Source organism: Mycobacterium sp. DL, assembly GCF_039729195.1.
GTDB classification, from domain to species: Bacteria; Actinomycetota; Actinomycetes; order Mycobacteriales; family Mycobacteriaceae; genus Mycobacterium; species Mycobacterium hippocampi_A.
This window is the reverse complement of the sequence record NZ_CP155796.1, coordinates 5,482,786-5,598,128: the sequence shown is the minus strand read 5'-3', so window position 1 is coordinate 5,598,128 and position 115,343 is coordinate 5,482,786. Positions and strand designations below refer to the sequence as shown.

Annotated in this window: 68 protein-coding genes and 3 tRNA genes (2 of these 71 only partly in view); 35 read left to right on the top strand and 36 right to left on the bottom strand. The window is 66.7% G+C overall.

Going from position 1 to position 115,343, the window contains the following annotated elements:
* The 4 genes in view from ABDC78_RS26630 to ABDC78_RS26615 are tightly spaced (at most 30 nt apart) and all read right to left on the bottom strand, a layout consistent with a single transcriptional unit that may run on beyond the window.
* On the bottom strand, window positions 1–626 hold the start of the coding sequence (locus ABDC78_RS26630; protein ID WP_178356980.1) for a cytochrome c oxidase assembly protein. 1,396 nt of this gene lie to the left of the window's left edge; 626 of the gene's 2,022 nt are visible here — the first part of the coding sequence; the start codon lies at window positions 624–626; the stop codon falls past the left edge of the window.
* Between the two features lie 30 nt (window positions 627–656).
* Window positions 657–3,008: a glycerol-3-phosphate 1-O-acyltransferase gene (locus ABDC78_RS26625; protein WP_178356981.1), complete on the bottom strand. Its 2,352-nt coding sequence runs from the start codon at window positions 3,006–3,008 to the stop codon at window positions 657–659.
* Window positions 3,005–4,663, bottom strand: a complete 1,659-nt coding sequence (locus tag ABDC78_RS26620; RefSeq protein WP_178356982.1) for an HAD-IB family hydrolase/lysophospholipid acyltransferase family protein — start codon at window positions 4,661–4,663, stop codon at window positions 3,005–3,007. The genes ABDC78_RS26625 and ABDC78_RS26620 overlap by 4 nt, the downstream gene beginning before the upstream one ends.
* Entirely contained in the window at window positions 4,660–6,135 is a 1,476-nt protein-coding gene (locus ABDC78_RS26615; RefSeq protein ID WP_178356983.1) for a wax ester/triacylglycerol synthase family O-acyltransferase, read from the bottom strand. The genes ABDC78_RS26620 and ABDC78_RS26615 overlap by 4 nt, the downstream gene beginning before the upstream one ends.
* Before the next feature lie 99 nt (window positions 6,136–6,234).
* Here ABDC78_RS26615 and ABDC78_RS26610 point away from each other — a divergent pair.
* Window positions 6,235–6,308, top strand: a tRNA-Arg gene (locus tag ABDC78_RS26610).
* Window positions 6,309–6,659: 351 nt separating this feature from the next.
* On the opposite strand, the gene ABDC78_RS26605 is transcribed toward ABDC78_RS26610, so the two are convergent.
* Together ABDC78_RS26605 and ABDC78_RS26600 are read right to left on the bottom strand one after the other, a co-directional pair.
* Window positions 6,660–7,832, bottom strand: coding sequence for a Fic family protein (locus ABDC78_RS26605; protein ID WP_347133237.1), 1,173 nt, complete (start codon window positions 7,830–7,832; stop codon window positions 6,660–6,662).
* A 437-nt stretch (window positions 7,833–8,269) separates the two neighbouring features.
* Window positions 8,270–9,337: a PQQ-dependent sugar dehydrogenase gene (locus tag ABDC78_RS26600; RefSeq protein ID WP_256735834.1), complete on the bottom strand. Its 1,068-nt coding sequence runs from the start codon at window positions 9,335–9,337 to the stop codon at window positions 8,270–8,272.
* Between the two features lie 177 nt (window positions 9,338–9,514).
* Here ABDC78_RS26600 and ABDC78_RS26595 point away from each other — a divergent pair, with 177 nt between their 5' ends.
* On the top strand, window positions 9,515–10,588 hold the full coding sequence (locus ABDC78_RS26595) for an oxygenase MpaB family protein (RefSeq protein WP_178356986.1): 1,074 nt from the start codon (window positions 9,515–9,517) through the stop codon (window positions 10,586–10,588).
* The gene (locus tag ABDC78_RS26590) at window positions 10,585–11,202 is read left to right on the top strand and encodes a TetR/AcrR family transcriptional regulator (RefSeq protein WP_178356987.1); all 618 of its coding nucleotides are present in this window, start codon (window positions 10,585–10,587) and stop codon (window positions 11,200–11,202) included. The genes ABDC78_RS26595 and ABDC78_RS26590 overlap by 4 nt, the downstream gene beginning before the upstream one ends.
* A gap of 138 nt (window positions 11,203–11,340) precedes the next feature.
* Here the strand turns inward: ABDC78_RS26590 and ABDC78_RS26585 are convergent, their stop codons facing one another.
* Window positions 11,341–11,844 (bottom strand): DUF2505 domain-containing protein, encoded by a 504-nt coding sequence (locus ABDC78_RS26585; protein ID WP_178356988.1) that lies wholly within the window; start codon window positions 11,842–11,844, stop codon window positions 11,341–11,343.
* A gap of 586 nt (window positions 11,845–12,430) precedes the next feature.
* Here ABDC78_RS26585 and ABDC78_RS26580 point away from each other — a divergent pair.
* The 11 genes from ABDC78_RS26580 (at window position 12,431) to ABDC78_RS26530 (ending at window position 60,629) form a co-directional block, all read left to right on the top strand.
* Window positions 12,431–15,406: an RND family transporter gene (locus tag ABDC78_RS26580; protein ID WP_347133542.1), complete on the top strand. Its 2,976-nt coding sequence runs from the start codon at window positions 12,431–12,433 to the stop codon at window positions 15,404–15,406.
* A 29-nt stretch (window positions 15,407–15,435) separates the two neighbouring features.
* Window positions 15,436–16,296 (top strand): class I SAM-dependent methyltransferase, encoded by an 861-nt coding sequence (locus ABDC78_RS26575; RefSeq protein ID WP_347133236.1) that lies wholly within the window; start codon window positions 15,436–15,438, stop codon window positions 16,294–16,296.
* 554 nt (window positions 16,297–16,850) lie between these two features.
* Entirely contained in the window at window positions 16,851–17,072 is a 222-nt protein-coding gene (locus tag ABDC78_RS26570) for an MbtH family protein (RefSeq protein ID WP_178356990.1), read from the top strand.
* Between the two features lie 181 nt (window positions 17,073–17,253).
* Entirely contained in the window at window positions 17,254–23,475 is a 6,222-nt protein-coding gene (pks2, locus tag ABDC78_RS26565) for a type I polyketide synthase (RefSeq protein ID WP_178357220.1), read from the top strand.
* Window positions 23,476–23,491: 16 nt separating this feature from the next.
* Window positions 23,492–32,557, top strand: a complete 9,066-nt coding sequence (locus ABDC78_RS26560) for a non-ribosomal peptide synthetase (RefSeq protein ID WP_256735836.1) — start codon at window positions 23,492–23,494, stop codon at window positions 32,555–32,557.
* Window positions 32,554–54,861, top strand: coding sequence for a non-ribosomal peptide synthase/polyketide synthase (locus ABDC78_RS26555; RefSeq protein ID WP_178356991.1), 22,308 nt, complete (start codon window positions 32,554–32,556; stop codon window positions 54,859–54,861). Before ABDC78_RS26560 ends, ABDC78_RS26555 begins: the two co-directional genes overlap by 4 nt.
* Before the next feature lie 16 nt (window positions 54,862–54,877).
* Window positions 54,878–56,599, top strand: coding sequence for an AMP-binding protein (locus tag ABDC78_RS26550; RefSeq protein WP_178356992.1), 1,722 nt, complete (start codon window positions 54,878–54,880; stop codon window positions 56,597–56,599).
* Window positions 56,600–56,678: 79 nt separating this feature from the next.
* The gene (locus ABDC78_RS26545) at window positions 56,679–57,302 is read left to right on the top strand and encodes a class I SAM-dependent methyltransferase (protein WP_178356993.1); all 624 of its coding nucleotides are present in this window, start codon (window positions 56,679–56,681) and stop codon (window positions 57,300–57,302) included.
* A gap of 6 nt (window positions 57,303–57,308) precedes the next feature.
* Entirely contained in the window at window positions 57,309–58,061 is a 753-nt protein-coding gene (locus ABDC78_RS26540; protein WP_178356994.1) for an acyl-ACP thioesterase domain-containing protein, read from the top strand.
* 111 nt (window positions 58,062–58,172) lie between these two features.
* On the top strand, window positions 58,173–59,615 hold the full coding sequence (locus ABDC78_RS26535; RefSeq protein ID WP_218620212.1) for a histidine phosphatase family protein: 1,443 nt from the start codon (window positions 58,173–58,175) through the stop codon (window positions 59,613–59,615).
* A gap of 99 nt (window positions 59,616–59,714) precedes the next feature.
* Window positions 59,715–60,629 carry an IclR family transcriptional regulator gene (locus ABDC78_RS26530; protein ID WP_347133235.1) on the top strand — a complete coding sequence of 305 codons (915 nt, stop codon included), beginning with the start codon at window positions 59,715–59,717 and terminating at the stop codon, window positions 60,627–60,629.
* Window positions 60,630–60,634: 5 nt separating this feature from the next.
* Here the strand turns inward: ABDC78_RS26530 and ABDC78_RS26525 are convergent, their stop codons facing one another.
* Entirely contained in the window at window positions 60,635–61,762 is a 1,128-nt protein-coding gene (locus ABDC78_RS26525) for an acyl-CoA dehydrogenase family protein (RefSeq protein ID WP_178356995.1), read from the bottom strand.
* A 44-nt stretch (window positions 61,763–61,806) separates the two neighbouring features.
* Between ABDC78_RS26525 and ABDC78_RS26520 the strand changes: the two genes are divergently transcribed.
* Window positions 61,807–62,787: a hypothetical protein gene (locus ABDC78_RS26520; protein WP_178356996.1), complete on the top strand. Its 981-nt coding sequence runs from the start codon at window positions 61,807–61,809 to the stop codon at window positions 62,785–62,787.
* A gap of 4 nt (window positions 62,788–62,791) precedes the next feature.
* Complete coding sequence (locus tag ABDC78_RS26515; protein WP_178356997.1) at window positions 62,792–63,544, top strand: enoyl-CoA hydratase; 753 nt, start codon at window positions 62,792–62,794, stop codon at window positions 63,542–63,544.
* A gap of 1 nt (window position 63,545) precedes the next feature.
* Here ABDC78_RS26515 and ABDC78_RS26510 read toward each other — a convergent pair whose 3' ends face one another.
* From ABDC78_RS26510 to ABDC78_RS26490, 5 genes are all read right to left on the bottom strand, one after another.
* Complete coding sequence (locus ABDC78_RS26510) at window positions 63,546–64,352, bottom strand: CoA ester lyase (RefSeq protein ID WP_178356998.1); 807 nt, start codon at window positions 64,350–64,352, stop codon at window positions 63,546–63,548.
* Window positions 64,352–64,843 (bottom strand): MaoC family dehydratase, encoded by a 492-nt coding sequence (locus tag ABDC78_RS26505; protein ID WP_178356999.1) that lies wholly within the window; start codon window positions 64,841–64,843, stop codon window positions 64,352–64,354. Before ABDC78_RS26505 ends, ABDC78_RS26510 begins: the two co-directional genes overlap by 1 nt.
* Window positions 64,840–66,000: an acyl-CoA dehydrogenase family protein gene (locus tag ABDC78_RS26500; RefSeq protein ID WP_178357000.1), complete on the bottom strand. Its 1,161-nt coding sequence runs from the start codon at window positions 65,998–66,000 to the stop codon at window positions 64,840–64,842. The genes ABDC78_RS26505 and ABDC78_RS26500 overlap by 4 nt, the downstream gene beginning before the upstream one ends.
* Entirely contained in the window at window positions 65,997–67,979 is a 1,983-nt protein-coding gene (locus tag ABDC78_RS26495; RefSeq protein ID WP_178357223.1) for an acetyl/propionyl/methylcrotonyl-CoA carboxylase subunit alpha, read from the bottom strand. Before ABDC78_RS26495 ends, ABDC78_RS26500 begins: the two co-directional genes overlap by 4 nt.
* Window positions 67,980–68,041: 62 nt before the next feature.
* Entirely contained in the window at window positions 68,042–69,592 is a 1,551-nt protein-coding gene (locus ABDC78_RS26490) for a carboxyl transferase domain-containing protein (RefSeq protein ID WP_178357001.1), read from the bottom strand.
* A gap of 103 nt (window positions 69,593–69,695) precedes the next feature.
* Between ABDC78_RS26490 and ABDC78_RS26485 the strand changes: the two genes are divergently transcribed.
* Window positions 69,696–70,334 carry a TetR/AcrR family transcriptional regulator gene (locus ABDC78_RS26485; RefSeq protein ID WP_347133233.1) on the top strand — a complete coding sequence of 213 codons (639 nt, stop codon included), beginning with the start codon at window positions 69,696–69,698 and terminating at the stop codon, window positions 70,332–70,334.
* A gap of 3 nt (window positions 70,335–70,337) precedes the next feature.
* On the opposite strand, the gene ABDC78_RS26480 is transcribed toward ABDC78_RS26485, so the two are convergent.
* The 3 genes from ABDC78_RS26480 to ABDC78_RS26470 all read right to left on the bottom strand — a co-directional run bounded on the left by ABDC78_RS26480 (window position 70,338) and on the right by ABDC78_RS26470 (window position 72,644).
* A complete protein-coding gene (locus ABDC78_RS26480) occupies window positions 70,338–70,493 on the bottom strand; it encodes a DUF6131 family protein (protein ID WP_178357002.1) in 156 nt (51 codons plus the stop codon).
* 36 nt (window positions 70,494–70,529) lie between these two features.
* Window positions 70,530–70,733 carry a hypothetical protein gene (locus tag ABDC78_RS26475; RefSeq protein WP_256735837.1) on the bottom strand — a complete coding sequence of 68 codons (204 nt, stop codon included), beginning with the start codon at window positions 70,731–70,733 and terminating at the stop codon, window positions 70,530–70,532.
* 84 nt (window positions 70,734–70,817) lie between these two features.
* Entirely contained in the window at window positions 70,818–72,644 is a 1,827-nt protein-coding gene (locus tag ABDC78_RS26470) for an alpha/beta fold hydrolase (protein ID WP_178357225.1), read from the bottom strand.
* 134 nt (window positions 72,645–72,778) lie between these two features.
* Between ABDC78_RS26470 and ABDC78_RS26465 the strand changes: the two genes are divergently transcribed.
* Window positions 72,779–73,600: an MmpS family transport accessory protein gene (locus ABDC78_RS26465; protein WP_178357003.1), complete on the top strand. Its 822-nt coding sequence runs from the start codon at window positions 72,779–72,781 to the stop codon at window positions 73,598–73,600.
* On the opposite strand, the gene ABDC78_RS26460 is transcribed toward ABDC78_RS26465, so the two are convergent.
* Complete coding sequence (locus ABDC78_RS26460) at window positions 73,597–74,922, bottom strand: MFS transporter (RefSeq protein WP_178357004.1); 1,326 nt, start codon at window positions 74,920–74,922, stop codon at window positions 73,597–73,599. The genes ABDC78_RS26465 and ABDC78_RS26460 overlap by 4 nt on opposite strands.
* Before the next feature lie 25 nt (window positions 74,923–74,947).
* Here ABDC78_RS26460 and cmrA point away from each other — a divergent pair, with 25 nt between their 5' ends.
* Complete coding sequence (cmrA, locus tag ABDC78_RS26455; protein ID WP_178357005.1) at window positions 74,948–75,754, top strand: mycolate reductase; 807 nt, start codon at window positions 74,948–74,950, stop codon at window positions 75,752–75,754.
* 71 nt (window positions 75,755–75,825) lie between these two features.
* Here cmrA and ABDC78_RS26450 read toward each other — a convergent pair whose 3' ends face one another.
* Window positions 75,826–77,415 (bottom strand): helicase HerA-like domain-containing protein, encoded by a 1,590-nt coding sequence (locus ABDC78_RS26450; protein ID WP_178357006.1) that lies wholly within the window; start codon window positions 77,413–77,415, stop codon window positions 75,826–75,828.
* 83 nt (window positions 77,416–77,498) lie between these two features.
* Between ABDC78_RS26450 and orn the strand changes: the two genes are divergently transcribed.
* Together orn and ABDC78_RS26440 are read left to right on the top strand one after the other, a co-directional pair.
* Complete coding sequence (gene orn, locus ABDC78_RS26445) at window positions 77,499–78,146, top strand: oligoribonuclease (protein WP_178357007.1); 648 nt, start codon at window positions 77,499–77,501, stop codon at window positions 78,144–78,146.
* Window positions 78,147–78,174: 28 nt separating this feature from the next.
* A tRNA-His gene (locus ABDC78_RS26440) sits at window positions 78,175–78,250 on the top strand.
* Between the two features lie 57 nt (window positions 78,251–78,307).
* Here the strand turns inward: ABDC78_RS26440 and ABDC78_RS26435 are convergent.
* The gene (locus tag ABDC78_RS26435) at window positions 78,308–79,528 is read right to left on the bottom strand and encodes an Ig-like domain-containing protein (protein ID WP_178357008.1); all 1,221 of its coding nucleotides are present in this window, start codon (window positions 79,526–79,528) and stop codon (window positions 78,308–78,310) included.
* A gap of 161 nt (window positions 79,529–79,689) precedes the next feature.
* On the opposite strand from ABDC78_RS26435, the gene ABDC78_RS26430 reads away from it, so the two are divergent.
* Window positions 79,690–79,765, top strand: a tRNA-Lys gene (locus ABDC78_RS26430).
* 22 nt (window positions 79,766–79,787) lie between these two features.
* Here ABDC78_RS26430 and ABDC78_RS26425 read toward each other — a convergent pair.
* The 4 genes from ABDC78_RS26425 to ABDC78_RS26410 all read right to left on the bottom strand — a co-directional run bounded on the left by ABDC78_RS26425 (window position 79,788) and on the right by ABDC78_RS26410 (window position 84,632).
* The gene (locus ABDC78_RS26425; RefSeq protein ID WP_178357009.1) at window positions 79,788–82,514 is read right to left on the bottom strand and encodes a CocE/NonD family hydrolase; all 2,727 of its coding nucleotides are present in this window, start codon (window positions 82,512–82,514) and stop codon (window positions 79,788–79,790) included.
* A gap of 142 nt (window positions 82,515–82,656) precedes the next feature.
* Window positions 82,657–83,340 carry an MspA family porin gene (locus ABDC78_RS26420; protein WP_178357226.1) on the bottom strand — a complete coding sequence of 228 codons (684 nt, stop codon included), beginning with the start codon at window positions 83,338–83,340 and terminating at the stop codon, window positions 82,657–82,659.
* 133 nt (window positions 83,341–83,473) lie between these two features.
* Window positions 83,474–83,851 (bottom strand): hypothetical protein, encoded by a 378-nt coding sequence (locus ABDC78_RS26415; RefSeq protein WP_178357010.1) that lies wholly within the window; start codon window positions 83,849–83,851, stop codon window positions 83,474–83,476.
* A 553-nt stretch (window positions 83,852–84,404) separates the two neighbouring features.
* Window positions 84,405–84,632 (bottom strand): DUF3618 domain-containing protein, encoded by a 228-nt coding sequence (locus tag ABDC78_RS26410; RefSeq protein WP_178357011.1) that lies wholly within the window; start codon window positions 84,630–84,632, stop codon window positions 84,405–84,407.
* Window positions 84,633–84,729: 97 nt separating this feature from the next.
* Between ABDC78_RS26410 and bcp the strand changes: the two genes are divergently transcribed.
* Entirely contained in the window at window positions 84,730–85,203 is a 474-nt protein-coding gene (gene bcp / locus ABDC78_RS26405) for a thioredoxin-dependent thiol peroxidase (protein WP_178357012.1), read from the top strand.
* Between the two features lie 7 nt (window positions 85,204–85,210).
* Here bcp and ABDC78_RS26400 read toward each other — a convergent pair whose 3' ends face one another.
* The 4 genes from ABDC78_RS26400 to ABDC78_RS26385 form a co-directional block, all read right to left on the bottom strand.
* Window positions 85,211–86,539: a dipeptidase gene (locus ABDC78_RS26400; protein ID WP_178357013.1), complete on the bottom strand. Its 1,329-nt coding sequence runs from the start codon at window positions 86,537–86,539 to the stop codon at window positions 85,211–85,213.
* 99 nt (window positions 86,540–86,638) lie between these two features.
* A complete protein-coding gene (locus ABDC78_RS26395) occupies window positions 86,639–87,031 on the bottom strand; it encodes a holo-ACP synthase (protein WP_178357014.1) in 393 nt (130 codons plus the stop codon).
* Window positions 87,032–87,060: 29 nt separating this feature from the next.
* On the bottom strand, window positions 87,061–96,255 hold the full coding sequence (locus ABDC78_RS26390) for a type I polyketide synthase (protein WP_256735850.1): 9,195 nt from the start codon (window positions 96,253–96,255) through the stop codon (window positions 87,061–87,063).
* Window positions 96,256–96,961: 706 nt separating this feature from the next.
* The gene (locus tag ABDC78_RS26385) at window positions 96,962–97,702 is read right to left on the bottom strand and encodes a MerR family transcriptional regulator (protein ID WP_178357016.1); all 741 of its coding nucleotides are present in this window, start codon (window positions 97,700–97,702) and stop codon (window positions 96,962–96,964) included.
* Between the two features lie 333 nt (window positions 97,703–98,035).
* On the opposite strand from ABDC78_RS26385, the gene ABDC78_RS26380 reads away from it, so the two are divergent.
* Entirely contained in the window at window positions 98,036–99,301 is a 1,266-nt protein-coding gene (locus ABDC78_RS26380) for an MFS transporter (protein ID WP_178357017.1), read from the top strand.
* A gap of 81 nt (window positions 99,302–99,382) precedes the next feature.
* Complete coding sequence (locus tag ABDC78_RS26375) at window positions 99,383–100,084, top strand: IspD/TarI family cytidylyltransferase (RefSeq protein ID WP_178357018.1); 702 nt, start codon at window positions 99,383–99,385, stop codon at window positions 100,082–100,084.
* On the opposite strand, the gene ABDC78_RS26370 is transcribed toward ABDC78_RS26375, so the two are convergent.
* From ABDC78_RS26370 to ABDC78_RS26345, 6 genes are all read right to left on the bottom strand, one after another.
* The gene (locus ABDC78_RS26370; RefSeq protein WP_178357019.1) at window positions 100,068–100,727 is read right to left on the bottom strand and encodes a 2-C-methyl-D-erythritol 4-phosphate cytidylyltransferase; all 660 of its coding nucleotides are present in this window, start codon (window positions 100,725–100,727) and stop codon (window positions 100,068–100,070) included. The genes ABDC78_RS26375 and ABDC78_RS26370 overlap by 17 nt on opposite strands.
* Before the next feature lie 10 nt (window positions 100,728–100,737).
* Window positions 100,738–101,433 carry a hypothetical protein gene (locus ABDC78_RS26365; RefSeq protein WP_178357020.1) on the bottom strand — a complete coding sequence of 232 codons (696 nt, stop codon included), beginning with the start codon at window positions 101,431–101,433 and terminating at the stop codon, window positions 100,738–100,740.
* A complete protein-coding gene (locus ABDC78_RS26360) occupies window positions 101,430–102,323 on the bottom strand; it encodes a hypothetical protein (protein WP_178357021.1) in 894 nt (297 codons plus the stop codon). Before ABDC78_RS26360 ends, ABDC78_RS26365 begins: the two co-directional genes overlap by 4 nt.
* 150 nt (window positions 102,324–102,473) lie before the next feature.
* Entirely contained in the window at window positions 102,474–103,940 is a 1,467-nt protein-coding gene (locus ABDC78_RS26355; RefSeq protein WP_178357022.1) for a FadD3 family acyl-CoA ligase, read from the bottom strand.
* A complete protein-coding gene (locus tag ABDC78_RS26350) occupies window positions 103,937–105,127 on the bottom strand; it encodes an amidohydrolase family protein (RefSeq protein WP_178357023.1) in 1,191 nt (396 codons plus the stop codon). The genes ABDC78_RS26355 and ABDC78_RS26350 overlap by 4 nt, the downstream gene beginning before the upstream one ends.
* 67 nt (window positions 105,128–105,194) lie before the next feature.
* Entirely contained in the window at window positions 105,195–106,751 is a 1,557-nt protein-coding gene (locus tag ABDC78_RS26345) for an AMP-binding protein (protein WP_178357024.1), read from the bottom strand.
* An 80-nt stretch (window positions 106,752–106,831) separates the two neighbouring features.
* On the opposite strand from ABDC78_RS26345, the gene ABDC78_RS26340 reads away from it, so the two are divergent.
* The gene (locus tag ABDC78_RS26340; RefSeq protein WP_178357025.1) at window positions 106,832–107,548 is read left to right on the top strand and encodes an enoyl-CoA hydratase/isomerase family protein; all 717 of its coding nucleotides are present in this window, start codon (window positions 106,832–106,834) and stop codon (window positions 107,546–107,548) included.
* Window positions 107,549–107,605: 57 nt separating this feature from the next.
* On the opposite strand, the gene ABDC78_RS26335 is transcribed toward ABDC78_RS26340, so the two are convergent.
* Window positions 107,606–107,788 (bottom strand): hypothetical protein, encoded by a 183-nt coding sequence (locus ABDC78_RS26335; RefSeq protein WP_218620303.1) that lies wholly within the window; start codon window positions 107,786–107,788, stop codon window positions 107,606–107,608.
* Between ABDC78_RS26335 and ABDC78_RS26330 the strand changes: the two genes are divergently transcribed.
* From ABDC78_RS26330 to ABDC78_RS26305, 6 genes are all read left to right on the top strand, one after another.
* Entirely contained in the window at window positions 107,706–108,083 is a 378-nt protein-coding gene (locus ABDC78_RS26330; protein ID WP_218620253.1) for an OB-fold domain-containing protein, read from the top strand. The two genes, ABDC78_RS26335 and ABDC78_RS26330, sit on opposite strands and share 83 nt — an antisense overlap.
* 10 nt (window positions 108,084–108,093) lie before the next feature.
* Window positions 108,094–109,254 carry a thiolase family protein gene (locus ABDC78_RS26325; protein ID WP_178357026.1) on the top strand — a complete coding sequence of 387 codons (1,161 nt, stop codon included), beginning with the start codon at window positions 108,094–108,096 and terminating at the stop codon, window positions 109,252–109,254.
* Window positions 109,255–109,360: 106 nt separating this feature from the next.
* Window positions 109,361–110,116, top strand: a complete 756-nt coding sequence (locus tag ABDC78_RS26320) for a hypothetical protein (protein ID WP_178357027.1) — start codon at window positions 109,361–109,363, stop codon at window positions 110,114–110,116.
* The gene (locus tag ABDC78_RS26315; RefSeq protein ID WP_178357028.1) at window positions 110,113–110,871 is read left to right on the top strand and encodes a hypothetical protein; all 759 of its coding nucleotides are present in this window, start codon (window positions 110,113–110,115) and stop codon (window positions 110,869–110,871) included. Before ABDC78_RS26320 ends, ABDC78_RS26315 begins: the two co-directional genes overlap by 4 nt.
* Window positions 110,868–111,464, top strand: a complete 597-nt coding sequence (locus tag ABDC78_RS26310) for a cytochrome c oxidase subunit 3 (protein ID WP_178357029.1) — start codon at window positions 110,868–110,870, stop codon at window positions 111,462–111,464. The genes ABDC78_RS26315 and ABDC78_RS26310 overlap by 4 nt, the downstream gene beginning before the upstream one ends.
* A 4-nt stretch (window positions 111,465–111,468) precedes the next feature.
* Window positions 111,469–111,762 (top strand): cytochrome C oxidase subunit IV family protein, encoded by a 294-nt coding sequence (locus ABDC78_RS26305; protein ID WP_178357030.1) that lies wholly within the window; start codon window positions 111,469–111,471, stop codon window positions 111,760–111,762.
* Here the strand turns inward: ABDC78_RS26305 and ABDC78_RS26300 are convergent.
* Window positions 111,750–112,373, bottom strand: a complete 624-nt coding sequence (locus ABDC78_RS26300; protein ID WP_178357031.1) for a TetR/AcrR family transcriptional regulator — start codon at window positions 112,371–112,373, stop codon at window positions 111,750–111,752. The genes ABDC78_RS26305 and ABDC78_RS26300 overlap by 13 nt on opposite strands.
* A 148-nt stretch (window positions 112,374–112,521) precedes the next feature.
* Here ABDC78_RS26300 and ABDC78_RS26295 point away from each other — a divergent pair, with 148 nt between their 5' ends.
* Together ABDC78_RS26295 and ABDC78_RS26290 are read left to right on the top strand one after the other, a co-directional pair.
* Complete coding sequence (locus tag ABDC78_RS26295; RefSeq protein ID WP_178357032.1) at window positions 112,522–113,802, top strand: cytochrome P450; 1,281 nt, start codon at window positions 112,522–112,524, stop codon at window positions 113,800–113,802.
* A gap of 134 nt (window positions 113,803–113,936) precedes the next feature.
* A complete protein-coding gene (locus ABDC78_RS26290) occupies window positions 113,937–114,377 on the top strand; it encodes a hypothetical protein (RefSeq protein WP_178357033.1) in 441 nt (146 codons plus the stop codon).
* On the opposite strand, the gene ABDC78_RS26285 is transcribed toward ABDC78_RS26290, so the two are convergent.
* Complete coding sequence (locus tag ABDC78_RS26285) at window positions 114,378–114,806, bottom strand: hypothetical protein (RefSeq protein WP_178357034.1); 429 nt, start codon at window positions 114,804–114,806, stop codon at window positions 114,378–114,380. It abuts the gene before it with no gap.
* A 79-nt stretch (window positions 114,807–114,885) separates the two neighbouring features.
* Here ABDC78_RS26285 and ABDC78_RS26280 point away from each other — a divergent pair, with 79 nt between their 5' ends.
* Window positions 114,886–115,343, top strand: the 5' portion of a protein-coding gene (locus tag ABDC78_RS26280) for a hypothetical protein (protein ID WP_178357035.1). It continues 61 nt past the right edge of the window; 458 of the gene's 519 nt are visible here — the first part of the coding sequence; it begins with the start codon at window positions 114,886–114,888; its stop codon lies beyond the right edge, outside the window.

Below are 115,343 nucleotides of genomic sequence, written 5' to 3'. Positions count from 1 at the left end.
AGGCTGTTCGTGGCGACGTCGTGGGATCCGCCCGACGACGAGTGCCCGGTCAACGCCAGGGGCAGCAGCGTCACCAGTGACGCGGCGAACAACGCCGGCGTCCACGACCATCGCAGCACCGGCGCGCTGACCACGGCCACGGCGAAGGCGAACAGTGCGGTCCAGCGCCACGCGCTCGCCACGTCGATCAGGCCGGCCACCGACCAGATGTCGGCCGGGCTCAACTGCGTCGACAACGGCTGGCCGCTGACATCCGACACCGTCAGCGGCACCATCAGCGCGGCGCAGACGGCCCACAGCCCGGAGGCTGCCATCCCCGTGCGCAGCGCGCGGTAGCCGGCGGCGTCGAGCACGCCGTTGGTCTGCGGCGGGACCAGGAACGCGGCCAGTAGGAACGACCCGGTGGCCGTCACCGCGGCGATCTCCCCCGCCGCCCTCACGAACGGCAGCCCGTAACTGGTGACCGGTCCCGGATCGGGCAGACCCGTCGCTGTCAGGGCGTCCGCCAACGCCAGGCCGGCCAAGGCGGCTGCGGTCACCCCGGCGAGCAGCGCCACCCCGTACAGCACCGTCCACACCGGGGCGCTGCGCACACCGGTGGAGGCGAGACGGCCGGGTGAGGTCATGCGCCCAGCGTATGACCTCCGCGGGGACGACTACTGGACAGGCTGGCTGCGTAACGCGCGACGACGCCTCTCGCGGGCGATGAACTGCTCCCGTGAGTAACTGTCGACCTTGTCCATGTCGGTGAGGATGCCGCGCAGTTCGTCGCGGAAGGCCAGCCGTCGCTCGGCGAGGTCGGCGGCGGGCGCGAGGAGTTTCTGGTCGGCGACGACCTGTCGCGCCGTCGTGAACAGCAGCGCCGACGCCGACTCCGCGCTGCGGAGCACGCCCTGGGCCACGTACTGCTGCCCCAACCCCAGCGCCTTGGTCGTCATGTCCTTCTCGGCGATATCCGCCGGCGCGTCGATCAGCACGTCGGCGACGATGCGGTACGCCTCGAAGAAGGGTCGCAGCAGCGGCCCTGCGATCGCCGGCCGTTTGGCGCGCAGGAGCGCGTCGATCCGGTCACCGCCGGCGGCGACGTCGTCCTCCCAATCCGGGTGCCACGACATCTCCTGGAGGACGTGTTCGCGGAAGCCCGCGGAGTCCGCGAAGTAGAAATCGAACTTGAGCAGATCGCGCAGCCGGGTCACCTGTGTCCAGAACGCCTCCAGGCGATCGGATTCGGCGCGAGCAGAGTGGGCGAGTGCGAGTTCGACCAGAGACGTCTCCAGGAACGCGTCGATCAGCGAGTTGCGGTAGAACGCGGCCTCGTGCTCATCCTGAGGCGCGATGTACCAGACAGGTTCGCGGCCACCGTCGATCCGGGTCACCGGGTGCCCGTTGGACAGCGCGTCCACCGCGGCGCGGACGCCGTCGGGCGTGCGCAGCCGCAAAGCGCTGTTGGTCATCGGGGTCTGCTTGCGCTCGAGATAGTCCAGCGAGTCCTGCAGCGTGTGATGCAGCTGATCGAGGGTCAGCGCAATGCCACGGGTGCTGAGCAGCAATGCCGACACCAGCGCGGTCGCATTCACCGGGGTGACCTGAAGGATCCGGAACGCCACCTGGAACGCCATCTTCTGCAGCGCAAGACGTTTGGCGTCCTCGTCAGTTGCCATCGGTCCGTGCGGCTCGCCGAGGTACTCCCGCATCGACACCGCCTCGGGGAACCGCACGTAGATCTTGCCGTAATTGCGTTCACCCTGGGCCTTGATGAAGTTGTACAGCCACGACAGACCTTCGGGGGTCTTCTCCCCGCCCCGGGCGTAGGCGGCGTACTCGGCGGTCTCGTGAAGCTGGTCGAAGCTGATCGAGACGGGCTGCAGCAGGATGTCGTCACTTCGGCCGTCGAGATATGCATCGGCGACGTAGGCGAGCAGACCGAGCTTGGGGGGCAACATCTTTCCGGTGCGCGAGCGTGTCCCCTCGATCGACCAGCTGAGGTTGAAGCGCTTCTCGACGATGTAACCGACGAACTGGCGCAGCACGAACTTGTAGAGCGGGTCGTCGAGCTTGCGGCGGATGAAGATGACTCCCGACCGCCGCATCAGCGGACCCATCGCACCGAAGGACAGGTTGATGCCCGCAAACGTGTGCACGGGCGGCAACCGGTTCTCCTGCATCGCCACCGGCACGATCGCGCCGTCGAGGTAGGAACGGTGCGAGAACAGCAGCACCGCCGGGTGGGCCTCCAAGGCCTGCCGCATCGACTCGACTTCGAGGCGGTCGTAGTCGATGTTGGGATCGAAGCCCCTGCTGAAGATGGCCCGGCCCAGCGACGGGATCAGATCGACCGAGAACCGGCTCCACCCGGTGCCGAGTTCGTCGAGCATCTCGCCCGCCTGCTCGACTGTTGCGCCGGGGATCTTCTCGAGTCCTTCGCGGAACCGCGCCGACGCGAGCATCTCGGGTTTGACCAGACGCGGCGACTTGTACTCGGGTCCGAGTAGCCGGAGCTCGACCCTCTCGATCGCCAAGGTCGCCCGGCGGAGCACGAATCGGGCGAACTCCCTTGGGTTCTCGGCAACGGTGGTGTCGCTCCACTGCTGCATGAGCTCGGACACCTTGGCCGGTTCACCCGCGACGACGCGGGCGCGCGCCGGATCCCGCTTGAGGATGCGGTGTTGGAGCATCTGCGGTGGGCAGTACGTGTCGCGGCCCGACAGCAATGCCACCACCTTCGACCGTGTCGGCAGGCCGCCGGGTACCCAGAACACGCGCACCGGGACAACGGAGCGGTCCTCGTCGGCCTCGAGCAACTCCACGAGCCGGGCCAGAACCGCCGGCGGCGGATCGTCGTCGGCGGGTAACTCGAGCACCTCGATGTTCGAGTCGGGGTGCTCTGCGCGCTGGCGCTGCAGCCAGTCCGTCAGCAGTTTGCGCTCTGCCGGCGAGGACACCGACGCCAGCACGAGGGTGTCGTCGGTGGCCGTGAAGGACGCCATGTCATCGAGGCTGAGCTTCATGGCCGTCCCTTGGCGCCGGTGTGCTTGGTTGGCGCCTTCTTGGCCGGCGTCTTCTTCGCCGCCGCCGTTTTCGTCGCGGCGGCCTTCTCGGCCGGGGTCTTCTTGACCGGGGCCTTCTTCGCCGGCGCTTTCTTGGCCGCGGTCTTCTTCGCCGGCGCTTTGGCACGCTTGTACAGATCAGGGGTGGGCAGCTCGTCGTGCGGCCAGTTGACGAGGGTGTCGAGGTAGAGTTCCCGAACCTCGGCGATGCGCTCCGACAGGTTGTCGTGTGTCCAGTCGTCGATCGGAATCGGCGGATAGACAACCACATCAACGGTGCCGGGGTTGAACGTGCTCGAGTCGCGTGCGGCGATCACCTCGGCGTTGCGGATCACGATCGGCACGATCGGGATGCCCGCCGACATCGCGATGCGGAACGGGCCCTTCTTGAACGGCCCGACCTCGTGGGTGTCCAAGCGGGTGCCCTCCGGGGCGATCAGGATCGAAAGGCCCTTGCGGGCAAGCTCTTCGACCTTCTTTAGGCCTTCGACCGCTTTCTGTGGATCGTCGCGGTCGATGAACGCCGCATCCATGATCTTGCCCATGGTGCCGACGATCGGATCGTTCTCCAGTTCCTTCTTGCCCACCGACGTGAAGTTGTCGCTGACCAGTGTTCCGGCGATCATCGGGTCCGCCTGGTTGCGGTGGTTGAAGATGAACACCGCAGGCCGCTTCGCCGTCAGGTTCTCCTTGCCGAGGACTTGCAGGTTGATCCCGACGGTGGTCAGCAGGGTCCGGCCGAACACCGAGGTGAAGAAGTTGACGCCGGTGCGGCGGTTGCGGGTCAGCAAGCCGATGCCGAGCGCGCCCGCGGCGATGGGCATCATCGACGCGATCCCCGCGGCGGTGCGCAACTGGGAAAGCGGGCTGGTGCCGCTACGACTGCTGAACTTCAGCACCGGCCACCCGCGTTTGGCGGCGACGGCGGCCATCTTGCCCGCGGGGTTCGTCGGGCGCGGGTTGCCGACGAGGTACATCAGCGCCACATCCTCGTCGCCGTCGGCGTAGAAGTAGCTCTTCGACAGGTCGACGCCGTTCGCATCGGCGAATTCCTGTACCGCCCTGGCCTTTCCAGGCCCCCAGATGATCGGCCGCTCGACCTCGCCGGTGATCAGCCCGTCGTCGTCGGTTTCGAACCTGTTGCTCAGCACGTTGTTGATACCGAGGAACCGCGCCACCGGTTCGACCTGCACGGTCAGCGCCGAGGAACTGAGCACGACGGTGTGGCCACGGGCCATGTGGGCGCGGACGAGTTCACGCATCTCCGGGTAGATCCGGCCGACGATCTTCTGCGCGAACAGTCGTTCCGCCAACTCGTCGATCTCGTCGACCGAGTTGCCCCGCAGCATGCGCGCACCCTTGCCGATGAGATCCTCGAACTCGGAACGCCCCAACTGGTGATTGAGGCCGGCCTGCACCATGCCGATGAACTCACCGACCGACATCTGGCGACGCCGCAGCCGGTCCTGCGTCATCACGACGCCGGTGAACCCGGCAACCAGCGTGCCGTCGAGATCGAAGAAGGCGCCGACCTCAGGGCCGGACGGGCTGGCTTCGACTTCAGCGACAGAACCCGGAAGGCGCATCTGGCCGTTACTTGGCGTCGCGGATGTCATTGTGCGGCAACTCCGTTGTGTGAGGAGGGACGGGATTTCCGAGTGAAGGTGACCGGCGAGGCGCGGCCGTCGCCGCCGAGCGCGAGCACTTCGTCGAAGCCTGCCACCAGACACTCGGCGAGCAACTCGGGGTCGGTGATCGACGCCTTGTCGTAGCGAACGGTGATCGTGCAGTAGCCCGACCGGGAGATCAGGACCACCATCATCGCCACGCCCGGCAGTGGCCCAAGACCGTACTGTCGCAGCACCTTCGCGCCGGCGATGAAGGTCTCACCGGCGTAGACCGGCACGTTGCTGGCCTGAACGTCGGAGTTGACGATGGAGCCGGCCACGGATTCGAGCACCGAATCCGGCAGCAGGCTGACGACCGGGGCGATCGCGCCGACCATGTCCAGGGCACGCTCGTCCCGCTTACGAGTCATCTGCGATCGGATGTCCTTGATGCGGACCTCGGGATCGGACACGCCGATCGGCGCGGCGAGGTTGATACCGGCAAACCTGTTGCCGCCCGCAGGATCTGCATCAGAACGCAGGTTCACCGGGACGGCCATCGGCAACGTGTCGACGGGCACCCCCTTCGCCCGGTGATAGAGGCGGAGCGCACCGCACAACCCGGCCAGGTAGGCGTCGTTGATCGATCCGCCCGCCGCCTTGGCTGCACGGTGCAGATCGCCGAACTCGATGTCGATGGCCTCACTGCGCGAGGACAGGCTACGGCGACGCAGCAGCGGCGACGGGGTCGCGACCGGCCCGATCACCCGGGCGCCCGACATCGCGTAGTCGATGACGCTGCCGAGCCGGGACACCGGATCACGCACCACATGCCCCACCGCCTGCGCGGTGCCGAACAGCACATCGCGCACGCCGCCGACGATGGTGCCCGGCAGCCGGTTGATCCCCCGCCGCATCAGGTCGTTGGGCGACAGGTCCGACGGGATGGGCAGTGGCGCGGCGTGCTGCGGCGGGGGGTCACGCTCGAGGTCGTAGAGGTTGGCGAACATCTCGACCCCGCCGACGCCGTCGGTCACGGCGTGACTGAGATGCACCATCAGTGCGGCCTGGGCGTTCTCCACTCCCTCGATGAGGGTGGCGGTCCACAGCGGGCGGGAGATGTCGAGCGGCGACTGCGCGGCGACCTCCGCGAGGTCCATCACCTGGCGCAGGGTTCCAGGCTCCGGCACCCGCACCCGGCGCAGGTGGAAGTCCAGGTTGAAGTCGGGATCGACCACCCAGCGGGGTGCGGCGGTCGGCAACGTCGGCGTCACGACCTTCTGGCGCAGCCGCAGCACCTTGCGTGAGGCATTCTCGAAACGGCTGCGAAACAGATCCCAGTCAGGTGTGGTGTCGAGAAGTTCCAGCGTCATGATGCCCGAGCGGGTGCGCGGATTGGCTTCGCCGCGATGAAGAAGCTGGTCGAGGGCGTTGAGTTCCTCCGGGAGTCCGGCCGCATCCAGTTCCGGCGCGTTGCTCATGCGCACCACGCTAGTCGCCGACCCTGGCACGCGGAGCAGCTTTAATGGCTGTTGCTGATGGCTGTTGTCTCGGTAGCATTCGATACACTTCTCGGCGTTGCCTCCGTAGCTCAGTCGGATAGAGCAAGGGCCTTCTAATCCCTAGGTCGCAGGTTCGATTCCTGCCGGGGGCGCTGTTCGGAGGTGGTGATTTGCCATCCTGGATAACGCTGGTGGACGATCATCCGTCGTTCATTGCGGACCTGAGTTGCCACTGACGGCGTTGTCGAGCAGTTCTGCCACCTGGTCATGGACGCGGCCACGGCTCGTGTACCGGTCCCGCGTGATGAGTCTCGTCGACCAGGACAACGCGTTTGACCTTCTCCCGGATGACCTTGCCGCCGACCGGAGATTCGACGCTTGTTGCGCCACAATCATTCTCGCAACTCTTACGCAGATGCGCCGACAGACTCGTTCCTTAATTTTGAGAGGTGCAGTGGCGCAGAATCGACACCGATGTTCCGATCAGCACCGGTGACCTGGGGTCAGCGTCGCCGGCCGGCGCGTTCGGCGAAAGCGTCGAGGGCCGCAAGCACATCGGGTGCACGCCACACGCGGTTTCGAGATCCATTGGTTGCCTCGACGAGGATTCCCACCTCGGTGAGTGGGTTGAGGTAGCGGTGCGCGTTGGTGGACTCGATCCCCACCTCCTGCCCCAGTAGTGCGACGTTGACGACTGGGCGGCGGGTCAACAGATCGGCGACTTTCCACACCGCGGAGTCGGACCGTGCGGTGATCACACCGTTCCAGGCTTCACGGATATCGCGGAGTTCAGTGACCAGTTGTCGCCCGTTGGCGATAGCCGCGATGGTGGCTTGCGAGAAGCGCTCGACAATCGGCGCGGCGTCACCTTCGCGATAGCTCGTCAAGGCGGCGAAGTACGCATCGGTGTCTGCCAGAAGCCCGGCCGAGACCGGCACTGTCACCTGACGTGTGAGGCCTTTCTTCCGCAGCAGCGCCTGCACCAGTGCGCGGCCCGTGCGGCCGTTGCCGTCGGTGAAGGGGTGAATGGTCTCGAACTGGGCATGGCCCAGCGCGATCTGCGGAAGCGCAGGAACGTCGGTTCGCTGCGCGAACGCGATCAGGTCGTCGATCGCTTCAGGGATCAACTCATGGCGTGGGCCGACAAACGTCGCGCCGATGGGAGTGGAACCACCGCCGATCCACACAGGTTCTGTCCGGAACTCGCCTGGCGTGTGACGTGGATCGTTGATCATCAACGCGCGGTGCATGGCCAGGATGGCGCCGGCGTCCACAGTGTCGGACAGAGCGACCGCTGCGTTCATCGCAGCGGTATTGGCCACGATCATCTTGGCGTTGCGTTTGGCCTTGCCACCGGGCAGTTCGGCCTCGCCGATCGCGCGCGCTGATGCGGTCAAGTTTTCGATGTGCGAGCTTGCGGCGGATTCCGACCGCAGCAACACAGCAGCAAACGGTGCGATCTCAGCGCCGAGTTCGGCGTCGAATCGTGCGATCTCACGGCTGGCAGACTCAGCGTCTGCCAACGCCGACGGCGGCAAGTCGACAACCACGTCGACGATGCTCGCCGGGACGGCCGGGTGATAGATGCCGTACCTCGGCCGTGCCCCGTTCACGTGCCGCCCGCCCTGGGGCTCCCAACGAACATCCTCGTAGGTGATGGGGCGAAGTGAAGTCACTGGCATAGTTTAACTTCATTTATGACGTTAAGTGAAGTTAGTGGCCAGAGTTGACTTCAGTTAGCAAGGGCCCGTTCCATGTGGGGAACGGTCTATTGACCACCACTCCCCGCCTTTCCGCGTTGCGGCCTATTCGGCGTCATGACCAAGAATCGTCCGGATTCAGTCGCAGGTTCGATCAGCGAACAGTTCTCGCCGAGCGGCGGCCCGTACTCCGTCACCCCGCACGCACGACACCACCACGTCGTGTGGCCGCCGCGATGGTTGCAGTGCGCGAATCCGACCAGGCACCGATCAGGCCCCAGACCGTGCCCAGCCGAGCAGTGTGTGGGCGGGCGGGTGATCCACCGATTGTCAAGGGACTGAACCAGATCGCCGACGCCCACGGAGGGGACGCTACCTCCGAGCGGTGACAGCCGGGCGCGAGTACGGTGTCGTCACCCGCCGGTCAGGGTCTCGGGCCGGACACTGATCACCCGGTCGTCCCCGTCGCGCGGGTCGCCGCGACCGTCCCGGTTGCTGGTCGTGAACCACAGTGCCCCGTCCGGTGCCGCAGCGACCGTCCGCAAGCGGCCGAAGTCCTCCACGAAGTGGGCGACGGGCTCGCCGAGCTGCCCGTCCGCGCCGACGGGTAGCTGCCACAGACGCTCGCCGCGCAACCCCGCCACCCACAGCGAGCCGTCGGCGTAGGCCATTCCCGACGGCGACGCATCACTGGTTCTCCACTGCACCTGCGGATCGATCAGACCGGGGATACCGGCCTGCCCCTCGGCTTCGGGCCAGCCGTAGTTACCGTCCGGTTCGATCAGGTTGACTTCGTCCCAGGTGCTCGCGCCGTACTCGGTGGCCCAGGCGCGGCCCTGCCCGTCCCATGCGAGACCCTGCACGTTGCGGTGTCCGTACGACCAGACCGGCGATGCCGGATCAGGATTGTCTGCCGGGATGGCGCCGTCGGGATCGATGCGCAAGATCTTGCCGCCCAGGGACGACTTGTCCTGCGCCAGGCCGGAATTCCCGGCGTCGCCGGTGGTGACGTACAACTTTCCGTCGGGGCCGAAGAGGATGCGCCCGCCATCGTGGATCGCCGCGGCGGGAATGCCGGTCAGGATCGGTCGCTGATCGGTGAGCGTGTCTCCGTCGAAGCGGGTGGCCACGACGCGGTTGTCGGCGTCGGTGGTGAGGAAGGCGAACACCGTCTGGTCCTGCGCGAAGTTCGGCGATACAGCGACACCGAGCAGTCCCGCTTCCCCGCGAGGCGCCACGCCGGCGACACCGCCCACCTCACGCAGCTGACCGGGTGCCGTCAGGTGGGTGATGACCCCGGTGTCGCGCTCGGCGATCAATGCGGTTCCATCGGGAAGGAACGAGATTCCCCACGGCACATCGAGTCCGGTGGCGACGTCCTGCGTGCTGACCGCAGCGCTCTGCACATCGGGTGAAGCTGGATCGCCGGACGAGCATCCGGCGGCCATCAGAGTCACCACGGCCGCAACAGCCCACGCCATCTGTCGTCGACCTCGATACCTCATTGGTCTCCAACGTAGCCACGCTCAACGCCGGCCGCCACGACGCGTCGCGCCGTCCGATCCGGCTCGGCCCTTGACGCCAGGCCGTTATCCGTCCAGAATCCTACGCCATGTAGCAATTTCCTACAGCGTGTAGGAACTATGCAGGAGGCACCTATGAGCACCATCAGCAGATTGCTGTCACTTCCCAAGCCGGCCCCTGCCGAGGACTACGGATTCTTCGGCCCCGGCTCCGTCACCTGGAAGGTGTGGAGCTACCCGACATCGCTGTCCATCGGATTCCAGCGAGCGGTGGTCATCGAGGAACTCGACCCGGCGTTGGTGGCCGCCGTCGACAAGACCCACGACATCTACCGCCGGCCGCGCACCCGCTACGACCGCACCCTGCGGTATTTCGCCATGGTGGCGTTCGACGACAGCCGCTCGACCACCAAAGCCGCCGACGTGCTGGTCAAGATCCATTCCAAGGCGGTCGGTGACGATCCGGTGACGGGCAGACGCTACGACGCCAACGACCCGGACTCACAGCTGTGGATACACCTGACCGCCTGGCACTCGATCCTCAAGGCCTACGAGCGCTACGGTCCCGGTCGCCTGTCCGACGAGGAGGAAGCGCAGTACTGGGCCGATTGCCGGCTGGCGGCCGAACTGCAGACCTGCGACCCCGCGGACGTCCCGCGAACCCGCCAGGGCGTGCAGGACTATTTCGACCGGATGCGACCGCAGCTGATCGGCTCCGACATCGCCAGGCAGGCGATGACCCACTTGCTGCGCGCCGAGGTCATGCTGCCGGAGATGCCGCTGTTGATGCGTCCCGCGACCTTGGTCATCACCGCCTTCCTCCGCCGTGGCACCCTGGCGACCATGCCGCGGTGGATGCGCGAGATGTCCGGCCTGGGCACCTCGCGCACTCTGGACGCACTCAGCAGACCCGTTCTGCGCGCGGGTTTCTGGACGGTCGGCAAGAGCACGAGGCTGCAGCTGGGTCTGCTCAAGGTGCTCTCCCCCAGCACCGTCGAGGTGGCCGCACGCGTGCTGCTCTCCGTGCCGCCGACGGACCCCGTCACCACCACACCGCAGCAGGCGCAGGCGCGGTTCGGCTACGACGCACCCCGGCAGGCCCACCCCGAGCTCCGGCAGCGCCAGAAAGAGCGGGTGTTCGGCCAGCACCTCGCCCCCAGCGACGAAGGCCTCATCGAATCACAGGCGATCCTCGGCACGGTCGGATGAATCGGTCGTCCGCCAGAGCCCGCCACCTCGGCCCGGACCGACGCCGGCCGCAGGTGCTCGACGCTGCGCTCGACATCGCCGCGGAATACGGACTGGCCGCCGTCACCATCGCGGCGATCTCGAATCACCTGGGGGTGAGCCGCCCGGTCGTCTACGACTGTTATCCCGGGCGGGGCGAGATCCTCGCCGCATTGTTGGACCGTGAGACCGACGTGGCGCTCGCACGCCTGCTCGCGATCCTGCCGCCGCTGAAGACAGGTTCGGTGGAGCAGATGTTCGTCGACGGCTTCCGGTCCCTGCTCGACGATGTGCGCAGCCGCCCCGGATCATGGCGCATCATCTACGCCAGCGACCCCGATCCGATACTGGTAGAGGCGATTACGCACGGACGGGGGCAGATCGCCGATCAGGTGGCGGTGGTGATGCGGCCGCTGTTCGAACGCTGGCAGGTCGCCGATCTCGACGACGTGGCGCCAGTGCTCACCGAGGTGTTCCTCGGGATCTGCGAGACCGCGGTCCGCATGATGCTCGATGACACACGGTCATGGGACTCCGAGACCCTGGCACCGATCGTCGGCGCCGCGGCCTACCGCGCCCTGCGCGCCCGGGCCTGATCGTCGCGCGCAGCGAAACCGGTTCCCGCAGTGGACACACCGTGGAAACCTCTGCCGTATGGCTGTGCACCACACCTCCCGGCGGCACGAGGTCGACGACGTCTGGCAGGACGCTGTTCTGATACACGACGACACCGTTCAGGTGTTCTTGTTGATCCACTCCGCGGTGAAACGCTGAACGGCGGAGAACTGGGGAACCAGTAGACGTCCGATCAGGCTCTCGATCTTGCCGCCGACCAAGGGGACCTTGAACTCCACAGTCGCCGAGCACTTCAGACACGAGCCCTGCCGGGCAGGCGCCAATACCGCTGTACCGCGCCCAGATCCCGGCGCTCCGTGAGTCGCGATGCTCACCTCCCCGCACACCCTGCCGCCGTCGGCCGGACTCCACTTCTCGTCCTGCACGACGCGCCAATTGCGTGGGAAGAACGCCGCGATCGGCCCGGGTAACCCGTCGGGGTGCAGGTCGTGAACGATGGCCACGGTCACCGAGCCATCGGATTCCACAGCCAGGGTGTCGAGCCTGCCGAAGCCGCCGGCAGCCGACATCCGGGCCAGCCAGTAATCCTCCTCGGAGAACGCCCAATGAATCTGCTCGACGCTGGCCGGGGATTCGACGGAGAAGTCGACGGATCGCGACATATCCGGTCACCGTCCACGGAAGGTCGCACCGACACTGCCGAGCGTCAGCGGGTGCGGAGCGCTTGTGCATCGACCTTGTGGCAATCTGCTCACCGCTCCCACCCCAAAGCTCTGGCAATCAGACGCGGCGGCATCCCGACCGCGCAAGAACCGTACCCCAAAACCGATATTCTTGACACCTCCGTCAAAAGATGCGGCTAGGCTAGCTGCACACTTAGGCACGTCCCAGCTGAATGCGACCCAAATGATGGACAATGGGTGTCGGATGAGGGAAATCCGTTCTCTCGCATCCATATTCAACCGAGTCCTTTGCCCTACCTTGCGGAGGAGGGACGAGGACCGTGGGTGAGTTCCGGGGAAGCCCTGTTGCTGTCCTCGCAGCAGCGTGCGACTGCAGGCACGCGTCGACGCCGCGGGCCGTCAGCCAGAGCGCAGATGGCTCCGGCTCGAATCACCGCTCGGATCATTAATGCGTTGGCCGATGAAGGCACCGGTGTCACCCCGGACGGACGCGTCGGGTAGCGCACGATCCCTCAGAGGTGTCTTCCCCCGACTGGCCGACATCATCGTGCGGTGGCCGTGGGCGGTGATCGGATTCTGGATCGCGCTCGCCGTTGTCCTCCCGACGTTGCTCCCGACCCTGCCCGAGGTAATTCAGAAGCAGCCCGCCTCCCCGCTGCCGGCGAGCGCCCCGGCGATGATCGCGAATCGGGATATGGCGGAGGCGTTTCCCGAGTCAGGTGGTTCCCAGGACAACGTCCTGCTGGTTCTGCTGACCAACGAGGAAGGGCTGGGACCGGCCGATGAGGAGGTCTACCGAACTCTCGTCAATCGGCTGGACCGATCTGTCCACGACGTAGTGATGTTGCAGGATTTCGTATCCACACCGGCATTGCGCGAGACGCTCAGTAGCGAGGACGGCAAAGCATGGATCCTGCCGGTGGGCCTGGCAGGGGACTGGGGCTCGCAGGAATCCCTCGATGCGTACACCCGGGTCTCCGGCATCGTGGAACAGGCGGTGGATGGGACCTCCCTGACGGCGAACCTGACCGGAACAGCCGCCACCGTGGCGGATTTCATCGACGTCAGTGAACGGGATCAGGTTCGCATCGAGGCCGCGATCATCGTGCTGCTGCTCGTAATCCTCCTGATCATTTATCGAAACCCGGTCACGATGCTGCTACCGCTGATCATGATCGGCTTCTCCCTGACGATCGCCCAGACCGTCCTGGCCGGAGTGGCCGGGCTGGGGCTGTCGGTGTCGACCCAAACGATCGTCTTCCTCAGTGGGATGATCGCAGGCGCGGGAACCGATTACGCGGTCTTCCTCATCAGCCGATATCACGATTTTCTGCGACTCGGCGCGGACTCCGATCAGGCGTTGAAGAGCGCTCTGAGTTCCATCGGCAAGGTCATCGCCGCATCCGCAGGGACGGTGGGCCTCACGTTTCTCGGGATGAGCTTCACCAAGCTTGATCTGTTCTCGACTACCGGACCCGCGCTGTCCATCGGGATCGGGGTGGCGTTCCTCGCGGCGGTGACCCTGCTGCCCGCCATCATCGTGCTCACCGGACGCCGCCGATGGATCAAGCCCCGACGCGACCTCACCACACGATTCTGGCGGCGGGCCGGCATCCGGATCGTCCGCCGGCCCACGGCCAACCTGGTCGCCAGCTTGCTGGTGCTGGCGATCCTCGCCGGCTGCCTAGGGGCGGTTCGCTACAACTACGACGACCGCAAGGCATTGCCGAGTTCCGTCGAGAGCTCCGTCGGGTATGCGGCGATGGATCGACATTTTGATCTGAGTTCGATGATCCCCCAGTACCTGTTGATTCAGTCTCCGCACGATCTACGGACACCGCAGGCGCTCGCCGACATGGAGCAGATGACTCAGCGAATCAGCCAGTTGCCCGGTATCGCGGCGGTGCGCGGAGTCACCCGGCCCAATGGAGAGCCGCTGGAAGCCGCGAGCACGACACGTCAGGCCGGCGAGATCGGCCAGCGGTTGGACGACGCATCCATTCTGATTCAAGACCGAAGCGCAGATCTCGACCGACTGGCCTCGGGGTCCGATCAGTTGGCCGAGGGAATCAATACCCTTCGCGACCAGATCACCACGTTGATGAGCGGCCTCAGCGGCCTCATCAACACATTCCAGTCGATTCAGGGCCAGTTCGGCGCAGGTACGACGTTCGGCCAGATGGGCGACGCCGAACGCCTTGTCGGCGGCATGCGGTCGCTGGGCGACACGCTGCAGGCGACATTCGGCGACATGGCGAAGAATCTGGAATGGGTCGACCCCGTGGTGATCGCACTCGACGGCAGCCCGTACTGCACCGGCAATCCGCTGTGCGTCGCAGCGCGCGACCAGTTCCGTCTGCTGCAGACCGCCCGCAACGACGGCACCCTCCAGAAAGCCGCCGACGAACTGCAGTCGACCGGACCGCTGTCGACCCTGTCGCAGACGGTGACGAAGCTGACTCAATTGATGACGTCACTCACCGGGTCCATGGGCTCCCTGGGCCCGTTGGGGGCCGGCGGCGGAGGCGGTGGGCAGTCGCCGTTCGGCGGTATGCAGGAAGGTCTCGACACCCTCGCCGACGGCGGTCGGCAGGTCGCCGATGGTGTGCAGCAACTGGTGGACCAGACGAAGCGGATGGGCGCGGACCTCGGCGATGCCTCGGAGTTTCTGCTGGGCATGAAGAACGACGCCGCGAGTCCGTCGATGGCGGGCTTCTACATTCCTCCACAGGTGTTGACGTCGGACGACTTCAAAGAGGCCGCATCGTTTTTCATCTCCACTGATGGCCGAGTCGCACGCTACTTGATACAGACAGAACTGAACCCCTTCAGCACCGCCGCAATGGATCAGATCAACTCGATCACCGATACCGCGGAGGGTGCGCGACCGAATACCGTGCTGGCCGATGCCACGGTGGCGATGACGGGCTATTCGGCGACCCTGCGCGACGCGCGTGACTACTACAACCACGACATCCGGTTCATCATCGGGTTGACCGTGATCGTCGTCCTTCTCATTCTGATCGCTCTGCTGCGTGCAATCGTCGCACCGCTCTACCTGATCGCCTCGGTGATCGTGTCCTATCTGGGAGCACTCGGCATCGGCGTGATCGTCTTCCAGTTCATCCTCGGCCAGGAATTGCACTGGAGCGTGCCGGGGCTTGCCTTCATCATCTTGGTCGCCATGGGTGCGGACTACAACATGCTGCTCATCTCCCGCATTCGTGACGAATCTCCGCGTGGAATCCGTTCCGGTGTGATCCGGACCGTGGGCTCGACAGGTGGTGTGATCACAGCTGCGGGCCTGATCTTCGCCGCCTCGATGTTCGGTCTGCTGTTCTCCAGCATCACCACCAACGTCCAGGCGGGTTTCGTAGTCGGGATCGGAATCCTGCTCGACACCTTCCTGGTTCGCACCGTGACGGTCCCGGCGACTGCAGTTCTGGTCGGGCGAGCCAACTGGTGGCCGTCGAAATGGCGGCCACATCCGCCACCGTCGGTGGAACCTGCAGAGCAACTACCGGCGCACGCGGTGGGATGAATGACATTGGTAGTCGGTGAGGAGACGTCGTGACGGACACCGGAGCACAGCGGCCGGTCGACCCGGTGAGCGGTCGGGGCGAGAAGGTGGACTTCACCGGCGTGCGGTGGAAATCCGTGGAGTGGACGAACCTGTGTCTGCTCTACCTACGGGCTTGCGAGAGTCGATTACCCCAACCGATCCTCGGCGACCAGTTCGCCGCGCGAGACGTGGCGCGTATCGAATACGACTTCAAGCGGATTCACCGAGTGGTTCGCCCGGAGATCAACCAGTTCATGGTGGCGTTGCGCAGCGCCCAATTCGACACCTTGATCACCGATTACCTACACCGCCATCCCGACGCCGTTGTGCTCCACCTGGGATGCGGATTACACAGTCGCGCCTTCCGCCTCGCTACGGAGAACGCGCCGTGGTTCGACGTCGATCTGCCCAACGTCATCGCGCTGCGCCGCCGGCTGTACTCCGAATCAGACACCTACCGGATGGTCGGGTCCTCGGTGACCGATCCCGGCTGGATCGATCAGCTACCCATTGGCGGTCCCGTTCTCATCGTCGCCGAAGGCCTGTTGATGTACCTGACCCCGGCCGAGACAGCCGCGCTGCTCCACAGATTGGTGGACCGATTCGACACCGGAGAGCTGCTCGCGGACCTGCTGTCGAAGTGGGGGCCGCGCCTGTCCACCGTCTTCACTTCCGGCCTCATCAAGTGGGGCACCGGCGACGGCGTGGAGATCCCGCAATGGGATTCCCGGCTGCATCTCATCGACGACAGCCCCATCATGGCGGGCTACGAGAAGATCCCCACCGCCACAGCACGTTTGCTGTACCGGATCCAGTACGGCATCCCGATGATCCGAAACTACGATCGACTCTTCCGTTTTGCGTTCTGAACCGCGCCGTCAGCGCTGCTGACCGTAGTGGCTGGGATCGTCGGCGAGCCACCCGGGCGCCGCGGCGAGACCTCGGTTGGCAGGCGCACGTCAGGCCGCGGCCGAAGGTCATGCCGGCACACACCTGCCGCGGGGGGTCGGGGCGGTGTCGAGACCGTCGAGGTGTGCCGAACCCCCGAAATCCGGATTCTGCCTGCCTCGCGGAAGGACTGGGAAACGGGTCCCGGCACCCTCCGCGGAGAAGCCGGGCCAGCACGGCACGGCACCTTCAGCCGACCGCGCCGCGCCGCGGAAAACTGCACACCGCGGCAGCCCTGGCAAATGCACGCCGATCGCGTGCGCGAATGCGCGAGGGCAGCTCACAGCAGACCCCCAGCAACGGCCGGACCTGCAGGAGTGAAACCCGGCTCGCAAGTGTTCTTGACGACGCAAATACACGCGCCCCCTCTGCCTTAGCGAACATCTCCCCCATTTCCCGAAACCTCGAACCGGCTCGGCAGACCTGCAGTAACGTTCGCGTCAATTCACCATCCGGTAGACGGCCTGGAGCAGCGATGAGCGTCAATCCGTTCGACGATGAAACCGGCACCTTCCTCGTCCTGGTGAACGACGAGGAGCAACACAGCCTGTGGCCGTCCTTCGCTGATGTTCCGGCCGGTTGGCGGGTGGTCTTCGGCGAGGCGGACCGCGCCGCCTGCCTGGATTACATCGAGCAGAACTGGACGGACATCCGGCCAAAGACGCTGCGCGACAGGCTCGCAGACAACAAGGGCTAAGAGACTCGGCCGACGGGATTGGGGGGCGCGGATGGAGCTTGAGAATCGAGCACTTCCGCGGACGCGCATCGTTGCACGCCCACTTCAGGTTTCACCGACCGACACCCGCACGGAATCACCGAGTGGAAGAGGGTGACCGATCGTGGATCACGTCAGCGTCGGTTCGACTGCCGTCATCGGCATGGCCTGTCGCCTTCCCGGGGGGATCGACTCTCCCGAACAGTTGTGGCAGGCCCTACTGCGCGGTGACGATCTGGTCACCGAGGTGCCGCCAGACCGGTGGGACGCCGACGAGTACTACGACCCCCAACCGGGGGTGCCCGGGCGGTCGGTGACGAAGTGGGGTGGGTTCCTCGACGACGTCGCAGGCTTCGATTCCGACTTCTTCGGGATCAACGAACGCGAGGCGACGGCGATCGATCCACAGCACAGGCTGCTGCTGGAGACCTCCTGGGAGGCTATCGAGCACGCCGGCCTCACCCGGGAGATGATGCTCGATTCGCTGACCGGGGTTTTTGTCGGCCTGACGCACGGCGACTACCAACTGCTGGCGGCAGATGCGGACGCTGTCGAGGCGCCGTACGGCTTCACGGGCAGCAGCTTCAGTTTGGCCTCCGGGCGGATTGCCTACGCCCTGGGGCTTCACGGTCCCGCATTGACGGTGGACACCGCGTGTTCGTCCGGGCTGACCGCGGTACATCTGGCCTGTCACAGTCTGATCGACGGAGAGAGCGACCTCGCGCTGGCAGGGGGCGCTGCCGTGATCCTGGATCCGCGCAAGCTCGTCGCGGGGTCGGCGGAGGGCATGCTGTCCCCCACCGGAAAATGCCATGCGTTCGATGTCGCGGCGGACGGCTTTGTGTCCTCGGAGGGATGCGTCGTCGTACTACTCAAACGGCTGCCCGATGCGTTGCGCGACGGCGACCGGATCCTGGCACTGATCCGCGGCACCGCCGCCAACCAGGACGGCCGCACGGCGACCATCGCCACCCCGTCGGTGACAGCGCAGACCGCCGTGTACCGGTCGGCGTTGGCGGCCGCCGGCGTCGACGCCCGCAGCGTCGGCATGGTAGAGGCGCACGGTCCCGGTACACCGGTCGGTGATCCGATCGAATACGCAAGCCTGGCAGACGTTTACGGTACCGAGGGGCCCTGCGCGCTGGCCACGCTGAAGACGAACTTCGGCCATGCCCAGTCGGCCGCCGGAACGCTCGGGCTGATGAAAGCGATCCTCGCCCTGCAGCATGGCGTGGTTCCGCGGAATCTTCACTTCGACCGACTGCCGGACGAGATGGCCGCAATCGACACCCAGCTGTTCGTCCCACAGGTGGTCACGGAGTGGCCCACCAACGGCCGACACCCCCGTCGCGCGGCGGCGTCGTCGTACGGACTCTCGGGAACCAACGTGCACGCCATCGTCGAGCAGGCACCGGAAACCGCTGAATCACAGGTTGTCCAGGTCGATCCTCCGGTGAGGTCGCCACTGCTGTTCCCGCTGTCGTCAACCTCCGCCGACGGCCTTCGCCACACCGCCGGCCGGCTGGCCGACTGGGCGACGACACACCGGGAAGTGACGCTGCCGGATCTGGCCTACACCCTGGCCCGTCGACGCGGCCACCGTCCCGTTCGTACCGCCGTCATCGCCGGGAACCGGTCGGATCTCGCGGCGGCGCTCCGCGACGTCGCCGACGGTGACGCCCCGTTTGAACCTGCAGTGGGGCAGGACGATCGCGGCCCGGTATGGGTGTTCTCCGGGCAGGGCTCGCAGTGGGCCCAGATGGGCACCGAGTTACTGGCGACCGAACCGGTCTTCGCAAGCACGGTCGCGGCGGCCGAGCCTCTGATTGTCTCCGAGGCCGGATTCTCGGTGACCGAGGCGATGACCGCCCAGCAGCCTGTGACGGGCATCGACCTAATCCAGCCGACCCTGTTCACCGTGCAGGTCGCCCTGGCCGAGACCATGCTTTCCTACGGCGTGCGTCCGGGCGCGGTCATCGGGCATTCCCTCGGCGAGGTCGCAGCAGCGGTCGTCGCCGGAGCTCTCTCGCTCGAGGACGGAGTGCGCGTCATCTGCCGGCGCTCGCGGCTGATGTCCCGCATTGCCGGCGCGGGCGCCATGGCATCGGTGGAACTGCCTGCCCAGCAGGTGCTGTCCGAGCTCATCCATCGTGGTGTCGACGACGCCGTGGTGGCGGTCGTGGCGTCGCCACAATCCACCGTGATCGGCGGCGCCAAGCACACCGTGCAGGGACTGGTCGCGGCCTGGCAGCAACGCGACGTAATGGCCCGCGAGATCGCAGTCGACGTCGCCTCACACTCCCCCCAGGTCGATCCGATTCTCGCCGAGCTGAGCGATGCGCTCGCCGAGTTGCAACCGATGACGCCGAAGGTTCCCTTTTATTCGGCAACCCTCTACGACCCGCGCGAGCAACCCGTCTGTGACGCCGAATACTGGGCGGACAATCTGCGCCACATGGTGCGGTTTGCGCCGGCGGTGCAGGCCGCCCTTGAGGATGGCTTCCGCGTCTTCGCCGAGTTGGCCCCGCACCCGCTGCTCACGCACGCTGTCGAACAGACCGCCCGCGGACTCGACATGTCATCGGCGGCGCTGGCCTGCATGCGCCGCGAGCAGGCTCAACCGAACGGTTTGCGCGGCTTCGTCGTCGACCTGCACAGCGCAGGAGCTGCGGTCGACTTCTCCGCGCTCTACCCGAGCGGAAACCTGGTGGACGCACCGCTGCCGACCTGGACCCACCGACGCTTACTCTTCAGCCGCGGAGCTCAGGATTCCCTGACCCACGGTGGCTGCACTTTGTCGGTGCATCCGCTGTTGGGCGCGCACGTGCAGTTGCAGGAGGAACCGGAGCGCCATGCCTGGCAGGCCGAGGTGGGCACCCTCGCACAGCCGTGGCTGGGCGATCACCGTGTCCGAAATGTGGCGGTGATGCCGGGGGCCGCCTACTGCGAGATGGCACTTGCAGCCGCAGACGCCGTGCTGGGCGACGCCTCGGAGGTCCGCGACATCCGTTTCGAACAGGCGTTGCTGCTGGACGCGGAGACCACAGTCGGCTCTTCGGCGGCGATGTCATCGCCGGGTGTCTTCGATTTCGCCGTGGAGACCAATCGGGGCGGCGAACCGGCGCGCCAGGCTTCCGCCGTCCTGCAGACTGCAGAGCAGAAGCCGTCGGCTGCACAGGACATCGCGGCGTTACTCGCCGCACACCCGTGCCATCGACGCGGCGACGAGGTGCGCACACAGTTGGAGTTGCGCGGGATTCGATACGGTCCGGCCTTCGGTGGTCTGGGTGCGGTGCACACCGGCGAGGAAACATCCGGCACCGTCCTGGTCGAGGTTGCGCTACCCCGCCAGATCAGGTCCCAACAAGACGCCTACGGCGTTCACCCGGCACTGCTGGATGTCTGTTTCCAGTCTGTCGCAGCACATCCTGCAGTCGCGGCCCTGGGCGACGACGTGCTGGCACTGCCGCTGGGCGTTCGGCGGCTACGCTCCTACGGTACGGCCCGAAGCGCCCGCTACTGCTACACACGGGTGACCAGAGCCGACGCCGCAGGGGTCGATGCGGACCTCGAGGTTCTCGACGAACACGGAACAGTCCTGCTCGCCGTGCAGGGGCTGCAGCTGAGCACCGCGGCCTCGGGGGCCGGCCACCGCGACCGGATGCTCGCCGACAGATTGCTGAGCATCGAATGGCGCCGGCAGGAACTGTCCGAGGCGGAGCGCGCCGCCACCGGCACCTGGCTGCTGATCAACACCACCCCCGAGGACACCACCGCCGCGTCGTGGATGGCAACGCTGAAAACACATGGTGCACAGTGTAAAACGATGCAGTGGCCGCGAACTGCCGATCATGCCAACCACGGCGCCAAGCTTGCCGATCAGCTGCGCGCCGGTGGGATCGCGGGTGTTGTGGTGTTCGCCGGCCCAGAGAGGACCGATGACGGGGATCAGTCCCCGCGCGATGGTGTCGAGTGCGTGCGGCATCTGGTCCGAGTCCTCCGTCGACTGCCCGAAACTCCCGGCGAACTCCCCCGCCTGTACGTCGCGACGCGCGGTGCTCAGACCGTGGTGGCCGGTGACATGGCGAATCTGGAGCAGGCCGGGCTGCGTGGTCTCATCCGGGTCATCGGGACCGAACATCCTCAGCTGCATCTGACTCACATCGACGTGGACGACGCCACCGATCCCGATCAACCAGTGCGGGAACTGCTCAGCGGGTCGGACGAGGACGAGACCGCCTGGCGCGATGGCGTGTGGTTTGCGGCGCGGCTGATCCCCGATCCGCTGGGTCCGGACGACCGCAGGACATTCGTCGGCGACCAGCAACACGATGGGATGCGACTGCAGATCCGAGTACCGGGTGATCTGGAGACGATGGAACTCGTTTCCTGCCAGAGGGTTCCGCCGGGACCCGGTCAGATCGAGGTTGCGGTCAGCGCGTCCAGCATCAACTTCGCCGACGTTCTCGTGGCGTTCGGACGCTACCCGGCATTCGACGGGCAGCTACCACAGCTGGGAACCGACTTCACCGGAGTGGTGACCGCTGTCGGATCGGACGTGACCGCACACAAGGTGGGCGATCACGTCGGTGGGCTGTGTGCCGACGGCTGCTGGGCGACCTTCATCACGTGCGACGCAGCACTGGCGGTCACCCTCCCCGCGGGTCTTTCCGACGAGCAAGGTGCCGCGGTGACGACCGCGCACGCCACCGCCTGGTACGGCCTGCACGACCTGGCCCGGATCGGGCGCGGGGACAAGGTGTTGATCCACTCCGGAACCGGAGGCGTCGGACAGGCCGCCATTGCCATCGCCCGCGCGGCCGGGGCGGATATCTTCGCTACCGCGGGTAGTGAACGGCGTCGACAGTTGTTGCTCGACATGGGTATCGAGCACGTGTACGACTCGCGAAGCATCGAGTTCGCCGAGCAGATTCGTCGCGACACCGGCGGCTACGGCGTCGACGTCGTGCTCAACTCTGCGACCGGCGCCGCCCAGCGCGCCGGGTTGGATTTGCTGGCGCTCGGCGGCCGCTTCGTCGAGATCGGTAAGCGCGACATCTACGGCGACACCAAGCTCGGGCTGTTCCCGTTCCGGCGCAATCTCGCGTTCTTTGCCGTCGATCTGGGGTTGCTCGCATACAGCCGACCCGACCGGCTGCGAGACCTTTTGACAAAGGTGTACCAACTCAGCGCAGACGGCGTGCTGCCGGTGCCCCAGAGCACGCACCACCCGCTTGCGGACGCCGCCACGGCGATCCGATTGATGAGCAGCGCTCAACACACGGGCAAGCTCGTGCTCGAGATCCCCCACACCGGCCGCCGCCGCGTGATGGTCCCGCCGGATCAAGCAACGGTGTTCCGTCACGACGGTGCCTACATCGTCACCGGCGGCCTGGGTGGCCTGGGACTGTTCCTGGCCGGGAAGATGGCAACGGGCGGTTGTGGCCGCATCGTGCTGTGCTCGCGCTCGCGCCCTACGACCGAAGCACTCGAGGCGATCCTCGCGATGGACACCGACGTCGTGGTGGAATGCGGCGACATCGCCGAACCCGGAACGGCGAAGCGCTTGGTCGCCACGGCGACCGCCACCGGCCTTCCCCTGCGCGGTGTACTCCACGCGGGCGCGGTGGTCGAGGACGCCACGCTGGCGAACATCACAGACGAGATCATCGACCACAACTGGGCACCAAAAGTTCACGGCGCGTGGAACCTGCACACGGCCGCCACCGGCCAGCCGTTGGACTGGTTCTGCTCGTTCTCCTCGGCGGCTGCCCTGGTGGGCTCGCCCGGGCAGGGTGCCTACGCCGCGGCCAACAGCTGGCTGGATGCCTTCACCCACTGGAGGCGTGCGCAGGGCCTTCCGGCCACCGCCATCGCCTGGGGTGCCTGGGCCGAGATCGGCCGAGCTACGGCTTTCGCGGAGAGCTCAGGGGTGGCGATCGCTCCCGACGAGGGCGCCTATGCGCTGGAAACACTTCTGCGCCATAACCGTTGTCATGCCGGCTACGCACCGATCACCGGCGCACCGTGGCTGACGGCCTTCGCCGAACGTAGCCCGTTCGCTGAAGCGTTCCGCTCCGGCGCCCACGACGCAGCAATGACGAACAGACTGCGGGCCGAACTCGACGCGCTGCCGCCGGCCGAGTGGCCTGCCCGAGTGCGGCGTCTGGTCTCCGATCAGGTCGGCCTGATTCTGCGCCGCAGCGTTGATCCCGACCGGCCACTGTCCGGGTACGGGCTCGATTCACTGGGCGCACTCGAACTGCGCACCCGCGTCGAAAACGAGACAGGAGTGCGTCTGTCATCCACCGACATCGCCACGATCACCATTCGCGGTCTGGCGGAGCTGCTGTGCACAAAGCTGGCGTCCCGGGACGCCGCTTGAATTCTGGGGGACACCGATGGAGCTCGATGACACGGCATTTCCGCTGACACGCGGACAGCTCGACATCTGGCTTGCCCAGCAGACGGGTCGCTTCGGTACGGGCTGGCAACTGGGTCTCTTCGTGCGAATCGACGGCCCGGTCGACCGTGCCGCGCTCGAATGGGCGATCCGTCGAGTGATGCGAGAGGCCGAACCGGCGAGGGCCGCCTTCTTCGAGGAGGACGGCCGGGTCTTCCAGAAGCCGATCGACTATCCGAAGGTCGAACTGGCCTACCACGATCTGTCGGGCTCGGCGGATTCTGCTCAGATCGCCTTCGCGACAGCGTCCTCGATTCAACGCACCCCGATGCCCTTGACCGGTCCGCTGTTCCGATTCGCTCTGTTCAGGACCGGGCCCGCCGAATTCTACTGGTTCACCTGCTGCCACCACCTGATCACCGACGGCTCGGGCGTCGCGCTCGTCGGCCACCGGATCGCTTCGGTGTACTCGGCAATAGTGACGGGATCACCCATCCCGGCTGCCTTCTTCGGCTCGCTGCACGATCTGGTCAGCAGCGAGATGGCCTACGAGTCGTCGCCTGAGTTTCTCGAGGATCAGGACTATTGGACCCGCAACCTGCCTTCACAACCGGGTCCAGATCACCGGCGGCCCGACACCGCCGTCGCGCAGGATCCCTACACACCCTCGGCGCCAGTCCAATTGGACCCCGCGGTGCTTCGCCGGGTGCACCAATTCTCCGAAGCGAGGGACGTGCCGCGGTCGTCCATCGTCACCGCGGCATGCGCGCTGCTGGTGCGCAGGTGGTCCGGTGTGTCCTCGGAGGTGGTGCTCGACTTTCCGGTGAGCAGGCGAGTGCACCTGAAGTCGAAAACACTTCCCGGGATGGTCTCCGGGATCGTACCCCTGGTTCTCGACGCCCGACCGGGGGCGACGGTCACCGAGTTCTGCGAGCATGTCGATGGGAGAATCGGAGAAGCACTGCGCCATCAGCGTTTTCCGGTGCAGGACCTCGAGCGGAGAGCACACGCGCGTGACCCGGGACAGCCGAGCGGTCGGGTGAACGTCAACTTCATACCGTCGGTCTTCACCCTGCAGTTCGGGGGTGTCGCGGCGTCGGCGTCCTACACCGGCTCCGGCCAGGTGGCCGGCTTCGGCTTGTTCTTCTCCAGCGTGGGCGACAAGCTCTTTCTCAGCACGGCAGGCGCGGCAGAACCCTTCTCGAGGTTCGAGGTCACCGACCTGGCGGAGCAACTGCAGCGAGTCCTGGCGGCGATGACCGCCGGGCCGTTGCATCGCCTCTCGTCGATCGATCCCACCGCCCCGGGCGAGGACGCACAGCTCGACCGCTGGGGCAACCGAACTCTATTGAGCCAGGATGCGACGGCGGCGTCGATACCGGAGTTGTTCAGCGCTCAGGTCTCGCGGGACCCGACGGCAATTGCGCTGGTTCACGGGCAAATGTCGTGGACCTACGGAGACCTCGACGAGGCGTCGAACAAGCTGGCGCACTTGCTGTCCGAGCGTGGTGCGGGGCCGGGACAGTGCGTGGCGCTGTTGATGGAGCGCTCGGCTCACGCCGTCATCACGATCCTGGCGGTGCTCAAGTCCGGGGCGGCCTACCTACCGATCGACCCCGCACATCCACGCGCCCGAATCAGATTCATGATCGACGACTCGACACCGGTCGTCGCCATCAGCACCGCCGGATTGGCCGGTCGCTTCCACGGATGTGATCTGCCGGTGGTCACCATCGACGACCCCGCGGTGGACGCCCAACCCGGCACCCCTCTGCCCTGGCCCGCGCCCGACGACCTCGCCCACATCGTCTACACGTCGGGCACCACCGGCGTCCCCAAGGGCGTGGCCGTCACCCACCAGCACGTCACCCGACTGTATGAGTCCCTTGATCTCGGCGTCGGGCTGTCGAAGCGGCACGTGTGGTGTCAATTCTTTTCCTACGCTTTCGATTTCTCTGTCTGGGAGATCTGGGGTGCACTGCTTCACGGCGGGCGGCTGGTGGTGGTGCCCGAGCCGGTGGCACGTTCGGCAGAGGACTTCCACGCCCTCCTGGTCCGCGAGCAGGTGACCGTCGTGAGCCAGACGCCGTCGGCGCTGAGCGCCCTCTCACCGGTCGGTCTGGAGTCGGTGGCCGTGTTGGTGGGCGGCGAGGCCTGCCCGGCGGAGATCGTCGATCGGTGGTCGCCCGGACGGGTGTTGGTAAACGTCTACGGTCCGACCGAGACGACGATCTTCGCGTCGGCGAGCGCGCCGTTGACACCGGGTTCGGGAGTACCGCCGATCGGCGCGCCGGTCCCGACCGCTGCGTTGTTCGTGCTGGACGGGTGGATGAAGTCGGTGCCCGCCGGAGTGGTCGGTGAGTTGTACGTCGCCGGCCGTGGCGTCGGCTGCGGCTACCTGCGTCGGCCGGGTTTGACCGCGTCGCGATTCGTGGCATGCCCCTTCGGCAGGCCCGGCGCGAGAATGTATCGCACGGGTGACCTGGTGCGGTGGGGCACCGATGGACAGCTGCAGTACGTCGGGCGCGCCGATGAGCAGGTCAAGATCCGCGGATACCGCATCGAACTCGGCGACGTACAGGCCGCCATTTTGGGGCTGGACGGAGTCGAGCACGCGGTGGTGATCGCCCGCGAGGACCGCCCCGGCGACAAACGCCTCGTCGGCTATCTCACCGAATCACGTGACGGGACAATTGATCCCGCAGACATTCGGGCAGCGCTGGCGGACCGGTTGCCACCGTACATGGTGCCGGCGGCGGTGGTCGTACTCGAGACGATGCCGTTGACGGTCAACGGCAAACTCGACGCAGGCGCCCTGCCCGCCCCCGAATATCTCGACGGGAACCGCTACCGCGCCCCTGCCTCCCCTGTCGAGGAGATCATGACAGGCATCTACGCCGAGGTCCTCGGTGTGGAACGGGTCGGGGTCGACGACTCGTTCTTCGACCTGGGGGGCGACTCGGTGTCGGCAATGCGTGCCGTCGCGGCGATCAACAGCGGACTTGATGCTGGACTATCGGTACGCGCTCTGTTCGACGCGCCCACGATCGCCCAACTGGCGACACGTCTCGGTGGCGGGGCCGCGCGGCGTGCGCCGCTGATCGCCACCGAGCGGCCGACGCAGATTCCGTTGTCGTTCGCCCAAAGTCGGCTGTGGTTCGTCGACCAGTTGCAGGGACCCTCACCGGTCTACAACATGCCGTTGGCGCTGGCGCTGCGGGGCAGACTGAATGCCGAGGCTCTCGGCGCCGCGCTGGGCGATGTGGTGAGCCGCCACGAAAGCCTGCGCACTCTGTTCGCGGCCCCCGAGGGGGTTCCGCGGCAACTGGTTATTCCCGCAGCACAAGCCGACGGCTTCTGGCATGTCGTCGACGCCACCGGATGGCCCGCGGGCCTCCTGGATGACGCCATCATGGAGACCGCGCGTCGCACATTCGACCTGGCACGCGAGATACCCTTGCAGGCGAAGCTTTTCCATGTCGGCGACGACGAACACGTCTTGGTCGGAGTCCTGCACCACATCGCTGCCGACGGCTGGTCGATCGCCCCACTGATGCGGGACCTGGGTGTGGCGTATGCAAGCCGGTGTGCAGGGCAGGCGCCGGGCTGGGCGGAGTTGCCGGTGCAGTACGTCGACTACACCCTTTGGCAACGCGCACAGTTCGGCGATATCGACGACGAGGCCAGCCCGATCGCCGAGCAGTTGTCGTACTGGCTGGATGCGCTGGCCGACCTGCCTGAGCGTCTCCAACTGCCCACGGATCGGCCCTACCCTTCGGTGGCGGATCAGCACGGCGCCACCGTGACGCTGGACTGGTCGGCGGAGCTGCAGCAGCGGCTGCGCGAGGTGGCCACCGCACACAACGCGACAAGCTTCATGGTCGTCCAGGCGGCTCTGGCATTTCTTCTGTCACGGCTGAGCGCAAGCCCCGACGTGTCAATAGGTTTCCCGATCGCCGGCCGCAGCGATCCCGCGCTCGACGAGCTGGTGGGCTTCTTCGTCAACACCCTGGTGCTGCGGGTCGAGGTGTCCGGCGATCCCACCGCCGCCGACCTTCTGGCGCAGGTGCGGCGGCGCAGTCTGGCCGCCTACGAACACCAGGACGTGCCCTTCGAGGTTCTCGTGGAGCGGCTCAACCCCACCCGAAGCCTGACCCATCACCCGCTGGTCCAGGTGATGCTGGCGTGGCAGAACCTGCCTGGACACCACTCCGGCAACCCGGCTGCGCCGACACTCGGCGAGCTGCAGGTGACCCGAATGCCGGTAGACACCCACACCGCCCGCATGGACCTGTCGTTCTCGTTGGCCGAGCGCTTCACAGAAGGCGGTGAGCCGGCAGGCATCGGCGGGACGGTGGAGTTCCGCACCGACGTGTTCGACGCCGCCGGTGTCCGGCTGCTGGTCAAGCGGTTCGAGCGCGTTCTGTCGTTGATATCAGCCGATCCCGACAGACGATTGTCGTCGATCGACGTGCTCGACGCCGCTGAGCGGATGCGGCTGGACGATATCGGCAACAGGGCGTTGCTGAGCGTTGCGCCCCCGCCGGCGGTGTCGGTTCCCGAGTTGTTCGCCGACCAGGTGGCGCGCATCCCGCAGGCGGTGGCGATCTGCTGTGAGGGACGTTCGTGGACCTACCGCGAGGTCGAGGAGGCCGCCGACCGGATGGCGCAAACGCTGGCCGGCATGGGAGCGGGTCCGGGGCGGTGTGTGGCGCTGCTGGTGGAGCGTTCAGCCGAGGCGGTCACAGCGATGTTGGCCGTCCTCAAGACCGGGGCGGCATATCTGCCCATGGACCCCGCGCACCCCGATGCGCGGGTCGCGTTCATGATCGCCGATGCCGCACCTGTCGTCGCCATCACCACCGAAGCCCTGCGGGCGAGGCTCAACGGATTCCGGGGAACGGTCGTCGATATCGACGCCCTAGCTTCGGACCGGACGCCCTGCACCCCGCTGCCGGTTCCCGCGGCAGATGACATCGCCTACCTGATCTACACCTCTGGCACCACCGGCGTGCCCAAAGGTGTTGCCGTCACCCATGACAACCTGACCCACCTGGCGGCCTCCACGCCGTCAGACCTACCGGAGGAACAGGTGTGGACACAGTGTCACTCCTATGCCTTCGACTTCTCGGTGTGGGAGATCTGGGCCTCGCTGCTCGGTGGAGGCCGCCTGGTCGTGGTTCCCGAACTGGTGGCGGGGTCTCCGGAAGAGTTGCACGCCTTGCTGCTTGGCGAGCAGGTCACCGTACTCACCCAGACTCCTTCAGCGGTCGGAGCCTTGTCCCCGCAGGGGCTGGAATCGGTGGCTCTGCTCCTCGGCGGGGAGGCCTGCACTGCCGAGGTGGTGGACCGTTGGGCACCTGAGCGCGTGATGATCAACGCCTACGGCCCGACCGAAGCCACCGTGTATGCCTCGATGAGTCTGCCGCTGACACCAGGTTCGGGCGCAGCGCCCATCGGCGCCCCGGTGTCGACGGCGGCACTGTTCGTCCTCGACGAGTGGCTGCGGCCGGTACCTGCCGGGGTCGCCGGGGAGTTGTACGTGGCGGGCCGGGGTGTCGGGTGCGGTTACTTGCGCCGGCCGGGCTTGACCGCCTCGCGGTTCGTCTCGTGTCCGTTCGGGGGTTCCGGGTCGCGGATGTACCGGACCGGAGACCTGGTGTCCTGGCGGGCCGACGGGCAACTGCAGTACCTGGGCCGCACCGACGACCAGGTCAAAATCCGTGGCCACCGAATAGAACCGGGCGAGATCCAGACCGCACTCGCCGGCCTGGAGGGGGTGACCCAAGCCGCGGTGATCGCCCGCGAAGACCGCCCGGGTGACAGTCGTCTGGTCGGCTACGTCACCGGAGCGGTCGACCCCGCGGGGCTGCGTGCAGCGTTGGCCGAGCGATTGCCCTCCTACATGGTGCCGGCAGCAGTTGTCGTCCTCGACGAACTGCCATTGACCGTCAACGGAAAACTCGATGCGCGCGCGCTGCCTGCACCCGATTACTCAGCCGGTGAGCGCTACCGCGCTCCGACCGATGCCATCGAGGAGATTCTGGCCGGCATCTACGCCCAGGTCCTCGGACTCCAGCGGGTGGGAACCGACGACTCGTTCTTCGACCTTGGTGGAGACAGTATTTCGTCGATGCAGGTGGTGGCCCGCGCCCGGGCTGCAGGCGTGCTGTGCCGTCCGCGCGACGTCTTCGTGGAGCAGACCGTTGCGCGGCTGGCCCAAGTGGTCGGGGTGACCGGCGGTGAGGACAGCCCGATCGATGAGGGTGTCGGGCAGGTGGTGCCGACCCCGATCATGCGCTGGCTGCGCACCGTCGAGGGCCCGACAGCCGAGTTCAACCAGACCGTCGTGGTGCAGGCACCCACCGGGGCGTCCCTGGCCGACGTGGTTGTGGTGTTGCAGGCACTGCTGGACCGGCACGCCATGTTGCGACTGCGTGCTCTCGACGACGGGTCCGGTTGGTCACTGCAGATCCCCGAGCCCGGTTCAGTGGACGCGGCCGCCTGCCTGCACCCGGTCGACGCGCTTTCCGACGGGGCCCTGGCAGCGGCACGTTCGCGGTTGAATCCCTCCGCCGGAACGATGCTCAGCGCGCTGTGGGCCGTCGACACCGGACAATTGGCGCTGATCGTCCACCATCTCGCCATCGACGCCGTGTCCTGGCGAATTCTGCTCGAGGATCTCAATGCCGCCTGGGCCCAGCATCACAACGGCCAGGACATCACCCTGCCCCACACAGGCACATCGTTTCAGCGGTGGGCGTCGCTACTCGCCGAACACGCCCACACCCCGCGGGTCATCAGCACCGCCGGCGCCTGGAGACAGACGGTGTCCATCCCGCCCGCGCTGCCCGCACCTGAGCCCGAACTCGACACCTACGCCAGCGCCGGCCACCTCACCGCGACCCTGGAACCCGTCACCACCCGAGCGCTGCTCCTCGAGGTTCCCGCAGCCTTCCACACCGGGATCAACGACATCCTGCTCATCGCCCTGGCGTTGGCATGCAACGAATTCCTCAGTCCGAAGGGGCGGCCGATCGGCATCGACGTCGAAGCCCACGGCCGCGATGAAGACCTCTTCTCCGACGTCGACCTGTCCCGCACCGTCGGCTGGTTCACCACCAAATACCCTGTCGCGCTGACGGTCGGGACACTGCACTGGACCCACGTCATGGCTGGTCACGATGCACTCGGCCCCATCATCAAGAACGCCAAAGAACAGCTTCGCGCCCTCCCCGACGACGTGAGCTACGGACTGCTGCGCTACGTCGACACCGACGCCCGGCTGATCGGGCCGGATCCGTCAATCGGATTCAACTACCTCGGCCGGATGGGGTCTCCCGCCATCACGAGGACCGACAACCTCTGGCGTGCAGGCGAAGACGGCCTGTCGATCACAGGACCCGCCACCGCTATCCCGATGCCGCTGGGCCACGCCCTCGAACTGAACGCCGTCACCCTCGACACCAACAGCGGCCCACAACTCAGCGCCACCTGGACCTGGGCAACGTCGATCCTGAATGAGGATCAGATCAGCCGACTGAGCCGATTGTGGTTCGACGCACTCACCGGCATCTGCGCCCATGTCAAGCAGGGCGGTGGCGGGCTCACCCCATCGGACATCGCGCCCGCCAGGCTCACCCAACAACAAATCGACGAACTGCACCGGCAGTATCACCTCGCCGACGTCCTGCCGCTGACGCCGATGCAACAGGGACTCCTGTTCCACACCAAGTCAGCCCGCGGGCATCACGACGACATCTACGCCATGCAACTCGACCTCGCGATCACCGGCCCACTCGACCCGCACCGCCTGCGTGATGCGGTGCATGCCTCGATCAAACGGCACCCCAATCTGGCGGCGCGCTTCATCGACCGCTATGACCCTCCCGTACAGATCATTCCGGCCCATCCCACTGTGCCCTGGCGGTACCTCGACCTCGGCGGAAAGGTCGCGGATCTCGACGACCAGGTCCAGCGGTTCGATACGGCCGAACACAGCACCCTCGATACCTCCCACGAGTCGGCACAGACCATCACCGCTGATCCCGTCGCGCCCTGGCGCTGTGCCGAGCTGGACTCCGGTGACATCGAGGTCAACGAGCAGATCCAACGGGTGTGCGCTGAGGAGCGAGCCGCAGTCTGCGACCTCGCTGAACCGGCGGCGTTTCGGGTGGCGTTGATCCGGACCGCTCACGAGCGGTATCGGGTGGTGCTGACCAATCACCACATCGTGCTCGACGGCTGGTCGCTTCCGATCCTCGCGCGGGACATCTTCGCCGGCTACTACGAGCAGCGACTGCCCGCGACGGCGTCCTATCGCCGGTTCGTCACCTGGCTGGCCGACCGCGACGCCGACGCTGCCCGCGCGGCCTGGCGCGAGGTGCTGGCCGACTTCGACACTCCCACACTGGTCGCGCCACCTGGCCGGCTGGCGTCGGGCGCGCGGGGCACGGCGTCGATCACGGTGTCCGCCGAGACGACACATGCTTTGAGTGAGGTGGCAAGGTCATGCCACTCCACCCTCAACACCGTGCTGCAGGCAGCATGGGCGCAGGTCCTGATGTGGCTGACCGGCCGCCACGATGTCGTCTTCGGTACCGCAGTCTCAGGTCGCCCTACTGAGATGGCGGGCGCGGAATCACTTGTGGGCCTGCTGATCAACACGGTACCGGTGCGCGCACAGGTCGGCCCGGCCACCACGGTCGCCGGACTGCTCGACCAACTCCAGAGCGCCCACAACCACACCCTCGAACACCAGCACCTGGCGCTCACCGAGATCCACCGTGCCACCGGCCACAAGAACCTGTTCGACACCGTCTTCGTTTTCGAGAACTACCCGATCGACCCTGCGCTGTTCTCCAACGGGTTGGCCATCACAGACATCACCGGTCGCGAGCGCAACCACTACCCGCTCGCCATGGTCGCCCAGCCAGGCCGCCAATTGGGGCTGCGTGTCGAGTTCGACACAGATGTGTTCGACACGAAACGCATTGGCGCCCTGACCAAGCGGGTCGAACGGGTGTTGGCGGCGATGACGACCGATGCGGGGCAGCAGTCATGACAGCGGACTCCACACGGACGTTGTCGTCGTTCGATCTGCTGGATGAGGATGAGCACGCCGACCTGGACGAGTGGGGCAACCGGGCGGTGTTGAGCCAGCCCACCACCGCTGTCACGATCCCGGCAACGTTCACCACCCAGGTGTTGCGTACCCCGACGGCGGTGGCGCTGAGCTGTGGCGAGCGTTCCTGGACCTACCGTGAACTCGACGAAGCCGCCAACCGCCTGGCGCACCTGCTCGCCGGGCACGGGTCGGGCCCGGGCCAGTGTGTCGCAGTACTGATGGACCGCTCAGCCCGGGCCGTCACCGCGATCCTCGCGGTGCTCAAAACCGGCGCGGCCTATCTGCCGATCGATCCGGCGCATCCCCCCGCGCGGATCAAGTTCATGACCGAGGACTCCACGCCCGTCGCCGTGATCACCACACCCGGACTGGCCGATCTCCTTGCCGGGTGCGAACCGGCGGTCATCGATGTCGACGATCCCCGCATCGACTCCCACCCCGCAACCCCGCTGCCCACGCCCGCGCCGGACGACATCGCCCACATCATCTACACCTCGGGAACCACCGGAGTCCCCAAAGGTGTTGCTGTCACGCACCACAACGTCACGCGGCTCTTCGACTCACTCGATGTCGGAATCGAACTGACACCGGAGCAGGTGTGGACACAGTGCCACTCCTATGCCTTCGACTACTCGGTGTGGGAGATCTGGGGGGCGCTGCTGCACGGCGCACGGCTGGTGGTGGTGCCCGAGTCGGTTGCCCGCTCACCCGAAGACTTCCACGCCCTGCTGGTCAGCGAACGCGTCACCGTCCTGAGTCAAACCCCCTCGGCGATAACGGCGCTCTCGCCTGAAGGCCTCGGATCGACCGCACTGATGGTGGCCGGAGAGGCCTGCGCGCCCGAGGTGGTGGATCGGTGGGCGCCCGGGCGGGTGATGATCAACGGCTACGGCCCCACGGAGACCACGGTGTACGCCACGATCAGCTCCCCTCTGAGGTCGGGGGACGCCGTGCCGGTCGGCTCACCGGTACCCGGGACGGCGTTGTTCATCCTGGACGGGTGGTTACGTCCGGTGGCTGCGGGCGTGGTGGGCGAGTTGTACGTGGCCGGGCGGGGTGTGGGGGTCGGATATGTGCGCCGCAGTGGGTTGACCGCATCGCGGTTCGTGGCCTGCCCGTTCGGCCATCCTGGGATGCGGATGTATCGCACCGGGGACCTGGTGAGGTGGGGCACTGATGGGCAGCTGCTGTACCTCGGGCGTGCCGACGAACAGGTCAAGATCCGCGGCTACCGAATCGAACTCGGTGAGATCCACACGGCGCTGGCCGCATTGGACGGCGTCGACCGCGCGGTCGTCATCGCCCGCGAAGACCAACCCGGCACCAAACGGCTCGTCGGCTACGTCACCGAATCCGCTACGGGGACATTTGATCCCGTCGACGCTCGGGCCACTCTGGCTCACCGATTACCGCCGTACATGGTGCCTGTCGCGATAGTGGTCCTGGACGCGTTGCCGTTGACGGTCAACGGCAAACTCGACGTGCGTGCCCTGCCTGCGCCCGAGTACCACAACGGCGAGCAGTACCGCGCTCCGGCCACCGCGATCGAGGAGATCCTGGTCGACATCTACGCGCAGATACTCGACATGCAGCGGGTCGGGGTCGACGACTCCTTCTTCGACCTCGGTGGGGACAGCATTCTCGCGATGCGCCTGGTCGCCGCGATCAATACCGTTCTCGATGCCGACCTTTCGGTCCATGCCCTGTTCGATGCGCCCACAATCGCTCAGCTGGCGCCACACCTCGGCGAGCACTCCGGGCGGCGTGAGCCGTTGGTCCCCGTCGAGCGGCCGGTGGTGATTCCGTTGTCGTTCGCCCAGAGCCGGTTGTGGTTCCTCGACCAGTTGCAGGGTCCCTCACCGGTGTACAACCTCGCGGTGGCCCTGCGACTGCGCGGCAGGCTCGACGCCGACGTCCTGCAGACGGCACTGGCCGATGTGGTGGGCCGCCACGAATCACTGCGCACCACCTTCTCCGACATCGACGGTGTGCCGTTTCAGACGGTGGTCCCTGCCGAACGGGCCGAGTTCGGCTGGCAGGTGGTGGATGCCACGGGATGGCCTGCGAACCGGCTTGGTGAGGCGATCGGAGCCGCGGCACGTCACACCTTCGATCTGTCGACCGAGATCCCCCTGCGAGCCGTACTGCTCCGTTCCGCCGTTGACGACCATGTACTGGTGGCCTCGGTTCATCACATCGCCGCCGACGGCTGGTCGGTCACTCCGCTGGTGCGAGACCTTGGCGAGGCGTATGCCTGCCGGTGCGCCGGGCGATCCCCGGGCTGGGCTCGATTGCCGGTTCAGTACATCGATTACACGCTCTGGCAACGAAAACGCCTCGGTGACCTCGGCGAGAGTGAGAGTGTGATCGCCGCGCAGCTCGGCTACTGGCAGGATGCGCTCGCCGGGATGCCTGAACGCCTGCAGCTGCCGACGGATCGGCCCTATCCGCCGGCCGCCGATCAGCACGGCTCCACCGTGGCGGTGCAATGGCCCGCGGCGTTGCAGCAGCGTGTCCGAGAAGTGGCCGCCGAGCACAACGCGACCGGTTTCATGGTGGTGCAGGCCGCGTTGGCGGTGCTGCTGTCGCGGATGAGCTCCAGTTCCGATGTGGCAGTCGGGTTCCCGATCGCCGGCCGCGGCGATCCGGCACTAGACGAGCTGGTGGGCTTTTTTGTCAACACCTTGGTGCTGCGGGTCGACCTGGCCGGCGACCCCACCGTAGGCGAACTGCTGGCCCAGGTCCGCCGGCGCACCCTCGGCGCGTTCGAGAATCAAGATGTGCCTTTCGAGGTGCTGGTCGACCAGCTCAATCCGGCCCGGAGCCTGACTCACCACCCACTCGTCCAGGTGTTGCTGGCCTGGCAGAACCTGCCCGCGCACGCCCTCAGCGACACCGCCGCCGGACTGGCGCTGGGTGAGCTGCAAGTCACCCAGATGCCGATCGACACCCGTACCGCCCGCACGGACCTGTCGTTCTCGCTGGCCGAACGTTTCAGCGACACCGGAGAGCCCGCCGGGATCGACGGGACGGTGGAGTTCCGCACCGATGTGTTCGACTCCGCCACCGTCGAAACTCTCACCGAGCGGTTGCAGCGGGTGTTGGTGGCGATGACTACTGATGCGCGGCAGCGACTCTCGTCGATCGACGTGCTCGACGACAGCGAACATGCCCGCCTGGAGGAGTTCGGTAACCGGGCGGCACTGACCGCACCGGAACCTGCGCAGCTGTCGGTTCCTGAGATGTTCGCCGAGCAGGTGGGCCGCGCCCCGCACGCGGTGGCGGTGAGCTTCGCGGGCCGCTCGCTGTCCTACCGGGAACTCGACGAGGCCGCGAACCGGTTGTCACACGAGCTGGCAAGCCACGGCGCAGGTCCCGGCCAGTGCGTGGCGCTGCTGCTGGACCGCTCGGCGCAGGCCGTCGTCGCCATGCTGGCGGCGCTCAAGACCGGTGCGGCGTACCTGGCGATCGATCCCGCGCTGCCCGACGCCCGCCTCGCGTTCCTGCTGACCGACGCTACACCGACCACACTGATCACCACCGCGGCGCTGCGCACCCGCCTGGCCGGCCACGACATCGCAGTCATCGATGTCGACGACCCGGCCATCAACGACCAACCCACCACCAGCCTGCCCACACCCCACTCTGACGACATCGCTTACCTGATCTACACCTCGGGCACCACCGGCACCCCCAAAGGTGTCGCCGTCACTCACCACAACCTGGCACATCTCACCGACTCCACACCCGCGGATCTTCCGGCCGAACAGGTGTGGACCCAATGCCATTCGTACGCATTCGATTTCTCGGTATGGGAGATCTGGGCCGCGCTTCTCGGCGGTGGACGCCTGGTCGTCGTCCCCCCCGAAGTCGCAGCCTCACCACCCGACTTCCGTGCCCTACTCGTGCGCGAACACGTCACGGTGCTGACCCAAACCCCCTCCGCGGTGACCGCGCTCAGCCCTGAAGGGCTGGACTCGGTGGCGCTGCTGCTCGGGGGGGAAGCCTGCCCCGCCGACATCGTGGACCACTGGGCGCCAGGGCGGGTGGTCATCAACGCCTACGGGCCCACCGAGATCACCGTCTATGCCTCGATGAGCACTCCGCTGACGGCAGGGTCGGGCCCCGCACCGATCGGTGCGCCCGTTGCGACCTCGGCGCTATTCGTCCTCGACCATTCGCTACGCCCCGTGCCCGAAGGAGTCGTCGGCGAACTCTATGTCGCCGGCCGCGGCGTAGCCGTCGGATACCACGGCCGCACCGGCCCGACCGCATCACGATTCATCGCCTGCCCGTTCGGCCGACCCGGCGCCCGGATGTACCGCACCGGAGACCTCGTCCGCTGGCGCAGAGACGGACAACTGCAATACCTCGGACGGGCGGATGAGCAGGTCAAGATCCGGGGCTACCGTATCGAACTCGGCGAAATCCACACCGCCCTGGCCGCACTCGACGGAGTCGAACAGGCTGTTGTCATCACCCGCGACACCCACTCCGGCACAACACAACTCATCGCATACATCACCGGAACCGCGGACCCTGCCGTCGCGCGTACCGCGCTGTCCGGACAACTCCCCGCCTACATGGTCCCCGTCGCAGTCGTCGCCCTCGACGCCCTGCCCCTCACCGTCAACGGCAAACTCGACACCCGCGCCCTGCCCATACCCGAACCCACCGGCACCGACCAATACCGAGCCCCGAGCACCCCCATAGAAGAAATCCTCGCCACCATCTACGCCCAGGTACTCGGACTCGAGCAGGTCGGCGTCGACGACTCGTTCTTCGACCTCGGTGGTGACAGCATCCTGTCGATGCAGGTCGTCGCGCGGGCGCGGGCCGCCGGTCTGACGTGTCGGCCCCGCGATATCTTCGTCGAACAGACCGTGGCGCGACTGGCCCGGGTCGCCGGAGTCACCGACGGAACGGCGGTGCCGATCGACGAAGGCGTCGGACCGTTGCCCGCCACCCCGATCATGCGATGGCTGAGCACCGTCGACGGGCCCGTCGACCAGTTCAACCAGACGATGGTGGTGCAAGCCCCGGCCGGAGTCACCCGGTCCGATGTGGTGGTGGTTCTGCAGGCTCTGCTGGACCGGCACGCCATACTTCGGCTACGCGCCGTCGACGGCGGCGACGGCTGGTCCCTACAGGTCCCCGAAGCCGGTGCGGTTCAGGCGGAAGGCTGCGTCGAATCGGTGCGCGTGCTATCCGACGACGTGCTGCTTTCAGCGCGATCGCGGTTGAATCCCGCCGCGGGAGTGATGCTCAGGGCGCTGTGGGGATCCTCCACCGGCCAGTTGGCGTTGATCGTGCATCACCTGGCCGTCGATGCGGTGTCCTGGCGGATACTGCTCGAAGACCTCAACATCGCCTGGGCACAACACCACAACGGACAACCGGTGACATTGCCGATCACCGGGACATCCTTCACCACCTGGGCAACACTGCTGGCCGAGCAGGCACACAACCCCGCCGTCGTCGACGACGCGGAGGCCTGGCGACGCGTGCTCGCCACCCCGCCATCGCTGCCCACACCCCGAACCGATTCGGACACCTACGCCAGCGCAGGACATCTCACCGCCTCGCTTGACACCGACACGACCCGTCAACTGCTCGGCGAGGTACCCGCTGCATTCCACGCCGGGATCAACGACATCCTGCTCATCGCCTACGCGTTGGCGTGCCACGTATTCGCCGGCAACAATGACACCCCGATCGCCATCGACGTCGAAGGCCACGGCCGGAACGAAGACCTCTCCCCCGGGATCGACCTGTCGCGCACCGTGGGCTGGTTCACCACCAAGTACCCGGTCGCACTGAATGTCGGCGGATTGTCCTGGGGTCAGATCACAGTCGGTGATGCGGCCCTGGCCGATGTCATCAAGGGCGCCAAGGAGCAACTGCGCTCCCTGCCCGACGGCCTGACCTACGGACTTCTGCGCTACCTCAACCCTGACGTCGACCTCGCCGGATCGGACCCGTCCGTCGGATTCAATTACCTCGGCCGACTCGGGGCCGCGGACCTGTCCGATGGGTTGTGGCGTCCCAGTCACGATGGTCTGTCACTCACCGAAGCCGCGACGGCGGTGCCGATGCCGCTGGGCCACACCGTAGAACTCAACGCCGCGACCGTCGACACCGGCACCGGCCCCACCGTCAACGCCACGTGGCTCTGGGCGCCTTCGGCCCTCGGCCACGACGAAGTCGGCCGGCTGAGCCAATTGTGGTTCGAGGCCCTGGCCGGCATCTGCGCGCTGGTCGCCCACGGCGGCGGCGGGCTGACCCCCTCCGACATCGCCCCGGCACAACTCACCCAACAGCAGATCAACCACCTCGAGCAGCAATACCACGTCGCCGACGTCCTACCGCTGACCCCGCTCCAACACGGACTGCTCTACCACGCCCACACCGCAACGGATCTCGGCGATCTCTATGCGATGCAACTCGGCATCACCATCACCGGGCCACTGGATCCCGACCGCCTGCGCAACGCAGTGCTCACGGTCGTCAACCGCCACCCCAACCTCGCCGCACAGTTCAGCGACCAATCCGACGAACCCCTGCAGGTCATCCCCGCCGACCCCGACATCCCTTGGCAATACCTGACGTTGGACTCCGAAGAGAAGATCCGCCAACTGTGCGCAGCCGAACGCGTCGCTGTCTGCGACCTTGCCACGCCGCCGGCATTCCGCGGCGCGTTGATCCGCACCGCACCCGAACAGCACCGGATCATCCTGACCAACCATCACATCGTGCTCGACGGCTGGTCGCTGCCGATCCTGCTCCAGGAAGTGTTCGCAAGCTATTTCGGCCAGCGACTACCCGCAGCGGTGCCGTACCGCCGCTTCGTCGAATGGTTGGCCGATCGAGACCGTGACGCCGCCCACCTGGCCTGGCGCGAGGTACTGGCCGGCTTCGACGCCCCCACACTGGTCGGTCCGCCCGGTCGACTCGGGCTGGGTCCGCGCGGCATCCACAGATCCCGGGTGTCCGAGGAGAGCAGCCAGGCGCTCCGTGAGCTGGCACGCGCGCACCACACCACCCTCAACACGGTGCTGCAGGCCGCGTGGGCGCAGACGTTGATGTGGCAGACCGGCCGAAACGATGTCGCCTTCGGCACTGCCGTATCAGGCCGCCCGGCGGAGATCGCCGGCGCGGAAACCATTGTGGGCCTGCTGATCAACACCGTTCCGGTGCGCGCGCGTGTCACCCCCGCGAGCACCACCGCCGACCTGCTCGACCAGCTGCACAGCGCCCACAACCACACGCTCGAACACCAGCATCTGGCGCTCACCGAGATCCACCGCATCGTGGGCCAGGACCAACTGTTCGACACCCTGTTCGTCTACGAGAACTACCCGGTCGACACCACCGCACTCTCCGGCACCGGTGAGCTGGCCATCACCGGTATCACCGCTCGCGAATCCAACCACTATCCGCTGACGCTGCAAGCCATGCCGGGCAACGAATTAGGCCTGCGCCTCGAGTTCGACACCGACGTGTTCGACACCGCTACCGTCGAGGCACTCGGCGAACGGCTGCAGCGGGTGTTGATGTCGATGGCCGTCGATGCGGGGCAGCGGCTGGTGTCGTTCGATGTGCTCAACCCCGGTGAACACCGGCGCCTGGATCGGTTCGGCAACCTGGCGGCGTTGACCGCACCGGCACCGCCTCCCGTATCGGTACCTGAGTTGTTCGCCGAGCACGTCGTCTGTACCCCCGACGCCGTCGCGGTGCGCTTCGCGGGCCTGTCGCTGTCCTACCGGGAACTCGACAGGGCAGCGAACCGGTTGGCGCACGAGTTGGCCGGCCACGGTGCGCGGCCGGGCGAATGCGTCGCGCTGCTGCTGCAACGCTCAGCAAAAGCCGTTGTAGCCATGCTCGCGGTGCTCAAAACCGGAGCGGCCTACCTGGCGATCGACCCCGCGCTGCCCGACACCCGGATCACATTCCTACTCACCGATGCCAGTCCTGTCGCTGCGGTCACCAGCATCCAGTTGGCCGAGCGGCTCCACGGCTACAGCGGCGCGCTCATCGATATCGACGATCCCCGCATCGACACTCAACCCGATGCCGCCCTGCCGGCACCCGGCTCAGATGACTTCGCCTATCTGATCTACACCTCAGGTACCACGGGCACCCCCAAAGGCGTCGCGGTCACCCACCACAACCTGGCCCACCTGGTGATGTCCACACCATCGGATCTTCCACCGGAACAGGTGTGGACACAGTGTCATTCGTATGCGTTCGACTTCTCGGTATGGGAGATCTGGGGCGCGCTGCTCTGCGGCGCCCGCTTGGTGATCGTGCCCGAGGACGTCACCGGCTCCCCTGCAGATTTCCACGCCCTGCTTGTCAGGGAACACGTCAACGTGCTCACCCAAACTCCCTCCGCCATCACCGCCTTGAACCCCGAAGGTCTGGAATCGGTGGCGGTGCTGCTCGGCGGGGAAGCCTGTCCCACCGACGTCGTCGATCGGTGGGCACCCGGGCGGGTGGTGATCAACGCCTACGGTCCCACCGAGATCACCCTGTACGCGTCGATGAGCGCACCCCTGCCACCCGGGTCTGCGTCGGTGCCGATCGGCGCGCCGATCCCGACGGCGGCGTTGTTCGTCCTCGACGGATGGCTGCGCCCGGTGCCACCTGAGGTGGTCGGCGAGCTGTATATCGCCGGGCGCGGCGTCAGCGTGGGCTACCTCCGCCGCACCGGACTGACCGGATCACGTTTCGTCGCCTGCCCGTTCGGTGAACCCGGCACCCGGATGTACCGCACGGGAGACCTGGTGCGGTGGGGTGCCGATGGGCAGTTGCAGTACCTGGGTCGCGCCGATGAACAGGTCAAGATCCGCGGTTATCGGATCGAGCTCAGTGAAATCCGGTCAGCACTCGTCGCAGTGGACGGCGTCGAACAAGCCGCCGTCATCGCCCGGCAAGACCACCCCGGCATCACCCGTCTCGTCGCCTACTTCATCGGAACAGCAGACCCGGCCGAGCTACGATCCGCGCTGGCCGAGCGACTGCCCGCGTACATGGTGCCCACCGCGATCGTGACTCTCCACGCTCTTCCACTGACGGTCAACGGCAAGCTCGACGTCCGTGCCCTGCCTGCGCCCGAATACCTCGACGGCGGGCACTACCGCGCCCCCGCCACCCCCGTCGAGGAAATCCTCGTCACCGTCTACGCCCAGGTACTCGGCCTCGAGCACGTGGGCGTCGACGACTCCTTCTTCGACCTCGGCGGAGATTCGCTGTCGGCGATGCGCCTGGTCGCCGCGATCAACACCAGCCTGAACGCCGACCTATCGGTGCGCACGTTGTTCGATTCGCCCACAGTCGCCCAGTTGGCGCCCCGGATCAGCGGGGGTGGCAGCCGACGTGAGCCGTTGGTGGCTGTCGAGCGGCCGTCGACGATTCCGCTGTCGTTCGCCCAGAGCCGGTTGTGGTTCATCGACCAGTTGCAGGGGCCCTCGCCGGTCTACAACCTGGCCGTGGCGCTGCGACTGCGTGGGCGCCTCGATCCCGCCGCACTGGCGGCGGCATTCGCCGATGTGGTTGGCCGCCATGAAAGCCTGCGCACTTCGATCACCGCGCCCGACGGGATCCCCCAGCAGTGTGTCGTTTCCGCCGAAGGGGCCGACTTGGGTTGGGATGTCATCGATGCCGCCGGATGGTCGGCGAGCAGGCTCGGTGAGGCCATCGACGAAGCTGCGCGCCACACGTTCGACCTGTCAGCCGAGATCCCACTGCGGGCAGGGCTTCTCCGTGTCTCTGACGACGAGCACATCCTGGTGGGCGTGGTGCACCATATCGCCGCCGACGGCTGGTCGATCACTCCGCTGATGCGCGACCTGGGCGAGGCCTATGCGGGCCGACGCGTCGGGCAGCCGCCGGACTGGGCTCGATTGCCCCTCCAATACATCGATTACACGCTCTGGCAGCGTGCGCAATTCGGCGATCTGACCGACAGCTCCGGGCCCATCGCCACGCAGCTCGCCTACTGGCAGAACGCACTCGCCGGACTTCCCGAACGCCTGCAGTTACCCACGGATCGGCCGTATCCGCCGGTCGCCGATCACCGGGGCGCCAGCGTGACGGTGCAGTGGCCCGCAGCACTGCAGCAGGGGGTGCGTGCGGTCGCCGCCGACCACAACGCGACGAGTTTCATGGTCGTTCAGGCCGCACTGGCCGTGCTGTTGTCGCGTGTGAGCGCCAGTTCTGATGTGGCGGTGGGGTTCCCGATCGCCGGGCGAAGCGATCCGGCCCTCGAGGAATTGGTGGGGTTCTTCGTCAACACCCTGGTCCTTCGGGTGGATCTCACCGGCGACCCCAGCTTCACCGAGCTGGTGGCACAGGTCAGACAGCGCACCCTGGCCGGCTACGAACACCAGGACGTGCCCTTCGAATTGCTGGTCGAGCGGCTCAACCCCACCCGCTCGCTCACCCATCACCCCCTCGTTCAGGTGCTGTTGTCCTGGCAGAACCTGCCCGGGCACGGCAACGACGACCCCGGGTTGACGCTCGGTGAACTGCAGGTCACCCAGATACCGATCGACACCCACACCGCCCGTACTGACCTGTCGTTCTCGCTGGCCGAACGCTTCAGCGACACAGGGGAGCCCGCCGGGATCGGCGGGACGGTGGAGTTCCGCACCGATGTGTTCGACGCGGACAGCATCGAGACACTGGTCGGGCGATTCGAGCGGGTGCTCGCGGCCGTGACCGCCGACCCGGGGCAGCGGCTCTCGTCGATCGATGTGCTCGATATCGGTGAACGGACCCGCCTCGACGACATCGGCAACAAGGCAGTGCTGACCGCACCAGAGCCTGCGCAGCTGTCGGTTCCCGAGATGTTCGCCGAGGTCGTGGACCGCATACCTGAAGCGGTGGCAGTGAGCTTCGCAGGCCGCTCGCTGACCTACCGGGAACTCGACGAGGCCGCGAACCGGTTGGCGCACTTGCTGTCCAGCCGGGGCGCACGTCCCGGCGAATGTGTCGCGCTGCTGCTGGACCGCTCGGCGCAGGCCGTCGTCGCGATGCTGGCGGTACTCAGGACCGGGGCGGCCTACCTGGCGATCGACTCGAGATTGCCCGACGCCCGCCTCGGGTTCATGCTCACCGACGCGGCGCCGATCGTGCTCATCACCACCACCGGGCTTCGGAGCCGGCTGGACAAGTACCACCTTCCGGTCATCGAAGTCGACGATCCAGCCATCAACGACCAACCAGCCACTGCCCCACCCGCACCGCACCCCGATGACATCGCGTACCTGATCTACACCTCGGGAACCACCGGAACGCCCAAGGGCGTGGCCATCACCCAGCAAAACCTTACCCATCTGGTGGCATCCACGCCGGCCGATCTTCCGGCGGAACCGGTGTGGACGCAATGCCATTCGTATGCGTTCGATTTCTCGGTGTGGGAGATCTGGGCCGCGCTTCTCGGCGGCGGACGGCTGGTGATCGTCCCCGAGGACGTGGCCGGGTCACCTCAGGACTTCCACGCGCTGCTGGTCAGCGAACGCGTCAACGTGCTCACCCAGACACCCTCCGCGGTCAATGCCCTATCCCCCGAGGATTTGGATTCGGTGGCGGTGCTGCTCGGCGGAGAGGCCTGCCCCGCGGAGGTGGTGGATCGGTGGGCGCCGCGACGGGTGCTGATCAACGCCTACGGCCCCACCGAGATCACCGTCTACGCGTCGATGAGCGCACCGCTGACCCCCCGGTCCGGCGCGGCGCCGATCGGCGCACCGGTCCCGACTGCGGCGGCCTTCGTGCTCGACGAATGGCTGAAGCCGGTGCCCGCGGGCGTGGTCGGCGAACTCTACGTCGCCGGGCGAGGCATCGGCATGGGGTACATCGGCCGCACCGGCCTGACCGCATCACGGTTCATCGCCTGCCCGTTCGGGAAACCCGGCGCGCGGATGTACAGGACCGGCGATCTGGTGTTCTGGCGCCCCGATGGACAACTGCATTACCTGGGACGGGCGGATGAGCAGGTCAAGATCCGTGGCTATCGCATCGAACTCGGCGAAATCCAGACCGCCCTGGCCGCACTCGACGGTGTCGACCAGGCGGTGGTGATCGCCCGCGAAGACCGGCCCGGTACCACCCGCCTCGTCGGCTACCTCACCGAATCAGCCAACAGCACAATTGATCCCGTCGCGACGCGTGACCAGCTGGCGCAACAGCTCCCCACCTACATGGTCCCCGCCGCAGTGGTCGTTCTCGACGCTCTGCCACTGACGGTCAGCGGCAAACTCGACACGCGCGCCCTTCCCGCACCCGAATACGAGACCACCGATCGGTACCGCGCCCCGACCGACGCGGTCGAGCAGATCCTGGCCGGGATCTACGCCCAGGTCCTCGGACTCGAGCGGGTCGGCGTCGACGAGTCGTTCTTCGATCTGGGTGGTGACAGCATCCTGTCGATGCAGGTGGTCGCCCAAGCGCGGGCCGCCGGTCTGACGTGTCGCCCTCGTGACGTCTTCGTCGAGCAGACCGTGGCCCGACTGGCCCGGGTGGTCGGCGCGGGCGGCGCAGTATCCGGACCGGTCGATGACGGCATCGGCGACCTGGTCGCCACCCCGATCATGCGCTGGCTCCAGACCGTCGACGGCCCCACCCGCCAGTTCAACCAGACCGTCGTCGTACAGGCCCCCACCGGAGCCACCCCGGCTGACGTCATCGTCGTGCTGCAGACCCTGCTGGATCGGCACGGAATGCTCCGGGCGAGCGCCGATGGCTCGTCGCTTCATGTGCCCGGCCCCGGGGCGGTCGACGCGCAGGGCTGCGTGCACGTCGTCGAGGAATTGTCCGAGGACGCAGTCGTTTCGGCGCGGTCGCGGTTGCACCCCGCCACAGGAGTGATGGTGAGCGCTCTGTGGTCGTCGTCGACCGGTCAGCTGGCGCTGATCGTGCACCACCTGGCCGTCGACGCCGTGTCCTGGCGGATCCTGCTCGAAGACCTCAACATCGCCTGGGCGCAACACCACAACGGCCAGCCGGTGACGTTGCCGGCCGTCGGGACCTCCTTCGTCACCTGGGCATCGCTGCTGGCCGACCGGGCGACTGAGCCCGCGGTCCTCGACCGGGCGGACGACTGGCGGCGAGTGCTGTCGACTCCGCTGTCGTTGCCGGCACCCCAACCCGACCGGGACACCTATGCCAGCGCAGATAGCCTCACCTCCCGCCTGGATACCGACACGACCCGTCAGCTACTCGGAGACGTGCCCGCGGCGTTCCACGCGGGGATCAACGACATCCTGCTGATCGCTCTTGCATTGGCGTGCAAGGAAATCCTCGACAATGGAGACACCGCCATCGGCGTCGACGTCGAAGGCCACGGTCGCGACGAGGAGCTGTCCCCCGGCATCGATCTGTCGCGGACCGTCGGCTGGTTCACCGTCAAATACCCCGTAGCCCTGGATGTCGGTGGTGGATTGTGTTGGGCACAGGTGAAAGCGGGTGACACCGCCCTCGGCCCGCTCATCAAAGGCGCAAAAGAACAACTCCGCGCCCTTCCCGACCCCCTGACCTACGGGCTGCTGCGCTACCTCACCACCGACGCCGACCTCGCGGGGCCGGAGCCAACGATCGGATTCAACTATCTCGGTCGACTCGGGTCCGCGGCCGCCGACCTGTCCGATGAACTGTGGCGTCCCAGCCAGGACGGCCTGCCGGTGGCAGAAGCCGCCACCGCGATACCGATGCCATTGGGCCACACCGTTGAACTCAACGCGGCCACCGTCGACACCGGCACGGGTCCGCAGCTGACCGCCACGTGGACGTGGGCCCCGGCGATCGTGGATGCCGCGCAGATCGGCCGGCTCAGCCAACTCTGGTTCGAGGCCCTGGCGGGCATCTGCGCCCACGTCGCCCACGGCGGCGGTGGGCTGACCCCCTCCGACATCGCCCCGGCCCTCCTGAGCCAACGGCAGATCGACGATCTGCAGCAGCAACACCGCGTCGCCGATGTGCTACCGCTGACGCCACTCCAGCAGGGGCTGCTCTTCCACGCAGACGCTGCACAGGATTTCGGCGATCTGTACGCGATGCAGCTCGACATCACCATCGCAGGCCCGCTGGACCCGGACCGCCTGCGCGGTGCGGTGCACACCGTGGCCGGCCGCCACCCCAACCTGGCGGCGACGTTCACCGACCGGTACGACCACCCGGTTCAGATCATCCCCGCCGAGCCCACTGCAGCATGGCGGTACACGCATCTGGACTCCGAGGAGCAGATCGCTCAGCTGTGCATGGCCGAACGCGCCGCGGTCTGCGACCTCGCCAACCCACCGGCGTTCCGGGTGGCACTGATACGCACCGCACCCGAGCAGCACCACATTGTCCTGACCAACCATCACATCGTGCTCGACGGCTGGTCGCTGCCGATCCTGCTGCAGGAAGTCTTCGCAAGCTATTTCGGCCATCGACTTCCTGCCGCGGTGCCGTATCGCCGCTTCGTCGAGTGGTTGGCCGATCGTGATCTCGACGCCGCACACACAGCCTGGGGCGACGTACTCGCCGGATTCGACACGCCCACCCTGGTCGGTTCGCCGAACCGTGTGACGCTCGGGAGGCGCGGCTCCATGTCGGATCAAGTGCCTGAGGACATCTCGCTGGCCCTCAGCGAGCTGGCGCGATCACACCACACCACCCTCAACACCGTCCTGCAGGCCGCCTGGGCACAGACGCTGATGTGGCAGACCGGTCGCGGTGATGTGGTGTTCGGCACCGCCGTCTCAGGACGACCGACCGAGATTCCGGGGGCGGAATCCATTGTGGGCCTTCTGATCAACACCGTGCCGGTACGCGCACACATCACTTCGGCCACCACCACCGCCGACCTGCTCGCACAACTGCACGGTGATCACAACCGGACCTTCGATCACCAGCACCTGGCGCTCACCGAGATCCACCGCGCTGTGGGCCGGGACCAATTGTTCGACACCCTGTTCGTCTTCGAGAACTATCCGCTCGACACCGGGGCGCTGGCGGGCACCGGCGAGTTGGCGATCACCGCGTTCACCGGCCGCGAGTCCAATCACTACCCGTTGACACTGCAGGCCATGCCCGGCACTGAGCTCGGCCTGCGTGTCGAGTTCGACACCGACGTGTTCGACGAGGGCGGCATCAAGAATCTTCTCGGGCGGTTGGGGCGGGTGTTGACGGCGATGACTGCTGATGCGGGGCAGCGGTTGTCATCGATCGATGTACTCGACGACAGCGAGCACTCCCTCCTCGAGGAGTTCGGCAACCGGGCGGTGCTGACCGCATCCAGCCCGGCCGCGGTGTCGGTTCCGGTGTTGTTCGCCGGGAGTGTGCGACGCAGTCCGAACGCGGTCGCTCTGCGTTTTGATGGCCGATCGACGACCTATCGGGAACTGGATGAGGCGGCGAACCAGTTGGCACACTGGCTGGCCGGCCACGGCGCGAGACCCGGGATGACGGTGGCGCTGCTGATGCAACGCTGCACCGAGGCCGTCGTGGCGATGCTCGCGACGCTCAAGACCGGAGCCGCCTACCTGGCGATCGACCCCGCACTGCCCGATTCCCGTATCGCGTTCATCCTCGACGACGCCATACCGGTCGCGGTCCTCACCACCGTCGGACTGCGGGGCCGACTGGACGAATCCAACGTGACCGTCCTCGATATCGGCGACCCGGCGATCGACGACCAACCTGCCACCGGAATGGGGGCACCCGACCCCGACGACATCGCCTATCTGATCTACACGTCGGGCACCACCGGAACACCGAAAGCTGTTGCAGTCAACCATCACAACCTCGTCCACCTCGCCGCCTCCACCCCCGCCACACTGCCGGCCGAGCAGGTGTGGACCCAATGCCACTCCTACGCCTTCGACTTCTCGGTCTGGGAGATCTGGGCCGCCCTGCTCGGCGGCGGCCGGCTGGTGATCGTCCCCGAGGACGTCGCCGGTTCCCCGCCGGAATTCCACGCCCTGCTCCTGACCGAACACGTCACCGTGCTCACCCAGACACCCTCCGCGGTCGACGCTCTGGCCCCCGAAGGATTGGAATCGATCGCGGTGCTGCTCGGCGGGGAGGCCTGCCCCGCGGACGTCGTGGATCGGTGGGCGCCCGGGCGGGTGCTGATCAACGCCTACGGCCCCACCGAGATCACCGTCTACGCCACCATGAGCACCCCCCTGGCCCCCGGGACAGGACCAGCCCCCATCGGAGCGCCCGTCACAACCACAGCGGCGTTCGTCCTCGACCACTGGCTACGACCCGTGCCCGCAGGCGTCGTCGGCGAACTCTACGTCGCCGGCCGCGGGGTGACCGTCGGCTACCTCGGCCGCACCGCCCTGACCGCCACCCGGTTCCTCGCCTGCCCCTTCGGGGAACCCGGCGCCCGGATGTACCGCACCGGCGACCTCGTCCGGTGGCGCCCCGACGGACAACTGCAATACCTCGGACGCGCCGATGAGCAGGTCAAGATCCGCGGCTACCGCATCGAACTCGGCGAGATCCAGACCGCCCTGGCCGCACTCGACGGTGTCGACCAAGCCGTCGTCATCGCCCGCGACGACCGACCCGGCACCACCCGCCTCATCGGGTATGTCACCGGCGCAGCCGATCCCGCCGCCGTGCGCGCCCACCTCGCAGAACAACTACCGCCCTACATGGTGCCTGCGGCAATCGTCGTCCTCGACGCGCTGCCACTGACCGTCAACGGCAAACTCGACACCCGCGCGCTACCCACACCCGAACACACCACCACCCCTTACTGTCCCCCCACCACCCCCAAGGAAGAACTCCTCACCACCATCTACGCCCACGTCCTCGGACTCGAACGCGTCGGCGTCCACGACTCGTTCTTCGACCTCGGCGGCGACAGCATCCTCGCGATGCGACTCATCGCCGCGATCAACGCCGGCCTGGACACCGACCTTTCGGTACGTGCCCTGTTCGACGCTCCGACGATCGCCAAGCTCGCACCGCAGGTCACCACGCAGACAGGTAGGCGCGTACCCCTGGCCCGGGTCGAGCGGCCCGCGGTCATTCCGCTGTCCTTCGCTCAGAGCCGACTCTGGTTCCTCGATCGATTCGTGGGCGGAATGGTGACCTACAACATGCCCACCGTGTTCGGCATCGACGGACCCCTCGATGTCGAGGCATTGGGCTGCGCAATCGACGACGTGATCTCCCGACACGAATCGCTGCGCACCATCTTCCCCGACACCGACGGCGTTCCCTACCAGCAGGTGGAGCCTTTCAGACCGGGGATGTGGCGGCGTGCAGACCCGGTGCTGCGATCGATGTCCGAGCAGGATGCCGCCACTGAACTGATGTCGCTGGCGGGCTATCGTTTCGATCTTTCAGCGGAGATCCCGATCCGAGCGCAGATCTGTTCGATGGGGCCCGGGAAGCACGCGGTCGGAATCGTGGTGCACCACATCGCCGCCGACGGTTGGTCGATCGCGCCGCTGGTGCGGGACCTCGGCGCCGCCTATGCCTGGCGGACCGGCGGGCAGACGCCGAGCTGGGCCGAACTGCCGGTCCAGTATGTCGACTACACGCTGTGCCAGCGCAAGCGGTTCGGCGACCTCGAGGACAGCGACAGCCCGATCGCTGGACAGCTGTTGTACTGGCAGGACGCACTGTCCGAAATGCCCGAACGCCTTCAGCTGCCCACTGATCGACCTTATCCGGCGGTCGCCGACTACCGCGGCGACACGGTGGTGATCGAGTGGCCGGCCGAGCTGCAGCAGCGGCTGCACGAGGTGGCCCGCACACACAGCGCGACCAGCTTCATGGTGATCCAGGCCGCGCTGGCGATCCTGCTGTCCAAGATCAGCGCGAGCAACGATGTGGCAGTGGGATTCCCGATCGCCGGACGCAACGACCCCGCACTCGACGAGCTGGTGGGCTTCTTCGTCAACACCCTCGTGCTGCGGGTCGACCTCACCGGCGATCCGTCCATCGCCGAGCTGCTGGCACAGGTCAGACAGCGGAGCCTCGCGGCCTACGAACACCAGGATGTGCCTTTTGAGGTACTGGTGGATCGGCTCAACCCCACTCGGTCACTGACCCATCAACCTCTCATCCAGGTGATGTTGGCCTGGCAGAACTTCGCCGGGGCGGGCACCACCGACCCCGCCGCGGGACTGGCTCTGGGTGATCTGCAGGTCACGCAGATGCAGGCCGATACCCATACGGCCCGGATGGACCTGCTGTTCAACCTCGCCGACCGCTTCGACGAGGCAGGTGAGCGAGCCGGGATCTGCGGGGTCGTGGAGTTCCGCACCGACGTGTTCGATGCGGACAGCATTCATACGCTGATCGAGCGGTTCGAGCGGGTACTGGAGGCGGTGACGGCCGACCCCACTCAACGACTGTCCTCGATGGATGTGCTCGACTCCGCGGAAAAGGCGCGAATCGACCGGTGGAGCAACCGGGCAGTGTTGAACGCACCGGCACCACCCACGGGGTCGATCCCCGTTCGCTGGGCCGCCCAAGTGGCGCTTACCCCGGACACGGTAGCGGTGACCTTCGAAAGGCGCTCGGTGACCTACCGAGGGGTTGATGAAGCCGCGAATCGGTTGGCACACCTGCTGTCTGAAGCCGGCGCAGGACCCGGGCGATGCGTGGCGGTGTTCTTTAGTAGGTCCACGGATGCCATCGTCGCCATCCTGGCCGTGCTCAAGACCGGGGCGGCGTATCTGCCGATCGACCCTGCGGCGCCCGCCGCACGGATGGATTTCATGATGGCCGATGCCGCGCCGATCGCCGTGGTCACCACCGCGGACCTCCGTTCCCGGCTGGGCGGATTCGATCTGCCGATCATCGATGTCGGCGATCCGCGCATCCCGGACCAGCCCGGTACGGACCTGCCTGCGCCCGCACCGGACGACATCGCATACTTCATCTACACTTCGGGCACCACCGGCAGGCCCAAAGGTGTTGCCATCACACACCACAACGTCATCCAGCTGCTGGAGTCGCTGGACGACGACGTACTGCGGACGGGGGTGTGGACGCAGTGCCATTCCCTGGCGTTCGACGTGTCCGTGTGTGAGATGTGGGGGGCACTGCTCAGCGGCGGCAGGCTGGTGGTGGTGTCCGAATCGGTCGCCCGATCACCGGAGGACTTCCATGCCCTGCTGGCGGCCGAACACGTCACCGTCTTGAGCCGCACCCCGTCGGCGTTCTATGCGCTGCAGTCCGCCGACGCGCTCCAGCCCGAGGTTGGACAGCGCCTGGAGCTCGAGGCCGTGCTGTTCGCCGGCGAGGCACTGGAACCAAGGCGCCTGCGAACCTGGATGCAACACCATCGGGAATCCCCGCGTCTGATCAATCTGTACGGGACCACCGAGACCACGGTGCACGCGTCGTTGGGCGACATCGTCGGCGCTGACGCCGACAGCAATGCCAGCCCCGTCGGCGTGCCGCTGGCGAACCTCGCCTTTTTTGTGCTGGACGGGTCACTTCGTCAGGTGCCTGCCGGTGTGGTCGGCGAGTTGTACATCGCGGGCGGTGGTGTGGGCGTGGGATATTGGCGCCGGTCGGATCTGACCGCATCCCGATTCATCGCATGCCCGTTCGCGCAGTCGGGCGCGCGGATGTACCGCACGGGCGACCTGGTGAGCTGGGGCGCCGACGGAGGACTGCAGTATGTCGGCCGGGTCGACGATCAGGTCAAGATCCGCGGGTATCGAATCGAGCTCGGCGAGGTCGAGAACGCCCTGCTGGCATGCCCGCAGGTCACCCAGGCAGTCGCGGCCGTGCACGACGGCGATATCGACTCGAGCCTCGTGGCCTACGTCACCCTCGATCACGCCACCGCCACCGACGATGACGAAGTCGTCGAACAGTGGCAACAGATGTACGACGAGCTCTACGACCCCGACCCCGACGCCGGGGCGCCTGGGTTCGGCATGGATTTCCGTGGCTGGAACAGCAGCTACACGAACGCCCCGATCCCGCTCGACGAGATGGGCGAATGGCGCACCGCCACAGTGGATCAGATCATCGCCCTGCTGCCCCGGCGGCTCCTGGAGATCGGCGTCGGCTCGGGCCTGCTTCTGTCGCAGATCGCCCCGCACTGTGAGCGCTATGTGGCCACCGACATGTCTGCGGTGGCCATCGACGGTCTCGCCCGCTCGATGGAACAGCTGCAGATCCCATGGCGCGATCGGGTCCAGTTGCTCACCCGACCCGCCCACGTCACCGACGGTCTGCCGCAGGGCCACTTCGACACCATCGTGCTCAATTCGATCGTCCAGTACTTCCCTCACAGGCGATATCTGGCCGAAGTCCTGGACAGGGCCGTCGACCTACTGGCCACCGACGGGACGCTGTTCATCGGCGACGTCCGCAACCACACCCTGCAGCGCGCGTTCCACGCCGCGGTAGCACGCACCCACACCACCGACTCCGCCGAGATCCGCGAACGAGTCCACCGCGCACTGGTCAGCGAGGCCGAATTGGTTCTGGCCCCGGAGTTTTTCACCACCTGGGCCGCCGACCACCCGCTGCTCGCCGGGGTCGACATCCGCGTCAAACGCGGCTGGGCCGACAATGAACTCACCCGGTACCGCTACGACGTCGTCATCCACAAGGCTCCGACGGTGGCACGTTCGCTGGCCGCCGCGCCCACCCGGACGTGGGACCAGTGCGCAGGCCTGCGAGGACTGCAGTGCGAGTTGGCATCCCCGCATCAGAACGGGGTACGCATCACCGAGATTCCCCGCACCGGACTGGTCGACGACGTTCACTTCGAAAGCGTGATCTCTGCCGGGCTGGAGCTTGACGCCGCCGTCGCGGCAACCGCCGATGGTTCCGGCGGCGCGACCCCCGAACAATTACATCGCCTCGGCGAATCCCTCGGTTATCGCGTCGCAGTCACCTGGGGTGCCCGACCAGGAACCCTCGACGCCCTCTTCGTCAGCGCTGAGGATCCGGCGCCGCTGACCGACGTCTACCTACCCGCCGGCGGGGCACGTCAACGCGCCGGCCACGCCAACACCCCCCACACCAACACCACGATCAGCGCGCTGCGTCAGCGGTTGCGCGATCGGTTGCCCGACTACATGGTGCCTGCGCACATCGTGGCGCTCGAGGAGTTCCCGTTGACCTCATCGGGCAAGCTCGACCGAAAGGCGTTGCCCGCGCCTGTGTTCGCTGCAACACCTTTCGAGGCGCCGCAGACGCCGGCCGAGGAGATCATCGCAGGCATCTACGCCCAGGTACTGGGCGTGGAGCGCGTCGGGATCGACGACTCGTTCTTCGACCTGGGCGGTGACTCGTTGTCCGCGATGCGCGCGGTGGCGGCGATCAACACCGCCCTGGATGCGCACCTTGCGGTGCGCACCGTCTTCTATGCGCCCTCTGTACGGAGCCTGAGCCGGCAGTTGGGCGCGGAGGACAGCGCAGTGGAAGTGGTCCCGGTCGAGGTCTTCCAAGGAGGTCCGGGTGTTCCGCTGTGCTGTGTCCATGACGGACTCGGACTCAGCTGGTCCTATCGCACGCTCGGCACCTATCTGGACTGCCCGATTGTCGGCATCAACCAGGTCCAGCACAGCGGAGAAGCTGAGCCCGCATCGATCGGCGCCATGGCCGCGCGTTATGCAGACCGTATTCAAGATCGTTATCCCACAGGGCCTTACAACGTTCTCGGGTGGTCCTTCGGAGGAGTCGTCGCGCACGAGCTCGCAGTTGAGCTCCGTCGCCGGGGCTGCGAAGTCCACCACCTCGTTCTGCTCGACCCCGCATTCAGCGTCAGCGTGATCGCCGCCGCGGCAAGCAGGGCACTGGACGAAGGACAGATTCTCGAACACGTGCTGCGCACCAACCAGATCGCCGTTCCCGCACCGACAGGTCCCCTGACCTACGAGCGCGCAGAACAGATCATCGAAGAGCAAGGAACCGTGGAGTTCCCGCTGCCGCCCAAAGAGCTGTTGCAGTTGATGGTTCGCAGTGTCAACGCCAACCAAGGACATCTGCGGCGGCACGTGCCCGGAGTGTACGACGGCGACATGGTGATCTTCTCCGCCGCGCTACCCAGTGATACCAATAGCGCCGTCCGCACACCGATCTCACGCCTCGCACGGTTGAAGACCCAGATGGTGGCCCGTTCCACATTGCGAAAGTGGCGACGTCACGTGGCCGGCGAGATCAGCGCCCACGCTGTCGACTGCACGCACCACGACATGCTCAACCCCGCGTCACTACTTCTGTACGGCGAACAGCTCAAACGTTCTTTGGAGACTTGAGGGTGGAGGTCTGCCGGTGATCAACTCAACGATCGGCGCCGTGCTACGCGAGCGTGCGAGTCTCCAGCCCACCCAGACGGCGTTCACCTTCTTTGACTACGAACAGGATTGGGAAGGTGTTGCCGAGAGACTGACGTGGGCGCAGCTGTACCGGCGCACGCTGAACCTCGCTCTGGAGCTCGAGATCCGCGGGTCGACCGGTGACCGAGCGGTCATCTTGGCGCCGCAGGGCCTCGATTACATCGTCGCATTCCTGGGAGCGCTGGAAGCGGGCCTGATCGCCGTTCCGCTGTCGGTTCCCGTCGTTGCCGTTCACGATGAGCGGGTCACGGCGGTGCTGCAGGACGCCTCCCCCGCCGTCATTCTCACGACGTCGGCCGTTGTCGACGGCGTCGCGCCCTACGTCCGACCCTCCGACGACGCTCCCGCTCCAGCGGTCGTCGAGGTCGACTCGCTCGACCTGGACTCCCGTCGAGGGCCCGTCGCCCGCCGAGGTGGCCGATCAGATATCGCCTATCTGCAGTACACGTCCGGCTCCACCCGCACACCGGCCGGCGTGGTGGTCTCGCACAGCAACCTGCTGACCAACTGGGAGCAGATGGTCGCGACCTACATCCGCGACTTCCAGATGCCCCAGACCACCGTGTCGTGGCTGCCGTTCTACCACGACATGGGATTGATGTGCGGTGTGTGCACAGGAATCCTCGGCGGCTGGCCATCGGTACTCACAAGCCCGATAGCTTTCCTGCAGCGACCCGCCCGGTGGATGCAGTTGATGGCGCACAATCCGCAGGTGCTGTCGGCGGCGCCGAACTTCGCGTTCACGCTGGCGGCCGCACGAACGTCCGACGAGGACATGGCCGGGCTCGACCTCGGGGACGTGGCGTTCATCAACTGTGGCGCCGAACGGGTGAACCCGAACACGATCTCGCACTTCACAAAGCGGTTCGCGCCCTACAACTTTCCGACGTCGGCGATACGACCCTCCTACGGACTTGCGGAGGCGACAGTCTTCGTCGCCGCAGACGGTCCCGGCAGGCCGGCAGATTTTGTCCATTTCGAACCCGAGAAACTGTCGGCGGGTCACGCGAAGCGCTGCACCACCGGGACACCGTTGGCGAGCTACGGCACACCACGGTGGCCCCTTGTGCGTGTCGTCGATCCGGACACCGCGACCGAGAAGCCGGCCGGACTGATCGGCGAGATCTGGGTGCATGGCGACAACGTCAGTTCCGGGTACTGGCACAGACCGGCCGAGACGAAGCAGACCTTCGATGCGACGATAGCCACCCCCTCCCCCGGCACACCGGAGGATCGCTGGCTGAGAACCGGCGACCTCGGTTTCATCTCGGAGGGCGAACTGTTCATCGTCGGCCGTATCAAGGATCTGTTGATCGTCCGCGGACGCAACCACTATCCCGACGACATCGAAGCAACCGTCACGGAGATATCAAGGGGCCGAGCAGCTGCCATCACGGTCGTGGACGAGAACACGGAAAAGCTCGTGGTGATCGTCGAGGTCAAGAAGCGGGGCCAGTCCGAAGATGAGGTCGCCGAGAACCTCCGTGCCGTCCGGGAACAGGCCACTGCGGCGATATCGAACTCGCACGGCGTGAGCGTGCACGACGTCGTGATCGTGGCCCAGGGCTCGATTCCCATCACCACAAGCGGCAAGGTCAGGCGGGCAGCCTGTGTCCACCGGTATGACAACGGCGCGTTTCAGCGCATCGACGTTTAGGTGACGTGCCCTCAGGCGCGTGGGCTGCACCGTCGGCCAGGCGCGTGGGCCGGTTCGTCGTTGCTGGCACAGTCGGGGTGTGGCCGACTACTGGAATCACAACACCGCCTATCATCCGTGGCTCTACTCGATCGCCGCCCGCCACCACGGGGATGTCCTCGATGTGGGATGCGGCGACGGCCTGCTGGTCCAACGTCTCGCTCGGGTATCGCGGTCGGTCACCGGTGTCGACCCGGATCCCGCTACGGCGGCACGGGCACGCGAGCGCCTCATCGACGTTGCCAATGCCTCCGTCGTGGAAGCCGGCTTCGACGGATACGAGTCCGGTGACGTCCGGTTCGACCTGATCACCTTCGTCGCCAGCGTGCACCACATGGATCTGCGGGCATCGCTGGCGAAAGCCCGCGGACTGTTGAGGCCTGCCGGCGAGATCGCCGTGGTGGGACTCAGCGCGAACAGGACAGTGCGCGATTGGCTTTGGTCGGCGACGTGCCTGCCCGCGGTGCGGATCGGTTCCTGGTTGCAACGCGAGACCCGGGATATCGGCGTACCGGTGACGCAACCGCACGAAAGCCTCGGCGAGATTCGCCGGGTCGTCGGCGACGTCCTACCCGGCGCCGACATCCGTCGCGGGCTCTACTACCGCTATCTGCTTCGATGGCGGAACTGCCAGGTGGCTGATCGCTCAGGGTCCGTAGGCTGAGCCGCGATGCCCACCAACGACGTCGACCACCGCCTCAGCGCCGCGCCTGATACCGGGTACGTCTACCGCACCTCCTGGCGGGTGGCGACCGGCGACCTCGACACGAACCTCCACCTGCGCCTCGACGGTGTGGCCCGGTACATCCAGGAGGTCGGCGCCGAGAACCTGGTCGACGCCGGCGAGGCAGAGGAACATCCGCACTGGCTCGTCCAGCGCACGGTCATCGATGTGGTCGAACCGATGGAGTTCCCCAACGACGTGTCGTTCAGTCGATGGTGCTCAGCACTGTCGTCGCGATGGTGCACGATGCGCGTCGACCTCGTCGGCAGTGACGGCGGCCGCATCGAGACCGAGGGCTTCTGGATCGCGATCAACGCGAAGACACTGACACCACAACGCGTCTCGGACACGCTGGTCGAACGTTTCGCCTCCACCACCGATGTCCACCGACTCAAGTGGCGTCCGTGGTTGGAGAACCCGGGCGAACTGGACGAGATGATGCCGTTCGCGCTGCGGCGCACCGACATCGACGTCTTCGAGCACGTCACCAACACCGCCTACTGGCATGCGATCCACGAGGTGATGGCCCTTTTCCCCGATGTCTGCACGCCGCCCTATCGGACGGTGATCGAGTATCGCCGGCCGATCAAGTACGGCGAGGACATCACCATCGGTTGGGCCCGACGCGGTGACGACGTGCAGATCGCGCTGTCGGTCGGCGACGACATCCGGGCGGCCGCCCTTCTGCGCAAGCTGTAGACCTGCCCCGGGGGTTGAACCCAGGTCTCGGTGAGTGAGACCGCTCCTTGTTCGGTGTTCACCTGCAGTTCACCGTGAGCTGTCCACACCAACGGCGGGAGGAACTCCTCAATGAACGATGCGGCTGAACCCGACACGGGAGAGCGCGATACCGGGCGGCCGCGGCGGCGCCGAAGCGCAGTCTGGCGCGTGCTCGGGGTCGCGATCACCGCGCTCGCGCTCCTGCTCGGGGCGGCCGTCCCGGCTGCCGCAGCCGAGCTGATGAGGGTGACGTTCGTGCGTCACGGCCAGTCCGCAGGCAACGCCTCCGGCCTGATCGACACGACGACACCCGGCCCGGTCATCACCGAGTTGGGCCAACAGCAGTCGCGGACCGTGGCAGGCACCCTCGGTGACAACAACTACGACTCCATCTACGCCTCGACGATGGTGCGCACCCAGCTGACCGCGGCCCCGATGTCGCAGTACCTGCGGCTGCCGATTCAGGTGCTGCCCGGCCTGCAGGAGATCGAGGCCGGTGTCTTCGAGGGGACTCCCGAGAGCCAGGCCGCCGACGGTTACGGTCTGTTCCCCCTGGCCTGGAGCATCCAGGGCAATCGTGATCTGCGGATCCCGGGATCGATCGACGGCAACGAGTTCGACGCCCGGATGGACGGCGCGCTGAAGACCATCTGGGACAAGGGAGACCGCAACAGCGTCATCTTCTCCCACGGCGGCGCCATCATGTTCTGGACGATGATGAACGCGGTGAACCTCACGGCGGCCCAGAAGATCGATCTGCTCAGGACCGCACCGCTGAGCAACACCAACTACGTGATCGTCGAGGGCAACCCCGAGGACGGCTGGACGTTGATGAACTGGAACGGCCGGCTGTTCAGCCCCGAACCCACGTTCGGCGCCGAGGTGCGACGCCAGCTGCGCACGTTGAACCGCCAACTCGCCACCAGCGTGGCGCAGTTCGTCGAATCGTTCGCCTCGCGGGATTTCGCGACGATCGCGACGGCGTTCAATCGCAGTGTGGCCGATGCCGTCTATTCGATCGCCAAGTACCACCGCGCCATCCACGCCAAGGTCATCCACGATCTCGACAAGATCTTCCGGCCGACGGCAGAGGCACCGACCGAGGTGTCCACAGTGGTCGCGGCCCCCGAGGCGGCGACCGACACCGCCACCACCGAGGCCACCACGACCGCCGTGTCGACCAGCGACGACACCGACACCACCGAGACGACCCGCACGATGTCGTCCAAGCGCGACGTGGCCGACGCCGAACCGACGGAGCAGTCGCTCACCGACGATGCGGCACCGACAGAGAAGCCGCTCGCCGACGACGAGTCACCGGTGGACACGACGGATCGTGACAGCGACGAGGACGCCCCGACCGATCTGGCCGACGAGGTGCGCGACGACGAGGAATCCAGCGACAACCGCGATGATTCCTCCGAGGAGAAGTCTGCCGACAGCGACACCGCCGACGACAAGTCGACGGACCGTTCCGACAGCGCCGACGCCGGAGGTGACAGCGACAGCGGTTCGGAGCGCGACGCCGCGTAACCGATGTGACGCGGCCTCAGCCGCCAGTCGGCCCCTTCGCCCATCGGCGGAGGGGCCGACTCGCGTGTCCGCCAATCCGTGACGTCGCAGACGTCACCCGTGAGATCGTTCCTGGGTTCCAGTGATGACCTCGACAAGCCGTATCCGGGAGTTTTCGTGCAGGAGTCCGCGGGCAGCAACACATCTGACGCGCCGACGTCGATGGTGGCCCGGGTCGCGCTGATCATCAATTCGTTCGACCGCGCGGGCAAGGTGCTGCGCCTCGATCAGGTGGTCACCCGCACCGGGCTGCCCCGGTCGTCGGCACATCGGATACTCACCCAGTTGCACACCTCGGGGCTGCTCACCCACCGGCCGGACGGGTACTCGCTTGCGGCATCGTCGCTGCCGGTGAACCACGCTGCGGACCACTCGACGCTGCGCGGCGTCGCCTCCCCGGTACTCAAACGCCTGCAGGCCGATACCGCTCTCGTGGTGCACCTCGGCGTGCTGGTGGGCACGGATGTCGTCTACCTGGACAAGGTCTCGGGAACCAGCGGGGTGGTGGTGCCGACCCGCGTCGCAAGCCGTACGCCGGCGCACGCCAGCGCGTTGGGCAAGGCCATGCTCTCGAGGCTTCCCGCCGAAGACGTGGACTCGCTTCTCGACGGCCCACTGCCCCGGTGCACACCCGCGACTATCACCGATCTGACCACCCTGCACCAGGAACTGGCCCAGATCAGGACCCGCCACGGACTCGCCTATGACGACCAGGAGCTCGCCGGCGGGTTGGCCAGTATCGCCGCCCCGATCCGGACACCGCAGGGTGACATCGCCGGCCTGTCCCTGACCGGTGCGACGCCCGCCCAGCGACTGAACCGGATGGCTCCGTTCCTCACCCGGGCCGCTCGGGGCATCACCGAACAGATCGGCACCACGTCGGCGGCCACACGCGATCAGGCTGACATCGCGAAGGTCACCGACGACATGTTGTCCCGGGTCCTTCGCACGCTGTCCTCCGACGACTGGGTGTGAACGCCTCACCAGATCAGATCGTCGACGTTGAGGCCCAGGGCGAATCGACCCGCCACGGACAGCACCTGCTCGACGTTGCTCGACACGTGCATCCGCGCGGTCTGCGCATCGCGCCACACGCGCTCGACCAAGCCCTGGTCGCCGGTGCGTCCGGGGTCGTGCACCACGGCACGGATGGCAGCCATCGCCCGCTCGGAAGCCATCACCTGATCGCGGCGGGTACGCAGCACCAGTTCGGCGTCCGGATATCCGCCCGCCCGAACACATTCCATGAGGTCGGCCACGTTGCGGAGAATCTGCAGCACCGACAGGTCGACATCGGCGACGGCCATCGCCGCCGAGTCCAGCGGACCCGATGCCGCGTCCGGGCGCTGATCTTCGAGCACCCGTCGGGCTGCGCCGAGAAGCGGCATGGTCCCGGCCAGCGTGAACACCGTCGGCTGCGGAAGCCGGTCCAGCGGCGTGGCGGAGACGGCCGGGTCGACGTGAAGCCAGCTGAACGTACGGTGATCGGGCACGAACACCCCGGAGACGACGACGTCGTCCGCACCGATCCCGCGCAACCCCAGCCCGTTCCACGTCGCCTCGACGACGTATTCGGCCCTGGGGACCAACACCGCCATGAAGTCCTGGGCGGCGCCGTCGGGGCCGACGCGCAGCGCGGCAGCACTCAGCCATGTCGCGTGGCGGGCTCCGGTACACCGGGTCCATCGACCGGACAGCATGAAACCGCCGTCAACGCGGTGCAACCGTCCGGTGGGGGCATACGACGAACACAGCAGCGTCCGCGGATCCGAGCCCCAGATCTCCTGCAGCACTCGCTCGTCGCGCACCGACAGTCCCCAGCTGTTCACCCCGAGCCAGGCAGCCAACCAACCTGTGGACATGCACGCCGCCGAAAGTTCGCGGGTTGCGGTCAGAAACACCCCGGGGTCGGCGTCGAGTCCGCCGAACGACGCAGGCTGCAGCAGCGAGAAGAAGCCGGCCTCACGCAGGAGAGTGATCATCTCGGGGTCCACCCCGCCGCGTCGGTCGACCTCCCCGGCAGCCGCGGTGATCGCGGGCAGCAATGACCGAACGGAGCTCAACACGGACTGCGATGACGGACTCGCCTTCACAGCCTCGTTCCCCATGCCACGATCATGGATACCATCTGCCGCCGTCCGGAAAGGTGTGTATGGCCCACCCCGACCTGCCACGCTCGCTGAATCCGGCCGTGCGCAGCATTCTCGACAGAGTGGCGGCCGAATCCGGGGTCGAGACCACCAACTCCGTTGCAGCACTGAGTCATTCATTGGAGGGCAGGTCCCTCAAACCCGTCCGGGACGGGGGATTCGGCGCAAGCCCGGAGCAGTTCGCCTCGGAGATCTACGACCTCGCGATCGCCGATGCGTCGCTGGCCTGGCTGGCCGCGACGTTCAATTCCGCAGCCTCCGACGTCGCCACCCTGCTGGGCAACGGATTGTGGGATGGCGATCCGGATGCGCTGATCACTACCGGTCACCGCGGCCACGGGGTCCTCGTCGACGGCCGACTGTCCGGGCGGTGGCGCTCCGTCGTCGGGGCCGGATACGCCGACTGGCTGCTCCTGTCGACAGACGACGGATCCGCATGTCACGTCCTGGTCCCCCGCGACAGCGCGCACCTCGAACCGGTCGGCGATCACCTCGGCCTCGCCGCGGCGGGCATCTGCGACGTGGCGGTCACAGAACTCCCGGTGGCCCCGCACCGGATCCTCCGCGGGGCGCACACCCACACCGCCGTGACCTCACGATGCGCTGCCGCCGCGGTCGTGGGGTCAGCCGATGGGCTGTGGCGGGCTCACGTCGAACACGCACGCGCACGACTGGCCACCTCCTACGGCGGTGAGGAGACGACCGACACGACAGCTGCCCAGCTTGCGTGGGCGGCGTCCGACATCGACGCCGCCAAGCTCCAGATCACCACGGCCGTTGCGGCGCCGGAGGGTCCCGAGGACGTGGCCTGGGCGTCGCAGCAGGCCGTCGCCCGAGCACGTTCGGCCGCCGACCGACTACTCGGCCACAGTCGGCATGCGCTGAGCGCCTCGGATCCGGTGACCCGTCGATGGCGGGATGTCCACGCCGGTTGTCGTCTGGCCGTTCCCCTGATCGACGCCACGGCGTCGCCGCTACGCTGACCGGGTGTCCGCACTGGTACTGACGCAGGTCGACGACCGCGTCGCGCTCATCACTGTCAACGACCCCGACCGACGCAACGCCGTGACGGCGGAGAGTTCCGCGGCACTGCGCGCCGCGGTCGAGGCCGCCGAGGCCGACTCGGGCATCCACGCGGTGATCGTCACCGGCGCGGGCAGGGCGTTCTGCGCCGGCGCCGACCTCACCGCTCTGGGCGAGGCGGCCGAGGAGGGCCTGCGGGTGATCTACGACGGCTTCCTCGCCGTCGCACAGTGCACGCTGCCCACGATCGCCGCGGTCAACGGCCCTGCCGTGGGCGCCGGTCTGAACCTGGCGCTGGCGACCGACGTGCGTATCGCCGGTCCGTCAGCGATGTTCGACCCGCGGTTCCAGAAACTCGGCATCCACCCCGGAGGCGGCGCGACGTGGATGCTGCAGCGGGCCATCGGTCCGCAGGCCGCACGGGCGGCACTGCTGTTCGGGATGCGTTTCGACGCCGACGCCGCCGTGCGCTACGGACTCGCGTTGGAAGTCGCCGACGATCCGGTGGCGGCCGCCCGCGCGCTGGCGGCCGGCCCGGCCGCGGCGCCCCGCGACGTGGTCCTCGCCACCAAGGCCTCGATGCGGGCCACCGCGAATCCCGGCACCGTCGACCTCGAACAGCACCGTCTGGCCGTCGACGTCGAGATCGGCCCCCAGGCGGTATCGATCGAGTCGCCCGAGTTCGCCGCCAGATTGGCTGCCGCCAAGCGCAAGTGAGCTACGGCGCCAGCGCGACGATGCGCTCGGCGCGCCGAAGCACCGGCATGTCGACCATCTGGCCCTCGAACTGGAACACCCCGCGCTCGCCGCTCGCCCTGGCGAGAACCTCACGCGCCCAGGCGATCTGGTCTTCAGTGGGGGCATACCCCGCACGGATCACGGCCACCTGCGTGGGATGGATCGCGACTTTGGCGTCGAAGCCGACCGCCACGGCGTCGTCGGTCTCCGCACGCAGACCGTCGAGATCCCTGATGTCGAGGTACACCGAGTCGAGCGCCAGCCGACCGTACGCCTTGGCGGCCAGCAGGCTCTGCGACCGCACGTGCCGGGCGACGTCGCGATAGCTGCCGTCGGGCCAGCGGTTCGAGGTACCGCCGGTGGCGGCGAACAGATCCTCGGCACCCCACATGACGGCGAAGGCGTTGTCCACCCGCGCGGTGTCGCTGACTGCCAGTGCCCCGAGCGGGGTCTCGACCAGGACGATCACGTCGAGCGGCGCCAGCGACGCCACCTGCTCGGCGGTCTCGGTCTTGGCCAGCATCACGGTGGTGTACTCGGTGGCCTCGAGTGCCTCGAGGTCGCGCGCGTGGTCCGGCGTGGCGACGGGATTGACCCGGACCACTGTTCGCGCGGGATCGAGCGGAGTGTCCAGCAGCGCCTTGCGCGCGGTCCCTCTGTCCTTGGCCGCAACACCGTCCTCGAGATCGAGGATGACGACGTCGGCTGCCTTGGCGGCTTTGTCGAACCGCTCAGGGCGGTCGGCGGGACAGAACAACCAGCCCGGACCGTTGGTGCCCAACGCCATCAGATCTCGCCCTCAGGTCGCTTGCGTACCATCGTCTTCCGGGACGCGGTAGCCACGACATCACCGTGCTGATTGCGGCCGGTGTGCGCGAAGGTCACGATGCCCTCCCCGGGCCGGCTCTTGGATTCACGCTTGTCGGTGATCTCGGTTTCGGCGTACAGCGTGTCGCCGTGGAACAGCGGCTTGGGGAAGGCCACGTCGCTGAATCCCAGATTGCCCACGATGGTTCCCTGCGTCAGCTGCGCCACCGACAGGCCGACCAGCGTCGAGAGCGTGAACATCGAATTGACCAGCCGCTGGTTGAACGGCGGCAGTGCATCGGCGAAAGCGGCGTCCAGATGCAGCGCCTGGGTGTTCATGGTCAGGGTGGTGAACAGCACGTTGTCGGCCTCGGTGATGGTCCGTCCGGGCCGGTGCTGGTAGAGCACACCGGTCTCGAACTCCTCGAACCACAGCCCCCGCTGGACGATGACCTTCGTGGTGCCGGTCACAGGCCCAGCTCTCTTCCGATCAGCATCAACTGGACTTCGGTTGTACCCTCGCCGATTTCGAGGATCTTGCTGTCGCGGTAGTGCCGGGCCACCGGATACTCGTTCATGAACCCGTAGCCGCCGAAGATCTGGGTGGCGTCGCGCGCGTTGTCCATCGCCGCCTCGCTGGCGACCAGCTTGGCGATCGCCGCCTGCTTCTTGAACGGCTTGCCCGACAGCATCAATGCGGCCGCGTCGTAGTACGCCGCGCGGGCGACGTGCGCCCGGGTCTCCATCCGGGCGATCTTGAACGCGATCGCCTGATTGGTCCCGATCTTGCGGCCGAAAGCCTCCCGCTCCTTGGCGTACTTGACGCTCTCGTCCACGCAACCCTGCGCCGCGCCGACCGACAGAGCGGCGATGGCGATCCGCCCTTCGTCGAGGATCCGCAGGAAGTTCGCGTAGCCGCGACCGCGCTCGCCGAGAAGGTTCTCCTGCGGCACCCGCACATCGTCGAAGCTCAGCGGGTGGGTGTCCGAGGCGTTCCAGCCGACCTTGTTGTACGCGGGTTCGGCCGTGAAACCCGCCGTCGGCACCGGCACCAAGATCGACGAGATCTCCTTGCGCCCATCGATTTCGCCGGTGACCGCGGTGACCGTGACCAGCTTGGTGATGTCGGTGCCGGAGTTGGTGATGAACTGCTTGCTGCCATTAATGATCCAGCTCGACCCGTCCATCCGGGCGGTCGTCTTGGTGGCTCCGGCATCACTGCCCCCACCGGCCTCGGTCAACCCGAACGCGCCGAGCGCCCTGCCGCTGGCCAACAGCGGCAACCATTCCTGCTTCTGCTCGTCGTTGCCGAAGCGGTACACCGGCATGGCGCCCAGCGACACCCCCGCCTCCAGTGTGATCGCGACGCTCTGGTCGACCTTGCCGAGTTCCTCCAGCGCCAGGCAGAGTGCGAAGTAGTCGCCGCCCATTCCGCCGTACTCCTCGGGGAACGGCAGGCCGAACAGCCCCATATCGGCCATTCCCGCCACCACTTCGTAGGGGAACGAGTGTTCTTCGTCGTGTTTGGCCGCCACCGGTGCGACGACACTCTGCGCGAAGTCCCGCACGGTTTTCGCCAGTTGCTCGTAGTGATCGGGCAGCGTCCCGGTCGCGAGAAAATCGGTCATGGTCGTGGCTCCTCGATCGCCGTTATCCGGGCCAGTACCTGACCCACCTTCACCTGGTCGCCCGCTCTGACGATCAGTTCCACCACACCGTCGACCGGTGCGGCCAGCGTGTGCTCCATCTTCATGGCTTCGACGGTGACCACCACCGTTCCGGCGTCGACGCGGTCGCCGTCCGAGACCCCGACGGCTACCACGGCCCCGGGCATGGGGCTGGTCAGTTCGGCGTCGCCGCTGTGTTCGTCGTCGGGACGCACGGGTGCTTCGCGCACCTCCTCGACCATCGCGACCCGGCCGGACTGTGCCAGCCACACCTGTCCACCCGAGGCTGCCACCAGGTATTCGGTACGTAACCCGTCGACGGTGACCGCCAACCGGTCGTCTTCCAGAGTCACTCGCAGCGTCCGGGTTTCGCCGTTCTCGACGGTGGCGGTCGCCTTCTCGGGCGAACCGCTCAGCCAGACGTGATCGGTCCGATCCCCTGCACGGAGCCGGAACGACGTCGGCGCCTGCCCGGCGATACGCCAACCCGACGGCACGTCCCACGGGCCGGCGGGTTCCGCCGGCCAGGACTGAAGCCATCGGTACGCCGCCGCGGCGATCAGCTCGTCATCACCGATCGGCAGCGGTGCAAAGTCCGGTGTCCGGCGATCGAGCAGCCCGGTGTCCAGGCGCCCGGCCGCGACGTCGGGATCGGCCAGCAGGAATCGCAGGAACTCGATGTTGGTGGTGAGCCCGAGGACCGCGGTGTCTGCCAGTGCTGCATCGAGTTCGCGTAACGCAGTAGGCCGGTCACCGGCGTGCGCGATCACCTTGGCGAGCATCGGGTCGTAGTCACTGCCCACCACGGTGCCGCGGGTCAGCCCGGAATCGATCCGGATCCCCGGCCGGCACGGCTCCCGCAGTGCGATGACATCACCGCCGGTCGGCAGGAACCCGGTGGCGGGATCCTCGGCGTACACCCGGGCCTCGATGGCGTGGCCGTCCATGCGGACGTCGTCCTGGGCGAACGGCAGCTTCTCCCCCGCCGCGATCCGCACCTGCAGTTCCACCAGGTCCAGGCCGGTGACCATCTCGGTCACCGGGTGTTCCACCTGCAGACGGGTGTTCATCTCCATGAAGAAGAACTCGTCGGGGCGGTCGGCGGAGACGATGAACTCGACGGTGCCGGCGCCGGTGTAGTCGACGCTGCGCGCGGTGTCACACGCGGCGGCACCGATACGGGCCCGGGTGGCGGCGTCGAGCAGCGGTGAGGGCGCCTCCTCGATCACCTTCTGGTGACGGCGCTGCAGGCTGCACTCGCGTTCGCCGAGGTGCACCACGGTGCCGTGGGTGTCGGCGAGCACCTGAACCTCGATGTGGCGGGGGTTCAGCACAAACCGCTCGAGGAACAGCGTGTCGTCGCCGAACGCCGATGCCGCCTCACGTCGCGCCGAGACCAGGGCCGCTGGAAGCTCGTCGGCGTCGTGCACCACCCGCATGCCCTTGCCGCCGCCACCGGCCGACGGTTTGACCAACACCGGGTACCCGACATCGGCCGCGCCGGCGAGCAGATCGTCGTCGGTCAGACCCGGACGCGAGATACCCGGGACGACGGGCACCCCGAACGCCGCCACCGCCGCCTTGGCCGAGATCTTGTCGCCCATGGTCTGGATCGCCGCTACCGGAGGCCCGATGAACACGACACCCTCCCTGTCCAGGGCTTCGGCGAATTGTGCGTTCTCCGAGAGGAATCCGTAGCCGGGGTGCACGGCCTGCGCTCCGGTACGACCGATCGCCGTCAGCAGTGCGTCGATCGACAGATAGCTCTGACGGGCCGGCGCCGGACCGATCCGGACGGCGATATCGGCTTCTGCCACGTGCCGCGCCCCGGCATCAGCGTCGCTGAACACCGCGACCGAGCGGATCCCCATCGCCCGCAACGAGCGGATGACACGCACCGCGATCTCCCCGCGGTTGGCTACCAGCACGGTGTCGAACATCCCGTCGCCCGCAACGTCGAACATCCCGTCGCTTCGCTCGCCCCGAACGTCGAAAACCATCATCACATCCTGAAGACGCCGTAGGACACGGGTTCGAGCGGCGCCTGCCCGACCACCGAGAGTGCCAACCCGACAACCGTTCTGGTGTCCGCAGGGTCGATGACCCCGTCGTCCCAGAGTCGCGCCGTCGAGTAGTAGGGATTGCCCTGATCCTCGTACTGCGAGCGAATCGGCGCTTTGAACGCCTCTTCCTCCTCTGCGGTCATCTCGCCGCGGACGGTGGCCAGCACCGAGGCGGCCTGCTCACCGCCCATCACCGAGATCCGCGCGTTGGGCCACATCCACAGGAAGCGCGGCGAGTAGGCCCGTCCGCACATCGAGTAGTTGCCTGCGCCGTAGGAGCCACCGATGACCACGGTCAGCTTCGGAACGCGGGCGCAGGCCACCGCGGTGACCATCTTGGCTCCGTGTTTGGCGATGCCGCCCGCCTCGTAGTCCCGCCCGACCATGAAGCCGGAGATGTTCTGCAGGAACAGCAGTGGGATGACTCGCTTGTCGCACAGCTCGATGAAGTGGGCGCCCTTGACCGCCGACTCGCCGAACAGCACGCCGTTGTTGGCGATGATGCCGACCGGGTGGCCGTGGATGCGTGCGAACCCCGTCACGAGTGTGGTGCCGTAGTCGGCTTTGAACTCGGCGAACTCGCCACCGTCGACGATGCGGCTGATCACCTCGTGCACGTCATAGGCGACCTTGGAGTCCACCGGCACGACGTCGTAGAGCTCGTCCTGGTCGGCGATCGGGTCGACCGTCGGTGTCACGTCCCACGGGGGCGGCGTCCGCGGCGCCAACGTCCCCACGATCCTGCGCACGATCTGCAAGGCGTCACGATCGTCGTGGGCGAGATGATCGGTGACCCCGGAGACTTTGGAATGCAGGTCGCCTCCACCGAGTTCCTCTGCAGTGACCACCTCGCCGGTGGCGGCTTTCACCAGCGGTGGCCCGCCGAGGAAGATGGTGCCCTGGTTGCGCACGATGATGGCCTCGTCGCTCATCGCCGGGACATAGGCCCCGCCCGCGGTGCACGAGCCGAGCACGGCCGCGATCTGGGCAATTCCCTTGGCGCTCATGGTCGCCTGGTTGTAGAAGATGCGACCGAAGTGCTCCCGGTCGGGGAAGACCTCGTCTTGGCGGGGCAGAAACGCGCCGCCGGAGTCCACGAGATAGAGGCAGGGCAGCTGATTCTGTGCCGCGATCTCCTGTGCCCGCAGGTGCTTCTTGACGGTGATCGGATAGTACGTTCCGCCTTTGACGGTCGCATCGTTGGCCACGATCATGCATTCGCGCCCCGATACCCGACCGATGCCCGCGATCATCCCGGCGCCCGGGCACTCGTCGTCGTACATGCCGTCGGCGGCCAGCGCAGCCAACTCCAGGAAGGGGCTGCCGGGGTCGAGCAAGCCGTTGACCCTATCGCGGGGCAGCAGCTTGCCTCTGCTCACATGGCGTTCGCGGGAGCGTTCGGAACCACCGAGAGCCGCGGTGGCGAGCTTGGTGCGCAGTTGTTCGACCAGCGCGACATGATCGTCACGGTGTGATGCCCGCGCTGCCATCGCAGAATCCGCCTCACGCTCGATTTGAGTTAATGGTGACTAACTAGTGGTATGTTAATCACGATTAACTCTCGGTGTCCACCCTCGGCAGGAGGTTGCGTTTGTGACCGCGCAGAGTCTGCCGCAACCGGTCCCCCAGGCCTCGCGGCGCAGCAAGGCCAAGTCCGACCGTCGCGACCAACTGCTCAACGCCGCTGAGCGGCTGATGGCCGAGCACGGCTACCTTGCGGTACGCCTCGAGGACATCGGCGCGGCGGCAGGAGTGAGCGGACCGGCGATCTACCGTCATTTCCCCAACAAGGAAGCACTTCTGGTCGAGTTGCTGGTGGGGATCAGCACGAGGCTGTTGGCCGGTGCGACCGAGGTGGTCGGCAGGGCCGAAGATGCCGAATCGGCACTCGAGGGTTTGATCGACTTCCACCTGGACTTCGCTCTCGGCGAGTCGGACCTGATCCGCATCCAGGACCGCGACCTGGGCAATCTGCCGCCCGCCGGCAAGCGCCAGGTCCGCCGCAAACAGCGGCAGTACGTCGAGGTCTGGGTCGAGGTGCTGCGTCGGCGCGATCCCGACCTGACCGACAGCGATGCCCGTCTGATGGCTCATGCCACGTTCGGCCTGCTGAACTCCACGTCGCACAGCGTGAAACCAGGCATCACAAAAGCGGCCGAGGCCAGCTCGCGAACCGTCTTGAGAGCGATGACGGTCGCCGGGCTGACCTCGGCCGAACGACGGGGCGAATGACCGCTAGTACCAGGCCTTCCTGCCGCCAACCGGACGACCGACGGATCCGAGGATCCAGAAGACGGCCCCGATGACGAGCAGAACAACGCCGATGTACGTGAGTATCGCCATACCAAAGATGAGTCCCAGGATGAGTAGGACGGCGCCCAAGACGATCATGGTCACTCCTTTTCTTCGAGATGAGCAGTCAGAGGATTACTGACTGGGTTCTGGAACGTTGCATTCCGTGACTTGCGGATTGACACCCGCATAGTTCAGCGGTCCCGCAACGACCGTGAGCGCTATGGTCCCCGCGGTGGCGCAGTTCGCTTCGCCTCCCGTGAAGTAGTCCCGCTGGTAGGCGGCGAAAACGCCGATCAACAGCCAGACGAGCACTATGACCCCGAGTATGCCCCGCATGCCATGCCTCCTCCGTATGCACACCTCGCTGGTGCGCAGCAGAGTTTTACCCCGCAGACAATTTCGTAAACCTTTGCGGGCGTGTCAGGTCGCGAAAGCGTCGGTGAGCCAGGCGGTCATGGCCTTCAACAGGACCGCGCGGTTCTCCCGCTTGTCGATCTCGTGGCCGTCGTCGTCGAACAACAGCAACTCGGCCCGCCGTCCGAGTGCGGTGAGCGCGTCGTACATCTGCTCGGACTCACTCGGCGGCACGTTCGTGTCGTTGAGCCCGTGGACCAACAGCAGCGGCGCGGACACCGCGTGCGCGCGCGGAAGGGCCGACAGCTGCTCCAGCAGGTCGCGATCGCTGATCGGGTGACCGTACTTGGGATACGCCGCGGCAGCGATCCACTGCTCGGTGTTGCGGTACCAGGTGTTCAGATCGCTCATGCCGCAGATACTGATTCCCGCGGCGAACTCGTCCGGGTGAAACGCCAGCGCCGCTTGGGTCAGGTAGCCGCCGTAGGACCATCCGCAGCAGGCCACCCGCCCCGCCGGTGCATGCCCGTTGTCGACGAGGAACCGCACACAGTCGGCGACGTCGTCGATCGCGGCGAAGCGCCGCTCACGGTCGTCGGCGTGCATGAAGCTGCGGCCGAAGCCGCCCGACCCACGCACATTCGGCAGGAACACGCAGATGCCGGCTTCCAGCAGCGCCGGGAAGAACTCGTTGTAACCGGGCCTGCCCTGCCCCTCCGGCCCGCCGTGGAGGAAGAGCATCGCGCCGATCGTCTCGACGTCGGCCGGCGGCTGGAAGAGCCAACCCGTGAAGGTCAATCCATCACGCGCAGTGAGGGTCTCGAGAGTGGGGTCGGCCGAGAGCGGACCCCGGCTGAACTCCCGGTCCACCGGCTCCCACTCACGTGTTCGCGGATCGACCAACTCGACCGTGGGCGGTGTCGACGGACCCTCGACCGTCATGGCCAACATCGATCCGCCCGCGCTGATACTCAGTTCGCTGGCGACCATACCCGGGAGGGGGATCGGGTCGTGCAATGTGTTGTCCGCGTATTCCAGGATCTGTAACTCGCTGGCGCCGTGGATGTTCCACAGAATCGCCACCGTCGAGAGGTCATCGCTGACGGTGAACTCGTCCAGCTCACAACCGGGCCGTTCGGCCAACACGTGGTAGGAGACGCCGTCAGCGGTAGACGTCACCTCGAGCAGACGGGCATGCTCGGCGCCGTTCTCACTGCGCACAAGAGCCCGGACGTAACCTTCGGTGCTGTTGACGCCGTATTCCTTAGCCGGCTGATAGAGATTGAGGATCTCGCCCTCCGGACCGGAACGCAGCCGGCGCGGGCTGTGGTCGTCGAGGATGATTCCGGTGTCGGTGGTCGAACCGGGATCGTAGGGCAGCAGTGCGATTTCGGTGAGTCCACGCAACATGATCAGATCGCGGTAGCCCCGCGGACCGACACGCACCAGAGATGCTCCGGCCCAGGCGTCCACCAATCGGCCGCCGGAGCGGCGGTCCAGCACCGTCGTCGTTCCCCCGGACGGGTCGATCAGGCAGGAACTGCCGACACCGTCCTCGCCGGTCAGGATCGCCGCCACCAGCGTGCCGTCCCAGCCGATCAACTCGGCGGTGCCTTCCACCTCGGTGGGCCACTGATCGATTCTGCGTGCGTCCCGGTCATCGGGATCGGTTGTCACCACCCAGATCTGACTGCGGGTCCCGCCCTCGGGCGCCACCTGACATGCCAACCAGTAACCGTCGGCCGAATGCAGTACGCGGGTCACCGGGCCCTCCACCGGGAGTTCGACGTCACGCGAGGAGCTCGCCCGCCAACCGCGCAGGAACCTCTGCACCGCGCGCGGATAGCCGCCGTCGTCGACCAGATGGGCGAACGCGGTGGCATCCGGCGACATCGAAGCGCCGTAAACCCTGCGAACCTGCTGTGCCACGATGCTTGATTCTGCATGGTCCGCAGCCTCGGCGGGGTCTGGGCCTGGGATCGGCGCACTGAGCGGTTGCACAGGTACCCTGCAGCCATGAGGTGGGTATGACGGATCGCGGACGCGGGGAGAACCCGGGCGGGCGCGGACGTGACGAGCAGTGGAGCTCCCGCGCAGGTGAGGACCCTACACAGCAGTTCGGCTCCGGTTACTCCGGTTACTCCGATCCGGCGTATGCCAGCCAGGCTCCCTACGGCCCGCCTTATCAGCCACCCCCGACTCGTCCCACCGAACAGCTGCCCGCGTACTCGCCGTACGGATACGATCCGTCGGCGACGGGGCACTACGGACCGCCGTATCCGCCTGGGCACAGTGGCGAGCCACCGCAGCCCGACGGCCCGAAATCTCCCCGCTGGCTCTGGGTCGTCGCCGCGGTCGCGGTCCTGACCGTCATCGGTCTGATCATCGCGCTGGTGATCGTCAACAGCTCCCGGCAGGAGACAGTGGTCGCGCCGCTCCCCTCGCTGCCCGAGCCGAGCTTCTCCACGCCCACCACGACCTCGCGCGCACCGACCACGACATCACGGACCCCGTCGACACCTGTGCTGCCCGTACCGACGTTGCCGACTGCGCCGACCCGCACACCACCCACCGTCGAGGGCGCCACCGACACCGTCGTCTACACCGTCGACGGCGACGGGCGTGCGATCAACATCACCTATGTCGACACCGGCGGTCTGCTGCAGACCGAGTTCAACGTGATGCTGCCCTGGAGCAAGGAGGTGTCGCTGCCTCAACCCGCCGAGGGGTCCGCCAGCATCAGCATCATCAACGTCGGCCGGGAGGTGGCGTGCTCGATCACCGTGAACGGCGTTGCGGTGGAACAGCGCACCGGCGCCGGGCTGACCATCTGCGCCACGACCGGCTAGCCCCGGAAGCGGGTGTGTGGCGCCCGCACCCCGAGCATCGCCACCAGTCCCAGTGCCAGGACGAGAACCAGACCGGCCATGCCGGCGCGATCGCTGTCGAAGATGTCGATGAACAGTGAGAAGAGCCAGGGCGCAAGGAACGTCGCGGCGCGGCCCGCGGTCGTGTAGAGGCCGAACGCCATGCCTTCCTTGCCGTGAGCGGCCATCCGCATCATCAGCGTGCGCGCCGAGGACAGGATCGGGCCGATGAACAGGCACAGCATCAGCCCCAGGATCCAGAACGCCACCACCCCCGAGACCAGCATCAGGGTGATGCCGACGATGACCATCGACGTCAGTGAGACGACGATGACACGTTTGGCACCGAACCAGTCGTCCGCGTGACCGCCGAGGACGGCGCCCAGGGATGCGACCACGCAGGCCGCGACACCGAACAGCAGCACGTCGGCCTCGGACACTCCGTAGACGCTGACCCCCAGGATCGCCCCGAACGTGAAGATTCCGGCCAGCCCGTCCCGGAACACCGCGCTGGCGCCCAGGTAGTAGACGACGTTGCGGTCGATGCGCCATTGCTCGCGGATCTCGGTCCACAGGCGACGGTAGGCGCCGAGGAAGCCGACTCGATCCTGCGGTTCTTCCGCGTCGGCAGCGGGGGCCGAGATGAGCAGCGGAAGCGCGAAGAGCGCGAACCACGCCGCGATCAAGAGCATGGCCGCGCGCACGTTCTGGCCGTCGGCGACAGGCAGATTCAGCAGACCGCGGGTATCACCGCTGCCGGAGATGAAACCCAGGTACACCACGAGCAGCGCCAGGACACTGCCGAAATACCCGAGCGCGTATCCCATTCCCGATATCCGGCCGGAGGTCTCCGGCGTCGACAGTGAGCGGAGCATGGCGTTGTAGGGCACCGTGGCCAGCTCACTGCACGCCGCGGTGCAGGCGAGCAGCACCAGCCCCGGCCACATGTAGGTGTGGTCGTCACGGATCAGGCTCATCGATGCCGTCAGCAGCACCACCATCCCGGTCAGCACGGCGAGCGCGCGGCGTCGGCGCGCAGGGGCGTCCACCCAGATGCCGGTGACCGGCGCCAGCAGCGCGACCACCAACCCCGCAAGGGCCAGCGCCCGGCCCAGCCAACTCGCGGGGCTGGTGTCGCCGGGCAGGTCGTCGCCGACCGCCCGGGTCAGATACACCGAGAACACGAAGGTCACCACGATGGCGTTCACCGCGGTCGCGCCGAAGTCCCACAGCGCCCACGCCAGGACGCGAGACCGTGCGGCGGAGGCCACCGACGGCCGGACCGGAGACAGCGGCTCGCTCATGAACGCCCACGATATAGTCCGGCGCATGCCAGTACCCGCTCCCAGCACGGATGCCCGTGCGGTCGTCACCGGTGCGTCGCAGAACATCGGCGAGGCCTTGGCCGTCGAGCTCGCCGCTCGCGGGCACAACCTGATCATCACCGCTCGGCGCGAGGAGGTGCTGACCGCGCTCGCGGATCGGCTTCGCGCGCAGTACGGCGTGACCGTCGAAGTCCGCGCCGTCGACCTCGCAGATCCCGCCGGACGCGACGGATTGTGCGAGGAGCTGGCGACGCGCAACATCTCGATCCTGTGCGCGAACGCCGGTACCGCGACCTTCGGGGCGGTGGCCTCGCTGGACCCGGCCGAGGAGCGCAAGCAGGTGCAGCTCAATGTGCTCGGCGTTCACGACCTCGTGCTGGCGGTGCTGCCGGGCATGGTGGCGCGCGGCGCCGGCGGAATCCTGATCTCCGGATCGGCAGCCGGTAACTCGCCGATTCCGAACAACGCCACCTATGCGGCGACGAAGGCTTTTGTGAACACCTTCAGTGAATCCCTGCGGGGCGAGGTGAAATCGGCGGGTATCCACGTCACGGTGCTGGCGCCCGGGCCGGTCCGCACCGAACTCCCCAACCCCGACGAGCAGTCGCTTGTCGAACGGTTGATCCCCGATTTCCTGTGGATCTCCACCGAGTACACCGCCAAGGTTTCGCTGGACGGCCTGGACCGCAACAAGATGCGTGTCGTGCCCGGCGTCACGTCCAAGGCGATGTCCGCGGCCAGCGGGTACGCCCCGCGCTCGATCGTGGCGCCCATCGTCGGCGCTGTCTACAAGAAACTCGGCGGCGACTGACCCCGCCGAGACTGTAATCCCCGCGGGAACTTTCGCCTCAAGACCGCACGGAATACCGTTTCGGCGAGAGGTCAGCGGCGGCGCTTGCGCCGGCCCGTGCCGAAGATGCTGCGGGTGATCTCGCGGCCGATCACCGTGCCCGCCGAGCGCATCGCACTCTTGAATGCCGGGCTCTCCATCACCTTGTCGAGCAGGCCCGGCTCCGGCGGCTGCGCCGGGGCAGGCATCGGGGGCACATCGAAGGGCTCCGGCAGCGGCGGCAGTTGCTGCTCGGGGGCGGGCGCATTCACCGGTGGTGGGGGCGCCAGTTTGGCGGCCAGCCGCTCATAGGCCGATTCGCGGTCGATGGTCTGTCCGTACTCGGTCTGCAGCGGGCTGGTCGCAGCGGCCGCAGCGATGGCCTCGGGGCCGATCGTGTCCATGAGTGAGCGCGGCGCCCGCATCCGGGTCCACGCCACCGGCGTGGGCGCGCCCTTCTCGGACAGCACGGTGACCACCGCCTCGCCGATACCCAGCGAGGTCAGCGCCGACTCCAGGTCGTACACCGTGGTCTTGGGGTAGGTCCGCACCGTCTTCGACAGCGCCTTCTGGTCGTCGGGGGTGAAGGCCCGCAGCGCGTGCTGGACGCGCGCGCCGAGCTGGCTCAGGACGTTGTTGGGGACATCGGTCGGCAGTTGAGTGCAGAAGAACACCCCGACGCCCTTGGAGCGGATGAGCTTGACCGTCTGCTCGACCTGCTGCAGGAACGCCTTGGAGGCGTCGGTGAACAACAGGTGGGCTTCGTCGAAGAAGAACACCAGCTTGGGCTTGTCGACGTCACCCACCTCGGGAAGCGTCGTGAACAGGTCGGCGAGCACCCACATCAGAAATGTGGAGAACATCACCGGGCGGGCGGCCTGGTCACCGAGTTCGAGCAGGGTGATGATGCCCCGGCCGGACGCGTCGAGCCGCATCAGGTCGGCGGGCTCGAGTTCCGGTTCACCGAAGAACGTGTCGGCACCTTCGGCCTCGAGGTTGACCAGCGCGCGCAGGATCACCCCGGCGGTGGTGGTGGACACCGCGCCGAGCGCCTTGAGCTGAGGCTTGCCCTCGTCGCTGGTCAGGTACTGGATCACCGAACGCAGATCCTTCAGGTCCAGCAGCGGCAACCCCTGCTGGTCTGCCCAATGGAAGATCAAACCCAGCGTGGACTCCTGAGTCTGGTTGAGCCCCAACACCTTCGACAGAAGAATCGGTCCGAAGCTGGTGATCGTGGCGCGAACCGGGACCCCGACGCCGGATGTGCCCAGCGACAGGAACTCCACCGGGTACGCGGTCGGCGTCCACTCGTCACCGGTGTCGGTGGCGCGCTGGCTGATCTTGTCGCCCGCCTCACCCGGCCTCGACAATCCGGACAAGTCGCCTTTGACGTCGGCCATCAGCACCGGCACACCCGCTGCCGACAACTGCTCGGCGAGCACCTGCAGCGACTTCGTCTTTCCGGTGCCGGTCGCGCCGGCGACCAGGCCGTGCCGATTCACCGTGGCCAGCGGGATGCGCACCTTCGCGGTCGGATCGCACACCCCGTCGACGACGACGGCGCCCAGTTCCAGCGCCTCCCCTTCTGCGCTGTAACCTGCGGCGATCTGCTGTGCGGGAGAAGCTGTCTGCTCCGTGGTCATGCGACGAACCCTACTGGGACAGCACCGTGGGTAGGCGGGGTCCAAGCAGCCGTTTGTTGCACCACGGCTTACTGTTGAGCGCTGTGCGCGACGAACTTGTGTGGATCGACTGCGAAATGACCGGCTTGGACCTCAAATCCGACCTGCTCATCGAGATCGCGGTGCTGGTGACCGACTCCGACCTCAACGTCCTCGGAGATGGCCTCGACGTGGTGATCCACGCCGGGGACGACGCGATGTCGTCGATGGTCGACGTGGTGGCGACGATGCACAAGAAATCCGGGCTGACCGAAGAGGTGCGGGCGTCGACCACCGATGTGGCCACCGCGGAGACGATGGTGCTGGACTACGTCCGGACCCACGTTCCGCAGGCCAAGACCGCGCCGTTGGCCGGTAATTCGATCGCGACGGACCGCGGGTTCATCGCCCGGGACATGCCCAAGCTCGACGACTTCCTGCACTACCGGATGATCGATGTGAGCTCGATCAAGGAACTGTGCCGTCGCTGGTACCCGCGGATCTACTTCGGCCAGCCGGAGAAGGGTCTGGCCCATCGGGCGCTGGCCGACATCCACGAGTCGATCCGCGAGCTGCGCTACTACCGGCAGACGGCGTTCGTGGCACCGCCCGGTCCGTCGACCAGCGATATCGCCGCAGTCGCCGCCGAAATTCGGACATCTACCGCAGCGGACGAGTCGACCAATTCGGCTCCGGAGGGTTCCAACGGCTAGTATCGACGACGCCGCACACGCGGCAATGGTGGCTGTAGTTCAGTTGGTAGAGCACCAGGTTGTGATCCTGGGGGTCGCGGGTTCAAGTCCCGTCAGCCACCCCACTACAGCGAAGCGCCGCCTACTCACGTAGGCGGCGCTTCTGCGTTCAGGGAGCCACGTCAGATGTTGGCGTTGCCCGCTTCCCACTGATCCCAGGGGACGTTCCAGTCGCCCAGGCCGTCGGTGCCGGGCAGGGTGGACCCGACGGTGTTGACGATCTCGACCACGTCACCCCGCTTGGAGTTGTCGTAGAACCACTGGCCGTTGCTGGTGCTCACGTTGATACAGCCGTGACTGACGTTGCTGTAACCCTGACTGCCCACAGACCACGGCGCGGCGTGCACGTAGATCCCGCTGTAAGAGATCTGGGTGGCCCAATCGACCTCGGTGCGGTACCCGTTGGGCGAGTTGACCGGAACCCCGTAGGTGGACGAATCCATCACCATCTCGGCCCGCCGGTCGCCGACGATGTAGACGCCGTTGTTGGTCGGGGTGCTGTTCTTGCCCATCGACACCGGCATGCTCTTGATGACCTCGCCGTTGCGGCGCACTGTCAGCGTCTTGGTGCTGTCGTCGACGGTGGTGATCACCGCGTCGCCGATGGTGAAGCGGGTGGAGACGTTGTCCTGACCGAACAGGCCGTCGCCGAGGTCCACGCCGTAGGTGTTCACGGCGACATCCACCGTGGTGCCGGGCTTCCAGTACTCCGCTGGGCGCCAACGTACTTCGCGGTTACTCAGCCAGTAGAAGGCGCCGTCGACGGGCGGGGAGGTCTTGACGGTGATCGCACGCTCGGCAGCGATCCGGTTCGGGATGTTCTCGTCGAAACGGACGGCCACCGGCTGACCCACACCGACGACCTCGCCGTCGTTTGGCAGCACGTACGGCATGGTCAGGTTCTCGGGCGAATGCGTTTCGAACGTCATCTGCCGACTCGTCGCGCCGCCGAGACCGAGCGACTGCGCGGTCAGCGTGTACCGCTTGTTGTACCCGAGCGGCTCCGCGGTCTCCCACGTCAGCCCGTCCTCGGACAACTCACCCTCGACGGCCTGGCCGTCCTCGTTGACCATCGACACCGCGCCCAGGACGCCGAACTCGGCGCTCACGGCCACGGGCGAGTCGACACTCACACCCACCGCACCGTCCTGGACCGACGAGGTCAGCTTGGGCACCAGCAGATCACCGAAGGGGGTGCCCTTATCGGTGATCACCTGCGGCTGGGGCGGTTCAGAACCTCCGCCGCACGCGGTCAGGGCCAGCGCAATAGCCGGAACCAGTGCAGCGGCCACCAGCCAGCCTCGGCTCCGCCGTCCACGGGTCCCCGTGTTGACCTGCGACATACTCCGCTCCACCTCACATCAAGATTGATCGAACACGCAACGCGTTGACGCTCAGTCTACGGTCAATCGGTACTGGGAGTGCGCCAGCGACATCGTCCCCCGGAGCCGCGCGGACGTGGTGATTTCTTCCAGTGCCGACGGCCTGTTAGTCTCTCACACGCGCGCCGTTAGCTCAGTTGGTAGAGCAGCTGACTCTTAATCAGCGGGTCCGGGGTTCGAAACCCTGACGGCGCACCACCAAGGCTTCGCGGCGGTCCGGTCAGGCCGCCACCGCATCCGCCGACAGCTCGTCCAAGGTCGCCATCGCCGCGCCGCCGACGGTCGGCAGCACGATGTTGATGCCGTCGACGTCGATGAATCCCACCTGGAAGAGGTTGAAGTACGGCGTCGCCGAACCCACCAGCTGCAGGGTGAGCCTGTCCCCCGGCTCCATGGTGTAGGCGATCTGTTCCATGGCGATGGTCACGGTGTGGGTGCGGCCGTCGAGTGTCACCGGTATCGGCGTGACGAGGTTGCCGAGGACCAGACCGGAGTCCTCGTCGACGAGTTGCGCGTAGATGTGGCGACTGGTGCCCAGTCCTGAGTAGCTGAACGTCAGTTCGGGGGCGCCGACGATCTCGGTGGTGCTGTCCGGGCTTGTGATCTCGACATTCAGCGCCAGCCAGGCATCCGAGGCTACGGCCGGAGACAGAATCGCCGGTGTGGGCGGCTGCGTCTGCGGCCCGGAACCACCGAGCAGCGGGATGATGGGCAGGAAGCCGCCGACGCCCTCGGTGACCAGAGGCTCACCGTAGAAGGCCGGGTCGGAGGGCAGCGAGTCCGAGAAGTGATAGTCGCCGTTCTGGTCGAACCACTGGAACCTCGGCCCGGTCGGAACCAGTTCGTTTGCGTTGACGTATTTGTCCAGCCAGGCCAGCGTCGTGTTCATCAGCCGCGGTTCCTGCAGTGGGTTCAACGGATCCAGGCAGATCCCGTGGCCGCCACATGCCCAGATCATCTCCACTGGAACGCCGTTGGCATCGAGTAGCAGCGCGTTGGTCACAGACTGCGCCAAAGTGAACAATCCGTCGACGGTGCCCTGGATGATCAGCGTCGGGGCCGTGATGTTACTCACCAGCACCGTCGGGCCGCTGCTGGCCAAAATGGCCTGCTGGGTCTCGGTGATCACGCCCAGGAGGTCGCCGAGGATGACGGCCGGATAGATCTGCGAGTTGATCCGGGCGCCCGCCTCCAGCAGATCCAATGCCAGCAGCGTCCCCCATCCGGACTTGAAAGCCGCTGTGGGATAAAGGGCCTCGATCAGTGAGTTCCAGGCGATGACGGGGACGATCGCTTCGATGCGATCGTCGATCCCCGCGGTCACCAGCTGTATGCCGCCGCCGTAGGAGCCGCCGACCATGCCCATCGTCGGATCCCCGGGTGCGTCGAGTTGCGTCTCCGGCCGGTTCGCGACCCAGTCGATGATGTGCTGGACATCGCGACCCTCGAAGAACGGATTGTCCAGCTGCAGCACCCCGCCGGATGCGAATTCGCCACGGGGGTCCCAGGTCACGACGTTGAAGCCGGCGTCGCGCAGCGGCACCAGACCAGGCACCAGCCCGAACACGATCGTCTCGGAGGCCGGGTCGATGTTGCCGGCGCTTCCCAGCCCCGGTCCGTTCAGCACGGTCGTCGCGGTCTCTCCCGCCCCCAGCTCGGACGCCGGGAAGAAGTTGGTGCTGATCTGCGTGCCGTCGAAGGAGGTCACCATCGTGGTGAACGCGACCGGGGCGCCGACGGGTACCAATTCGCCGACGTTGACGTCGAGCTCGGCGAACACCCGGTAGCCGATGATCGGCTGCAGAAGGGCGCCGAGGATCGGCACCTGCTGCAGGCCCAGCACGACGGGTTGGACAAAATCGCCGAGTACCGGCACCAGCTCGAGCAGCGCCACCAGTGCGGTCTTCTGGCTGACCATCACGGTGAACTGCTCGGTCCCGCGGGATTCCACCACGGACAGGTCGGGCAGGAAAGAGAAGGTGCCGTCGGCGTCGAGAGTCACCTTTCCGCCCTGATCCGGCCCGTCGACGAGCGTGTAGATCAACGGCCTCCCGTGCGAGTCGGTGGCGCCGACGTCGCCGTAGATCACGCCGTTGGTGAAGTCGAACGTCGGATCGACCGTGATGGGACCGCTGGACAGGAGTTGGTCCCGACGTGCGGCCGCCGCCATCGCCCACTCCAGTGGCGAGGTCATCGGCGGCGCGGTCGGTCCGTCGCCCGCGAAGGGGTTCAGCCCCCCGATCACCAGACTCTGAACCGAACTGGACACGGGCGCGGCGACGGCCACCGGTGCGGCCGCCTCTGCAGTAGGAGTCGAATCGGTCGGCATCCGACCCGCCTGCACCTCCGGGCTGGCCAGCCATGCCTGGGCCTGGGTCTGGGTTTGATCTGTCGTTGGTTCCTCGGCCACCGCGGGATCGACATCGGGTTCGCTGTGGGTGCGTTTCTCGGCCGCGGATTCGCCCGTCACGTTCTCCGACCGCGTCGTCCGCCCGTCGGCTGGGTCGCCGGCGACGCCGGGTTCCTCGTCCAGGGGCTGACCCCCGGTCGCTTCGTCGTCGACGATGCCCGCGCCTCGAACGTCGTCGACGGCGTCGCCGTCCTGGGCGTCGTCAAGGTCATCGTCATCGTCATCGTCATCGTCATCGTCATCGACGTCGACGTCGTCGGAGTCGACGTCGTCAGGGCCAGGGTCATCACCCTGCGCTTCGTCGGCACTGTCTCCGTCCGACGCTGCTCCTTCCGACGCCTCGCGCACGGAACCCTTCCGGCTGTTCGCCGGACCCGACGAGTCATCGCTGTCGGCGGAGCCCTGTGAGGACGGGTTCGACTCAGATCCGGACGGGGCCTCCGCGGAGGCGACGCCGTAACCTGAGAAGACGGCCGTGCCTATGCCGATCGCCACTGCGAGTCCACCGACACGACCGACATAACGGGCAGCGCTCATGGTTTCCCCCTGGGGGCAGACGAGACACAGAGAAGATAGCCCCGGCCGTCACCCGGAAGTCGATGAATCACCGGATATCTGCCGCCAGAGGGTCTTTGGGCGACCGCTCTGTTCTCTGGCAATCAATCCGGTCCTCGCGGCGCTAGACCTTTGTCGTCTCCCCGTAATACGCCAGGATCGCGTCGGAGACGTCGGTCGAGCGGGTCAGGACCGCATACGAACGGATGAAGGACTCACCGACACAGCCATCGATCTTGATCCGGAATCCGTCGACCATGACCCAGGGCTCGGCACCGGTGAACTCCTTCTCGGTGATCGGCACGATGTTGATGATCCCGGGCTTGAGTCCGATTGTGATGCCACCGCCCAGATTCCCGGCGACGCCGGGGAGGATGCCATCCGGGAATGGCCCGATGGTGTCGACCCCGAGGATCCCGATCGACGGGGTGATCCCCGCCGTTCCGGTCAGCGACACGCCGTTGGACGTGCTCATGTCGATGCCGCAGCCGATCTGATAGCCGACCTCGAGCACACCGCGCGGCGGTTCGTCCTCGGCCGGGCCGGTCATGGATCCGGTGTAGGTGCCGCCGACCTCGTATTCGCGCGTGGACAGAGCCGTGGTCAACGGCGGGATGTGGCGCTGGGTTTCATCCCTCGCGCCCATGGTCAGCGTCCATCCATCGGGGGATGTGGTCGTCACCGGTGGTGGGGACAGCACTGCGCCGTCGGGAACCGGCACCGCCCCTTCCGGGGCACCGGGCACCGCGGCGGCGGCTTCTGCGACGACGGGTTCGGCACCCGGCTCAGCCGATGCAACCGGCGTCATGAGCGCGCCGGTGAGCAGGCAGCCGACCGACAACACGAGGGGACGGATCACGACACACCCCCTTCTCCGTTATCAGGACGTGACGTGAAGGGAACTTACAGTGTCTAGATATTTCGTAAGCGAGCGGTGGGCTTCAGCGGGTACCGGGGCCGGTCTGACCCAGCAGCGGGTTCGCCGCCCCCGCGCCACCGCCCTGCGCCGCGTGTTCCCGCTGATGCTGCTGGATCGCACTCATCAGGGGGTTGCCCTTCATCAGCTGACGGCGATCCTCTTCGGATAGCTCATAGAAGGTCCACATCCCCCACGCCGCAGGACGTACGTAGAGGGTGACCTTCTGCCGCTTGCGGGTGTTCTGCGGCAGCATCGCCGGTATCGGCACCACCCGGTCCAGCGTCACCGCGCTGACGAGTTCCGCGGCGAGCTGGTCGACGTCGGTCAAATCCTGGAGTTCGTATACCGATGACTGGTGACTGGGCTGCGCCGGGCCTTGCAGGGCGAGAAACCACGCCATGGTGCGTCTCCTTTGCTCGTCGTGGAACAGCGCCAGCGTAGAGGAACCGGGAATCCGGGTCACCCGCGGCGTCGCCCCGAAAGACACTGCGGCCTCGCCTCTCGGGCCGGTGTGCAAACTTTAGCCAATTTACGGTCATGCAAAATTTTGTTGGATTTGCACCACACACGTTCGAGCTGTGCTAGAACTCACAACCGAGGGCGTGTCACCAGGGAGTTTGTGTCATCAATGGCGGTCGCGACGATTGCCAGGATCACAAGATCGGTCGCGGTTGCGCTGGGTGTATGCGCAGATCAGTGCTAAGGTGCTGTTAGCTGACAAGCGCCACACCCCTCGGGTACAGGGCGCAGAGTACGAATTGAGGAATTAGCTGATGTCAAGCCTGGGCGAACCGGTGGCATCCGGTGCCGACCGCGTCGACGTCGCTTCGAGCGTAGCTGCGCAACTCCCCGTGATCGTGCACTCCTGCAACCGCCTGGGCCGCGTGGCGAATCCGCCGGGATTCTCCTTCAGCGACTGGTTCCGGCCAGGCCGCCGGCGCTGATCGGCGCTCTCAGGGCTGCCGCATGCGGCGCACCGTCAGCACGATCAGCAGCGCGCCTACCCCGGCCAGCGAGATGGCCACCGGTGGCTGCTTGACGAAACGCACCACGCCGGCTTTGAGATCGTCGGCGACCCGGCGAGGATTGGCCCTGGTCGCGAGGGAGTCGACCGTCAATGCCAGTTGATCGCGCGCCTGATCGATCTCCTGCTTGATGGTGTCGGGATCCCGATCCGCCACATCTGCCTCCATTGCTTCCGCGCTTGCCGCACTACCCTAGATCAGCCGGCGCGCACCGCAGCGCCCGGTCGACAGATCGACCAGAGGAACCGTGCCGATGCCACAGACGCCCAGACTCGAGGTTGGCGACAAAGCGCCTGCGTTCAGCCTCCCCGACGCCGACGGAAACACCGTGAAGCTCTCCGATTACAAGGGCCGAAAAGTCGTCGTGTACTTCTACCCGGCTGCGTCGACGCCGGGTTGCACCAAGGAGGCCTGCGATTTCCGGGACAACCTCGGCGAGCTGAACGCCGCCGGACTCGACATCGTCGGCATCTCCCCCGACAAGCCGGCGAAGCTGGCCAAGTTCCGCGATGCGGAGGAACTCACCTTCCCGCTGCTGTCGGATCCTGACCGCAAAGTCCTCGAGGCCTGGGGCGCCTACGGTGAGAAGACGATGTACGGCAAGACCGTGCAGGGTGTCATCCGCTCGACGTTCGTCGTGGACGAGAGGGGCACGATCGCGCTGGCGCAGTACAACATTCGCGCGACCGGCCATGTCGCCAAATTGCGACGCGACCTGTCGGTCTGAGCCGGCCTCAGCCACCCAGGGAGCGCAGCAGCAGTGCCTCGGCCGTCGCCGCACGCTCCAGCACACCCAGGTGCAGGCTCTCGTTGATGCTGTGCGCCTGGGTGTCCGGGTCCTCGACTCCGGTCACGAGGATCTTGGCTTCCGGAAACGCCGCGGCGAACTCCGCGATGAACGGGATCGATCCGCCGACACCGGTGTCGACCGCGGCGTGACCCCACGCTTCGGCGAACGCCTGCCGGGCGGCGTCGTAGACCGGGCCGGTGGCGTCGATCGCATACGGCTGGCCGACGTCACCGGGTGTCACCGTCACCCGGGCGCCCCAGGGGACGTGTCGCTCGAGGTGACGGGTCAATGCCGCGAGGTGCTCGGCCGCGTCGCCGCCGGGTGCCACACGCATGCTGACTTTGGCCCGGGCTTTCGGGATCAGCGTGTTCGAGGATTGCGCGATCGGCGTGGCGTCGATGCCGATGACGGTGATCGCCGGCTTCGCCCAGAGCCGTTGCGCCACCGAGCCTGAACCGATCTCGCTGACCCCGTCGAGCAGGCCGGTGTCGGCGCGCACGCGCTCGGGTGTGTAGTCGACGTCTGAAGCGGTTGCTTCGTGAAGGCCGGCCACCGCGACGGTGCCGTCGTCGTTGTGCAGACTCGCCAGCAGTCGAACCAGCACCGTGAGCGCGTCAGGCACGACACCGCCCCACATCCCCGAATGCAGGCCGTGGTCGAGAGTGGCGACCTCGACCACACAGTCCGCGAGTCCGCGCAGCGACACCGTCAACGACGGGATGTCGGTGCTCCAGTTGTCCGAGTCCGCAATGACGATGACGTCGGCCGCGAGCAGGTCGCGATGCGCCGAGAGCAAGCGCGACAACGACGGCGAACCGGACTCCTCTTCGCCCTCGACGAACACCGTCACACCCACCGGCGGCGCCCCGTCGTGGGCGCGGAATGCGGCCAGATGCGTTGCGATGCCGGCCTTGTCGTCGGCCGTGCCACGCCCGTAGAGCCGCCCGTCGCGCTCGGTCGGCTCGAACGGCGACGACACCCACTGCGAGCGGTCACCTTCCGGCTGCACATCGTGGTGGGCATACAGCAGCACCGTCGGCGCTCCCGGCGGCGCGGGATGGCGGGCGATGACCGCAGGTGCGCCTCCCTCGGCGACGATCCGCACATCGTCGAACCCGGCTTGCGACAACAGCTTCGACACCGCCTCGGCGCTGCGCTGCACTTCCGGGCGGCGGGCCGGGTCGGCCCACACGGATTCGATGCGGACCAACGCCTCGAGGTCGGCACGTACCGACGGCAGTACGTCGCGCACCCTGGCCACCAGATCGCTCATGGCGTACACGCTAGTTGCTCTCGATCGCCGCGACCGCGCGCGGGAGCACACAGTTGGCGGCGCGCCGACGTGCAAACACGCGCGCTCGCGGGGAAAGGGCTAGCGCTCCTCGAGCACCGCGACCGCGGCCGCGGTGTCGGCCTCATGGGTCAGCGACAGGTGGATCGTCACCTCTTTGAGGTGCTCGGCGATGGCGCCCGACAGACGTACCCGGGGCCGTCCCCACATGTCGGTGACCACCTCGATGTCGCGGTGGATGCCCTCGGGCAGCACCGGTCGTTTCGAGAACCGCGACCCCGACCAGGCCTTGATCACCGCCTCCTTGGCCGCCCACCTCGCCGCGAGGTGGCGCGCCGCCGACGAACTCTTGTCGGCGGCGTCGCGTCGCTCACCCGGGGTGAACGTCTCGGCGAACACCGTCCCCGGTCGGTCCACCTGCTCCGCGAATTCGGGGATGGAGACCAGATCGATGCCTATCCCGACGATGCCCACACCGCAGCACGCTATCTCACTCGTCGACGCTAGTACTCGCCGTCCACGCCGAGTCGCGATGCCGCATCGAGCAGCATGGCCGCCTCCTGCGCCTTCTCCGGATGGTCGTGGTCGAACCGGCGTCCGTCGGGTCGCTCGTACATCGGCTTGCCGCCGGCGATCGCCGAGGCGAGCCGGCGCTGGCCGGCCAGGCTCCGCTCCAGCGCCCGAGCCGAGTACTCGTCACGCTGCTCGGCGCTCAGGGAGGCCAAGAACGCCTGCGGATGCACCAGGGCCACCAGCCCCGAGACGTGACCGAAGCCCAGGCTGGTCACCAGACCGGCCTTCAGCGGGTACTTGTCCCCCAGTCGCAGCGTCTCGCGCGGCCACACGAAGTGCGCCGACGTCGAGAGTTCCTCGTCGACACAGTCCAGGCTGCGGTTCGGCGGGATGACGCCGTCGCGCAGGATCTGGCACAGACCCATCATCTGGAAGACCGCCGCGCCGCCCTTGGCGTGCCCGGTGAGGCTCTTCTGGCTGACGATGAACAACGGGGCGCCGTCAGAACGACCCAGCGAGTCGGCCAGCCGCTCGTGCAGCTCCTGCTCATTGGGGTCGTTGGCCAGCGTGGAGGTGTCGTGCTTGGAGATGACGGCGATGTCGTCAGCTCCCACGCCCAGCCTGTTGAGCGATTTGGCCAGCACCGATTCCCTGCCACCGCGACCAGCACCCAGAGCACCGAGCCCCGGAGCGGGGATCGAGGTGTGCACACCGTCGCCGTAGGACTGCGCGTAGGCGACGACCGCCAGCACCGGCAGGCCCATCCTGACGGCCAGGTCGCCCCGGGCCAGCAGGATCGTGCCGCCGCCCTGCGCCTCGACGAAGCCGAGCCGGCGACGGTCGTTGGCGCGGGAGAACCGCGAATCGCTGATGCCCTTGGCGCGCATCACCTCGGTGTCGGCGGTGGCGGCCATATCACCGAAGCCGATGACGGCTTCCAATGTCAGGTCGTCGTAACCGCCGGTGACGACGAGTTCGGCCTTGCCGAGCCGGATCTTGTCGACACCTTCCTCGAGCGAGACTGCCGCGGTAGCACATGCCCCGACCGGGTGGATCATCGATCCGTAGCTGCCCACGTAACTCTGGATCACATGCGCGGCAACAACGTTCGGCAGCGTCTCCTGCAGGATGTCGTTCGGCTTGTTCTTGTCCAGCAGGTTGCCGTGGAACATGGTCTGCATCGAGCTCAGCCCGCCCATGCCGGTGCCCTGCGTACTGGCGACCAGGCTTGGGTGCACCCAGCGCATCAGCTCTGTCGGCGAGAAGCCGGCAGAGAGGAACGCGTCGACGGTTGCGACGAGGTTCCACAACGCCACCCGGTCGATCGAGTTCGCCATGTCCGGGGTGATGCCCCAGACCTGCGGGTCGAATCCGGTCGGGATCTGCGCGCCGACCGTGCGGGACAGCTTGGTCTTGCGCGGCACCCGGATCTCGGTGCCCGCCTTGCGGATGACCGTCCAGTCGGCGCTATCGGGCACCGGGCTGATGACCGTGTGCTCGGGATCGAACTCGACGAACGCACGCGCATCGGCCTCGGACGACACCACGAAGGAGAAGTCCTTGTCCAGGAACACCGACACCAGCAGCGGCGCAGAGTGATCCGGATCGATCGCCGCATCACCGACGAACTCACGGATGCCGACACGTTCGACGACCACATCGTGGTAGCGCTCGACCAGATCCGACTCCTCGACGAGGTCACCGGATTCGGTGTCGTACCAGCCTGGTTTGGGATCGTCCTCCCACTTGATCAGACCGGTCGTCCAGGCGAGCTCGAGAACACCGGCTGCCGACAGTTCGTTGTCGACCTCCATCTCGAAGCGGGTCCGCGACGATCCGTACGGGCCGAGTTCGGCACCGCCGACGATGACCACCAGATCGGCGGGGTCGACATCGAGGTCGGCCCACTCCGGCGGCGGCGCCGCGACGGCGGGCCGCGGCGGCGAGGGCAGTGCCGCGATCAGATGATCCGCGGCCTCCTCCTCGGCATCGGCGTCGACCGGGCCTGCCACCGCTTGCTCACGCGCCTTGGCGGCCAGGGCGGACAGATCCAGATCGACCTCGGCCAGTCCGCCGGTCAGGTCGGCCTGCACAGGTTCCCGCGCAGCCGCAACCTTCGTCTCGACGTCGCACAGGGCCAGCAGCATGCTTGCCATCTGCTCGGTGGAGTAGGTGGTCACGCCGGCTTCCTCGACCCCGTCGACGATGGCGTCGTTGTGTCCCATCAAGCCGGTGCCGCGGGTCCAGCCGATCAACGCGTGCGCCAGGCTGACTCGCTGCGCCCACGAGGTCTCGGCCTTCCACCGGGACACGACGGCGTCGAGTGCGGACTTCGACTCGCCGTAGGCGCCGTCACCGCCGAACATGCCGCGGTTCGGGGAGCCCGGCAGCACCACGTGCAGGCGTGCCGCGATGTCGCGGTCGGCGCCGATGTGGGACAGGCCGGCGATGAGCCGCTGCACGGCCCACAGCAGCACCTTCATCTCCATCTCGGAGCGTGACCCGGCGTCGGACAGATCGCCGCCAACTCGCGGCGCCGCGAACGGGAACAGCAGCGTCGGCGTGAGGGCGTCCTTGAGGTGGATCGATTTCGGCCCGAGGCTCTCGGACTGCTCGGTCCCGACCCACTCGGCCAACGCGTCGATGTCGTTGTAGGAGGCCATGTTCGCCGGCAGCACCCACAACTGCGCGCCGAAGCGGGCGTGGTCGCGGTAGAGGCTGCGGTAGAACCCGAGCCTGCTGTCGTCGAGCTTGGACGTCGTCGCGATGACGGTCGCACCACCGTCGAGCAGTTGTGCCACCACCGACGCCGCGATCGATCCCTTCGAGGCGCCGGTCACGACGGCGACCTCTTCGGTGTAGCGACCCTTGCCCGGGTTCTCCGCACCGGCAGCGGCGCGGGCGTAGAGCGAGGCGTGGATGTTCAGTCCCGCAGCCAGCGCCTTGCCCTGCCAGTAGGTCGCCTGGGTGCCGACGACGTGTCCGGCCCCTTCGAAGCGCTCCGACAGGTGAGCCCAATCGGCCTCGATGTCGTCTTCGGACATCAACCAGATCTTGGCAAGATCCTCACGCGCACTGGCCCAGCGGTCGTCGAACAGCACCGCCTTGCGGCTGTCGAACGCCGGGGCGACCAGGCGGGGCCAGTCCGAACCGAGTTCGGCGGTGACCAGGTCGATGAGCTCCGCGTCCGCGGACGGCTCCGGGGTGACGACGGCGGGACCGTGTCCCAGCTGATCGAGGATCGCCCGCGCCGCCGTGGCGAGCACACCGTCGGGTCCGGTGACCTGCTCGGCGAACTCGCCCAGAGCAGCGGAGTCCACGACTCCACCAGCGGCACCGCCGGCGGACGGCAGCGACACCGGCACACCGCGACGCGCACCCACTGCGGACACCGCGGCGTCGATCACCTTGTCGACACTGGCGGCGTCCCCCAACGCGCCGTCGTGCAGACCGCCGAGTGCACCACCGCGCACGCTGGATCCCTCACGGGTGCCCAACGCGACCTCGACGGTCACATGCTTGGCCCAGCCGTCGCCGAGTTCCCAGGTCTTCTTGACCCGCTCGGTGATGTAGGCGGGACGCTTGCCGGACGGCCCGAAGACGGTGCGCAGCTGATCGTTGATCGCATCGGAGAGCACCGGGCCGAAGGGCTTGTACGTCCGGGCCAGCTTGGTCACCTGGGTCTTCAGACCAGCCAGATCTGCTTCCGCGGCACCGTCGATGGCGCCAAGGTTGAGCTCAGACCCGAGGTCGACCAGCATCTGGTTGCGCCGTGACGACGCACCGTCGGTGATGGACTCGATGGAGTCCAGCGACTCGATCTGATCGATGCGGATCTTGGCGGAGAGCGCGATCAGCGCCATCGTGGCGTCCGACGCGTCGTACCCGAGATCGTCGGGCCGCGGACCGCCCGAGGGGGCGGCCGCCGGCGCCGGCGCCGGCGCGGCAGGTGCCGCCTCGGCCGGAGCGGCCTGCGACGGAGCGGCCTCGGCCGCCGGTGTCGCGACGTCCTCGTCGTCGGGCTCGGGGTCCGTGTCCGTGGCGAACAGCACCGCGGCGTCACGTTCGGCGTTGAGCACCTCGGTGGTGTTGTGCGAGTACTCCGGCAATTTCAGGGTGTTGGTGGCAAGGCCCGCGACGGTCGGCGCATTCTTGACGCCGATCTCCACGAACCGTTCCACACCCAGCCCGCCTGCGGCCTCCTCGATGAAGAGCAGATCCTGGGTCTCGATCCAGCGAACCGGGCTGGCGAACTGCCAGGCCAGAAGCTCGATGACGATCTTGCGGCACAGCTCGCGCGGCCGCTCGTTGCGCCACGTGTCGTAGTCGGCGAGGATCTCGTCGAGAGGCTCGGCGGGCACCAGGTCCCGGATCTCCTCGATGAAATCGCGGTCCAGAGTGAAGGGCCGGGGCACGAGGTTGGGAATGTAGCGCCCGACCAGCAGCGCCGGATCCGCATCGCGGGGCATCACCCGTTCGAGCGCGCGCCGGAAGTCGGCGACACCGACCCGCAGCACCGACGAGTGGAACGGCACGTCGATACCGGGCACCAGGATGAAGGACCGCTTGCCGCCGCTGATCTCACGGCGCCGCTCGACCTCCTCCTCCAGCTCTTCGAGACCACGGACCGTACCGGCGATCGCGTACTGCGAACCGCGCAGGTTGTAGTTCACGATCTGCAGGAATTCACCTGTGCGCTCGGAGATCTCGTCGATGAACGCGGGAACGTCGTCGTCGTCGAGATCGATCTGCGACGGCCGGATGGCTGCCAGACGGTAGTTCGAACGCCCATGGGCGTCACGGGGCACGATGTCGTGCATCTTCGACCCGCGGTGGAACACCACCTCGAGAAGCGCCTCGAGCTGGTAGACGTTGCTGACACACGCGAGCGCGGTGTACTCACCCACCGAGTGGCCGCACGCCATGGCGTCCTCGACGAAGGCGCCCTGCTCGCGCATCTCGGCGACCTGGGCCGCGGCCACTGTCGCCATCGCCACCTGGGTGAACTGCGTCAGGTAGAGCACGCCCTCGGGGTGGTGGTAATGAACCCCGGAGGCGATCAGGCTGGTCGGGTTGTCCCGCACCACGTGCAGCACCGAGAAGCCGAGCGTCTCGCGGGTGAACTTGTCGGCCGAGTCCCAGACTTTGCGTGCGGCCTTGGACCGGGCACGCACGTCCATTCCCATGCCCTTGGACTGAATGCCCTGACCCGGGAACGCGTAGACGGTCTTCGGGGCGGCCAACTGGGCGGTCGCGGCCATCACGAGTTCGTGGTCGACCTTCGCGGTGACCTCGATGATCTCGGCACCACGATCGATGCCGACGCGGTCGACCCGGAACTCGATCTCGTCCCCGGGTAGCACCATGCCGAGGAACCGGGAGGTCCAGCCGACCAGGCGGGCCGGCGGGGTGGCGCGGCCGTCGGTGGCGGTGACCGCGTGCTGCGCCGCCGCCGAGAGCCACATGCCGTGCACGATCGGCGTTTTCAGACCGGCCAGCAGCGCGGCCGCCCGGTCCGTGTGGATCGGGTTGTGATCGCCGGAGACGACCGCGAACGCGCTCATGTCGACCGGTGCGGTCATCTGGACGTCACGGCGCCTACGGCGCGGGGTGTCGGTGGCGTTGTCGGTGATGGCTCCGCCGGCGCGCGGCGGATCGCTCAGTTCCACCGGACCGGTGCGGCCGCGGATCGCAAAGCGCTCTTCCAGAGTGGCCAGAACGCCGCCCTCGGAGTCGGCGATCGAGACGCTGACGGGGACCACACGTCCGACCTCAGTGTCCGTTGCCGCCAGAGCAGTTGCGGTGACCGACAATTGGGACTTCTCCGCGGGCATCTTCTGCAGAAGATGAGCCGCGTGATCGAGGTGCACCAGGCTCAGCAGACCCTCGACGACGGGGAAACCGTCGTCGGTCAGAGCCGAACCGATAGCCGAGAACACTGCGGGCCAGCACAACCCGACGAGGGCGTCCGGCACCAGCGTGAGACCGGGCGCCAGAGGCGCGCCGAACGTGGCCGTGACACCGGTATGATCGGCGACCTTCTCCGGATCCCATTCGACGGACACCGATGCAACGTTGTTGTCCACTGGCGGAAGCGAATCCGGACCGTCAGCACCGGCGGCGATGGCCAGCACCGAGCGCATCGCCGCGGACGCGTCCTCGACGCTGACGATGGGCATGCCGCCGTCGACCGTGCACGACGGCAGCGTGAACCGGATGTTGATCCAGATGTCGGACAGCGGGACGCTCAGCGTGACGAAGCCCTCCCCTGCCAACTCCAGCCGGGCACCGGTGCCCGGATGCGTCGCGCTGGGCTTTCCGGGCACGTCGTTGACCTGCCACTCGCTCGGCTCACCGATGCGGTGCACCGGGTTGATCGCGGTGCGACCCGCCCAGAGGACGTCAGGGGAATCGAGCACGACGGCGAGCGGACCGGTGACGTCGGCGCGCGCCTGGCGGCGCGAGACCACGGCGACCGGCTCGGCGCCGGCGGCCAGCACCCGATCGACGATCGCCTGCTCGAAGCGGTCCAGCAGTTCGCCGACGGGCTCGTCGACCCGGGTGATGCCTGCGACGGCCTCGGTGCCCGGGATGATGCACACCTGGTCGGCGCTGTAGCGCGCGTCGTGGGCCTGCCACAGCGAGTCGCTGCGCCACCAGCGCCGCACGTCCTTGTCGACGACCGGCACGAAGTTGACCGGCTTGCCCGGCTTCTTGCACAGCGTCACGAAGAACGGCACATCCGCAGGGTGCAGCTTGACGGTCCCCGCATCTGCGTAACGGTTCAGCAGGGCGGCGATGGCCTGGTCCGGATTATCAAGCAGCGCTTGGCCTTCCGGGCTCGCATCGAAGAGGGACTCGATCGGGCCGAAGTCCTTCTCGTGCAGCCGCGACTCGGTGCGCTTGAGCATCTCCTCGAAGCGTTCCCGCCAGGTGTCGGCGAGCCACGGGCTGCCGGGCGCGGCGGTGTCGGCGGTGGTGTCACCGTCGCCGATGGCCAGCTCGATGTAGCGCTGCAACCACGTCAGGTAGGTCATGTCACCGATGTCGCCGAAGTACGGCTTCGCGGTGGCGGCCATCGCGGCGATGATCTCGTCGCGGCGCTCGGCCACGGCGTCGGCGTCGCCGGCGACCTCGTCGAGCAGGCGGCCGCAACGCGACGCAGTGTTGTCGATCTCGTGGATGTCGGCGCCGAGCTGACTGCGCCCGCTGGCCATACCGTTGATGGCCCTGCCTGCCCCGACCCAGGTGTCGGTGCCGGACGTCTCGACGAGGAGCTGCTTGACCGCGGGCGACGTCGTCGCCTCTTTGGTGGCCATTGCGGCGGTGCCCACCAGGATGCCGTCAACCGGCATGGCGGGGAACCCGTACCTCTTCGCCCACTCGCCGGACAGGTACTCGGCCGCCCGCTCGGGGGTACCGATGCCGCCGCCGACGCAGATCGTGACGTTGGTGTACTTGCGCAGCTCGCCGTAGGTCGCCAGGAGCAGGTCGTCGAGGTCTTCCCACGAGTGGTGCCCACCGGCGCGGCCACCTTCGATGTGGACGATGACGTCCCTGTTGGGTACCTCGACCGCGATCTTGATGACGGACTTGATCTGGTCGACGGTGCCCGGTTTGAACACCACGCTGGTGATGCCGACGGTGTAGAGCTCCTCGATCAGGTCCACAGCCTCTTCGAGGTCCGGGATGCCCGCCGTGACGACCACACCATCGATCGGTGCACCCGACTGCCGGGCCTTCTGTACCAGGCGCTTACCGCCGACCTGCAGCTTCCACAGGTAGGGATCGAGGAACAACGAGTTGAACTGGATGGCGCGGCCCGGTTCGAGCAGCTGGGTGAGCTCAGCAATGCGCGCATCGAAGATCTCCTCGGTGACCTGCCCGCCGCCGGCCAGCTCGGACCAGTGTCCGGCGTTGGCCGCCGCGGCGACGATCTTGGCGTCGACGGTCGTGGGGGTCATGCCCGCGAGCAGGATCGGCGACCGGCCGGTGAGGCGCGTGAACTTCGTCGATGCCTTGACCGAACCGTCGGGCAGGGTGATCGCCGTGGGCGCGTAGCTCGACCATGCGGGTGCAACGGCAGGTGCGGCGCCGACGGTGAACAGGCTGCGCTGGCCCGCGCGGGTGGCGGCGGGCACGATGCCGATTCCGAGTCCTCGGATCACGGGTGCGGTCAGCCGTGTCACGGTGTCGCTTGGACCCAGGTCGATGATCCACTTGGCGCCCGCCGCGGCGAGGCCCTCCACCTCGGCGACCCAGTCGACCGGCTTGACGAAGATCACCTCGGTCAGTTGGCGGGTCAGCTCCGCATCCAAACCGGTGCGCGATGCCCACTCGTTGACCAGATCGACACCACTGGCCAGCCGCGGCGTGTGGAACCCCACCTCGACATTGAGCTGGCTGAATACCGGGCGGAAGACCGCGCCGCCGCGCAATTTGTTCTTGCGCTCGGCTTCCTCTTTCTCGGTGATCTTCTCGCAGTAGAGCTCGAAACGGGCCAGCTGCTCGGGTGTGCCGGTGATGACCACCGAACGTCTTCCGTTGCGGATCGACAGCGCGGGCGGAAGCACGGTGCGAACGTCCTGGGCGAACTCGTCGAGGAGCTCGGCCATCCGGGCGGGGTCGACGTTGGTCACCGACACCATGGGCGATTTGTCGCCGCGGCCCACCATTCCGCAGCGACGCGAGACCAGCGATCCCGCCGCGCCGATCAGCTGTCCGATGGCGAGCAGCTCGACGTCGCGGGCTCCTCCGGCCTTGAGCGACTCGACGGCTGTGACGCCCTGCGAGTGGCCGGCGATCGCCACCGGCGGGTGACCGGTGAGGTCGAGGCCCTGGCGCTTGAGCGCGCGCATGGCGGCCATCTGGGTGAGCAGGATGCCCGGACCCGAGATCGCGGCGGTGGTGAGGTCCTTGACGGCGGGCAGCGGCTCGTCGGCGGCCAGCGCGCGGATCCACTTCATCGGTTCGAAGCCGATCGGACGGACCACGACCAGTTCCCGTGCCAACGGTTCCAGCAGCAGCTCGGCCTCACCGACCAGCGCGGTGATCTCGGATTCGATACCTGCCGAGTTGACGAGCTCCTCGAGGTTCTCCAGCCAGGAACCACCCTGACCGCCGAACGCGACCGCATACGGCTCGCCGGAATGCAGTCGATCGACGAGAGCATGCGCCCCGATCAGAGGTTCGAAGACCTCGTTCTTCTCGGAGCCGTTGTCTCCGGCAGTGGTGGCACGGTGCTGGTCGTGGATCGTCACGTGGTGTTGTCTCCCTCAATGGTCGCGGTTTCGCGCGTATCGCTCGTGGTGGGCTGTCGTGGGTGCTGGCCTGCACTCCCGGGTGGGGCCATTGCGATTCGGCGTCGAATCCGGCTGGTCTCGTCCGCGACCTGAGATGCCGTCGGGAGTTCTGACACTCCGATGCATTTCTCAGGGTCTGCGGTGGACTCTCCAGCCGTACTAAGAGTGTCATAAGAGACTGCTCCATTGTGGCTACCGGAATGGTTACTGGCGAGTTCTACGCGCGGGTAACAGAGATTGCGTAACGTCCGCCTCCCGAGGACTCAAAGTCTCGCGGGACAAATGTCCTGCATGCAGGTGGTTACGGTCGAGTAAGCAAGAACTGCTGATCAAGGCAGTATTGTTACGCAATCGTTATCTGATAATTTGCGTTCGCAACACGCGGTTCTCGGGGCACCGCTGAGTCGACAACTCGACCGCGAGTGTCTTGACAGGTGTTTTCGCGATGTGTCCAGGTTTGCTGTGCAAACTTACTTGTCAGTAGATTCAGTCGAACTGGCCGAAATTCGGTGTGAGGACCGGTGGCATCGAAGCCGACGCCGGCCATTGTGAGCCTGTCGGCCTCCACCCGGTGGAGGTGCGCAGCGATTCACTCGGCCTTCTTGGTCTCCCATGCTCCGTCCAACAGTAGGCCGGCGGGGGAATCGGCCGCGGAGGTCATCATGAATCGTCGAACAGCCTTGTCGAAGCGGGCTAGCAGTGCCTTCTCCCCGAGCGCCCGGTGATTCTGGACGACTTGCCGCAACTCGTCGGTTTCGTCGTGCCTGGACAGGTAGTTGGTTCTGACGCGCATGTGCTGCGATTCCGTCAGGCTCGTCACATAGGCCCTCGCCAGATCGTCGAGCGCATCATCGGTCGCCTCGATGAACTGCAGCAGCGCACGGATGTACTTCACCCGATCCGCTGAACCGGTCAAGGCGTCACCCGCGGTGCCGTCGACGATCACCAACCTGCCGCCCACGATCTCGGCCAAGCCGTAGCGGACCAGCTTGCGCGCCTCCTCAGAATCCGGGGCGAGCGCAAACGGCTTCCCCCGGTCATCGGTCGCATTTGTGCGGGGACCCAGCATGGCCCGCTGCAACCCCAGGATGTCCGCAAGGTCGGAGCCCTGGCGCATGCTGGTGAAGAACTCCGCTATGTGCGTCGAGGTGAAGCCCTTGGCGAGCAGTTCGCTGATCGTGTTGAGCTGGGACAGGTGGTAGTCGTCGTAGAGAGCGGACCGCCCCACTCGCCGGGGAGGGTCGAGCAACCCCCGTTCCCGGTAGGCGCGGATGTTGCGGGCGCTGACACCGGACACCCGCGCCAGATCCTGCAGTCGATACTCAGCCACGGGGGCGACCCCGCGAGAGCCTGGCGGGCTCGAAGCCGAAACAGTGCATGAACTCACTCTAGCGACATTCGCAACACTTTGAGCGAAATAGTAGGGCCTCGTCATTTTGGTCGGAGGACACCACTATCAATAGATCTATCAGCGAAGATTCAGGATGGTGAATCAAAAGATCTACGGCGTCGTTCGATTTCAGCCAACTTTGGGTGCGCCGTGGTTCAACTCGACGATGAGGCCGACCACCGATATGAATTGGCGGCAGAACGCCGCGGTGCGAGATCATTGAGGTGCCCCCTGCAGTCGCAGGACATTAAGACAAAGTACGAGAGGCTTCGCGTGCGTCCGTGGATCGTGTGGGCCACCGGGCTTCTGGCGTACATCGTGGCCGTTCTGGACCGCACCACGCTGGGTGTCTCGGGCCTGGCCGCGGCCGACCGCTTCAGTGCCGGGCCGACCCTGCTGTCGACTTTTGTCGTCCTGCAGGTCGTCGTGTACGCCGGCGCCCAGGTGCCCGCAGGATTGCTGCTCGACCGATTCGGGTCCAAGGCCCTGATCGTGTCGGGCGCGGCGCTGATGGCCTCAGGGCAACTCGTACTGGCGTTCACCGAATCGCTGCCCGCAGCCCTCGCCGCGCGCGCGGTCGTCGGTTTGGGCGACGCCGTGACGTTCATCTCGGTGCTTCGGCTCGTGCCCCTTTGGTTCGATGCGCATCGGGTTCCCCTGGTGACGCAATTGACCGGGATCTGCGGACAACTCGGGCAGGTGCTCTCAGCGGTGCCGTTCCTCGCGGTGCTGTCCGCCTCGGGTTGGTCGGTCGCCTACGCATCGGTGGCGGCACTGGGTGTGCTGTCGATCGTGTTGGTCCTGCTGGTCGTCAAGAACAGCCCCGACGGTGCCGCGGTCACCGAAGAGGCGATGTCCGTCCGCGAAACGTTGACCAGCGTCAAGACGGTGTGGTTGCGGCCGGGCACCCGGCTGGGGTTCTTCACGCACATGGGCACCCAGTTCTCGGTCACGGTGTTCGCGTTGATGTGGGGGTTGCCCTATCTGACCGTCGCGCAGGGACTCTCGCCCGGAGTGGCCGGAACCCTGCTGACCGTGTCCGTCGTCGCCGCGATCTCCTCCGGCGTGCTGGTCGGCATCTTCACAGGACGCCACCCACATCGGCGCTCCCGTCTGGTTCTGGCCATCATCGCCAGCAACGCGCTGGTGTGGACGGTGATCCTGGCGCTTCCCCACAGAGCACCGCTGTGGCTGCTCGTCGTGCTGATCGTGGTGATCTCGGTCGGCGGGCCGGGTTCGATGGTCGGCTTCGACTTCGCGCGCACCTTCAATCCCAGCGCCACGCTGGGCACTGCACAGGGCATGGTGAACATGGGTGGGTTCATCGCGTCGCTGCTGCTGATGCAGGCGATGGGATTGGTGCTGCAAGCAGCAGGCGGCATGTCGTTCGAATCCTTCCGGCTCGCGTGGACCCTGCAATACGCGGTCTGGGCCCTTGCGGTCGTCGGAATCCTGATCACCAGACACAAGACGCGCAAGCTGCTGCGCCTGGAGAACGACCGGATCCTGCTGGAGGGCTTGGGAGAGCTCGAACGCTGAGCCGGATACCGCGCAGCGCTCACGTCCGTCCGGCGAGCAGCGCCGGCCTGTCATGACCCGCCCTCGCGATACTGTTCGCCCATGGGAATGTCGGTCGGCGTGGTGTTGGCGGCCGGACTGGGCACCCGGGTGGGCGCCGACGGCAACAAGGCCTACCTGCCACTGTCCGGGCGCAGCATGCTGATCTGGTCCCTGGACACCCTCTCGACGGTGTCCGACATCGGGCGGATCGTCCTGGTGTTCCGCAAGGGTGAGTTCGAGGTCGCTCGGGACAGCGTCGAGCGCGAATTGCCCTCCGTACGAGTGGAACTGGTCGAGGGGGGCGACACCAGGCACGCCTCGGAGTTCAATGTGCTGCAGTACCTGGCCCCCGACATCGAGTCGGGGGCGGTTGACGTGGTCGCCATCCACGATGCCGCACGACCGCTGGCCGGCCCGGCGATGTTCCGGACCGCGATCGCGGTCGCTCGCGAATTCGGTGGGGCGCTACCGGCACTGCCCATCGTGGGGCTCGCACGGGCGGGTGCAGAAGGTCTGGAATCCGTGGCGGACCGTGGCCCTCTGGTCCGGGTGCAGACACCGCAGGCGTTCCGGGCCCGCGAACTGTTGCTCGCCTATCGCAGCGCAGTGCGCGACGGATTCGAAGGCACCGACACGGCGTCATGTGTCGAGCGATACACCGACCTGCAGGTCCGCACCTTCCCGGGTCAGGTCGTCAACCTCAAGGTCACCTACGCGCGGGATGTCGCCGTCGCTCAGCGCCTTCTCACCGACCGGCGATGACAGCAGCCAGATAGTCTGCGTCACGGGGCAACTCGAGGCTCAGCGCCTCGTCGTCACCGTCGATCAGGGTGAGCGGGGTTCCGGCCGTCAGGGCCGCCTCGAGTTCGTCGAACGAGCCCGAATCGGCTTGTCGCACCAGCATTGCCAGCACATCGGCGGCGAACCCGCGAGGATACTGCACGGTGCGCAGCGCCGAGCGCTCCTCGGTCGCCGTCACCACGCCGCGTGCGTCGACCGCTTTGACGCTGTCGGTGACGGGCAGGACGGGCAGGACCGCGACGGAACCGTCGTGCAGTGTCGCGACGATCTGCTTCAGAGTATCGGTCCCCACCATCGGCCACTCGATGTCGTGCACCACCACGTGACCGTTGGTGTCGACTGCCCGCAACCCGGCAGCCACACACTGCACCCGATCACCCGGCGCTTCCGCCTCGACCACTCGCACCCCGGAAAGACGCTGTCCGACAAGGGCTTCCCTGGCAAGCACGGCGAGCGGCCGAGCCGCGGCAACCACGACGACACCTACCTCGCCGAGCGCCCGAACCACCCGCACCAGTGCAGACAGTCCCGCGACCGGGGCGAATACGGCGTCGCGGCGCTCGGCGTACCCAACCGGTAGAGGCACCACGGCCGTCACAGTCACGGCGCTGAGGCTATACCGGGTCGAACGACGCGATCAGCCAGGCGCCGTCGATCTTCTCCAGGCCGACCTTGACGCTGCTCGCGGCGAACGCCCCGTCGGGGTTCTCCTGGCTCGTGGTCGTCTGGTTGATGAACACCAGGACTTCAGCTGCGTCCGGCTCGATCTCCGATACCGCTGCCCGCACGACGGACGCCGCGGTCTTGACCGATTTCTCCCTGGCGGCCGGAGTGACGATCTGCTCGGTGAACTGTGTGTAGTACGACAGAAACTCACCGGTCAGTCGAGCCTTGGCGGCCGCAAAATCCTGATCGAGGGACTCCGGCGAATACGACAGCAGGGCAATCGTCCCGCTGGTCGCAGCGTCGAGGGCGACTTTGGAGGCCGCGGCGTCGGTCTGCTGGTCCGGCCGGTACTGATTGACATACAGCCAGCCCGCCAGCCCCGCCGAGGCGACCAGCGCCGCAGCGAGCAGGACCGCCGCTACCTTGCCACCCACTCCCCGCCGCGAACCCCCGGGGACGTCTCCACCGGGCACGTCGCTGTCGGTCGACACGGCCTCTCCGGGCTCGTCACCTGCGGACTCTGGATGTGAGTCCTCCTCGGCAACACCGTCGGCATCGGTCACATCGGCATCGGTCACGTCGGTGTCGGGCGCGTCGGTGTCGGGCACGTCGGCGGGTTCGGCCTTCTTGTTGTCATCGCTCATGGGACGAACTCGACTTTCGACATCTTGATCTGCCCGTCGACCCGTTCCAGGTCCACGCTGAGCCGCCAGGTCCGCGGTTCCTGGTTGGCCCCTTCGGAGTTGGTGACCCGCGACGACGCGGCGACCAGTACAACGGCCTTGTCGTCGGTCATCGACTCCACAGCCACGGAGTTGACCGTCACCTCGGTGATGACCCTGGAATCCTGCGCCACCTGGATGAAATCTTCGGCCTGCTGCTCGAAGTCGGTTTTGAACTGGCCCGTCGAGTTGTCGATGATGCGCTGGACGCCCGCCTCCGCCTCGTTGAAGTCGAGAGACATCAACGTGACGACACTCTGCCGACCCGCCGCGGTGTACTCGGCGGTCTGCTGCTGCAGTTTCTGCACTTCGCGGTGGGTCCAGATCATGTAACCGCTGAGCCCCAGCAGCACCAGCGTGCACACGACGACCACGGCGGCGGCGATACCCTTCCAGCTCGGGCGCGGCAGCCGACGCCACCGTGACCGGGAGGCGTCGGATTCGCCGTCGGTAGTGGCGGTGTCGGATTCGTCGAGCACCGCATCGTCGTAGAGCTCGGCGTCCTCGCTCGCGGTCTCGGTGTCGGCCACCTCTGTGCCGGCGTCGGCCACCTTCGTGTCGACCACCTCGGCGTCGACCGCGACGGCCGGCTTCTCGGCCCCGGCCGACTGCTGAGCCTCGCGGCGAAGCCGGATCGCGCGCGCCCGCGCGCGGGCTGCCGCAGCAAGCGCCTCCGCCTCGACGGCCTCGGCTTCCGCCTCGTCGGCCAAAGCACGAGCGTCGTCCCCGTTCGGCGCGCGGTCTGTGTCCTGCGGCGGCTGATCGACGAGGTCGGCGTCGATCACCGAATCGCGGCGCCTGAAAGACGGCACACGGACCTCCTTGTCTGCTGCGTCCATACGCATGAGCGCTATGAGAACGTCATTCTTCTTTTTTGCGTATCGACTTCACGATACCCCTGCTTCACAGGTCCGGACCAAGGCCTTGTCTGCGGAAATGCTGTTCGCACGCTGTGCGAACGCTCAGCGGCGATGGTCCTGCAACTTGTCCTTCATCACCTTGCCGGTGGCGTTCAACGGCAACTCGTCGAGGAACTCTACATACCGAGGCACCTTGAAACCGGCCATTCGGTCGCGACTCCACGCGATGAGTTCCTCGGCGGTCAGAGTGCCGCCGTCGCCCGTCGGCTTGGCCACGATGAACGCCTTGCCCACCTGACCCATCCGGTCGTCAGCTACCCCGATCACGGCGGCCTGCGCGACCGCCGGGTGCTCGAGGAGGAAGCCCTCGATCTCGGCGGGATAGGCGTTGAAACCCCCGACGATGTACATGTCCTTCTTGCGTCCCACGATTCGCAGGCGACCGGCGTCGTCGACGGTGCCGAGATCACCGGTGTGCAGCCACCCTTCGGGGTCGATCGCCTCGGCCGTGGCGGCCGGGTCGTCGAGGTACCCCTGCATCACGGTGTAACCGCGGACCAACACCTCGCCGTCCTCGGCGATGCGCATCTCGACGCCGTCGCAGGCCACCCCGGCGGTGGTCGCGATGTCGGTGAACGAGTCCCCCGGCCGCGACAACGTCACCGTGCCCGCCTCGGTGAGGCCGTACCCCGTCGCCAAGGTCTGGAACGGCAACTCCTCGTGCACCCGTCGCACGAGTTCGACGGGGATGTCGGCGGCGCCGGTGACACCCGCGCGAAGCGTGGCCAACGCGGCCTTGTCCTCGACGGCGAGCAGCGAGTGGTACAGCGTGGGCGGCCCCGGCAACATCGTGACCCGCTCTGCTGCAATGAGTTCCACAACACGGTCGACATCGAACACCGGTACCGGCAGCATCGTCGCACCCCGGATGAACGACGCGATCAGGCCGGCTTTGTAGCCGAAGGTGTGGAAGAAGGGGTTGACCATCAGGTAGCGGTCACCCTGGCGCAGGTCCGCCAGGTCGCACCACTCCTCGTACAGACGCAGATTCTGCAGGTGATTCATCATCACACCCTTGGGGCGCCCGGTCGTGCCCGAGGTGAAGATGATGTCGGAGATGTCGGCGCCCTGGACGGGACGACTGAACGGGGTTCCGCTGGAGAGGAAGTCGGACTTCAGGTCGATCACCGGCACGCCCGCCGGCGCAGTGTGTTCCACACCGAGGAAGCCCTGCTGGACCAGCACGGCCTTGGCCCCGCTGCGGCTGATGATGTCGGCCGCCTCGTCGGTCTTGAACCTCGTGTTGACGGGCACCAACACCCCGCCGGCGGTGATCAGACCGAACGCAGCGATGATCCATTCGGCGCTGTTGGGCGCCCACACGGCGACCCGCTCGCCCTTGGCGATTCCCAGGTCGGCGAACGCGCCTGCGGCGCAGCCGATCCGGCTCACCAGATCGGCGAAGGTCAGGCGCAGCGGACCGTCGACGACTGCTTCTGCGTCGCCGAACCGGTCCGCCGCGCTGGTGACCAATTCAGGGAGGGTCTCCCAACGAGGCTGGTAAGTCACGTCGTGACGAGGCGCCCCAGGTTGCCACCCATGATCTTCGCCTGATCTTCGAGGGCAAGATGCTCGAGCGCGGTCACGTAGTGCGTGGGCTCCGCCAGTCCCTCAGGGTGCGGCCAATCGGAGCCGTAGAGCACCTGGTCGACGCCGATCAGGTTGATCAGATCGTCGATGCCCTCTTCGTAGAAGGGGCTGACGTAGATGCGGTTCTTGATCTCTTCCATCGGGTTGCCCAGGAAGGCCTCAGGCGCCTTCTTCCAGACCTCGGCCATCGAGTCCAGCAGCGGGAACATCCACTTCGATCCCGCTTCGACGATTCCGACCTTCAGCGTCGGGAACCGGAACAGCGCGCCGTGGATCACCCAGGAAGCGACCGCGTCCTGGATCGGACGCCACTCGTTGAGGATGCCCATCGCGTTGGTCTGGAAGGGCAGCATCTCCTGGGCGCCACCGTCCCATTCCGAGGTGTAGCGCGAGTAACCGCTGTCGCTGGAGTGCATTCCGACGAAGATGTCGTACTCGACGCACTTCTGCCAGAACGGGTCGAACTCGGGCAGCGCGAACGAACGCGGGCCGCGGAATCCGGGAACCGGTGCGGGACGGATCAGGATGGCGCGGGCGCCGCGCTTGACCGCCCATTCCAGCTCCTCGATCGCCTTCTCCACGATGGGCAGGGTGATGACCGGGGTGGTGAAGATGCGGTTCTTGTAGTTGAAGCCCCACACCTCGTCCAGCCACTCGTTGAGCGCGTGCACGATGACGTGGATGGCCACCGGGTCGTCGCTGAGGCGCTCCTCGATCAGGCTGGCCAGCGTCGGGAACATCAGCGTGCGGTCGAGACCCAACTCGTCCATCTTCTCGAGGCGGGGAGCGGGCTCGAAGAACGCCGGGATCGCCTTCATCGGCTCGCCGAACAGTTCACGCTTGCTCTTGCCGTCGGGGTTGCCGAACTTGAAGTACTCCTCCCAGGCGCCCGGCTTGGCGACCACGGAGAAGGTGGGGTTCGGGATGTAGTTGCTGATCTGGCCACGCAACGCGATCTTGGTACGGCCGTTGATCTCTACGTACTGGACGACGTCCTTGTACTCCTTGGGGAGGAACTTCGTCAGCGCCTCGGGCGGCTCGTAGAGATGGTTGTCCGCATCGAACAGCGGAAACGGGATGTCGACCCGGTGCGAAAGTTGACCCATGAAATTCTCCTTATCGTCTTGGGAGAATCTTATTCTCATAAGCGTTCGACCGCAATGAGCGGGTGGGCTAACCGGAGCGGGCCCGCCGCCCTTCATCCGCCACGAGCCGGCGAACGGCGTACTTCTGGACCTTGCCGCTGGCCGTCCTCGGGTAGTCGTCGACCTGATGCAGCTCTTCGGGCCACTTCTGCCGTGCGACGCCGGCGTGAGCGAAGTGCTCGCGTACGTCGTCGACCGTCGGCATCACCTGCCCGGCCCGGATGCGCAGAACCGCGGCGGTCCGCTCTCCGAGACGCTCGTCGGGTGCCGCGACGACGACGGCCTCGGCGACCGCCGGCATGGCCAGCAGCACTTCCTCGACCTCGAGCGCACTGATGTTCTCCCCGCCGCGGATGATCACGTCGGCCTTGCGGTCGGTGATCGTCAGGTACCCGTCGTCATCGAGCACGCCCACATCACCCGTGCGGTACCAGCCGTCGTCGTCGAATGCGACGGCGGTCAGCTCGTCGTCGGTATATCCCAGGCACAGATCGGGCCCACGCGACAGGATCTCACCGTCGTCGGCGATCCTGACCTCGACGCCGGGGCGCGGATTGCCGTCGGTGTAGAGGCGCTTGTCCTCCGGCGCCTGCGGACCCGAGCCGGTGATCGACGGATGCTCGGTGCTGCCGTAGGACCGGAAGACGAACATGCCCAGGTCGGCCAGCCTCCGGGTCACCGCTGCGGGCACGGTGGATCCGCCGAGACCCACCGTGGTGAACAGCCGTTGGTGCTCTTCGGTGCAGTCGGGGTGGTCGAGCAGGCTGGTCACGAAGTACGGCGGCCCCCCACCGATGGACATGCCGTCGGACTTCATCAAGGCGAGGACCTTCTGCGGATCCCAGACATCGACCAGATCGATCGGGGCGCCCTCGAGCACAGGGATGAGGAAGGCCCCGACCATTCCGATGAAGTGCCCGACCGGCGTGGCCGTGAGCTGCCGGCCGCGGTCGGGCGGATAGTTCGCGAGCAGTTGGCGCGTTTCACAGGACAGCGTCTGGTGGCTGTGGATGACACCCTTGGGCGCGCGTGTGGTGCCCGAGGTGAACGCGATCAGCGCGGGGCCGCCCGGGTCGGTCCCGACGGTGCCGGCGAACGGTTCGTCGTCGAGCAGTTCGTCAAAGCTCTCGGTGCCGACGAGCCCGACGATCGGGACGTCCGCGCACAGATCGGGCTGGTGTTGCATCCGGCCGAACTCCGCAGCGGTGATGAAGACCTTGGGCCGCGCGTTGCCCAGGATGTGGGTGAGCTCGCTGCGGCCGTAGAAGTGGACGATCGGCACGATCACCGCCCCGAGGAAGGATGACGCCCAGAACGTGATCGCGGCCTCGCGCCAGTTGGGCAGTTGGATCGCGACGACGTCGCCGGGGCGGACACCCCGGGACCACAGGCCTGCCGCCAACCGCCGTGCGTCGCGTTCGACGTCACCGAAGGTGCCGGCATAGGGCCGCACCTCGGAATGCACGTGGAAGCCGACATCCGGGTTGTCCTTCAGTCCCTGCGCGAGGAGATCCCCGAGGGTCTCCTGGGTCCACCAACCCTCTTGCTGGTAGAGATCTATCAGCTCAGCAGGGATTCTCCGCATGTCTGGCGCCACCTCCCGTTCGGAAGGCGATGCTATTCTCCGCCCACGAGAATGCCAATACCGAGAATGGAGAACGGCTGATGGTCGACCTCGAAATCGACGACGGTTTGGCGGTCATCACCATCGACCGGCCGCAGGCGCGCAATGCGATCTCGCTGGAGACGATGGACCAGCTCGAGACGGCCCTCGACGGCGCCGACGGGGCGGCCGCGCTGGTGCTGACCGGGGCGGGCGATCGCGCCTTCGTCTCGGGTGGCGACCTCAAGGAGCTCAGTGCGTTGCGCACCGAGGCGCAGGCGGCCGCGATGGCCTTCCGGATGAGATCGATCTGCGACCGCATCGCCGGCTTCCCCGCTCCGGTGGTGGCAGCACTCAACGGCCACGCACTGGGCGGCGGTGCCGAATTTGCAGTCGCCGCCGACATCCGGGTCGCTTCCGACGACATCAAGATCGGGTTCAACCAGGTCGCCCTCGCGATCATGCCGGCGTGGGGCGGCGCCGAACGATTGGTGAGCCTGGTCGGCTACAGCAGGGCATTGCTACTGGCCGGCACCGGGCGCATCGTCGAGGCTGCCGAGGCCGAGCGGATCGGACTGATCGACCAGGTGTTTCCCCGCGCATCCTTCGGCGAGCAGTGGCGCACCATCGGACGGTCGCTGGCCGCCGCTCCGGCCGGCGAGGTCAAACGCGTGATGCGCGGAGTTCCGACAACCGAGGCCGTTGCGGCCTTCGCCCGACTCTGGGTGTCCGACGAACACTGGGCTGCGGCGGACAAGGTGATGAACCGCGCCAGATAGGCCCACCAATCGCCGCACGGCGGAACGCGCCGACACCGTCTGTCCCCATGATTCTCTCTAGACGAGAACGTCATTTCCGATTATCGTCAACGTCGTGTCGACATCGCAGCGGGCACTCGCGCCCGAAATATCCACCTGGCCCGCGGACGATCCGCAGCTGATCGGCAGCAAGTGTGACAGCTGCAGCGCTGCCACCTTCCCCGTACAGCAGCGCTGTCCGCGATGCAGTTCGGGATCCATGTCCGAGCTCCTCCTCCCCCGCACCGGGACGTTGGTCGCATGGACCACGCAGGGGTTTCCGCCCGGCGCACCGTACGCGGGGCCCACAGGCAAGGAATTTGTGCCTTTCGGCGTCGGGCTGGTGCAGCTCGATGACGTGATCCGGGTCGAGGGACGGCTCACCGAAAACGACCCGGCGAAGCTGGAGTTCGGTCAGACCGTCGAGTTGACGATGATCCCGTTCACCACCGACACCGACGATTCCGACAACCCGGTGGAGGTCGTCACCTTCGCATTCCAGCCGGTCAGCAGCTAAGGGACTGAAGATGAGCAACTCCAACTCCGCCAACGATGTCGCGATCATCGGCGTGGGCCTGCATCCGTTCGGCCGGTTCGACAAAACCGCGATGGAGATGGGTGCCGAGGCGATCGATCTGGCGCTGGCCGACGCCGGTGTCGGGTGGAAGGACATCCAGTTCGGCTTCGGCGGCAGCTACGAGGTGTCCAACCCCGACGCCGTCACCCGACTGGTCGGCCTGACCGGCATCACGTTCACGAACGTCTTCAACGCCTGCGCCACCGCGGCATCGGCCATTCAGCAGACGGCCGACACGATCCGCCTGGGCAAGTACGACATCGGGATCGCGATCGGACTGGACAAGCACCCCCGTGGCGCGTTCACCGACGACCCCGCCAAGCTCGCGCTGCCGCAGTGGTACGCCGAGAACGGCCAGTTCGTCACCACCAAGTTCTTCGGTATGAAGGCCAACCACTACCTCCACAAACACGGTATCTCCGAGGAGCCCCTGGCGCGGGTGGCCAACAAGAACTTCCGCAACGGCGCGCTGAATCCGAATGCGTTCCGCCGCAAGGAGATCTCAGTCGACGAGATCATGGCGTCGCCGGTGCTGAACTATCCGTTGCGCCAGTTCATGTTCTGCGCACCCGACGAGGGCGCGGCCGCGGTCATCATGTGCCGCGGCGACCTCGCGCACAAGTACACAGCCAAGCCGGTGTTCGTGCGTGCCAGCGAGATTCGCACACGGACGTTCGGCGCCTACGAGGTGCACGCCACGTCCGCGCCGCTCGACGAGGATCCCTCGCCGACGGTGTTCGCCGCCAAGGCCGCCTACGAGGCGGCGGGCATCGGCCCCGAGGACGTCGACGTCGCGCAACTTCAGGACACCGACGCCGGCGCCGAGGTCATCCACATGGCCGAGACCGGTCTGTGCGCCGACGGCGAGCAGGAGAAGTTGCTGGCCGACGGTGCTACCGAGATTCACGGTGCCATCCCGGTCAACACCGACGGCGGTCTGATCGCCAACGGTGAGCCGATCGGCGCCTCGGGCCTGCGACAGGTGCACGAGCTGGTCCGCCAATTGCGCGGCGAAGCCGGCGACCGGCAGGTTCCAGGCGAGCCCCGCGTCGGCCTCGCCCAGGTCTATGGCGCACCCGGCACCGCCTCGGCGACCATCCTCTCACTCTGACGGCCACGCCCCGGCGACACTTCTGGATGTTCGGTTGCCGATCGGCTACTCTCTGCTGAGTAGCCGATCGACAACCGCTACAGGACGACGAATTGGGGTGTGCGGGATGCAGATTCTTGCTGAAGCCGAGGACCTGCCGAAGACGGCGAACATCAGAACACAACTGGTCGCCCTGTGGACGACTCCCGTTGTCGCCGTGATCCTGGTCGTCGCGTTCGTCGCCTTCCCCGGCTTCCTGCCGCCGATGTCGCCGTCGATGTCCGCCGGCGAGGTCGCCGCGTTCTACGCGGACAACACCGCGATGATCCGGTTCAGCATGATCACCTACAACCTGTGCGCGATCATGCTGCTGCCGTTCTTCATGGTGATCGTCGTACAGATGAAGCGGATGGCGGCCCAGAGTCACGCGTTGGCCTACTGCTATCTGACGGCGGTGGTCAGCGGGGCCACCATCTTCGCGCTGGCCAACATCTTCTACCTCGTTGCGGCCTACCGCCCCGACCGCAGCCCGCAGCTTCTGCTGCTTCTCAACGACCTGGCCTGGATCACGCTGGTGGCCCCCGTCGGCATGCTGGTCGCACAGAACCTGCTCCTCGCGCTCGCCGTGTACTTCGACACCAGCGCCCACGCCGGCCCGAATCCCGTATTCCCGCGCTGGGTAGGCCATTTCGCGGTCGTGACCGGGTTGGCGATGGCGCCGGCCGCCGCCGCCGCCGTCTTCCGCACCGGCCCGCTGGCCTGGGACGGTGCGATCTCGTTCTGGCTCCGCGTCGTCGCGTTCGCCCTGTTCGTCGTCGTCATGTTCTTCGTGCTCCGCACAACACTGCATCGGCAGGCGGTCGAGGAGGGCGTCGCTCGATGAGCACCGTCGTCACACCGAAGGCGGACACCCCCGCGAGCGGGTCTCGACCGGGTCCGGCGAGCAAACGCGACCTGTGGATCATCTTCTCGATCGTGCCCGCGTTCTACGCCGCGTTCGGGGCGATCTTCTTCCTGCTGGCAAGGGTCATGCCGCCACCACGGCCCGACGTCACCACCGAGCAGAAGGTCGAGTTCTTCGCCGCGCACACCACGACGATCCAACTCGGTTTCGGGCTGTTGATCCTGATCATCGGTGGCGCCGGGGTCGCCAACGGCATCGTGGTGTACCACATGAAACGCATGTCGGCCGGCTCGACCATGGCGTACGTGTACATGGGCGGCATGGCCGTCGGTGCCCTCCCGGGGTGCCTGCTGGTCGCCCTCTGCTTCCTGGTGGCGACGTTCCGTCCGGACCGCGATCCCGAGGTGCTGGCACTGCTCTACGACCTCGGATGTCTCTCCTACGTCGGCTCGCTGGGTTGTTTCACCGCCGCGTACTTCGGCTTCGCCGTCGCGATCCTCTACGACCGCAACAGGATCTTCCCGAAGTGGCTCGCCTACGTGACCATTTGGCAGATCGTCACCGAGATCATGGCGGCGCCGCTGTTCGTGTCTTCGGCCGGTCCGTTCTCCTGGAACGGTTCGATGTCGTTCTGGACCGGGACGGTGATCTTCGGTTTCTGGCTGTCGTGCGTGATCGTCTTCCTCAAGAAGGCGAACGAGGAACAGCCCGCCGACGAAACACCGCTGCCATGACGGAGACGACGCAGGCTCAGAACCGCACCACCAAGAGTGCGCCGACCACGCACGTTCCCGGCGACAACGCGATCTGGGTGATGGTGCTCGGCGACCTGATCATCTTCGGGTCGTTCTTCCTGATCTTCTCGGTGCACCGCGCCATGGCGCCACAGGAGTTCCTCGAGGCGCAGCAACACCTGAACCTCAACATCGGCGTACTGAACACCCTTGTGCTGCTGACGAGTTCGTGGTTCGTGGCGCGCAGCGTGCTGGCGGCCCGGGGCGGCAATCACGCCACCGCGATACGCCTGACCTACGCCGGCGGGGCCTGCGGACTGCTGTTCATCGGGATCAAGGCCTTCGAGTGGTCGACGAAGGTGGCCGAGGGCCACACGATCGTCGACAACGAGTTCTTCAGCTTCTATTACATGCTCACCGGCGTGCATCTGTTCCACGTGCTGCTCGGCCTGTTGATCCTGGGAATCGTTGTGCGGGAGTTGGGCAACCCGCGCAAGAGACGCATGGTGATGGTGGAGTCGAGCGCGACCTACTGGCACATGGTCGATCTTCTGTGGGTAGTGATCTTCGGCCTGTTCTACGTGATGCGGTGATGGTGTGACCACCACAGAGCTTCGCAGCGCCGGGTCGAGTCGCGCGATCACGATCGCCTGGCTGATCCTCTCGGCGATCACGCTCATATCGTGGTGGCTGGCTCCGGGCCACTCGGGAGGCCTCGCGACGGCCAGCGTGCCGATCACCGTGCTCGCGGTGCTCCTCGGATTCCTCAAGTGCCGGATGATCATCCGGTCCTTCATGGAGGTTCGCCACGCGCCTTCATGGCTGCGTCACAGCACCGATCTGTGGCTGGTCGTGCTGTGGGCTTCGGTGTTGGTGATCTACCTCTGGTGAACGGGCTGCTCATCACGATCGACCGACAGCGGCTCACCTTCCAGACGGCGCAGCCACTGCTCACAGAACGCGAAGGTCTCGGCATGGCCGGTCGACATCCCGAGCGCGCGTTCCATCACCATCATCTGCGACACGCTCGTCGCAAATATCGTCCAGACCACCGGCGGAACATCCGCAGACTCGATTCCGTGCTGGCGGAGCGCAGCGGCGATGGCCTTGTTCTGCTCGTCGCGGAAACGCTGGGCGTAGTAGGCGAGCTCTGCGCGCAGGGCCTTGCGGTGATTGGCCAGGCCCATGAACTCCATCGTCAACCGGGTGGCCTCCGGCGCCGTGCTGAACCGCCACAGTGCCCACAGCGGTTGCGGCGACTGCAGCGCGGTGTTGAGCACCGCCAGACCCTCCTCGGCCCTGCGGCGGAACACCGCCAGGAAGAGATCCTCCATGGTGCGGAAGTAGTAGTGCACCAGCTGCGGCTTGAGCCCCGCCTGATCGGCGACCCGACGAGAGGTGACCGCGGCATATCCTTCGTCGATCAGCAGTTGCTCGGCAGCGTCGAGCAACACGGTGCGATTCTTCGCATCCGGCGCGCCGATCCGTCGCGGCGATGCCATGGCTACCCTCGCTCCTCCACCGTTGCCGTCATGCCTGCGTGTCGCTTCGATCTTGACCCTAACTCTTACACCATGCTAAGCAGGTGCTCAGCATTATCGCGATCCAGAGAATCCCGCGATCCACACCCGTAGCCCCGGAGGCCCGCACATGAGTGACTTCGACACGATCGACTACTTCACCGATCAGTCCCTCGTGCCGGACCCGCACCCCTACTTCGACCACCTCCGCAGCAAGTGCCCCGTGGTGCGTGAACCGAACTACGGCGTGCTGGCCATCACCGGCTACGACGAAGCCGCCACGGTCCTCAAGGATCCCGACACATTCTCGTCGTGCATCGCGGTCGCCGGGCCGTTCCCACCGCTGCCGTTCACCCCGGAGGGCGATGACATCACCGGGCAGATCGCGGCCCACCGGTCACAGATGCCGATGTTCGAGCACATGGTCACCATGGATCCGCCGGAACACACCAATGCGCGTTCGCTGCTCAACCGATTGCTCACCCCGAGCCGGCTGAAGGAGAACGAGGACTTCATGTGGCGGCTAGCCGACGAGTGTCTCGACGATTTCCTCGCGGACGGCAAGTGCGAGTTCCTGAGTGCCTACGCAAAACCCTTCTCGCTGTTGGTGATCGCCGATCTGCTCGGTGTGCCGCAAGCCGATCACGAAGAGTTCCGCACCGTGCTCGGCTCCCCTCGGCCCGGCGCGGTCGTGGGATCGCTCGACCACAGCGACCTGGTCGGCCTCAACCCGCTCGAATGGCTCGACGAGAAGTTCGTCGGCTATCTCGAGGATCGCCGCGAGTCTCCCCGCGACGACGTCCTGACCGCTCTGGCCACCGCGAAGTACCCCGACGGATCAACCCCACCCGTCCTCGAGGTGGCCCGCTCCGCGACCTTCCTGTTCGCCGCAGGCCAGGAGACCACCACCAAGCTCCTGTCGGCGTCGCTACGGGTGCTCGGCGATCATCCCGACGTCCAGAACACCCTGCGCAACGACCGCAGTCGCATTCCGGTCTTCGTGGAGGAGGCGCTGCGGATGGACGCGCCGGTCAAGAGCCAGTTCCGGCTCGCGAAGAAGAACACCAAGGTGGGCGACATGGACGTGCCCGCAGGCACCACGTTGATGGTGTGCCCCGGCGCGGTCAACCGGGATCCGGACAAGTTCGAGCATCCTCACGAGTTCGACCTGAACCGCAAGAACGTGCGCGAGCACATCGCTTTCGGCCGCGGTGTGCACTCCTGCCCCGGAGGACCGCTGGCACGCGTCGAGGGACGGGTGTCCATGGAGCGCATCCTGGACCGGATGGGCGACATCAAGATCGACGAGGAGAAGCACGGACCCGCGAACGACCGCGCGTACAACTACGAGCCGACCTTCATCCTGCGGGGTCTGACCGAACTGAACATCACGTTCACCCCTGTCGGCTGACCATGCGACTGCTCGCCGGAATTGCATTCCACCAGACCCGCACTCGCGATTCCGCAAGCTGGAATGCAATTCCGGCGGCAGATGAGCCGGCCAAACCGGGGCGTATCTCAAGAAGCATGTTCTAAGATCTGAAAATGCTGTTCTGCAAGCCGATTCCAGCTGCCGCTATCACCGCGGTGGGCATGTTGACGGTCGGCGCGGTCGTCGCCATAGCGCCCGCCGGCGCCCAACCGGCATTGCACCACGTGCGCTACACCGTGGGCGCCAGTCAGGACATCGTCAACGCCGAGATCTACTACCGCGACGTACAACCCCCCAACTGGGCCGAATACAGCCACAACACGTACCTCTACACCCCGAACGCGGAAGCAAATCTGGGACCGGGTCAGCCATGGGTGCTCGAAGCCATGCTGGCCGACCCCGAAGACTGGGCCATGGTGGTCGTAGGCCTGCCGGGGCCCACCACTCCTGCGCTCGAGGCACCCGGCTTCGTCTGCGAGTTGCGTGTCGACGACGTCGTCGTCGCCACCGATTCGGGAACCAAAGGCGCACTCTGCTCGCTGCGTAACTGGTGACTACGGCGGAGGCGGGTTGCCTCCGCCCACCGACTGGTCGCCGCGCGCCCAAAAGGCCCGATTGTCCTTGACCACGCAGGTGAGGAAGAGTCCGTCCGGCGCCTGAGCCACCTCACCGTCGAGGCTGGGGCACAGGTCACCCTCGACCTTGATCCCGTGCATCTCCGGTGACCGGAACCATCGCGGCTCGTACCTCCGCGGCGACCCGCAGAACACCAGCCGGCCCCAATCAGTCACCCCGAAAACGTAATAGGTGGTGTTGTTGCAGTAGGAGCCCAGCACGATGTTGGGCGCGATCCCCGGCGTGCAATTCGGGTAGTTGCATTCGGCGCCGGGAGGCGGCGGTGGCGGTTGGGCGGCCGCGGGTGAAGCGGTCAGGACCCACGCGGGGGCGGCCAGGGCAGCCATCGCTGCGACGAGGAAACGCACTCCGCCATTTTTCCATGCGCGGGAACGAAATTCTCGTTATTGGAGAGCATTACTCCAGAAGCCCATTAGGCTGATGACCATGCGCGCTTTACGTGTGATGGGCGGCGTTGCCGCGACGACGCTCGCCGTCCTAGGCAGTCTAAGTGCCGCCCCCTCGGCTCAGGGGCAAGATTTCGGAGTCAGCATCTCCGGCACCTGGGAGGTGTACTCCGACGGAGAGTGGGCGAGGATGAACGAGGTCAAGTTCAAACAACTTCCCGTGCGCGAGACGTGGACTGTGAACGTGTCGTGCGTGAGCCCGATCGAGTGCACGGGCGAGGCCACGAGCAGCTTGGGGTGGACGGGCACGGTACGTCTGCGGGACTACTGGTTCATCGAACACGACGTGCCCAACTGGATGCCCTGCCCCAATGGCACATTCGCCACCGGACATCAGAAGTTCATCATGTGGGGCGTGGACCGCACCAACGAGGAACGACTTATCAAGGACTACACGTACATGGCGGGCCGCAACGTGACCAAGAGCGACAGTGGCGC

Coding starts and splice junctions, on each gene's coding strand:
- ABDC78_RS26475 (WP_256735837.1), bottom strand. CDS start 70,733: ATGCGGGGCATACTCGGGGTCATAGTGCTCGTCTGGCTGTTGATCGGC.
- ABDC78_RS26510 (WP_178356998.1), bottom strand. CDS start 64,352: ATGGCGTTGGGCACCAACGGTCCGGGCTGGTTGTTCTGTCCCGCCGAC.
- ABDC78_RS26400 (WP_178357013.1), bottom strand. CDS start 86,539: ATGAGCGATCTGGTGGCCAGGGTGCGCGACGTACTGCCGTCGGTACGT.
- ABDC78_RS26345 (WP_178357024.1), bottom strand. CDS start 106,751: ATGCGGAGAATCCCTGCTGAGCTGATAGATCTCTACCAGCAAGAGGGT.
- ABDC78_RS26470 (WP_178357225.1), bottom strand. CDS start 72,644: ATGTCGCCGGATGCCACCGCGTTCGCCCATCTGGTCGACGACGGCGGC.
- ABDC78_RS26595 (WP_178356986.1), top strand. CDS start 9,515: ATGAGCACCATCAGCAGATTGCTGTCACTTCCCAAGCCGGCCCCTGCC.
- ABDC78_RS26520 (WP_178356996.1), top strand. CDS start 61,807: ATGGCCCACCCCGACCTGCCACGCTCGCTGAATCCGGCCGTGCGCAGC.
- ABDC78_RS26560 (WP_256735836.1), top strand. CDS start 23,492: ATGGAGCTCGATGACACGGCATTTCCGCTGACACGCGGACAGCTCGAC.
- pks2 (WP_178357220.1), top strand. CDS start 17,254: ATGGCCTGTCGCCTTCCCGGGGGGATCGACTCTCCCGAACAGTTGTGG.
- ABDC78_RS26620 (WP_178356982.1), bottom strand. CDS start 4,663: ATGACATCCGCGACGCCAAGTAACGGCCAGATGCGCCTTCCGGGTTCT.
- ABDC78_RS26535 (WP_218620212.1), top strand. CDS start 58,173: ATGAACGATGCGGCTGAACCCGACACGGGAGAGCGCGATACCGGGCGG.
- ABDC78_RS26335 (WP_218620303.1), bottom strand. CDS start 107,788: ATGGATCCCGAACTGCATCGCGGACAGCGCTGCTGTACGGGGAAGGTG.
- ABDC78_RS26310 (WP_178357029.1), top strand. CDS start 110,868: ATGACGGAGACGACGCAGGCTCAGAACCGCACCACCAAGAGTGCGCCG.
- ABDC78_RS26435 (WP_178357008.1), bottom strand. CDS start 79,528: ATGTCGCAGGTCAACACGGGGACCCGTGGACGGCGGAGCCGAGGCTGG.
- ABDC78_RS26570 (WP_178356990.1), top strand. CDS start 16,851: ATGAGCGTCAATCCGTTCGACGATGAAACCGGCACCTTCCTCGTCCTG.
- ABDC78_RS26625 (WP_178356981.1), bottom strand. CDS start 3,008: ATGAAGCTCAGCCTCGATGACATGGCGTCCTTCACGGCCACCGACGAC.
- ABDC78_RS26300 (WP_178357031.1), bottom strand. CDS start 112,373: ATGGCATCGCCGCGACGGATCGGCGCGCCGGATGCGAAGAATCGCACC.
- ABDC78_RS26415 (WP_178357010.1), bottom strand. CDS start 83,851: ATGGCGTGGTTTCTCGCCCTGCAAGGCCCGGCGCAGCCCAGTCACCAG.
- ABDC78_RS26490 (WP_178357001.1), bottom strand. CDS start 69,592: ATGGCAGCGCGGGCATCACACCGTGACGATCATGTCGCGCTGGTCGAA.
- ABDC78_RS26555 (WP_178356991.1), top strand. CDS start 32,554: ATGACAGCGGACTCCACACGGACGTTGTCGTCGTTCGATCTGCTGGAT.
- ABDC78_RS26295 (WP_178357032.1), top strand. CDS start 112,522: ATGAGTGACTTCGACACGATCGACTACTTCACCGATCAGTCCCTCGTG.
- ABDC78_RS26320 (WP_178357027.1), top strand. CDS start 109,361: ATGCAGATTCTTGCTGAAGCCGAGGACCTGCCGAAGACGGCGAACATC.
- bcp (WP_178357012.1), top strand. CDS start 84,730: ATGCCACAGACGCCCAGACTCGAGGTTGGCGACAAAGCGCCTGCGTTC.
- ABDC78_RS26590 (WP_178356987.1), top strand. CDS start 10,585: ATGAATCGGTCGTCCGCCAGAGCCCGCCACCTCGGCCCGGACCGACGC.
- ABDC78_RS26450 (WP_178357006.1), bottom strand. CDS start 77,415: ATGACCACGGAGCAGACAGCTTCTCCCGCACAGCAGATCGCCGCAGGT.
- ABDC78_RS26425 (WP_178357009.1), bottom strand. CDS start 82,514: ATGAGCGCTGCCCGTTATGTCGGTCGTGTCGGTGGACTCGCAGTGGCG.
- ABDC78_RS26495 (WP_178357223.1), bottom strand. CDS start 67,979: ATGTTCGACACCGTGCTGGTAGCCAACCGCGGGGAGATCGCGGTGCGT.
- ABDC78_RS26600 (WP_256735834.1), bottom strand. CDS start 9,337: ATGGCGTGGGCTGTTGCGGCCGTGGTGACTCTGATGGCCGCCGGATGC.
- ABDC78_RS26500 (WP_178357000.1), bottom strand. CDS start 66,000: ATGACCGATTTTCTCGCGACCGGGACGCTGCCCGATCACTACGAGCAA.
- ABDC78_RS26465 (WP_178357003.1), top strand. CDS start 72,779: ATGACGGATCGCGGACGCGGGGAGAACCCGGGCGGGCGCGGACGTGAC.
- ABDC78_RS26585 (WP_178356988.1), bottom strand. CDS start 11,844: ATGTCGCGATCCGTCGACTTCTCCGTCGAATCCCCGGCCAGCGTCGAG.
- ABDC78_RS26525 (WP_178356995.1), bottom strand. CDS start 61,762: ATGGGGAACGAGGCTGTGAAGGCGAGTCCGTCATCGCAGTCCGTGTTG.
- cmrA (WP_178357005.1), top strand. CDS start 74,948: ATGCCAGTACCCGCTCCCAGCACGGATGCCCGTGCGGTCGTCACCGGT.
- ABDC78_RS26340 (WP_178357025.1), top strand. CDS start 106,832: ATGGTCGACCTCGAAATCGACGACGGTTTGGCGGTCATCACCATCGAC.
- ABDC78_RS26615 (WP_178356983.1), bottom strand. CDS start 6,135: ATGAGCAACGCGCCGGAACTGGATGCGGCCGGACTCCCGGAGGAACTC.
- ABDC78_RS26315 (WP_178357028.1), top strand. CDS start 110,113: ATGAGCACCGTCGTCACACCGAAGGCGGACACCCCCGCGAGCGGGTCT.
- ABDC78_RS26350 (WP_178357023.1), bottom strand. CDS start 105,127: ATGGGTCAACTTTCGCACCGGGTCGACATCCCGTTTCCGCTGTTCGAT.
- ABDC78_RS26540 (WP_178356994.1), top strand. CDS start 57,309: ATGCCCACCAACGACGTCGACCACCGCCTCAGCGCCGCGCCTGATACC.
- ABDC78_RS26460 (WP_178357004.1), bottom strand. CDS start 74,922: ATGAGCGAGCCGCTGTCTCCGGTCCGGCCGTCGGTGGCCTCCGCCGCA.
- ABDC78_RS26480 (WP_178357002.1), bottom strand. CDS start 70,493: ATGATCGTCTTGGGCGCCGTCCTACTCATCCTGGGACTCATCTTTGGT.
- ABDC78_RS26375 (WP_178357018.1), top strand. CDS start 99,383: ATGGGAATGTCGGTCGGCGTGGTGTTGGCGGCCGGACTGGGCACCCGG.
- ABDC78_RS26290 (WP_178357033.1), top strand. CDS start 113,937: ATGCTGTTCTGCAAGCCGATTCCAGCTGCCGCTATCACCGCGGTGGGC.
- ABDC78_RS26420 (WP_178357226.1), bottom strand. CDS start 83,340: ATGACGCCGGTTGCATCGGCTGAGCCGGGTGCCGAACCCGTCGTCGCA.
- ABDC78_RS26365 (WP_178357020.1), bottom strand. CDS start 101,433: ATGAGCGATGACAACAAGAAGGCCGAACCCGCCGACGTGCCCGACACC.
- ABDC78_RS26325 (WP_178357026.1), top strand. CDS start 108,094: ATGAGCAACTCCAACTCCGCCAACGATGTCGCGATCATCGGCGTGGGC.